103 protein-coding genes and 5 tRNA genes (2 of these 108 only partly in view) are annotated in these 114255 nt (G+C 66.5%); 77 read left to right on the top strand and 31 right to left on the bottom strand.

Features of this window, described 5'->3' with window-relative positions; all coding sequences use genetic code 11:
• The 3 genes from G5B56_RS05220 to G5B56_RS05230 all read right to left on the bottom strand — a co-directional run.
• Positions 1 to 629, bottom strand: the 5' portion of a protein-coding gene (locus G5B56_RS05220; RefSeq protein WP_164962537.1) for an ABC transporter ATP-binding protein. The gene continues 148 nt to the left of window position 1, outside the view; the window shows 629 of its 777 coding nt (coding positions 1–629); its start codon is at positions 627 to 629; the stop codon falls past the left edge of the window.
• Entirely contained in the window at positions 626 to 1387 is a 762-nt protein-coding gene (locus G5B56_RS05225; protein ID WP_240920665.1) for an IclR family transcriptional regulator, read from the bottom strand. Before G5B56_RS05225 ends, G5B56_RS05220 begins: the two co-directional genes overlap by 4 nt.
• A 180-nt stretch (positions 1388 to 1567) precedes the next feature.
• Positions 1568 to 2005: an Lrp/AsnC family transcriptional regulator gene (locus G5B56_RS05230; protein ID WP_009855857.1), complete on the bottom strand. Its 438-nt coding sequence runs from the start codon at positions 2003 to 2005 to the stop codon at positions 1568 to 1570.
• A gap of 134 nt (positions 2006 to 2139) precedes the next feature.
• Here G5B56_RS05230 and G5B56_RS05235 point away from each other — a divergent pair, with 134 nt between their 5' ends.
• Together G5B56_RS05235 and gph are read left to right on the top strand one after the other, a co-directional pair.
• Positions 2140 to 3234: a saccharopine dehydrogenase family protein gene (locus tag G5B56_RS05235; RefSeq protein ID WP_009855856.1), complete on the top strand. Its 1095-nt coding sequence runs from the start codon at positions 2140 to 2142 to the stop codon at positions 3232 to 3234.
• 58 nt (positions 3235 to 3292) lie between these two features.
• Entirely contained in the window at positions 3293 to 3964 is a 672-nt protein-coding gene (gene gph / locus G5B56_RS05240) for a phosphoglycolate phosphatase (RefSeq protein ID WP_009855855.1), read from the top strand.
• Here gph and G5B56_RS05245 read toward each other — a convergent pair.
• On the bottom strand, positions 3953 to 4564 hold the full coding sequence (locus G5B56_RS05245; RefSeq protein WP_009855854.1) for a chalcone isomerase family protein: 612 nt from the start codon (positions 4562 to 4564) through the stop codon (positions 3953 to 3955). The genes gph and G5B56_RS05245 overlap by 12 nt on opposite strands.
• Positions 4565 to 4850: 286 nt before the next feature.
• Here G5B56_RS05245 and trpE point away from each other — a divergent pair, with 286 nt between their 5' ends.
• The 18 genes from trpE (at position 4851) to rpoC (ending at position 23562) form a co-directional block, all read left to right on the top strand.
• Complete coding sequence (trpE, locus tag G5B56_RS05250; protein ID WP_009855853.1) at positions 4851 to 6326, top strand: anthranilate synthase component I; 1476 nt, start codon at positions 4851 to 4853, stop codon at positions 6324 to 6326.
• A 2-nt stretch (positions 6327 to 6328) separates the two neighbouring features.
• A complete protein-coding gene (locus G5B56_RS05255) occupies positions 6329 to 6919 on the top strand; it encodes an aminodeoxychorismate/anthranilate synthase component II (protein ID WP_164962539.1) in 591 nt (196 codons plus the stop codon).
• Positions 6920 to 6935: 16 nt separating this feature from the next.
• A complete protein-coding gene (gene trpD / locus G5B56_RS05260) occupies positions 6936 to 7970 on the top strand; it encodes an anthranilate phosphoribosyltransferase (protein WP_164962540.1) in 1035 nt (344 codons plus the stop codon).
• Positions 7971 to 7972: 2 nt separating this feature from the next.
• On the top strand, positions 7973 to 8761 hold the full coding sequence (gene trpC / locus G5B56_RS05265; RefSeq protein WP_164962541.1) for an indole-3-glycerol phosphate synthase TrpC: 789 nt from the start codon (positions 7973 to 7975) through the stop codon (positions 8759 to 8761).
• The gene (locus tag G5B56_RS05270) at positions 8758 to 9438 is read left to right on the top strand and encodes a uracil-DNA glycosylase (protein ID WP_164962542.1); all 681 of its coding nucleotides are present in this window, start codon (positions 8758 to 8760) and stop codon (positions 9436 to 9438) included. The genes trpC and G5B56_RS05270 overlap by 4 nt, the downstream gene beginning before the upstream one ends.
• A gap of 24 nt (positions 9439 to 9462) precedes the next feature.
• Positions 9463 to 9548, top strand: a tRNA-Tyr gene (locus G5B56_RS05275).
• Positions 9549 to 9574: 26 nt separating this feature from the next.
• Positions 9575 to 9648 (top strand) — tRNA-Gly (locus G5B56_RS05280).
• Positions 9649 to 9744: 96 nt separating this feature from the next.
• Positions 9745 to 9819: transfer RNA gene (locus G5B56_RS05285), tRNA-Thr, on the top strand.
• A gap of 56 nt (positions 9820 to 9875) precedes the next feature.
• Positions 9876 to 11066, top strand: coding sequence for an elongation factor Tu (tuf, locus tag G5B56_RS05290; protein ID WP_164962543.1), 1191 nt, complete (start codon positions 9876 to 9878; stop codon positions 11064 to 11066).
• Positions 11067 to 11084: 18 nt separating this feature from the next.
• Positions 11085 to 11160, top strand: a tRNA-Trp gene (locus tag G5B56_RS05295).
• A 92-nt stretch (positions 11161 to 11252) separates the two neighbouring features.
• Positions 11253 to 11639, top strand: a complete 387-nt coding sequence (gene secE / locus G5B56_RS05300) for a preprotein translocase subunit SecE (RefSeq protein WP_009855890.1) — start codon at positions 11253 to 11255, stop codon at positions 11637 to 11639.
• A 10-nt stretch (positions 11640 to 11649) separates the two neighbouring features.
• Positions 11650 to 12231, top strand: a complete 582-nt coding sequence (gene nusG / locus G5B56_RS05305; protein ID WP_009855889.1) for a transcription termination/antitermination protein NusG — start codon at positions 11650 to 11652, stop codon at positions 12229 to 12231.
• Positions 12232 to 12361: 130 nt separating this feature from the next.
• The gene (gene rplK / locus G5B56_RS05310) at positions 12362 to 12793 is read left to right on the top strand and encodes a 50S ribosomal protein L11 (protein ID WP_009855888.1); all 432 of its coding nucleotides are present in this window, start codon (positions 12362 to 12364) and stop codon (positions 12791 to 12793) included.
• A gap of 4 nt (positions 12794 to 12797) precedes the next feature.
• The gene (rplA, locus tag G5B56_RS05315) at positions 12798 to 13499 is read left to right on the top strand and encodes a 50S ribosomal protein L1 (protein ID WP_009855887.1); all 702 of its coding nucleotides are present in this window, start codon (positions 12798 to 12800) and stop codon (positions 13497 to 13499) included.
• Positions 13500 to 13779: 280 nt separating this feature from the next.
• Complete coding sequence (gene rplJ / locus G5B56_RS05320; RefSeq protein ID WP_009855886.1) at positions 13780 to 14298, top strand: 50S ribosomal protein L10; 519 nt, start codon at positions 13780 to 13782, stop codon at positions 14296 to 14298.
• A gap of 44 nt (positions 14299 to 14342) precedes the next feature.
• Positions 14343 to 14720 (top strand): 50S ribosomal protein L7/L12, encoded by a 378-nt coding sequence (gene rplL / locus G5B56_RS05325; RefSeq protein WP_164962544.1) that lies wholly within the window; start codon positions 14343 to 14345, stop codon positions 14718 to 14720.
• Positions 14721 to 15085: 365 nt separating this feature from the next.
• A complete protein-coding gene (gene rpoB, locus G5B56_RS05330) occupies positions 15086 to 19207 on the top strand; it encodes a DNA-directed RNA polymerase subunit beta (RefSeq protein ID WP_164962545.1) in 4122 nt (1373 codons plus the stop codon).
• 125 nt (positions 19208 to 19332) lie between these two features.
• A complete protein-coding gene (rpoC, locus tag G5B56_RS05335; protein ID WP_164962546.1) occupies positions 19333 to 23562 on the top strand; it encodes a DNA-directed RNA polymerase subunit beta' in 4230 nt (1409 codons plus the stop codon).
• Between the two features lie 92 nt (positions 23563 to 23654).
• Here rpoC and G5B56_RS05340 read toward each other — a convergent pair whose 3' ends face one another.
• Positions 23655 to 24095 (bottom strand): putative toxin-antitoxin system toxin component, PIN family, encoded by a 441-nt coding sequence (locus G5B56_RS05340; RefSeq protein ID WP_164962547.1) that lies wholly within the window; start codon positions 24093 to 24095, stop codon positions 23655 to 23657.
• Between the two features lie 216 nt (positions 24096 to 24311).
• On the opposite strand from G5B56_RS05340, the gene rpsL reads away from it, so the two are divergent.
• The 36 genes from rpsL to G5B56_RS05520 all read left to right on the top strand — a co-directional run bounded on the left by rpsL (position 24312) and on the right by G5B56_RS05520 (position 45613).
• On the top strand, positions 24312 to 24689 hold the full coding sequence (gene rpsL / locus G5B56_RS05345) for a 30S ribosomal protein S12 (protein WP_009855881.1): 378 nt from the start codon (positions 24312 to 24314) through the stop codon (positions 24687 to 24689).
• A gap of 136 nt (positions 24690 to 24825) precedes the next feature.
• The gene (rpsG, locus tag G5B56_RS05350) at positions 24826 to 25296 is read left to right on the top strand and encodes a 30S ribosomal protein S7 (protein WP_009855880.1); all 471 of its coding nucleotides are present in this window, start codon (positions 24826 to 24828) and stop codon (positions 25294 to 25296) included.
• A 71-nt stretch (positions 25297 to 25367) separates the two neighbouring features.
• Positions 25368 to 27473, top strand: a complete 2106-nt coding sequence (gene fusA / locus G5B56_RS05355; protein WP_164962548.1) for an elongation factor G — start codon at positions 25368 to 25370, stop codon at positions 27471 to 27473.
• A 125-nt stretch (positions 27474 to 27598) separates the two neighbouring features.
• A complete protein-coding gene (gene tuf, locus G5B56_RS05360) occupies positions 27599 to 28789 on the top strand; it encodes an elongation factor Tu (RefSeq protein ID WP_164962543.1) in 1191 nt (396 codons plus the stop codon).
• 165 nt (positions 28790 to 28954) lie between these two features.
• Positions 28955 to 29269: a 30S ribosomal protein S10 gene (rpsJ, locus tag G5B56_RS05365; protein WP_009855657.1), complete on the top strand. Its 315-nt coding sequence runs from the start codon at positions 28955 to 28957 to the stop codon at positions 29267 to 29269.
• A 204-nt stretch (positions 29270 to 29473) separates the two neighbouring features.
• A complete protein-coding gene (rplC, locus tag G5B56_RS05370; RefSeq protein ID WP_009855658.1) occupies positions 29474 to 30145 on the top strand; it encodes a 50S ribosomal protein L3 in 672 nt (223 codons plus the stop codon).
• Positions 30145 to 30765, top strand: a complete 621-nt coding sequence (gene rplD / locus G5B56_RS05375) for a 50S ribosomal protein L4 (protein ID WP_009855659.1) — start codon at positions 30145 to 30147, stop codon at positions 30763 to 30765. Before rplC ends, rplD begins: the two co-directional genes overlap by 1 nt.
• On the top strand, positions 30762 to 31079 hold the full coding sequence (gene rplW / locus G5B56_RS05380; protein WP_009855660.1) for a 50S ribosomal protein L23: 318 nt from the start codon (positions 30762 to 30764) through the stop codon (positions 31077 to 31079). Before rplD ends, rplW begins: the two co-directional genes overlap by 4 nt.
• Positions 31079 to 31903 carry a 50S ribosomal protein L2 gene (rplB, locus tag G5B56_RS05385; RefSeq protein WP_009855661.1) on the top strand — a complete coding sequence of 275 codons (825 nt, stop codon included), beginning with the start codon at positions 31079 to 31081 and terminating at the stop codon, positions 31901 to 31903. The genes rplW and rplB overlap by 1 nt, the downstream gene beginning before the upstream one ends.
• Before the next feature lie 11 nt (positions 31904 to 31914).
• Entirely contained in the window at positions 31915 to 32190 is a 276-nt protein-coding gene (gene rpsS / locus G5B56_RS05390) for a 30S ribosomal protein S19 (RefSeq protein WP_009855662.1), read from the top strand.
• Positions 32191 to 32203: 13 nt separating this feature from the next.
• Positions 32204 to 32533: a 50S ribosomal protein L22 gene (gene rplV / locus G5B56_RS05395; RefSeq protein WP_009855663.1), complete on the top strand. Its 330-nt coding sequence runs from the start codon at positions 32204 to 32206 to the stop codon at positions 32531 to 32533.
• Between the two features lie 15 nt (positions 32534 to 32548).
• Positions 32549 to 33418 carry a 30S ribosomal protein S3 gene (rpsC, locus tag G5B56_RS05400; RefSeq protein ID WP_009855664.1) on the top strand — a complete coding sequence of 290 codons (870 nt, stop codon included), beginning with the start codon at positions 32549 to 32551 and terminating at the stop codon, positions 33416 to 33418.
• A gap of 2 nt (positions 33419 to 33420) precedes the next feature.
• Complete coding sequence (gene rplP / locus G5B56_RS05405) at positions 33421 to 33837, top strand: 50S ribosomal protein L16 (protein WP_009855665.1); 417 nt, start codon at positions 33421 to 33423, stop codon at positions 33835 to 33837.
• A gap of 16 nt (positions 33838 to 33853) precedes the next feature.
• Positions 33854 to 34051: a 50S ribosomal protein L29 gene (gene rpmC / locus G5B56_RS05410; RefSeq protein ID WP_009855666.1), complete on the top strand. Its 198-nt coding sequence runs from the start codon at positions 33854 to 33856 to the stop codon at positions 34049 to 34051.
• Positions 34048 to 34329: a 30S ribosomal protein S17 gene (gene rpsQ, locus G5B56_RS05415; protein ID WP_009855667.1), complete on the top strand. Its 282-nt coding sequence runs from the start codon at positions 34048 to 34050 to the stop codon at positions 34327 to 34329. The genes rpmC and rpsQ overlap by 4 nt, the downstream gene beginning before the upstream one ends.
• Before the next feature lie 89 nt (positions 34330 to 34418).
• Positions 34419 to 34928: a peroxiredoxin gene (locus G5B56_RS05420; RefSeq protein WP_164962549.1), complete on the top strand. Its 510-nt coding sequence runs from the start codon at positions 34419 to 34421 to the stop codon at positions 34926 to 34928.
• 211 nt (positions 34929 to 35139) lie between these two features.
• A complete protein-coding gene (rplN, locus tag G5B56_RS05425) occupies positions 35140 to 35508 on the top strand; it encodes a 50S ribosomal protein L14 (protein WP_009855669.1) in 369 nt (122 codons plus the stop codon).
• Positions 35509 to 35538: 30 nt separating this feature from the next.
• The gene (rplX, locus tag G5B56_RS05430; protein ID WP_009855670.1) at positions 35539 to 35853 is read left to right on the top strand and encodes a 50S ribosomal protein L24; all 315 of its coding nucleotides are present in this window, start codon (positions 35539 to 35541) and stop codon (positions 35851 to 35853) included.
• Between the two features lie 5 nt (positions 35854 to 35858).
• Entirely contained in the window at positions 35859 to 36422 is a 564-nt protein-coding gene (gene rplE, locus G5B56_RS05435) for a 50S ribosomal protein L5 (protein ID WP_029719005.1), read from the top strand.
• 9 nt (positions 36423 to 36431) lie between these two features.
• Positions 36432 to 36737: a 30S ribosomal protein S14 gene (rpsN, locus tag G5B56_RS05440; RefSeq protein ID WP_009855672.1), complete on the top strand. Its 306-nt coding sequence runs from the start codon at positions 36432 to 36434 to the stop codon at positions 36735 to 36737.
• A 27-nt stretch (positions 36738 to 36764) separates the two neighbouring features.
• Positions 36765 to 37160, top strand: coding sequence for a 30S ribosomal protein S8 (rpsH, locus tag G5B56_RS05445; RefSeq protein ID WP_009855673.1), 396 nt, complete (start codon positions 36765 to 36767; stop codon positions 37158 to 37160).
• A gap of 16 nt (positions 37161 to 37176) precedes the next feature.
• The gene (gene rplF, locus G5B56_RS05450; protein WP_164962550.1) at positions 37177 to 37710 is read left to right on the top strand and encodes a 50S ribosomal protein L6; all 534 of its coding nucleotides are present in this window, start codon (positions 37177 to 37179) and stop codon (positions 37708 to 37710) included.
• A gap of 10 nt (positions 37711 to 37720) precedes the next feature.
• Positions 37721 to 38083, top strand: coding sequence for a 50S ribosomal protein L18 (gene rplR / locus G5B56_RS05455; protein WP_009855675.1), 363 nt, complete (start codon positions 37721 to 37723; stop codon positions 38081 to 38083).
• Positions 38084 to 38105: 22 nt separating this feature from the next.
• A complete protein-coding gene (gene rpsE / locus G5B56_RS05460; protein WP_009855676.1) occupies positions 38106 to 38624 on the top strand; it encodes a 30S ribosomal protein S5 in 519 nt (172 codons plus the stop codon).
• Between the two features lie 20 nt (positions 38625 to 38644).
• The gene (gene rpmD / locus G5B56_RS05465) at positions 38645 to 38827 is read left to right on the top strand and encodes a 50S ribosomal protein L30 (protein ID WP_009855677.1); all 183 of its coding nucleotides are present in this window, start codon (positions 38645 to 38647) and stop codon (positions 38825 to 38827) included.
• A complete protein-coding gene (rplO, locus tag G5B56_RS05470; RefSeq protein WP_009855678.1) occupies positions 38827 to 39258 on the top strand; it encodes a 50S ribosomal protein L15 in 432 nt (143 codons plus the stop codon). Before rpmD ends, rplO begins: the two co-directional genes overlap by 1 nt.
• 15 nt (positions 39259 to 39273) lie before the next feature.
• Positions 39274 to 40584 (top strand): preprotein translocase subunit SecY, encoded by a 1311-nt coding sequence (secY, locus tag G5B56_RS05475; protein WP_009855679.1) that lies wholly within the window; start codon positions 39274 to 39276, stop codon positions 40582 to 40584.
• Between the two features lie 6 nt (positions 40585 to 40590).
• Positions 40591 to 40809 (top strand): translation initiation factor IF-1, encoded by a 219-nt coding sequence (gene infA / locus G5B56_RS05480; protein WP_009855680.1) that lies wholly within the window; start codon positions 40591 to 40593, stop codon positions 40807 to 40809.
• 16 nt (positions 40810 to 40825) lie between these two features.
• The gene (rpmJ, locus tag G5B56_RS05485) at positions 40826 to 40939 is read left to right on the top strand and encodes a 50S ribosomal protein L36 (protein WP_009548427.1); all 114 of its coding nucleotides are present in this window, start codon (positions 40826 to 40828) and stop codon (positions 40937 to 40939) included.
• 16 nt (positions 40940 to 40955) lie between these two features.
• Positions 40956 to 41321, top strand: a complete 366-nt coding sequence (gene rpsM, locus G5B56_RS05490) for a 30S ribosomal protein S13 (protein WP_009855681.1) — start codon at positions 40956 to 40958, stop codon at positions 41319 to 41321.
• 28 nt (positions 41322 to 41349) lie between these two features.
• Entirely contained in the window at positions 41350 to 41754 is a 405-nt protein-coding gene (rpsK, locus tag G5B56_RS05495; RefSeq protein ID WP_009855682.1) for a 30S ribosomal protein S11, read from the top strand.
• A gap of 221 nt (positions 41755 to 41975) precedes the next feature.
• On the top strand, positions 41976 to 42599 hold the full coding sequence (gene rpsD / locus G5B56_RS05500) for a 30S ribosomal protein S4 (RefSeq protein ID WP_009855683.1): 624 nt from the start codon (positions 41976 to 41978) through the stop codon (positions 42597 to 42599).
• A 157-nt stretch (positions 42600 to 42756) separates the two neighbouring features.
• On the top strand, positions 42757 to 43743 hold the full coding sequence (locus G5B56_RS05505) for a DNA-directed RNA polymerase subunit alpha (protein WP_009855684.1): 987 nt from the start codon (positions 42757 to 42759) through the stop codon (positions 43741 to 43743).
• A gap of 146 nt (positions 43744 to 43889) precedes the next feature.
• Positions 43890 to 44282 (top strand): 50S ribosomal protein L17, encoded by a 393-nt coding sequence (gene rplQ / locus G5B56_RS05510; protein WP_009855685.1) that lies wholly within the window; start codon positions 43890 to 43892, stop codon positions 44280 to 44282.
• Positions 44283 to 44508: 226 nt separating this feature from the next.
• Complete coding sequence (locus G5B56_RS05515; protein ID WP_164962551.1) at positions 44509 to 45465, top strand: hypothetical protein; 957 nt, start codon at positions 44509 to 44511, stop codon at positions 45463 to 45465.
• A 71-nt stretch (positions 45466 to 45536) separates the two neighbouring features.
• Positions 45537 to 45613 (top strand) — tRNA-Met (locus tag G5B56_RS05520).
• 241 nt (positions 45614 to 45854) lie between these two features.
• Here the strand turns inward: G5B56_RS05520 and brxL are convergent.
• From brxL to G5B56_RS05585, 13 genes are all read right to left on the bottom strand, one after another.
• The gene (gene brxL / locus G5B56_RS05525; RefSeq protein WP_206023489.1) at positions 45855 to 47900 is read right to left on the bottom strand and encodes a protease Lon-related BREX system protein BrxL; all 2046 of its coding nucleotides are present in this window, start codon (positions 47898 to 47900) and stop codon (positions 45855 to 45857) included.
• Between the two features lie 101 nt (positions 47901 to 48001).
• Positions 48002 to 50326 (bottom strand): BREX-1 system phosphatase PglZ type B, encoded by a 2325-nt coding sequence (gene pglZ / locus G5B56_RS05530; RefSeq protein WP_164962553.1) that lies wholly within the window; start codon positions 50324 to 50326, stop codon positions 48002 to 48004.
• 10 nt (positions 50327 to 50336) lie between these two features.
• Positions 50337 to 51830 (bottom strand): hypothetical protein, encoded by a 1494-nt coding sequence (locus G5B56_RS05535; RefSeq protein WP_164962554.1) that lies wholly within the window; start codon positions 51828 to 51830, stop codon positions 50337 to 50339.
• A complete protein-coding gene (locus tag G5B56_RS05540; RefSeq protein WP_164962555.1) occupies positions 51827 to 56761 on the bottom strand; it encodes an AAA domain-containing protein in 4935 nt (1644 codons plus the stop codon). The genes G5B56_RS05535 and G5B56_RS05540 overlap by 4 nt, the downstream gene beginning before the upstream one ends.
• A 47-nt stretch (positions 56762 to 56808) precedes the next feature.
• Positions 56809 to 58497, bottom strand: coding sequence for a DUF262 domain-containing protein (locus tag G5B56_RS05545; protein ID WP_164962556.1), 1689 nt, complete (start codon positions 58495 to 58497; stop codon positions 56809 to 56811).
• A gap of 18 nt (positions 58498 to 58515) precedes the next feature.
• Complete coding sequence (locus G5B56_RS05550) at positions 58516 to 60423, bottom strand: ATP-dependent helicase (protein ID WP_164962557.1); 1908 nt, start codon at positions 60421 to 60423, stop codon at positions 58516 to 58518.
• Positions 60420 to 62150 carry an ATP-dependent endonuclease gene (locus tag G5B56_RS05555; RefSeq protein ID WP_164962558.1) on the bottom strand — a complete coding sequence of 577 codons (1731 nt, stop codon included), beginning with the start codon at positions 62148 to 62150 and terminating at the stop codon, positions 60420 to 60422. Before G5B56_RS05555 ends, G5B56_RS05550 begins: the two co-directional genes overlap by 4 nt.
• On the bottom strand, positions 62150 to 65536 hold the full coding sequence (locus G5B56_RS05560; RefSeq protein WP_164962559.1) for an Eco57I restriction-modification methylase domain-containing protein: 3387 nt from the start codon (positions 65534 to 65536) through the stop codon (positions 62150 to 62152). Before G5B56_RS05560 ends, G5B56_RS05555 begins: the two co-directional genes overlap by 1 nt.
• Before the next feature lie 83 nt (positions 65537 to 65619).
• Positions 65620 to 69081, bottom strand: coding sequence for a BREX system P-loop protein BrxC (gene brxC / locus G5B56_RS05565; RefSeq protein ID WP_164962560.1), 3462 nt, complete (start codon positions 69079 to 69081; stop codon positions 65620 to 65622).
• Positions 69082 to 69120: 39 nt separating this feature from the next.
• Complete coding sequence (locus G5B56_RS05570) at positions 69121 to 69684, bottom strand: DUF1788 domain-containing protein (protein ID WP_164962561.1); 564 nt, start codon at positions 69682 to 69684, stop codon at positions 69121 to 69123.
• Positions 69674 to 70474 (bottom strand): hypothetical protein, encoded by an 801-nt coding sequence (locus G5B56_RS05575; protein ID WP_240920666.1) that lies wholly within the window; start codon positions 70472 to 70474, stop codon positions 69674 to 69676. Before G5B56_RS05575 ends, G5B56_RS05570 begins: the two co-directional genes overlap by 11 nt.
• Entirely contained in the window at positions 70471 to 70680 is a 210-nt protein-coding gene (locus G5B56_RS05580; protein ID WP_009855596.1) for a hypothetical protein, read from the bottom strand. The genes G5B56_RS05575 and G5B56_RS05580 overlap by 4 nt, the downstream gene beginning before the upstream one ends.
• Before the next feature lie 160 nt (positions 70681 to 70840).
• Positions 70841 to 71062: a helix-turn-helix transcriptional regulator gene (locus G5B56_RS05585; protein ID WP_164962562.1), complete on the bottom strand. Its 222-nt coding sequence runs from the start codon at positions 71060 to 71062 to the stop codon at positions 70841 to 70843.
• A gap of 133 nt (positions 71063 to 71195) precedes the next feature.
• Between G5B56_RS05585 and G5B56_RS05590 the strand changes: the two genes are divergently transcribed.
• The 7 genes from G5B56_RS05590 to G5B56_RS05620 all read left to right on the top strand — a co-directional run bounded on the left by G5B56_RS05590 (position 71196) and on the right by G5B56_RS05620 (position 76264).
• Positions 71196 to 71432 carry a hypothetical protein gene (locus tag G5B56_RS05590; protein WP_009855598.1) on the top strand — a complete coding sequence of 79 codons (237 nt, stop codon included), beginning with the start codon at positions 71196 to 71198 and terminating at the stop codon, positions 71430 to 71432.
• The gene (locus tag G5B56_RS05595) at positions 71425 to 72723 is read left to right on the top strand and encodes a site-specific integrase (RefSeq protein ID WP_164962563.1); all 1299 of its coding nucleotides are present in this window, start codon (positions 71425 to 71427) and stop codon (positions 72721 to 72723) included. The genes G5B56_RS05590 and G5B56_RS05595 overlap by 8 nt, the downstream gene beginning before the upstream one ends.
• Positions 72724 to 72888: 165 nt before the next feature.
• The gene (locus G5B56_RS05600) at positions 72889 to 73209 is read left to right on the top strand and encodes a hypothetical protein (RefSeq protein ID WP_164962564.1); all 321 of its coding nucleotides are present in this window, start codon (positions 72889 to 72891) and stop codon (positions 73207 to 73209) included.
• A gap of 28 nt (positions 73210 to 73237) precedes the next feature.
• The gene (locus tag G5B56_RS05605; protein WP_164962565.1) at positions 73238 to 73678 is read left to right on the top strand and encodes a hypothetical protein; all 441 of its coding nucleotides are present in this window, start codon (positions 73238 to 73240) and stop codon (positions 73676 to 73678) included.
• 10 nt (positions 73679 to 73688) lie between these two features.
• The gene (locus G5B56_RS05610; protein WP_164962566.1) at positions 73689 to 74453 is read left to right on the top strand and encodes a GIY-YIG nuclease family protein; all 765 of its coding nucleotides are present in this window, start codon (positions 73689 to 73691) and stop codon (positions 74451 to 74453) included.
• Between the two features lie 69 nt (positions 74454 to 74522).
• The gene (locus G5B56_RS05615) at positions 74523 to 75371 is read left to right on the top strand and encodes a nuclease-related domain-containing protein (protein WP_164962567.1); all 849 of its coding nucleotides are present in this window, start codon (positions 74523 to 74525) and stop codon (positions 75369 to 75371) included.
• 158 nt (positions 75372 to 75529) lie between these two features.
• Positions 75530 to 76264, top strand: coding sequence for an antitoxin Xre/MbcA/ParS toxin-binding domain-containing protein (locus G5B56_RS05620; protein WP_164962568.1), 735 nt, complete (start codon positions 75530 to 75532; stop codon positions 76262 to 76264).
• A gap of 242 nt (positions 76265 to 76506) precedes the next feature.
• On the opposite strand, the gene G5B56_RS05625 is transcribed toward G5B56_RS05620, so the two are convergent.
• On the bottom strand, positions 76507 to 78159 hold the full coding sequence (locus tag G5B56_RS05625) for a sigma 54-interacting transcriptional regulator (RefSeq protein WP_164962569.1): 1653 nt from the start codon (positions 78157 to 78159) through the stop codon (positions 76507 to 76509).
• Positions 78160 to 78323: 164 nt separating this feature from the next.
• Between G5B56_RS05625 and G5B56_RS05630 the strand changes: the two genes are divergently transcribed.
• The 3 genes from G5B56_RS05630 to G5B56_RS05640 all read left to right on the top strand — a co-directional run bounded on the left by G5B56_RS05630 (position 78324) and on the right by G5B56_RS05640 (position 81282).
• Positions 78324 to 78701, top strand: a complete 378-nt coding sequence (locus G5B56_RS05630) for a hypothetical protein (RefSeq protein ID WP_164962570.1) — start codon at positions 78324 to 78326, stop codon at positions 78699 to 78701.
• Positions 78702 to 78757: 56 nt separating this feature from the next.
• On the top strand, positions 78758 to 80002 hold the full coding sequence (locus tag G5B56_RS05635) for a GTP-binding protein (RefSeq protein ID WP_164962571.1): 1245 nt from the start codon (positions 78758 to 78760) through the stop codon (positions 80000 to 80002).
• A 150-nt stretch (positions 80003 to 80152) separates the two neighbouring features.
• A protein-coding gene (locus tag G5B56_RS05640; RefSeq protein ID WP_404947955.1) for an IS3 family transposase occupies positions 80153 to 81282 on the top strand; the annotation gives its coding sequence in 2 pieces (ribosomal slippage) (positions 80153 to 80414 and positions 80414 to 81282; 1131 coding nt in all).
• 50 nt (positions 81283 to 81332) lie between these two features.
• Here the strand turns inward: G5B56_RS05640 and G5B56_RS05645 are convergent.
• A complete protein-coding gene (locus G5B56_RS05645) occupies positions 81333 to 81530 on the bottom strand; it encodes a hypothetical protein (protein WP_164962573.1) in 198 nt (65 codons plus the stop codon).
• Between the two features lie 122 nt (positions 81531 to 81652).
• Between G5B56_RS05645 and G5B56_RS05650 the strand changes: the two genes are divergently transcribed.
• Positions 81653 to 82879, top strand: coding sequence for a hypothetical protein (locus G5B56_RS05650; RefSeq protein WP_164962574.1), 1227 nt, complete (start codon positions 81653 to 81655; stop codon positions 82877 to 82879).
• Here the strand turns inward: G5B56_RS05650 and G5B56_RS05655 are convergent.
• Positions 82876 to 84042 carry an HNH endonuclease domain-containing protein gene (locus tag G5B56_RS05655; protein WP_206023484.1) on the bottom strand — a complete coding sequence of 389 codons (1167 nt, stop codon included), beginning with the start codon at positions 84040 to 84042 and terminating at the stop codon, positions 82876 to 82878. The genes G5B56_RS05650 and G5B56_RS05655 overlap by 4 nt on opposite strands.
• Complete coding sequence (locus G5B56_RS19795; protein ID WP_206023485.1) at positions 84043 to 84627, bottom strand: bifunctional 2-polyprenyl-6-hydroxyphenol methylase/3-demethylubiquinol 3-O-methyltransferase UbiG; 585 nt, start codon at positions 84625 to 84627, stop codon at positions 84043 to 84045.
• Between the two features lie 692 nt (positions 84628 to 85319).
• Here G5B56_RS19795 and G5B56_RS05660 point away from each other — a divergent pair.
• Entirely contained in the window at positions 85320 to 86201 is an 882-nt protein-coding gene (locus G5B56_RS05660) for a hypothetical protein (RefSeq protein ID WP_164962575.1), read from the top strand.
• A gap of 32 nt (positions 86202 to 86233) precedes the next feature.
• On the opposite strand, the gene G5B56_RS05665 is transcribed toward G5B56_RS05660, so the two are convergent.
• Positions 86234 to 91768 (bottom strand): hypothetical protein, encoded by a 5535-nt coding sequence (locus G5B56_RS05665; protein WP_164962576.1) that lies wholly within the window; start codon positions 91766 to 91768, stop codon positions 86234 to 86236.
• A gap of 621 nt (positions 91769 to 92389) precedes the next feature.
• On the opposite strand from G5B56_RS05665, the gene G5B56_RS05670 reads away from it, so the two are divergent.
• Positions 92390 to 94381, top strand: a complete 1992-nt coding sequence (locus tag G5B56_RS05670) for a PAS domain-containing hybrid sensor histidine kinase/response regulator (protein WP_164962577.1) — start codon at positions 92390 to 92392, stop codon at positions 94379 to 94381.
• 3 nt (positions 94382 to 94384) lie between these two features.
• Here the strand turns inward: G5B56_RS05670 and G5B56_RS05675 are convergent, their stop codons facing one another.
• From G5B56_RS05675 to G5B56_RS05695, 5 genes are all read right to left on the bottom strand, one after another.
• A complete protein-coding gene (locus G5B56_RS05675) occupies positions 94385 to 95155 on the bottom strand; it encodes an EAL domain-containing protein (RefSeq protein WP_009855634.1) in 771 nt (256 codons plus the stop codon).
• A gap of 175 nt (positions 95156 to 95330) precedes the next feature.
• Entirely contained in the window at positions 95331 to 96329 is a 999-nt protein-coding gene (locus G5B56_RS05680) for a cytochrome-c peroxidase (protein ID WP_009855635.1), read from the bottom strand.
• Between the two features lie 248 nt (positions 96330 to 96577).
• Positions 96578 to 97804: a cardiolipin synthase ClsB gene (gene clsB / locus G5B56_RS05685; protein WP_164962578.1), complete on the bottom strand. Its 1227-nt coding sequence runs from the start codon at positions 97802 to 97804 to the stop codon at positions 96578 to 96580.
• Positions 97801 to 98556, bottom strand: a complete 756-nt coding sequence (locus G5B56_RS05690; protein WP_009855637.1) for an endonuclease/exonuclease/phosphatase family protein — start codon at positions 98554 to 98556, stop codon at positions 97801 to 97803. The genes clsB and G5B56_RS05690 overlap by 4 nt, the downstream gene beginning before the upstream one ends.
• Before the next feature lie 144 nt (positions 98557 to 98700).
• Entirely contained in the window at positions 98701 to 100923 is a 2223-nt protein-coding gene (locus G5B56_RS05695) for a dehydrogenase (RefSeq protein ID WP_164962579.1), read from the bottom strand.
• A gap of 73 nt (positions 100924 to 100996) precedes the next feature.
• On the opposite strand from G5B56_RS05695, the gene G5B56_RS05700 reads away from it, so the two are divergent.
• Positions 100997 to 102292: an iron-containing alcohol dehydrogenase gene (locus tag G5B56_RS05700; protein WP_240920667.1), complete on the top strand. Its 1296-nt coding sequence runs from the start codon at positions 100997 to 100999 to the stop codon at positions 102290 to 102292.
• Here G5B56_RS05700 and G5B56_RS05705 read toward each other — a convergent pair whose 3' ends face one another.
• The 3 genes from G5B56_RS05705 to G5B56_RS05715 all read right to left on the bottom strand — a co-directional run bounded on the left by G5B56_RS05705 (position 102293) and on the right by G5B56_RS05715 (position 105377).
• Positions 102293 to 102985 carry an anaerobic ribonucleoside-triphosphate reductase activating protein gene (locus tag G5B56_RS05705; RefSeq protein ID WP_164962581.1) on the bottom strand — a complete coding sequence of 231 codons (693 nt, stop codon included), beginning with the start codon at positions 102983 to 102985 and terminating at the stop codon, positions 102293 to 102295. It lies immediately after the preceding gene.
• Complete coding sequence (nrdD, locus tag G5B56_RS05710) at positions 102972 to 103190, bottom strand: anaerobic ribonucleoside-triphosphate reductase (protein ID WP_009857323.1); 219 nt, start codon at positions 103188 to 103190, stop codon at positions 102972 to 102974. The genes G5B56_RS05705 and nrdD overlap by 14 nt, the downstream gene beginning before the upstream one ends.
• Positions 103191 to 103349: 159 nt before the next feature.
• Entirely contained in the window at positions 103350 to 105377 is a 2028-nt protein-coding gene (locus tag G5B56_RS05715) for a ribonucleoside triphosphate reductase (protein WP_164962582.1), read from the bottom strand.
• A gap of 277 nt (positions 105378 to 105654) precedes the next feature.
• Here G5B56_RS05715 and G5B56_RS05720 point away from each other — a divergent pair, with 277 nt between their 5' ends.
• From G5B56_RS05720 to G5B56_RS05750, 7 genes are all read left to right on the top strand, one after another.
• Complete coding sequence (locus G5B56_RS05720) at positions 105655 to 106674, top strand: peptidase U32 family protein (protein WP_009857325.1); 1020 nt, start codon at positions 105655 to 105657, stop codon at positions 106672 to 106674.
• Between the two features lie 14 nt (positions 106675 to 106688).
• The gene (locus G5B56_RS05725) at positions 106689 to 107618 is read left to right on the top strand and encodes a U32 family peptidase (RefSeq protein WP_029718573.1); all 930 of its coding nucleotides are present in this window, start codon (positions 106689 to 106691) and stop codon (positions 107616 to 107618) included.
• The gene (locus tag G5B56_RS05730; RefSeq protein ID WP_164962583.1) at positions 107615 to 108067 is read left to right on the top strand and encodes an SCP2 domain-containing protein; all 453 of its coding nucleotides are present in this window, start codon (positions 107615 to 107617) and stop codon (positions 108065 to 108067) included. The genes G5B56_RS05725 and G5B56_RS05730 overlap by 4 nt, the downstream gene beginning before the upstream one ends.
• Before the next feature lie 165 nt (positions 108068 to 108232).
• A complete protein-coding gene (locus tag G5B56_RS05735; RefSeq protein ID WP_164962584.1) occupies positions 108233 to 109822 on the top strand; it encodes a methyl-accepting chemotaxis protein in 1590 nt (529 codons plus the stop codon).
• A gap of 263 nt (positions 109823 to 110085) precedes the next feature.
• A complete protein-coding gene (locus G5B56_RS05740) occupies positions 110086 to 111492 on the top strand; it encodes a bifunctional enoyl-CoA hydratase/phosphate acetyltransferase (RefSeq protein WP_164962585.1) in 1407 nt (468 codons plus the stop codon).
• Positions 111489 to 112670: an acetate/propionate family kinase gene (locus tag G5B56_RS05745; RefSeq protein WP_009857330.1), complete on the top strand. Its 1182-nt coding sequence runs from the start codon at positions 111489 to 111491 to the stop codon at positions 112668 to 112670. The genes G5B56_RS05740 and G5B56_RS05745 overlap by 4 nt, the downstream gene beginning before the upstream one ends.
• Before the next feature lie 16 nt (positions 112671 to 112686).
• Positions 112687 to 114255 carry the 5' portion of an alpha/beta hydrolase gene (locus G5B56_RS05750; protein ID WP_164962586.1) on the top strand. Its footprint extends 201 nt past the window's final position, so 1569 of the gene's 1770 nt are visible here — the first part of the coding sequence; it begins with the start codon at positions 112687 to 112689; its stop codon lies beyond the right edge, outside the window.

Raw genomic sequence — 114255 nt, forward strand, 5'->3', positions numbered from 1 at the left:
ACGCTCATGTTGTGCTCGACCATCAGGATCGTGCGGTCGGCCGACACCTGCTTGATCAGCTGGCGCACGCGGTCGACGTCCTCCAGCCCCATGCCCTGGGTCGGCTCGTCCAGCAGCATCAGCTCGGGCTCCATCGCCAGCGTCGTCGCGATCTCCAGCGCGCGCTTGCGGCCGTAGCTGAGTTCCACCGCCAGGTGGCCGGCGTACTCGCCCAGGTCGACGGCGCGCAGCAGCTCGCGGGCGCGGCCGTCCAGCGTGTGCAGCGAGCGTTCGGGGCGCCAGAAATGGAACGAGGTGCCGAGTTTTCTCTGCAGCGCCACGCGCACGTTCTCCAGCACCGTGAGGTGCGGGAACACCGCCGAGATCTGGAACGAGCGGATGACGCCGCGGCGCGCGATGTGCGCCGGCGACTCGCCGGTGATGTCGTCGCCGTTGAACAGGATGCGGCCGCTGGTCGGGCGGATGAACTTCGTCAGCAGGTTGAAGCAGGTCGTCTTGCCGGCGCCGTTGGGCCCGATCAGCGCGTGGATGTGGCCGCGGCGCACACGCAGGTTGACCTTGTTGACCGCGACGAAGCCCTTGAACTCCTTCGTCAGGTCCTGTGTCTCGAGGATGTAGTCGGCGCTCATCGGAGGTCCTCGCGGGCGCCGAGTCGGCGCGAGAGCGTGCGGGCGGCTTCGGTCACGAGGCGCCGCTGGCGCTCGAGCCGGTCCGCGTCCAGCGTGGCCTGGTTCAGGCAGACGGCGATGCCGGCCAGCGGGCGGCCGGCGGCGTCGAGCACCGGCGCGGCGATCGAATAGACGCCGTCGCGCACGTGGCCGTCGTCGACGGCGTAGCCGCGTTCGCGGGTCTGGGCCAGGTCGGCGAGCAGGGCGTCGAGGTCGGCGGCGCCCGGCGGCACCAGCGCACGCACCTCGTCGGGCGGCAGCCAGGCCAGCATCGCCTTGCCGGTGCCGGCCACCCAGGCCGGCAGCCGCATGCCCAGGCTGAAGGCCAGGCCCAGCGGGCGCGCGCTGTTGCGCACGCCGACGTAGACGACGTCGGCGCCGTTGAGCACCGACAGGATCAGCGTCTCGTCGGGCGCCGGCGCCTCGCGCCACAAGGCGTCGAACTCGGCGGCGACGTGGGTGCTGGCGACGAAGGCCGCGGCCAGCGTCATCACGCCGGGGCCGATCTGCAGCGCGCCGTTGTCGACACGGCGCAGGTAGCCGCAGTCCAGCAGCGTGCCGCACAGGCCGTGCACGCTGCTGCGCGGCAGCTTCAGCGCCGCGGCCAGGCCGGCCATGCTCATCGGCCGGCGTTCGCGCGCCAGCAGGTCCAGCAGCGACACCGCACGCGCGACTGCCGGCACCCGGGCGGCAGGTCGGTCGGTGATCGGCAGGTCCATCGTCATCGTTGTTCGATTGGCTGAACGGGGTTCAGGGCGCTGAACGGCCGGGCCAGTCTAGGCAGCGTCAAACCCCCATGCGCGGCGCTTGCGGGAAAGCGTGGATGGGGATGTCCCGTCCCTGTGAAAGCGGGGCGGGGCCGACCCGGAGCGCGCCGTGACGGCGCGCGTCAGAACTGCTCAGGCGGTGCGGTCGACACGCAGCGCGAGCACCACCGAGGTCGTCGTCTTCGTGACGCCGTCGATCTCGCCGATCTCGTCGAGCAGCACGTCCAGGCGCGCGGTGGAGTCGGTGCGGATCAGCGCCAGGTAGTCGAACTCGCCGCTGACCGAACACAGCTGGCGCAGCTCGGGCAGCGCCGCCAGCCGGCGCGTGACGTCGCGCGCCGACTTGGGCTCGGTCGTGATGCCGACCCAGGCCTGCACGCCGCGTTCGGCTTCGTCCAGGCCCAGCCGCACCGTGTAGCCGACGATGACGCCGCTGCGTTCCAGCCGTTCCAGCCGGGCGATGACGGTGGTGCGTGCCACACCCAGCTTGCGTGCGAGCTCGGCCGTGCTCTCGCGGGCGTTGGCCTGCAGCAGGGCGATCAGGTCACGGTCCATCTGGTCGCGGGGCATCGCTGCATTATGTCGATGCACGCCGACGTAACGTCGGTCACCGCGGGTATTTCGTCGTTCTCGGCCTATCTTGTGTCAAGACCGCTTCCTAGACTGCGCCGCATCGCCACCCACCGCCCGGAAGGACCCGAACGATGCGCGTGACCCTGCTCGGAGCCGGCCACATCGGCCAGACCATCGCCCGCCTGCTGGCCACCAGCGGCGACTACCAGCTGACCGTCGTCGACCGCCAGCCCGAGCCGCTGGCGCTGCTGGACGGCCTGCCGCTGGCCACCCGCGTCGCCGACACCGCCGACGACCGCGTGCTGCTGGCGCTGCTGCGCGGCCAGGACGCGGTGATCAACGCGCTGCCCTACTACCTGGCGACCCGTGTCGCGACGCAGGCGCGCGAAGCCGGCTGCCATTACTTCGACCTCACCGAGGACGTCGCCGCGACGCGGGCGATCAAGGCGCTGGCCGAAGGTGCGGGCACGGCCTTCATGCCGCAGTGCGGCCTGGCGCCGGGTTTCATCGGCATTGTCGCGCATCACCTGGCGCAGAGTTTCCAGGAGCTGCACGAGCTGAAGATGCGGGTCGGCGCGCTGCCGGCCTTCCCGACCAACGCGCTGAAATACAACCTCACCTGGAGCGTCGACGGCCTGATCAACGAGTACTGCCACCCCTGCGAGGCGATCCGCGACGGCCGGCCGACCGAGGTGCTGGCGCTGGAAGGCCTGGAGCACTTCTCGCTGGACGGCACCGAGTACGAGGCCTTCAACACCTCCGGCGGCCTGGGCACGCTGTGCGAGACCTGGGCCGGCCGCGTGCGCACGCTGGACTACAAGAGCGTGCGCTACCCCGGCCACCGCGCGCTGATGAAGCTGCTGCTGGAGGAACTGCTGCTCAAGCACGACCAGGGCACGCTGAAGGACATCCTGCGGCGCGCGATCCCGAGCACGATGCAGGACGTGGTGCTGGTCTTCGTCACCGCCAGCGGCCTGCGTGACGGCGCGCTGGTGCAGGAGGTCTTCGCCCGCAAGATCTTCGCCGAGCGCGCGCCGGCGCACCCGAGCTCGGCGATCCAGATCACGACCGCCGCCGGCATCTGCGCCGCGGTCGACCTGTTCCGCGAAGGCCGGCTGCCGCAGCGCGGCTTCGTGCGCCAGGAGCAGGTGCCGCTGCCGGACTTCCTGGCCAACCGTTTCGGCCGCGCGTACCAGCAGTCGCGCCAGGTCGAGAGCATCGGCTGACGGGGGCCGGTGCCGGCCGGCACGGCAGAATGCGGCCCCTTCGTCACACGGGGCCCGCATGGATCTCTCGCACTGGGGCGGCTTCGACGCCGCCATCGTCGACCTCGACGGCACGCTGGTCGACACCGTCGGCGACTTCGAACTCGCGCTCGGCGCTGCCTTGCGGGACCTGGGCTATGCGCCGGTGTCGCGGGCCTTCATCTCGCGCACCGTCGGCAAGGGCACCGAGCACCTGATCCGCCGCACGCTGGCCGAAGCCGGCGCACCCGAGGCGCTGTACGAGACGGCCAACGAGCGCTACCGCGAGCACTACCTGCGCATCAACGGCCAGGCGTCGACCGTCTATCCCGGTGCCGCCGAAGGTGTGGCGGCGCTGAAGGCGCGCGGCCTGAAGCTGGCCTGCGTGACGAACAAGCCGGCCGCATTCGCGAAGCCGCTGCTCATTGCCAAGGGGTTGTCGGCCTCGTTCGACATCACCTACGGCGGCGACGCCTTCGAGCGCAAGAAGCCCGACCCGCTGCCGCTGCTGAAGGCCTGCGAGGCGCTGGGCACGACGCCGGCGCGCACGCTGATGATCGGCGACTCGCAGAACGACGCCCAGGCCGCGCGTGCCGCCGGCTGCCCGGTGGTGCTGGTGCGCTACGGCTACAACCACGGCGAGCCGGTCGAGGCCGCCGGGGCCGACGCGGTCGTCGACCGCATCGACGAGCTGCAGTCGCTACTGGCGTGAACCGGCGGGCCGCGGCTCGCGGCCCAGCAGCGCGTCCTTCAGCGCTGCGTCGGCGGGCCGCGGGCCCAGCCAGATGCTCAGCAGCGAGGTGAAGAACTCGGGCTCGCGGATCGGCTCGCCCGCCGCCTTGCCGTTGACGATCACCGTCGTGCCGACGCCGGGCACGTAGTCGACGCTGAAGTGGTCGCCGGCCAGCAGCTTCTTGCGCGCCGAGAAGATGTCGGCCATGCGCAGCGTGCCGGGGATCGACTGCACCCAGTGCTGCCGCGGCGCGTTGTCCTCCATGCCGCGCGTGAACAGGCGGCCGAGCTCGTTGGCGTCGATGTCGCGCAGCATCACCACGTGGATGCGCTTGGGGCCGGGCATCGCCAGCGCGGCGTCGGCGCTGTCGGCGCGCTGCGGCAGGTACAGCCCGGCGGTGTAGACCTTGAAGACCAGCTTGTAGCGCACGCCGGCGCCGTTCAGCGCCAGGCTGCTGCCGCCGACGCTGGCCGCGGCGGGATACGCGACGCCCGCCGGCTCCGCAGCCGGTTGTCCGTGCGCGGCGTGGGACAGCAGCAGCGTGGCCGCCACGGAGGCCAGCAGGGCGCGGAGGTGCATGGCGTCGGAGGATGAAGCAGGTTGCAGGAAACACCAGTCTCGCATCGCGCAGGCCGCGCGGCGGTCGCGCCGGTTACACTCGGCGTGCTCATGTTCACGGCCCACGCATCCACCGAAGGTTCCCGCGACCGGGGGGCTTGGCCCTGGCGCCGCTCTCGCTAGCCTCGCCTGACCGCGCGTCAGGCCACGCCGCGAAGCGCTGACATCCCCGTCGGCGCCGCTTCCGCAAGACAGTGCAGTGCCCGAGCCACGACGCGCCGGGCGACTGCCGCGAGAGGGCCCAGAAGTGATCACTGAACTCGAATTCAAGAGCCTGGCCGAGCAGGGCTACAACCGCATCCCGCTCATCGCCGAGGCCTTCGCCGACCTCGAGACCCCGCTGTCGCTGTACCTGAAGCTGGCCGGTGGCCAGCGCAACAGCTTCCTGCTCGAGTCCGTCGTCGGCGGCGAACGTTTCGGCCGCTATTCCTTCATCGGCCTGCCGGCGCACACGCTGCTGCGTTCGACCGGCTGGGTGACCGAGGTCGTCAGCGACGGCGCCGTCGTCGAGACCCACGACGGCAACCCGCTGGACTTCGTCGAGGCCTACCAGAAGCGCTTCAAGGTCGCGCTGCCGCCGGGGCTGCCGCGTTTCTGCGGCGGGCTGGCGGGTTACTTCGGCTACGACGCGGTGCGCTACATCGAGCCGCGCCTGGCCAAGACCGAAAAGCCGGGCGGCCTGGACACGCCCGACATCCTGCTGCTGCAGACCGAGGAGGTCGCGGTCATCGACAACCTGTCGGGCCGGCTGTACCTCATCGTCTGGGCCGACCCGGCGGCGCCCGAGGCCTATTTCCGCGGCAAGAAGCGCCTGGCCGAGCTGACCGACCGGCTGCGTTATTCGGTCACCGCGCCGCAGGTCAAGCGCGGCCCGAGCTACGCCGTCGAGCGCGAGACGCCGCGTGAGCAGCTGGAAGACGCGGTGCGCCGCTGCAAGGAGTACATCGCCGCCGGCGACTGCATGCAGGTCGTCATCGGCCAGCGGCTGAAGAAGCGCTACACCGAGAGCCCGCTGTCGCTGTACCGCGCGCTGCGTTCGCTGAACCCGTCGCCGTACATGTACTACTACGACATGGGCGACTTCCAGATCGTCGGCGCCAGCCCCGAGATCCTGGTGCGCCAGGAGACGACGCCCGAGGGCCGCAAGGTGACGATCCGCCCGCTGGCCGGCACGCGCCCGCGCGGCGCGACGCCCGAACGCGACGCGGCGATGGCCGCCGAACTGGCCGCCGACCCGAAGGAACGCGCCGAGCACCTGATGCTGATCGACCTGGCGCGCAACGACATCGGCCGCATCGCGCAGACCGGCAGCGTCAAGGTCACCGAGGCCTTCGCGATCGAGCGCTACTCGCACGTGATGCACATCGTCAGCAACGTCGAGGGCCTGCTGAAGGACGGTGCGACGAGCCTGGACGTGTTCCGCGCCAGCTTCCCGGCCGGCACGCTGAGCGGCGCCCCCAAGATCCGGGCGATGGAGATCATCGACGAGCTGGAGCCCGTCAAGCGCGGCATCTACGGCGGCGCCTGCGGCTACCTCAGCTTCGCCGGCGACATGGACCTGGCGATCGCCATCCGCACCGGCATCGTCCAGCACAACACGCTGTACGTGCAGGCCGCGGCGGGTGTCGTCGCCGACTCGGTGCCCGAGCTGGAGTGGAAGGAGACCGAGGCCAAGGCCCGGGCGCTCATCCGCGCGGCGGAACTCGTGGAAGAGGGGTTCTGATCATGCTGCTGATGATCGACAACTACGACAGCTTCACCTTCAACCTGGTGCAGTACTTCGGCGAGCTCGGCGAGAACGTGCACGTGGTGCGCAACGACGAGATCGACGTCGCCGGCATCGCGGCGCTGAAGCCCGACCGCCTGGTGCTGTCGCCGGGGCCGTGTTCGCCGGCCGAGGCCGGTGTCTGCATCGAGGCCATTCGCCACTTCACGGGCAAGCTGCCGCTGCTGGGTGTCTGCCTGGGCCACCAGTCGATCGGCGCCGCGCTCGGCGGCAAGGTCATCCGCGCCAAGGTGCAGATGCACGGCAAGGCCGGCGAGATCACGACCGACGGCCGCGGCGTCTACGCCGGGCTGCCCGAGCGTTTCTCGGTCATCCGCTACCACTCGCTGGCGATCGAGCGCGAGACGCTGCCGGCCGAGCTGGAGGTCACGTCCTGGACCGAGGACGGCGAGATCATGGGCGTGCGCCATCGCGAGCTGGCCGGCGGCCCGGCGCCGCTGGAAGGCGTGCAGTTCCACCCCGAGTCCATCCTCAGCGAACACGGTCACGCGATGCTGAAGAACTTCCTGCAGATGGGCGCCGCGCGCTGAAGACGGAGCACGAGACATGCCGATCACGAACACCGAGGCGCTGACCCGCGTCATCGAGCACCGCGAGATCTTCCACGACGAGATGCTGGACCTGATGCGCCGCATCATGAGCGGCGAGATGTCGCCGGTGATGATCGCGGCGCTCGCCGTCGGGCTGCGCGTCAAGAAGGAGAGCATCGGCGAGATCGCCGCCGCCGCCCAGGTGATGCGCGAGTTCGCGACCCCGGTGCCGCTGGCCGACCGCCGCGGCCTCGTCGACATCGTCGGCACCGGCGGGGACGGCTCGCACACCTTCAACATCTCGACCGCGTCGACCTTCGTCGCCGCCGCGGCCGGCGCGCGTGTCGCCAAGCACGGCGGGCGCAGCGTGTCGTCCACCTCGGGCTCGGCCGACGTGATGGAGGCGCTGGGCGCGCACCTGAACCTGTCGCCCGAGCAGGTCGCCGCCTGCCTGGAAGAAACCGGCATCGGCTTCATGTTCGCGCCGAACCACCACGCGGCGATGAGACACGCCGCGCCGGTGCGCAAGGAACTGGGCGTGCGCACGATCTTCAACATCCTCGGCCCGCTGACCAACCCGGCCGGCGCGCCCAACCAGCTGCTCGGCGTCTTCCACCCCGACCTCGTCGGCATCCAGGTGCGGGTGCTGCAGCGGCTGGGCAGCGAGCACGCGCTGGTCGTCTACGGCACCTGCGGCATGGACGAAATCTCGCTGTCCGGCGAAACAATGGTCGGCGAACTGAAGGACGGCGAGGTGCGCGAGTACGTCGTGCATCCCAGCGACTTCGGCCTGCCGGTCTACGACGCGCGTGTGCTGCGTGTCGCCAACCGCGAGGAGTCGGTCGGCTGCATCCGCCGTGTGCTGGCCAACGAAGACGGCCCGCAGCGCGACATCGTGCTGCTGAACGCGGGTGCGGCGCTGTACTGCGCCGGTGTCGCCGGCACGATCGCCGACGGCGTGCGCCGTGCGCGCGAAGCCGTGGCCTCCGGTGCCGCGGCGGCCAAGCTGGCGCTGTACGTCGAGGTCAGCCAGCGCTACAAGGCCGCCTGACGATGGACGACATCCTCCAGCGCATCGTCGCCGTCAAGCACGAGGAGATCGCCGAAGCCCGCCGCGCGCGCAGCCTGCAGGACTGGCGTGCCGCGGCCGAGGCGGCTGATCCGGTGCGCGGCTTTGCCGCCGCGTTGCGCCGCCGCGTCGAGGCTGGCCACGCTGCCGTCATCGCCGAGGTCAAGAAAGCCAGCCCGAGCAAGGGCGTGCTGCGCGACCTGTTCGTGCCGGCGGAGATCGCCGCGTCGTACGAGCGCCACGGCGCCGCCTGCCTGAGCGTGCTGACCGACCGCCGGTTCTTCCAGGGCGGCGTCGAGGCGCTGCAGGCCGCGCGCGCGGCCTGCGCACTGCCGGTGCTGCGCAAGGACTTCATCGTCGACGAGGTCCAGGTCTTCGAGGCGAGGGCGATGGGTGCCGACGCGATCCTGCTGATCGCCGCCTGCCTGGAAGACGGCCGCATGCGCGACCTCGAGGCTTGCGCGATGTCGCTCGGGCTGGACGTGCTGGTCGAGGTGCACGACGGCGCCGAGCTCGATCGCGCGCTGCGCCTGGCGACGCCGCTGGTCGGCATCAACAACCGCAACCTGCGCAGCTTCGAGGTCACGCTGGACACGACGCTGGGGCTGCTGCCGCGCGTGCCGGCCGACCGGTTGCTGGTCACCGAGTCCGGCATCCTGGGCCCCGACGACGTGCGCCGCATGCGCGCGGCCGGCGTCGGCGCCTTCCTCGTCGGCGAGGCTTTCATGCGTGCCGCCGATCCCGGCGCCGCGCTGGCGAGCCTGTTCGCATGATGGCCGACGAGCTGCCGGCGGCGTTCGCGACGCTGCCGCCGGCCTGGCGCGCCGTGCTGCCCGGCTGGACGCCGGCGGCCGAGGCGGCGGTCGTCGAGCGCGTGCGCGCCGTGTCGGGCGCGCGCGAGATCGGTCCGCCGGATCCGTTCCGGGCCCTTCGCCTCGTGTCGCCCGAGGCGGCGCGTGTCGTCATCCTCGGTCAGGACCCGTACCCGCGGCCGGGCCATGCGGACGGCATGGCGTTCTCGGCCGGCCATGGCAAACCCCACTCGTTGCGTCGGATATTCGACGTGCTGGCCAGCGACCGCCCGGCCTGGCAACGACCTGCGGACTGGTGCCTGGACCCGTGGGCGGTGCAGGGCGTGCTGCTGCTGAACCCGGTGCTGACCGTCGAGATCGGCGCTGCCGGCAGCCACATGAATTGTGGTTGGCAGGTGCTCACATCCGAAATCATCTCGGTGCTGTGTCGCCGCGCGGAGCCGCCGGCCTTCCTGCTGTGGGGCAAGCCGGCGAACGCCTTCTTCGATGCCGCCTGCCCGCCCGGCTGCACGCCGCCGGTCTGGCGCACGCGCCACCCCTCGCACGACTTCAAACGCGAGTTCATGGCCGACGGCAGTCACTTCGCCGCCACGGCCGATCGTGTCGACTGGTGGGGAGGGGCTGGTATTTCCCGCTGACCGTGCTACACTAGTTGGCTCTCCGGAGGGGTGCCCGAGTGGCTAAAGGGGGCAGACTGTAAATCTGTTGGCTTACGCCTACGCTGGTTCGAATCCAGCCTCCTCCACCAGAGAGACACGCTTGACGGTTGTGCCCGCGGGAGTAGTTCAATGGCAGAACCTTAGCCTTCCAAGCTAATGACGCGGGTTCGATTCCCGTCTCCCGCTCCAGGAAGGTTTTCAGGGTTCGTCGAGTGTCCCGCGCCGTCGTTACGGGTCTGCCGGTCCATCTGGTTGGCAGTGTCGGTCGTCAGACCCGTAACGATTGCCCATGTGGCTCAGTGGTAGAGCACTCCCTTGGTAAGGGAGAGGTCGCGCGTTCGATCCGCGCCATGGGCACCACGACTTGCTAACAATCGACTCGACACGATTGAGTCTCTCAGCCAGGAGCACCTGACATGGCAAAGGGTAAGTTCGAACGCACGAAGCCGCACGTGAACGTGGGCACGATCGGGCACGTCGACCACGGCAAGACGACGCTGACGGCGGCGATCACGACGATCCTGGCGGCGAAGTTTGGTGGTGAAGCGAAGGCGTACGACCAGATCGACGCGGCGCCGGAAGAGAAGGCGCGTGGCATCACGATCAACACGGCGCACGTGGAGTACGAGACGGCGACGCGTCACTACGCGCACGTTGACTGCCCGGGGCACGCTGACTACGTGAAGAACATGATCACGGGTGCGGCGCAGATGGACGGTGCGATCCTGGTGTGCTCGGCCGCTGACGGCCCGATGCCGCAGACGCGCGAGCACATCCTGCTGGCCCGTCAGGTCGGTGTGCCGTACATCATCGTGTTCCTGAACAAGTGCGACATGGTCGACGACGCCGAGCTGCTCGAGCTCGTCGAGATGGAAGTTCGCGAACTGCTGAGCAAGTACGACTTCCCGGGCGACGACACGCCGATCATCAAGGGCTCGGCCAAGCTGGCGATCGAAGGCGACAAGGGTGACCTGGGCGAACAGGCCATCTTCCGTCTGGCCGACGCGCTGGACAGCTACATCCCGACGCCGGAGCGCGCGGTGGACGGCACGTTCCTGATGCCGGTGGAAGACGTGTTCTCGATCTCGGGCCGCGGCACCGTGGTGACGGGCCGTGTCGAACGCGGCGTGATCAAGGTCGGCGAGGAAATCGAGATCGTCGGCATCCGTCCGACCGTCAAGACGACCTGCACGGGCGTGGAAATGTTCCGCAAGCTGCTGGACCAAGGCCAGGCTGGTGACAACGTCGGCATCCTGCTGCGTGGCACGAAGCGTGAAGAAGTCGAGCGCGGCCAGGTGCTGTGCAAGCCGGGTTCGGTGAAGCCGCACACGCACTTCACGGCCGAGATCTACGTTCTGAGCAAGGAAGAAGGCGGCCGTCACACGCCGTTCTTCAACAACTACCGCCCGCAGTTCTACTTCCGCACGACGGACGTGACGGGCGCGGTGGAGCTGCCGAAGGACAAGGAAATGGTGATGCCGGGCGACAACGTGTCGATCACGGTGAAGCTGATCGCCCCGATCGCGATGGAAGAAGGCCTGCGCTTCGCCATCCGTGAAGGTGGTCGCACCGTCGGCGCCGGCGTCGTCGCGAAGATCATCGAGTAATCTGTCAAGGTTTTACGCAGGGGCATAGCTCAACTGGCAGAGCGTCGGTCTCCAAAACCGAAGGTCGGGGGTTCGATCCCCTCTGCCCCTGCCACCCGACTCCTCGGGTGCCCAAGACACCAGCCCGCGGGCGCTGAAAAGCCCGGCGGGCTTTGCTGCTGATGGCGGCAAAGTAACCTCTAGCCCATGTCCACCCAACCCCAAGTCGAAACCGTCTCCACGGGCGCCGACAAAGCCAAGCTGGCCGTCGCGGCGATCCTGCTCGTGGCTGGTGTCGTCGTGTTCTACGTGCTCGGTCAGCGCGACCTGTGGCAGCGCGTGATCGCGCTGCTGGTCCTCGTGGCCGGGGCCGTGGGGGTCTTCTTCACCGCCGAAACGGGCCGCCAGCTGATCGGCTTCGGCCGCGAGTCGGTCAAGGAAGTGAAGAAGGTCGTCTGGCCGACCCGCAAGGAAGCGGGCCAGATGACGCTCTACGTGTTCGCCTTCGTCGTCACGATGGCGCTCTTCATGTTCCTGACCGACAAGACGCTGGAGTGGGTGTTGTACGACCTGATCCTGGGCTGGAAGCGCTGAGGCGAACACGATGACGGAACCGCAAGCCACCCCCACCCCCGAGACTGCCGTCGCGCCCAGCAACAAGCGCTGGTACGTCGTGCATGCCTATTCGGGCATGGAGAAGGCCGTCGAACGCAACCTGCGCGAGCGCATCGACCGCGCCGGCATGCAGGACAAGTTCGGCCGCATCCTGGTCCCGACCGAAGAGGTCGTCGAGCTCAAGAACGGTAAGAAGGCCGTCACCGAGCGCCGTTTCTTCCCGGGCTACGTGCTCGTCGAGATGGAAATGGCCGACGACACCTGGCACCTGGTCAAGCACACGAGCAAGGTCACCGGCTTCGTCGGCGGCGCGCGCAACCGCCCGGCCCCGATCTCCGAAGCCGAGGTGATGAAGATCGTCAACCAGATGCAGGAAGGCGTCGACAAGCCCCGGCCCAAGGTCGAGTGGACGGTCGGCGAGATGGTCCGCGTCAAGGAAGGCCCCTTCACCGACTTCAACGGCGCCGTCGAGGAAGTCAATTACGAGAAGAGCAAGGTCAAGGTGTCGGTCACGATCTTCGGTCGTGCCACCGGCGTCGAACTCGACTTCTCCCAGGTCGAGAAGGTCTGACCGGCCTTCGGTGCGGCTCGCCGCGCCAAGATTCCAGGGCGCCCGCCTGCAACCCCGGGTGCCTGCAGCAAGCAGGGTTGTATGACGAGGAGCTGGCACCCCCAGCGCTAGAACTCGGTTAGGAGCCATCATGGCAAAGAAGATCGTCGGCTTCATCAAGCTGCAAGTCCCGGCCGGCAAGGCCAACCCCTCGCCCCCGATCGGCCCCGCGCTCGGTCAGCGCGGCCTGAACATCATGGAGTTCTGCAAGGCGTTCAACGCCCAGACGCAGAGCTACGAACCGGGCCTCAAGCTGCCGGTCGTGATCACGGCCTACGCCGACAAGTCCTTCACCTTCATCCTGAAGTCGCCCCCGGCGACCGTGCTGCTGAAGAAGGCGGCCAAGATCGAGAAGGGTTCCGGCCGCGCCCACCTGGAGAAGGTCGGCAAGGTCACGCGCGCCCAGCTCGAGGAAATCGCCAAGACCAAGATGAAGGACCTCACCGCCGCCGACATGGACGCCGCGGTGAAGACCATCGCCGGTTCGGCCCGCTCGATGGGTCTCATTGTTGAAGGGGTCTGACGCCATGGCCAAGCTCACCAAGAAAGCCAAGGCCCTGCAGGGCAAGGTCGAAAGCACCAAGCTGTACCCGCTGACCGACGCGCTGGCGCTGGTCAAGGAGTGCGCCACCGCCAAGTTCGACGAGTCGATCGACGTGGCCGTGCAGCTCGGCGTCGACGCCAAGAAGTCCGACCAGGTCGTTCGCGGCGCGGTCGTGATGCCTGCGGGCACCGGCAAGACCAAGCGTGTCGCCGTCTTCGCCCAGGGCGCCAAGGCCGAGGAAGCCAAGGCCGCCGGTGCCGACATCGTCGGCATGGACGACCTGGCCGCCGAGATCAAGGCCGGCAACCTGAACTTCGACGTCGTGATCGCCTCGCCGGACACGATGCGCATCGTCGGTACGCTGGGTCAGATCCTCGGCCCGCGCGGCCTGATGCCGAACCCGAAGGTCGGCACCGTGACCCCGGACGTCGCCCAGGCCGTGCGCAATGCCAAGGCCGGTCAGGTCCAGTTCCGCGTCGACAAGGCCGGCATCATCCACGCGACGATCGGCCGCCGTTCGTTCGAGTCGGAGCGCCTGACCGACAACCTGCGCGCGTTGATCGAAGCCCTGAACAAGGCCAAGCCGGCGTCGAGCAAGGGCGTGTACCTGCGCAAGGTCGCCGTGTCCTCGACGATGGGCATCGGCGTCCGCGTCGACACCCAGTCGATCGCCGCCCAGGCCTGAACATGACACGAGGCCGCACGCTCCAGTCTGGCGTGCGGCTTCTCGATTTGGTGGGCTGTCCGGCCGCGAGGTCGGGCAGGTCATCCAAGACCGCTGGTGAAGCCTCCGGGCTTCTTAATCGCGCGGCAGCCCGCAAGGGCTGACGACGGCCAGCGCAGATGGCGGTCCCGCTGCTGAAGGTTTCCCCGGGAAGTTGCCGGGGGTTCCCGAAACAGAAGGTCGCTGATTCCAGGCGTGCCGTGGTCGCAAGACCCGGCACATGATGTGTGAGGAACAGACCTTGAGTCTCAATCGCAACGAGAAGGCAGCCGTCGTCGACGGCGTGTCGGCGCAAGCCGCACGCTCGCAGACGCTCGCGCTGGCCGAGTATCGCGGCCTCACCGTGGCTCACCTCGACAAGCTGCGCCGTCAGGCGCGCGACAACGGCGTTTACCTTCACGTGCTGAAGAACACGCTGGCCCGTCGCGCCGTCGCCGGCACGCCGTTCGAAGTGGCCTCGGACGCGATGGTCGGTCCGCTGATCTACGGCTTTTCCGAGGATGCCGTCGCCGCCGCGAAAGTCATCGCCGACTTCGCCAAGGGCAACGACAAGCTCGTCCTCAAGGGCGGCGCGTACGCCGGCAAGGCGCTCGACGCCAACGGTATCAAGGCCCTGGCCTCGATCCCGAGTCGCGAAGTGCTGATCGCCCAAGTGGCGGGCCTGCTGAAGTCGCCGATCCAGCGCATGGCCGGCGTGATCGCCGCCGTCGCCGAGAAGAAGGGCGGCGCCGAGGCGCCCGCCGAGGCCCCGGCGGCCTGACGCATCCGATTCATTGAACCTTTACTGATTTCGAGGAACCTGAAATGGCATTCGACAAAGACGCTTTCCTGGCTGCGATGGACAGCATGACCGTCATGGAACTCAATGACCTGGTCAAGGCCATCGAGGAGAAGTTCGGCGTGTCCGCCGCCGCCATGGCCGCCCCGGCCGCCGGCGGTGCCGGCGCCGCTGCCGCCCCGGCCGAAGAGAAGACCGAATTCAACGTCGTGCTGCTCGAAGCCGGCGCGAACAAGGTCTCGGTCATCAAGGCCGTGCGCGAACTGACGGGCCTGGGCCTGAAGGAAGCCAAGGACCTGGTCGACGGCGCTCCGAAGAACGTCAAGGAAGGCATTGCCAAGGCCGACGCCGAAGCTGCCGTCAAGAAGCTGGTCGAAGCCGGCGCCAAGGCCGAAGCGAAGTAATTCGGACGATCGCGGGGTCGGCGTTTGCCGGCCTCGGGTCGTTTCGGATCGGTGTTCCGGGCTTCGCCCGGGAACACCTGCAAGAGCCCCGGCGGGCGCTTGCAAGTGTTCTCTGATCCGACTGCAGGGAACGGGTTTGGTCGGACTCCGGTGCAACGCCGGGGTTGTCCGCCAGCGGCAGGTAGTGGCCTGCCACCAAGCCTCGGACACGCCGCCGCCGCCGACACGCCGCCCCGCCCTGGGGCCGCCACCGGCGCCGCCCCCGAGGACTCACACGCCTCGGCTCGGTGCGCAATGTCCGGGCAGCCAGTCGCCGACGAAATGCCGCCCAAGGCCAGGGCGGCATGGTCGACACGGAGAGTTCAATGGCGCAAGCAACCCCCTACACGTTCACCGAGCGCAAGCGCATCCGCAAGAGCTTCGGCAAGCGCGAGAGCGTGCTCAAGGTCCCCTATCTGCTGACGATGCAGAGCGACTCCTACGTCGCCTTCCTGCAAAAGGACGTTCCGCCTCAGCAGCGCAAGCCCGAGGGCCTGCAGGCCGCCTTCCTTTCGGCCTTCCCGATCGTCTCCCACAACGGCTTCGTGGAGATGAAGTTCCTCGAGTACAACATCGCGAAGCCGCCGTTCGACGTGCGCGAGTGCCAGCAGCGGGGCCTGACCTTCGCTGCCGCCGTGCGCGCGAAGCTGCAGATGATCATCTACGACCGTGAGTCGCATCCGGCCAAGGTCGTCAAGGAGATCAAGGAGCAGGAGGTCTACATGGGCGAAGTGCCCCTGATGACCGACTACGGCTCCTTCATCGTCAACGGCACCGAGCGTGTCATCGTCAGCCAGCTGCACCGTTCGCCGGGCGTGTTCTTCGAGCACGACAAGGGCAAGACGCACAGCTCGGGCAAGCTGCTGTTCAGCGCCCGCATCATCCCCTACCGCGGCTCCTGGCTGGACTTCGAGTTCGACCCGAAGGACATCCTCTACTTCCGCGTCGACCGCCGCCGCAAGATGCCGGTGACGATCCTGCTCAAGGCCATCGGCCTGAATCCCGAGCAGATCCTCAGCCACTTCTTCGTCTTCGACAACTTCCGCCTGATGGACTCGGGCGCGCAGATGGAGTTCGTGCCGGAGCGCCTGAAGGGCGAGATCGCGCGCTTCGACCTGACCGACAAGAACGGCGCCGTCATCGTCGAGAAGGACAAGCGCATCACCGCGCGCCACGTGCGCCAGCTCGAGCAGAGCGGCACCACGTTCGTCAGCGTGCCCGAGGACTTCCTCGTCGGCCGCGTCATCGCGCGCAACATGGTCGACCCGGACACCGGTGAAATCGTCGCCAAGGCCAACGACGAGGTCACCGAGTCGCTGCTGAAGAAGCTGCGTTCGGCCGGCATCAAGGACATCCAGTGCCTGTACACGAACGAGCTCAACCAGGGCGCGTACATCAGCCAGACGCTGGCCTCTGACGAGACCGCCGACCAGCTCGCCGCGCGCGTGGCGATCTACCGCATGATGCGCCCCGGCGAGCCGCCGACCGAGGACGCCGTCGAAGCGCTGTTCCACCGCCTGTTCTACAGCGAGGACACCTACGACCTGTCGCGCGTCGGCCGGATGAAGTTCAACGCCCGCGTGGGCCGCGACGTGCCGGACGGCAAGATGACGCTGTCCAACGAGGACATCCTCGACGTCGTCAAGATCCTCGTCGACCTGCGCAACGGCAACGGCGAAGTCGACGACATCGACCACCTGGGCAACCGCCGCGTTCGCTGCGTCGGCGAACTGGCCGAGAACCAGTACCGCTCGGGCCTCGCGCGCATCGAGAAGGCCGTCAAGGAACGCCTCGGCCAGGCCGAGACCGAAGCCCTGATGCCGCATGACCTGATCAACTCCAAGCCGATCAGCGCGGCGCTCAAGGAGTTCTTCGGGGCGAGCCAGCTCTCGCAGTTCATGGACCAGACCAACCCGCTGTCCGAGATCACGCACAAGCGCCGTGTCTCGGCCCTGGGCCCGGGCGGTCTGACCCGCGAGCGCGCCGGCTTCGAAGTCCGCGACGTGCACCCGACCCACTACGGCCGCGTCTGCCCGATCGAAACGCCGGAAGGCCCGAACATCGGCCTGATCAACTCGCTGGCGCTGTACGCGCAGCTCAACGAGTACGGCTTCCTGGAGACGCCGTACCGCCGCGTCGTCGACGGCAAGGTCACCGACCAGATCGACTACCTGTCGGCCATCGAGGAAGGCAAGTACGTCATCGCCCAGGCCAACGCGACGCTGGACGGCGAAGGCCGCCTGATCGACGAGCTGGTCTCGGCGCGCGAGAACGGTGAATCGGTGCTGCTGTCGCCGGAGCGCGTGCAGTACATGGACGTGGCGCCGACGCAGATCGTCTCGGTCGCGGCCTCGCTCGTGCCGTTCCTCGAGCACGATGACGCGAACCGCGCACTGATGGGCGCCAACATGCAGCGCCAGGCCGTGCCGACGCTGCGTCCGGAGAAGGCGCTGGTCGGCACCGGTGTCGAGCGCGTCGCCGCGGTCGACTCGGGCACCGTGGTCACCGCCCGCCGCGGCGGCATCGTGGACTACGTCGACACCAACCGCATCGTCATCCGCGTCAACGACGACGAGACGGTGGCCGGTGAAGTCGGCGTCGACATCTACAACCTGATCAAGTACCAGCGTTCGAACCAGAACACGAACATCCACCAGCGCCCGATCGTGCGCCGCGGCGACCATGTCGGCGCCGGCGACGTCGTCGCCGACGGTGCCTCGACCGACCTGGGCGAGCTCGCGCTCGGCCAGAACATGCTGGTCGCGTTCATGCCCTGGAACGGCTACAACTTCGAGGACTCGATCCTGATCAGCGAGCGTGTCGTCGCCGACGACCGCTACACCTCGATCCACATCGAGGAACTGGTCGTGATGGCCCGCGACACCAAGCTGGGCTCCGAGGAAATCACGCGCGACATCCCGAACCTGTCCGAGCAGCAGCTGGCTCGCCTGGACGAGTCGGGCATCGTCTACATCGGCGCCGAGGTCAACCCGGGCGACGTGCTGGTCGGCAAGGTCACGCCGAAGGGCGAGACGACGCTGACGCCGGAAGAGAAGCTGCTGCGCGCGATCTTCGGCGAGAAGGCGTCCGACGTGAAGGACACCTCGCTGCGTGTCGACCAGGGCACCAGCGGCACCGTCATCGACGTGCAGGTCTTCACCCGCGAAGGCATCCAGCGCGACAAGCGCGCCCAGCAGATCATCGACGACGAGCTGAAGCGCTTCCGCCTGGACCTGAACGACCAGCTGCGCATCGTCGAGGCCGACGCGTTCGACCGGATCGAGAAGCTGCTGGCCGGCAAGGTCGCCAACGGCGGCCCGCAGAAGATCGCCAAGGGCACGACCATCACCCGGGACTACCTGGCGTCGGTCGAGAAGTACCACTGGTTCGACATCCGCCCGGCCGAGGACGAGGTCGCCAACCAGCTCGAGTCGATCAAGAACTCGCTCGAGCAGACCCGCCACAGCTTCGATCTGGCCTTCGAAGAGAAGCGCAAGAAGCTGACGCAGGGTGACGAGCTGCCCGCCGGCGTGCTGAAGATGGTGAAGGTCTACCTCGCCGTCAAGCGCCGCCTGCAGCCCGGCGACAAGATGGCCGGCCGCCACGGCAACAAGGGTGTCGTGTCCAAGATCGTCGCGGTCGAGGACATGCCCTACATGGCCGACGGCACGCCGTGCGACATCGTGCTGAACCCGCTGGGCGTGCCCTCGCGGATGAACGTCGGCCAGGTCCTCGAAGTGCACCTGGGCTGGGCCGGCAAGGGCATCGGCCAGCGCATCGGCGACATGCTGCAGCAGCAGGCGCGTGCCGCCGAACTGCGCGAGTTCCTCGACGAGCTCTACAACAAGTCCGGCGGCAAGACCGAGTCGCTGCAGGACCTGAGCGACGAGGAGATCGTCGAGATGGCGAAGAACCTGCAGCACGGCGTGCCGTTCGCGACGCCGGTGTTCGACGGCGCGCACGAGGAGGAGATCCGCGGCATGCTCAAGCTCGCCTACCCGGACGAGCTGGCGGCGCGCAAGGGCCTCACCGCCACGCGCACCCAGGCCACGCTGCACGACGGCCGCACCGGCGAAGCCTTCGAGCGCCCGGTCACGGTCGGCTACATGCACGTGCTGAAGCTGCACCACCTGGTCGACGACAAGATGCACGCCCGCTCGACCGGCCCGTACAGCCTGGTCACGCAGCAGCCGCTGGGCGGCAAGGCGCAGTTCGGTGGCCAGCGCTTCGGTGAGATGGAAGTCTGGGCGCTCGAGGCCTACGGCGCCAGCTACATCCTGCAGGAGATGCTGACGGTGAAGTCCGACGACGTGAACGGCCGGACCAAGGTCTACGAGAACATCGTCAAGGGTGAGCACTCGATCGAGGCCGGCATGCCGGAATCGTTCAACGTGCTGGTCAAGGAAATCCGTTCGCTCGGTATCGACATCGAGCTGGAGAGGGATTGACCCCCTCGAAGCGACCTTCGGTCGCCTCCCCCCAGGGGGCGACGTCCGCGGGCCGGCCGGGCCGGCCTCGCGGCGTCCGCTCGACCCGAACCGTTCACATCGATACCAGGATCTAGGAGAACCCCATGAAGGGACTACTCGACCTTTTCAAGCAATTCACGCCCGACGAACACTTCGACGCGATCAAGATCGGGCTCGCCAGCCCCGAGAAGATCCGCTCGTGGTCGTTCGGCGAAGTGAAGAAGCCCGAGACGATCAACTACCGCACGTTCAAGCCCGAACGTGACGGCCTGTTCTGCGCCAAGATCTTCGGCCCGATCAAGGACTACGAGTGCCTGTGCGGCAAGTACAAGCGCCTGAAGCACCGCGGCGTGATCTGCGAGAAGTGCGGCGTCGAAGTCACGCAGACCAAGGTGCGCCGCGAGCGCATGGGTCACATCGACCTGGCCGCGCCCTGCGCGCACATCTGGTTCCTGAAGTCGCTGCCGTCGCGTCTGGGCCTGGTGCTCGACATGACGCTGCGCGACATCGAGCGCGTGCTGTACTTCGAAGCCTACGTCGTCGTCGACCCGGGCATGACGCCGCTGAAGAAGTTCTCGATCATGAGCGAGGACGACTACGAGGCCAAGCGCGTCGAGTACGGTGACGAGTTCGTCGCGCTGATGGGTGCCGAGGGCATCAAGAAGCTGCTCGAGGAGATGGACCTCGACGTCGAGATCGACAAGCTCCGCAACGACATGACCGGGTCGGAGCTGAAGATCAAGAAGAACTCCAAGCGCCTGAAGGTGATGGAGGCCTTCAAGAAGTCGGGCATCAAGCCGCATTGGATGATCCTCGAGGTCCTGCCGGTGCTGCCGCCGGACCTGCGCCCGCTGGTGCCGCTGGACGGCGGCCGCTTCGCGACGTCGGACCTGAACGACCTGTACCGCCGCGTCATCAACCGCAACAACCGCCTGGCCCGTCTGCTCGAGCTGAAGGCGCCGGAGATCATCGTCCGCAACGAAAAGCGGATGCTCCAGGAAGCGGTGGACTCGCTGCTGGACAACGGCCGCCGCGGCAAGGCGATGACCGGCGCGAACAAGCGCGCGCTGAAGTCGCTGGCCGACATGATCAAGGGCAAGAGCGGCCGCTTCCGCCAGAACCTGCTGGGCAAGCGCGTCGACTACTCCGGCCGTTCGGTCATCGTCGTCGGCCCGACGCTCAAGCTGCACCAGTGCGGCCTGCCCAAGCTGATGGCGATCGAGCTGTTCAAGCCGTTCATCTTCAGCCGCCTCGAGGCGATGGGCATCGCCACGACGATCAAGGCCGCCAAGAAGGAAGTCGAAGCCGGCACGCCGGTGGTGTGGGACATCCTGGAAGAGGTCATCAAGGAGCACCCGGTCCTGCTGAACCGCGCGCCGACGCTGCACCGCCTGGGCATCCAGGCGTTCGAGCCGGTGCTCATCGAAGGCAAGGCGATCCAGCTGCACCCGCTGGTCTGCTCGGCGTTCAACGCCGACTTCGACGGTGACCAGATGGCCGTGCACGTGCCGCTGTCGATCGAAGCGCAGATGGAAGCCCGCACGCTGATGCTGGCCTCCAACAACGTGCTGTTCCCGGCCAACGGCGAACCGTCGATCGTGCCGTCGCAGGACGTGGTGCTGGGCCTGTACTACGCCACCCGCGAGCGCATCAACGGCAAGGGCGAAGGCATGGTCTTCGCCGACCTGATGGAGCTGCAGCGCGCGCTGGACAACGGCGTCGTCGAGATCACCGCCAAGATCAACGTCCGCCTGACCGAGTGGCTCAAGGACAAGGTCACGGGCGAGTTCGTGCCCGAGACCAAGCTCGTCGAGACCACCGTCGGCCGTGCGCTGCTGTCGCAGATCCTGCCCAAGGGCCTGCCGTTCTCGAACCTGAACAAGGCGCTGAAGAAGAAGGAGATCTCGCGTCTCATCAACGTCAGCTTCCGCAAGTGCGGCCTGAAGGAGACGGTGGTCTTCGCCGACAAGCTGCTGCAAAGCGGCTTCCGCCTCGCGACGCGCGCCGGCATCTCGATCGCCATCGACGACATGCTGGTGCCGCCGCAGAAGCACGAGCTCATCGCCCGTGCCGAGAAGGAGGTCAAGGAGATCGAGCAGCAGTACGTCTCGGGTCTCGTGACCGCCGGCGAGCGCTACAACAAGGTCGTCGACATCTGGGGCAAGACCGGCGACGAGGTCGGCAAGGTCATGATGTCGCAGCTGTCCAAGCAGAAGACCATCGACCGCAACGGCAAGGAAGTCGACCAGGAGTCGTTCAACTCCATCTACATGATGGCCGACTCCGGGGCGCGGGGCTCCGCGGCGCAGATCCGCCAGCTCGCCGGCATGCGCGGCCTGATGGCCAAGCCGGACGGCTCGATCATCGAGACGCCGATCACGGCGAACTTCCGCGAAGGCCTGAACGTTCTGCAGTACTTCATCTCCACCCACGGTGCCCGCAAGGGTCTGGCGGACACGGCGCTGAAGACCGCGAACTCGGGTTACCTGACGCGCCGTCTGGTCGACGTGACCCAGGATCTGGTCGTCACCGAGGACGATTGCGGCACCCAGAACGGCCTGGCCATGCGTGCCCTGGTCGAGGGCGGTGAAGTCATCGAGTCGCTGCGCGACCGCGTGCTCGGCCGCGTCACCGCGACCGAGGTCCTGCACCTCGAGACGCAGGAAACGCTGATGGGCGCCGGCGAGATGCTCGACGAGGACGCGCTCGACAAGCTCGAGGCCGCCGGCGTCGACGAGGTCAAGGTGCGCACGCCGCTGACCTGCGGCACGCGCTTCGGCCTGTGCGCCAAGTGCTACGGCCGCGACCTGGGCCGCGGCGGCCTGGTCAACGTCGGCGAGGCGGTCGGTGTCATCGCCGCCCAGTCGATCGGCGAGCCGGGCACGCAGCTGACGATGCGGACCTTCCACATCGGCGGTGCGGCGTCGCGCGCGGCGGTCGCCTCGAGCGTCGAGGCCAAGTCCGACGGCATCATCGGCTTCAACAGCACGATGCGCTACGTCACGAACGGCAAGGGCGAGCTCGTCGTCATCGCGCGTTCGGGCGAGATCATCATCGCCGACCCGCACGGCCGCGAGCGCGAGCGCCACAAGCTGCCGTACGGCGCGACGCTCAACGTCAAGCCCGACCAGCAGGTCAAGGCCGGCACCGTGCTGGCCAACTGGGACCCGCTGACCCGCCCGATCATCACCGAGTTCGCCGGCAAGGCGCGCTTCGAGAACGTCGAGGAAGGCGTCACCGTCGCCAAGCAGGTCGACGAGGTCACCGGTCTGTCGACGCTGGTCGTCATCGACCCGAAGCGCCGCGGCGCGGCCAAGGTCGTGCGCCCGCAGGTCAAGCTGCTGGACGCGCAGGGCGTCGAGGTCAAGATCCCGGGCACCGACCACGCGGTGACGATCGGCTTCCCGGTCGGCGCGCTGATCCAGGTGCGCGACGGTCAGGACCTGATGCCGGGCGAGGTGCTGGCGCGCATCCCGATGGAAGGCCAGAAGACCCGCGACATCACCGGCGGTCTGCCGCGTGTGGCCGAGCTGTTCGAAGCCCGCTCGCCGAAGGACGTCGGCACGCTGGCCGAGATCACCGGCACGGTGTCGTTCGGCAAGGAGACCAAGGGCAAGGTTCGCCTGCAGATCACCGATCCGGACGGCAAGGTCTACGAAGAGCTGGTGCCCAAGGAGAAGAACATCCTGGTGCACGAAGGCCAGGTCGTGAACCGGGGCGAGCTGATCGTCGACGGCGCGGCGGATCCGCAGGACATCCTGCGCCTGCTGGGCATCGAGGAGCTGGCGCGCTACATCGTCGACGAGGTCCAGGACGTCTACCGTCTGCAGGGCGTGAAGATCAACGACAAGCACATCGAGGTGATCGTTCGCCAGATGCTGCGTCGCGTGCAGATCGTCAACCCGGGCGACACCGGCTACATCGCCGGCGAGCAGGTCGAGCGTTCGGAGCTGCTGGACACCAACGACCGCATGCGCGCCGAGGGCAAGATCCCGGCGACGCACGCCGACGTGCTGCTCGGTATCACGAAGGCCAGCCTGTCGACCGACTCGTTCATCTCCGCGGCCTCCTTCCAGGAGACCACCCGCGTGCTGACCGAGGCGGCGATCATGGGCAAGCGCGACGAACTGCGCGGCCTGAAGGAGAACGTCATCGTCGGCCGCCTGATCCCGGCGGGCACCGGCATGGCGTTCCACGCCGCGCGTCGCGCCAAGGAGGCGATGGACGAGAGCGAGCGTCGTGCGATCGCGCTGCAGGAGGCCGAGGAACTGGCCGCGGTGCAACTGGCCGGCGTCGATGCGGCCAGCGAGGCGGGGGACAACGCGGCCGAGTGATCGGCGGCGCCTCCAGCGTCAAAGGGCAGCTTCGGCTGCCCTTTTTCTTTGTCCGTTCGCCAAGGATCGGGTGATGGCGGGCGGCCTCGTGCTCAGGACGGCGGCGTCCAGCGCGCCGGCGTGCACACCGTGGTGCCGGCGCCGCGCGCCGCGCGCGCGAGCTGCAGCAGCGCCTTGTCGCGCGTCAGCAGCCACGGTGCACCCCAGGCGAGCGCCAGGTCGATGAACATCTGGTCGGCCGGGTCGCGGCAGATCGGCGCCCGCCCGCGTGCGGGCGGCATCTCGACGCGGCAGCCGGCGGCGGCGACGTGCTCGCGCGCGGCATCGCAGGCCGGGCGCCAGCGATCGAGTTCCGGGCGCTGCAGGACGTGCAGCAGCTCGTCGAGCATCGGCCCGGTGGCGATCCAGCGCAGCCGGCCGGCCTCGAGGGCGGCGGCCAGCGGCCGGGTCGCGGGGTCGTCGAAGACCAGCCAGTCGAGCACCACGTTCGTGTCCAGAACGACGGCTGCCGCACCCTGCGCGACTTCATCCATGGTGCTTGCTTGCCCCTGACCGAAACCGCTGACTATAATGGAAGGCTTTTCGGCAGACTTTGCCTCTTGCCCGAGCTGCAGCCCGCAAGGCTGAAGCGCATCGGGCAGCGGCGTCAGCCCGGGGTCCCATGGGGCGCCCGGGCTTTGGCGCGACGCCTTTGTGGCGGGGCGGTTTCCCGAAAAGAACGTGTAGCTTCAAACGGGAACAAGTTACCTATGCCCACCATCAACCAGCTCGTTCGCCAAGGCCGCCAGGCCGAAGTGACGAAGAGCAAGTCCCCTGCGATGCAGAATTGCCCGCAACGTCGTGGCGTCTGCACTCGCGTTTACACCACCACCCCGAAGAAGCCGAACTCGGCGCTTCGTAAGGTCGCCAAGGTGCGCCTGACCAACGGTTTCGAGGTCATCTCGTACATCGGCGGTGAAGGCCACAACCTGCAGGAACACAGCGTCGTGCTCGTGCGCGGCGGCCGTGTGAAGGATCTGCCGGGCGTGCGCTACCACATCGTGCGCGGCTCGCTCGACCTGCAAGGCGTCAAGGATCGCAAGCAGTCGCGCTCGAAGTACGGCGCCAAGCGTCCGAAGAAGGCCTGATCAGGCGGTGCCGCCCCGAGGGGTGGCCAAGCGGAAGGCCCGCCGCTACGCGGGTCGAGTAAGTGAAGGGCCTCGATGACCCTTCGCGGTGCGGGTGAAGAGCCGGCGCCAACTGAATCGAAAAAGGAAGAGTCCCATGCCACGTCGTCGCGAAGTCCCCAAGCGCGAAATCCTGCCGGATCCGAAGTTCGGCTCCGTCGACCTGTCCAAGTTCATGAACGTCATCATGGAATCGGGCAAGAAGGCCGTCGCCGAGCGCATCATCTACGGCGCCCTCGACCAGGTCGAGAAGAAGGCCGGCAAGGATCCGCTGGAAGTCTTCCTAGTCGCGCTGAACAACATCAAGCCGATGGTCGAAGTGAAGTCCCGCCGCGTCGGCGGTGCGAACTACCAAGTTCCCGTGGAAGTTCGCCCCGTCCGCCGGCAGGCCCTGGCCATGCGCTGGCTGAAGGAATCGGCGCGCAAGCGCGGTGAGAAGTCGATGGCCGCGCGTCTGGCCAACGAACTGCTGGAAGCGGCCGAAGGCCGTGGCGGCGCGATGAAGAAGCGCGACGAAGTCCACCGCATGGCCGAAGCGAACAAGGCGTTCTCGCACTTCCGCTTCTGACCCCCCGCCTGACGGCCGCCTTGGCGGGCTGAGCGCAGCCCCCAGGCGGCCCTGCATTTGGAGATTTGATCATGGCCCGCAAGACCCCCATCGAGCGCTACCGCAACATCGGTATTTCGGCGCACATCGATGCCGGCAAGACCACCACGACCGAGCGCATCCTGTTCTACACGGGTGTGAACCACAAGATCGGCGAGGTGCACGACGGCGCCGCGACGATGGACTGGATGGAGCAGGAGCAGGAGCGCGGGATCACGATCACCTCCGCGGCCACCACCTGCTTCTGGAAGGGCATGGACCTGTCCTTCCCGGAACACCGTTTCAACATCATCGACACCCCGGGGCACGTCGACTTCACGATCGAAGTCGAGCGCTCGATGCGCGTGCTCGACGGCGCGTGCATGGTGTACTGCGCGGTCGGCGGCGTGCAGCCGCAGTCCGAGACCGTCTGGCGCCAGGCCAACAAGTACAAGGTGCCGCGCCTCGCGTTCGTCAACAAGATGGACCGGACCGGCGCCAACTTCTTCAAGGTCTATGACCAGATGAAGACGCGCCTGAAGGCCAACCCGGTGCCCATCGTCGTGCCGATCGGCGCCGAAGAGAACTTCAAGGGTGTCGTGGACCTCTTCAAGATGAAGGCCATCATCTGGGACGACGCGTCCCAGGGGATGAAGTTCAACTACGAGGACATCCCGGCCGAGCTGGCTGCCGACTGCCAGAAGTGGCGCGACAACATGATCGAGGCCGCCGCCGAAGCCTCCGAGGACTTGATGAACAAGTACCTCGAGGAAGGCGAGCTCTCGGAAGAGGAGATCAAGCACGGCCTGCGCCTGCGCACGATCGCCACCGAGATCCAGCCGATGCTCTGCGGCACCGCGTTCAAGAACAAGGGCGTGCAGCGCATGCTCGACGCCGTCATCGAGTTCCTGCCCTCCCCGGTGGACATCCCCCCGGTCACCGGCACGGACGAGGACGAGCAGCCCGCTTCCCGCAAGGCCGATGACAACGAGAAGTTCTCGGCGCTGGCGTTCAAGCTGATGACCGACCCGTACGTCGGCCAGCTGACCTTCGTGCGCGTCTACTCGGGCATCCTGAAGAGCGGCGACTCGGTCTACAACCCGATCCGCGGCAAGAAGGAGCGCATCGGCCGAATCCTGCAGATGCACGCCAACCAGCGTGAAGAAATCAAGGAAATCCTGGCCGGCGACATCGCCGCCTGCGTGGGCCTGAAGGACGTCACGACCGGCGAAACGCTGTGCGATCCGGAAAGCGTGATCACGCTCGAGAAGATGGTCTTCCCCGAGCCCGTGATCTCGCAGGCCGTCGAGCCCAAGACCAAGAGCGACCAGGAAAAGATGGGCATCGCGCTGGGTCGCCTGGCGGCCGAGGATCCGTCGTTCCGCATGCGCACCGACGAAGAGTCCGGCCAGACCATCATCTCCGGCATGGGCGAGCTGCACCTGGAAATCATCGTCGACCGCATGAAGCGCGAGTTCGGCGTCGAGGCCAACGTCGGCAAGCCGCAGGTTGCGTACCGCGAAACGATCCGCAAGACCGCGACCGACGTCGAAGGCAAGTTCGTGCGCCAGTCGGGCGGCAAGGGCCAGTACGGCCACGTCGTCTTCACGGTCGAGCCGAACGAGCCGGGCAAGGGCTTCCAGTTCGTCGACGCGATCAAGGGCGGCGTCGTGCCGCGCGAGTACATCCCGGCGGTGCAGAAGGGTGTCGAAGACACGCTGCCCAACGGCGTGCTGGCCGGCTACCCGGTGGTCGACGTCAAGGTCACGCTGACCTTCGGCTCATACCACGAGGTCGACTCGTCGGAAAACGCGTTCAAGATGGCCGCGTCGATCGGCTTCAAGGAAGCCTGCCGCAAGGCCAGCCCGGTCATCCTCGAGCCGATGATGGCCGTGGAAGTCGAGACGCCGGAAGACTACGCCGGCTCGGTGATGGGCGACCTGTCGTCCCGTCGCGGCATGGTGCAGGGCATGGACGACATGCCTGGCGGCGGCAAGATCATCAAGGCCGAGGTGCCGCTGTCGGAGATGTTCGGCTACTCGACGACGCTGCGCTCGATGTCGCAGGGCCGTGCGACGTACACGATGGAGTTCAAGCACTACAGCGAAGCTCCGAAGAACGTCGCCGACGCGATCGTCACCGCTCGCGGCAAGAACTGATAGCTCAGGCGCGGGGCGGCTGCTCCGCGGTCTCGCGCCCTCGAGGCGCCGGCTGCCCGTGGCCGGCGTGTGGCGCGAGACCTTAAACGGTCACGGGTTCTGCTCTTTCTCTGGAGATACGAAGAATGGCAAAGGGTAAGTTCGAACGCACGAAGCCGCACGTGAACGTGGGCACGATCGGGCACGTCGACCACGGCAAGACGACGCTGACGGCGGCGATCACGACGATCCTGGCGGCGAAGTTTGGTGGTGAAGCGAAGGCGTACGACCAGATCGACGCGGCGCCGGAAGAGAAGGCGCGTGGCATCACGATCAACACGGCGCACGTGGAGTACGAGACGGCGACGCGTCACTACGCGCACGTTGACTGCCCGGGGCACGCTGACTACGTGAAGAACATGATCACGGGTGCGGCGCAGATGGACGGTGCGATCCTGGTGTGCTCGGCCGCTGACGGCCCGATGCCGCAGACGCGCGAGCACATCCTGCTGGCCCGTCAGGTCGGTGTGCCGTACATCATCGTGTTCCTGAACAAGTGCGACATGGTCGACGACGCCGAGCTGCTCGAGCTCGTCGAGATGGAAGTTCGCGAACTGCTGAGCAAGTACGACTTCCCGGGCGACGACACGCCGATCATCAAGGGCTCGGCCAAGCTGGCGATCGAAGGCGACAAGGGTGACCTGGGCGAACAGGCCATCTTCCGTCTGGCCGACGCGCTGGACAGCTACATCCCGACGCCGGAGCGCGCGGTGGACGGCACGTTCCTGATGCCGGTGGAAGACGTGTTCTCGATCTCGGGCCGCGGCACCGTGGTGACGGGCCGTGTCGAACGCGGCGTGATCAAGGTCGGCGAGGAAATCGAGATCGTCGGCATCCGTCCGACCGTCAAGACGACCTGCACGGGCGTGGAAATGTTCCGCAAGCTGCTGGACCAAGGCCAGGCTGGTGACAACGTCGGCATCCTGCTGCGTGGCACGAAGCGTGAAGAAGTCGAGCGCGGCCAGGTGCTGTGCAAGCCGGGTTCGGTGAAGCCGCACACGCACTTCACGGCCGAGATCTACGTTCTGAGCAAGGAAGAAGGCGGCCGTCACACGCCGTTCTTCAACAACTACCGCCCGCAGTTCTACTTCCGCACGACGGACGTGACGGGCGCGGTGGAGCTGCCGAAGGACAAGGAAATGGTGATGCCGGGCGACAACGTGTCGATCACGGTGAAGCTGATCGCCCCGATCGCGATGGAAGAAGGCCTGCGCTTCGCCATCCGTGAAGGTGGTCGCACCGTCGGCGCCGGCGTCGTCGCGAAGATCATCGAATAAGCGTGGACCCCCGGCCTGCTGCGCGCGCTACGGCGCGCGCGTAGGTCGCCCCCCGAGGGGGCTTCGGGGCGTTCCCGGGAGACCCGTGAACGTCCCGCTCTCCGGCCACCATTTGCGCGCCCGTCGCCCTAGCGGCGACGGGAGTGCTGTGCAAAGAGGAACACCATGTCCACGAAGCAAAAGATCCGCATCCGCCTGAAGGCCTTCGATTACAAGCTGATCGACCAGTCGGCCCTCGAGATCGTCGACACCGCCAAGCGCACCGGCGCCATCGTCAAGGGCCCGGTGCCCCTGCCGACGCGTCTGCAGCGTTTCGACATCCTGCGTTCGCCGCACGTCAACAAGACCAGCCGCGACCAGTTCGAGATCCGCACCCACCAGCGCCTGATGGACATCGTCGACCCGACCGACAAGACGGTCGACGCGCTGATGAAGCTCGACCTGCCCGCCGGCGTCGACGTCGAAATCAAGCTGCAGTAAACCGGGCTGGCGCAGCGGCTTCGGCTGCTGCTACAATCACCGGCTTTCCCCGACTCCGGCCTCGATGGGCCGGGCTCGGGGATTTCGTCCGCATGGGTTTCGTGGGTGTTTCCACGGGCCCGTCAGGACATCACCCCGGCCAATCGTTGTCGGGATCGTGAACAAAGGCGTCCTTCCGCCAAGTCGGGCGCTGGAGAAATGACCATGAGCATGAGCGAACAGCTCGGCTTGCTGGGCCGCAAGGTGGGCATGATGCGCATCTTCACGGACGATGGCGACGCCATCCCCGTGACGGTGCTCGACGTGTCCAACAACCGCGTCACGCAAGTCAAGACGGTGGCCACCGACGGCTACAGCGCGCTGCAAGTCGCGTTCGGCGCCCGCAAGGCGAGCCGCGTCAACAAGCCCGAAGCGGGTCACCTGGCCAAGGCTGGTGTCGAAGCGGGCGAAGTCCTGAAGGAATTCCGCGTCACCGCCGAGATCGCCGGGCAGTACCAGCCGGGCGCCGTCGTGCCGGTGAGCCTGTTTGCCGCGGGCCAGCTCGTCGACGTGCAAGGCACCTCGATCGGCAAGGGCTACGCCGGCACCATCAAGCGCCACAACTTCGGCTCGCAGCGCGCGTCGCACGGCAACAGCCGTTCGCACAACGTGCCGGGCTCGATCTCGATGGCCCAGGACCCGGGTCGCGTGTTCCCGGGCAAGAAGATGACCGGCCACATGGGCGACGAGACCGTCACCACCCAGAACCTGGACATCGTCCGTGTTGACGAAGCGCGTTCGCTGCTGCTCGTCCGCGGTGCGGTTCCGGGTGCCAAGAACGGCCACGTCGTCGTGCGTCCCGCCGTCAAGGTCAAGCTGAAGAAGGGGGCCCAGTGATGCAACTCGAGCTCCTGAACGAACAGGGCCAGGCCACGGCCAAGGTCGACGCGCCGGACACCGTGTTCGCGCGTGACTACAACGAAGCGCTCGTGCACCAGGTCGTCGTTGCCTACCAAGCCAACGCGCGCCAGGGCACCCGCGCCCAGCTCGACCGCGGCGAGGTCAAGCACTCGACGAAGAAGCCGTTCCGCCAGAAGGGCACCGGCCGCGCTCGCGCCGGCATGACCTCCTCGCCGCTGTGGCGTGGGGGTGGTCGCATCTTCCCGAACCGCCCGGACGAGAACTTCTCGCACAAGGTCAACAAGAAGATGTACCGCGCCGGCATGGCGTCCATCCTCTCGCAGCTGGCCCGTGACGGCCGTCTGGCGGTGGTGGACTCGCTGACCGTCGACGCGCCCAAGACCAAGCTGCTGGCCCAGAAGCTCAAGGCCATGGGCCTGGAGTCGGTGATGGTGATCGCCGACCAGATCGACGACAACCTCGCGCTGGCCTCGCGCAACCTGGCCAACGTACTCGTCGTCGAGCCGCGCTACGCCGATCCGCTGTCGCTGGTCTTCTACAAGAAGGTCCTGGTGACCAAGGGCGCGATCGAGCAGCTCAAGGAGATGTTCGCATGAGCGCCCCGCAAAAGTTCGACGAAGGCCGCCTGGCCAAGGTGCTGGTCGCTCCGATCATCTCCGAGAAGGCCACCAGCGTCGCCGAGAAGCACAACCAGGTCCTGTTCAAGGTCCTGCGTGACGCCACCAAGCCCGAGATCAAGGCTGCGGTGGAACTGATGTTCAAGGTCGAGGTGGCTTCGGTCACGACGACCGTGCAGAAGGGCAAGGTCAAGCGCTTCGGCCGCACGATCGGCCGCCGCGATCACGTCAAGAAGGCGTACGTGGCGCTGAAGCCGGGCCAGGAGCTCAACTTCTCCGGGGAGGCTGCGTAATGGCTGTCATCAAGGTCAAGCCGACGTCGCCCGGCCGCCGTGCCGTGACGAAGGTGGTGCACAAGCACCTGCACAAGGGCGCCCCGGAAGCTTCGCTGCTCGAGCCGCAGAAGCAGAAGGCGGGCCGCAACAACAACGGCCACATCACGATGCGGCACAAGGGTGGTGGCCACAAGCACCACTACCGCGTCGTCGACTTCGTGCGCAACAAGGACGGCATCCCGGCGAAGGTCGAACGCATCGAGTACGACCCGAACCGCACCGCCCACATCGCGCTGCTGTGCTACGCCGACGGCGAGCGCCGCTACATCATCGCCCCGCGCGGTGTCGAAGCCGGTGCCACGCTGCTGTCGGGCGCGGAAGCCCCGATCAAGGCCGGCAACACGCTGCCGATCCGCAACATCCCCGTGGGTTCGACGATCCACTGCGTGGAGATGCTGCCGGGCAAGGGCGCGCAGATCGCGCGTTCGGCCGGCGCCAGCGTCACGCTGATGGCGCGCGAAGGCACCTACGCACAGGTTCGCCTGCGCTCGGGTGAAGTGCGCAAGATCCACATCGACTGCCGCGCCACGATCGGCGAGGTCAGCAACGAAGAACACAGCCTGCGCCAGTACGGCAAGGCCGGTGCGATCCGCTGGAAGGGCATCCGTCCGACCGTCCGCGGCGTTGCGATGAACCCGGTCGACCACCCGCACGGTGGCGGCGAAGGCCGCACCGGCGAAGGCAAGCCGCAGGTGTCGCCGTGGAACACGCTGACCAAGGGCTACCGTACGCGCAGCAACAAGCGCACGCAGACGATGATCGTCTCGCGCCGCAAGAAGTGAGGCCGTAGAACATGGCACGTTCACTCAAGAAGGGTCCCTTCGTGGACCACCACCTGATGGCCAAGGTCGAGAAGGCCTCCGCCAACAAGGACAAGAAGCCGATCAAGACCTGGTCGCGCCGTTCGACGATCCTGCCCGAGTTCATCGGCCTGACCGTCGCCGTGCACAACGGCAAGCAGCACGTTCCCGTGTACGTGACCGACCAGATGGTCGGCCACAAGCTCGGCGAATTCGCGCTGACCCGTCTGTTCAAGGGTCACCCGGCCGACAAGAAGGCCAAGCGCTAAGGGGACGAAGAGCATGGAAACCAAGGCAATCGTCCGCGGTGTGCGCCTCTCGGCCGACAAGGGTCGGCTGGTGGCGGACATGATCCGCGGCAAGAAGGTCGACCAGGCGATCAACATCCTCACGTTCACGCCGAAGAAGGCGGCCGTCATCATCAAGAAGGCGGTCGAATCGGCGGTGGCCAACGCGGAGCACAACGACGGTGCGGACATCGACGAGTTGAAGATCAAGTCGATCTACGTCGAGCAAGGCGCCACGCTGAAGCGTTTCTCGGCCCGTGCGAAGGGTCGCGGCAACCGCATCAGCAAGCCGACCTGCCACATCTTCGTGACCGTCGGCAACTGAGGAGCTGGAAAAGACATGGGACAAAAAATCCATCCGACCGGCTTCCGGCTGAGCGTCACGCGGGCCTGGGGCTCGCGCTGGTTCGCCTCGAACCGCAACTTCGCCGGCATGCTGGCCGAAGACCTGCAGGTTCGTGACTACCTGAAGACCAAGCTGAAGAACGCGGCGGTCTCGCGCATCCTGATCGAGCGTCCGGCCAAGAACGCCCGCATCACGATCTTCTCGGCTCGTCCGGGCGTCGTGATCGGCAAGAAGGGCGAGGACATCGAGAACCTGAAGGCCGAGCTGACCAAGCGCCTCGGCGTTCCGGTCGCGGTCAACATCGAGGAAGTGCGCAAGCCCGAAGTCGATGCCCAGCTGATCGCCGACTCGATCACCCAGCAGCTCGAGAAGCGCATCATGTTCCGTCGTGCGATGAAGCGCGCGATGCAGAACGCGATGCGCCTGGGCGCGCAGGGCATCAAGATCATGTCCGCCGGTCGTCTGAACGGCATCGAGATCGCGCGTACCGAGTGGTATCGCGAAGGTCGCGTGCCGCTGCACACCCTCAAGGCCGACATCGACTACGGCTTCTCCGAAGCCAAGACCACCTACGGCGTCATCGGCGTCAAGGTGTGGGTCTACCGCGGTGACCGCCTGGCCAACGGCGAAGCGCCGCAGCTGGCGAAGACCGAAGGTGACGACGAGCGCCGTCCGCGCCGTGGTCCGCGTCCGGGCGGTGACCGTCCGGGTGCCGGCCGTGGCCGTCCGGGTGGCGATCGTGGCCCGCGTGCCGACGGTGCTCCGTCGGCGGCCCCTGCCGGCGACGGCAAGGGTGGTCCGGCCGTCAAGCGCGTGCGTCGCGCCGGCGCTCCGGCTGCCGGCGGCGAGACCAAAGGAGAATAACGATGCTGCAACCTGCACGTCGCAAGTTCCGTAAGGAACACAAGGGCCGCAACACCGGCATCGCCACGCGGGGCAACAACGTCTCGTTCGGCGAGTTCGGTCTGAAGGCCACCGAGCGCGGCCGCATCACCGCGCGCCAGATCGAGGCGGCTCGCCGCGCGATCTCGCGTCACATCAAGCGGGGCGGTCGCATCTTCATCCGCATCTTCCCGGACAAGCCGATTTCGCAGAAGCCGGCGGAAGTCCGGATGGGTAACGGCAAGGGCAACCCCGAGTTCTACGTCGCCGAGATCCAGCCGGGCAAGGTGCTGTACGAGATCAACGGCGTTCCGGAACAGCTCGCTCGCGAGGCGTTCACGCTGGCGGCGGCCAAGCTGCCGCTGCGCTGCACGTTCGTCGCCCGCCAGGTCGGCCTGTAACGCCAAAGGAAGCAACATGAAGGCATCCGAACTGCGTTCCAAGGACGTCGCGGCGCTGGAGAAGGAAGTCTCCGATCTGCTGAAGGCCCATTTCGGCCTGCGCATGCAGAAGGCGACCCAGCAGCTGACCAACAACTCGCAGCTGGGCAAGACCCGCCGCGACATCGCCCGCGCCAAGACCATCCTGGCCGAGAAGAAGAGGGCCGCGAAATGAGCGAAACCCAGACCACCGCTCCGGTGAAGAACACCCGGACGCTGATCGGCCGTGTCGTCAGCGACAAGCGCGCCAAGACCGTCACGGTCCTGGTCGAGCGTCGCGCGGCGCACGAGCTCTACGGCAAGATCGTGGCGCGCTCGCGCAAGTACCACGCCCACGACGAGAACGGCGAGTACAAGATGGGTGACCTGGTCGAAATCGCCGAAGGGCGTCCGATCAGCAAGACCAAGAGCTGGGTCGTGACCCGCCTGATCGAGAAGGCGAAGCTGGTCTAAGACCCGCGCGCCTGCTCGCGAACGGCCGCCGCCGGATACTCCGGCGCCGGCCGTTTTTCATTGCGCCGGCCAGAACATCAGGAGTGCGCATGCTGAAGATCGGTGACCCCCTGCCCGCCGGGCAGCTCCACGAATACGTCGATGTCGCGACCGAGGGCTGCGCGCTCGGGCCGAACGCCGTCGATGTCCGCGCGGCTGCGGCAGGCAGGACGATCGTCGTCTTCGGTCTGCCGGGCGCCTTCACGCCGACGTGCTCCGAACGGCACGTGCCGGGTTACGTCGAGAAGGCGGCCGAGTTGCGTGCCGCCGGCGTCGACGAGGTCTGGTGCGTGTCGGTCAACGACGCCTTCGTCATGGGCGCCTGGGGGCGCCAGCTCGGCGCCCGTGGCGCGGTGCGCATGATGGGCGATGGCAATGGCGACTTCGTGCGTGCTGCCGGCCTGACGCTGGATCTCACGGCGCGCGGCATGGGGCTGCGCTCGGCGCGTTACGCGATGCTCGTCGTCGACGGCATCGTGCGCTCGCTCGACGTCGAGGCGCCGGGCAAGTTCGAGGCGAGTTCCGCCGAGGCGATGCTGCAGCGCCTGCGGCCCTGCTGATTCTGCAAACGAGCGTTTGACACGCTGGCCGGAAGGCTGGCATAATCCGTGGCTTCGCCGAAATGGCGGCTTCTGTCATGAGCACCCAAGCGGTGCGGGTGGCAAAAAGCCTCCGGCTCGGATCAGCCCAGATCTACCCAGACACGGGCCCAAGACTGACCGGCAAGACTCGAGCAATCGGGTGGCGCGGGGAGAAGTTGGGGTACGAACAATGATCCAAATGCAATCGCGGCTCGACGTGGCCGACAACACGGGTGCCAAGTCCGTCATGTGCATCAAGGTGCTCGGCGGCTCCAAGCGGCGCTATGCCGGCATCGGCGACGTCATCAAGGTCAGCATCAAGGAAGCCGCCCCCCGTGGTCGCGTGAAGAAGGGCGAGGTCTATTCGGCCGTCGTCGTTCGCACCGCCAAGGGTGTGCGTCGCCAGGACGGCTCGCTGATCAAGTTCGACGGCAACGCCGCCGTGCTGCTCAACGCCAAGCTCGAGCCGATCGGCACCCGCATCTTCGGCCCGGTCACGCGCGAACTGCGCAGCGAGCGCTTCATGAAGATCGTGTCGCTGGCGCCGGAAGTTCTCTGACGCGACCGACAGATTCGAGGTTCGACACTCATGAACAAGATTCGTAAAGGCGACCAGGTCATCGTGCTGACCGGCCGTGACAAGGGCAAGCGCGGCACCGTGACGCAGCGCGTCGATGACGATCACGTCATCGTCGACGGCGTGAACATGGTCAAGAAGCATGTGAAGCCGAACCCGATGAAGGGCACGACCGGCGGCGTCATCGACAAGGCGATGCCGATCCACCAGTCCAACATCGCCATCTACAACGCCGCCACCGGCAAGGCCGACCGCGTCGGCATCAAGATCGATGGCGACAAGAAGACCCGCGTCTTCAAGTCCAGCGGCGAAGAGATCAAGGCGTAAGCACCATGGCAAAGACTCAAGCTTCCGCGACGTCGCGTCTGCAGGCTCTGTACCGCGAGCAGATCGTCCCCGAGCTGATGGCCAAGTTCGGCTACACCTCGGTGATGCAGGTTCCGCGCCTCGAGAAGATCACGCTGAACATGGGCGTGAGCGAGGCCGTGGCCGACAAGAAGGTGATGGACCACGCCGTCGGCGACCTCACCAAGATCGCCGGCCAGAAGCCCGTCGTCACCAAGAGCCGCAAGGCCATCGCGGGCTTCAAGATCCGCGAGAACGTGCCCATCGGCTGCATGGTCACGCTGCGTGGCGTGCGCATGTATGAATTCCTCGACCGCTTCGTCACCGTGGCGCTGCCGCGCGTGCGCGACTTCCGTGGTATCTCCGGTCGCGCGTTCGACGGCCGTGGCAACTACAACATCGGCGTCAAGGAACAGATCATCTTCCCCGAGATCGAGTACGACAAGATCGACGCGATCCGCGGGCTGAACATCAGCATCACGACCAGCGCGAAGAGCGACGACGAGTGCAAGGCGCTGCTCGCCGCGTTCAAGTTCCCGTTCAAGAACTGAAGGCAAGCCATGGCCAAACTGTCCCTCAAGCAGCGCGAAGAAAAGCGCGAGAAGCTGGTCGCCAAGTACGCCAAGAAGTACGCTGAGCTGAAGGCCATCATCGACGACGCGCAGCGTTCGGAAGAAGAGCGCTACGCCGCCCGTCTTGAACTGCAGAAGCTGCCCCGCAACGCCAACCCGACCCGTCTGCGCAACCGCTGCGCCCTGACCGGTCGTCCGCGCGGCACGTTCCGCATGTTCGGCCTGGGCCGCAACAAGATCCGCGAGCTCGCCTTCAAGGGCGACATCCCCGGCATGGTCAAGGCCAGCTGGTGATTCGGGTAGCCGCGAAGGAGATTTTTTATGAGCATGAGTGATCCCATCGCCGACATGCTGACCCGCATTCGCAACGCCCAGAGCGTTGAGAAGGCCGCGGTCACGATGCCGTCGTCGAAGCTCAAGGTCGCGATCGCGCAAGTCCTGAAGGACGAGGGCTACATCGACGGTTTCGTCGTGAAGGCCAATGCGGGCAAGAGCGAACTCGAGATCTCGCTGAAGTACTACGCCGGTCGTCCGGTGATCGAGCGCATCGAGCGCGTCAGCCGTCCCGGCCTGCGCATCTACAAGGGCCGCGACGAGATTCCGCAGGTCATGAACGGCCTGGGCGTGGCGATCGTCACGACCCCCAAGGGCGTGATGACCGACCGCAAGGCTCGCCAGACCGGTGTCGGTGGCGAAGTCCTGTGCTACGTGGCCTAAACAAAGGACGAACGACATGTCCCGCGTAGGAAAGATGCCGGTCGCCGTCCCGCAAGGCGTGGACGTCGCGATCTCGGCCGACAAGATCACCGTCAAGGGCGCCAACGGCACGCTCGTGCGCGACCTGAACCCGCTCGTGACGATCAAGAACGAAGCCGGCAAGCTGAGCTTCGTGCCCGCCAACGACACGGCCGCGGCCAATGCGATGAGCGGCACGATGCGTGCGCTGGTGGCCAACATGGTCAACGGCGTCGCCAAGAGCTTCGAAAAGAAGCTGACGCTCGTCGGCGTGGGCTTCCGTGCCCAGGCCCAGGGCCAGAAGCTGAACCTGCAGATCGGTTTCTCGCATCCGGTGGTGAAGGAGATGCCCGAGGGCGTCAAGGTCGCCACCCCGACCCAGACCGAAATCGTCATCTCGGGCGCCGACCGCCAACGCGTCGGTCAGATCGCCTCCGAGGTTCGCGCCTTCCGTCCGCCCGAGCCGTACAAGGGCAAGGGCATCCGCTATGCGGACGAGCGCGTGATCCTCAAGGAAACGAAGAAGAAGTAAGGAGCGCACCATGATGACGAAGAAGGAACAGCGCCTGCGTCGTTCGCGCCAGACCCGGCTGCGTATCGCCCAGCAGGGCGTCGCTCGCCTGAGCGTCTTCCGCTCCAACCTGCACATCTACGCCAACGTCTTCTCGGAAGACGGCAGCAAGGTTCTCGCTTCCGCCTCGACCGCCGAGAAGGAAGTGCGTGAGCAGATCGGTGCCGGCAAGGGTGGCAACACCGACGCGGCAGCCCTGATCGGCAAGCGCATCGCCGAGAAGGCCAAGGCCGCCGGCATCGAGAAGGTCGCGTTCGACCGCGCGGGCTTCGCCTACCACGGCCGCGTCAAGGCGCTGGCCGAGGCGGCTCGCGAAGCCGGCCTGCAGTTCTGACGGGCGCAAAGGAAGACTCGAAATGGCAAAGTTCACTCCCCGCCAGCAGGCCGAAGGCAACGACGACGGCCTGAAGGAAAAGATGATCGCGGTCAACCGCGTCACGAAGGTCGTCAAGGGTGGCCGCACGCTGAGCTTCGCTGCGCTGACCGTCGTCGGCGACGGCGACGGCCGCATCGGCATGGGCAAGGGCAAGGCCAAGGAAGTGCCGGTTGCGGTGCAGAAGGCCATGGAATCGGCCCGCCGCAACATGGTCAAGGTCGCGCTGAAGAACGGCACGATCCATCACAAGGTCGAAGGCGAACACGGTGCAGCCAAGGTCCTGATGGCCCCGGCCAAGCAGGGTGACGGCATCATCGCCGGCGGCCCGATGCGCGCCGTCTTCGAAGTGATGGGCGTGACGGACATCGTCGCCAAGAGCCACGGCTCGACCAACCCGTACAACATGGTGCGCGCGACGCTGAACGCGCTGAAGCGCTCCACCACGCCGGCCGAAGTGGCCGCCAAGCGTGGCAAGTCGGTCGAAGACCTCTTCAACTGACCCCGCGCCGGAGAAGCCTCATGTCCGACAAGAAGACCCTCACGGTCAAGCTCGTCCGCAGCATCGCCGGTACGCGCGAATCGCATCGCGCCACCGTGCGTGGTCTGGGCCTGCGCAAGCTGAACAGCCAAAGCGTCCTGGAAGACACGCCTGCCGTGCGCGGCATGATCAACAAGGTCTCGTACCTGGTGAAGGTGCTGTAATGCAGATCAACAACCTCAAGCCCGCCGAGGGCAGCAAGAAGGCGCGCCGTCGCGTCGGCCGCGGCATCGGCTCGGGTCTGGGCAAGACCGCCGGTCGTGGTCACAAGGGCCAGAAGTCTCGTGCCGGTGGCTTCCACAAGGTCGGCTTCGAAGGCGGCCAGATGCCGCTGCAACGCCGCCTGCCCAAGCGCGGCTTCAAGTCGCAGCAACTGAAGTACAACGGCGAAGTCACGCTGGCCGAACTCGAGACGCTGGGCGTCGACGAGGTCGATCTGCTCGTGCTCAAGGCGGCTGGCCTGGTGCGCCAGATCGTCAAGCAGGTCAAGGTCGTCAAGAGCGGCGAGATCACCCGCAAGGTGACGCTCAAGGGCATCGGCGCGACCGCCGGCGCCAAGGCCGCGATCGAGGCCGTCGGCGGCACGTTCGCCTAAAGGGACTCGCAGCCCGTGGCAACCTCCGCGAACCAGCTGGCCAAGAGCGGGAAATTCGGCGACCTCCGTCGCCGGATCGTCTTCCTGCTGCTGGCCTTGGTGGTCTACCGCATCGGTGCGCACATTCCGGTGCCCGGCATCGACCCGAACCAGCTGCAGCAGCTGTTTCAGGGTCAGGGCGGCGGCATCCTGAACCTGTTCAACATGTTCAGCGGCGGCGCCCTGTCGCGCTTCACCGTCTTCGCGCTGGGCATCATGCCCTACATCTCGGCGTCGATCATCATGCAACTGATGACCTACGTCGTGCCCTCGCTCGAGGCGCTGAAGAAGGAAGGCGAGGCGGGTCGCCGCAAGATCACGCAGTACACGCGCTACGGCACGCTGTTCCTGGCGATCTTCCAGAGCCTGGGCATCGCCCTGGCGCTCGAGGGTTCGCAAGGTCTGGTGCTCTCGCCGGGCTTCGGCTTCCGCATGACGGCGGTGGTCAGCCTGGTGGCCGGCACGATGTTCCTGATGTGGCTGGGCGAGCAGATCACGGAACGCGGTCTGGGCAACGGCATCTCGATCCTGATCTTCGCCGGCATCGTCGCCGGGCTGCCGAGCGCCATCGGCGGGCTCTTCGAGCTGGTTCGCACCGGCGCGATGAGCATCATCGCCAGCCTGTTCATCTGCGCGGTTGTCGTCGCCGTCACCTTCGTCGTGGTGTTCGTCGAGCGGGGTCAGCGCAAGATCCTGGTGAACTACGCCAAGCGCCAGGTCGGGAACAAGGTGTACGGCGGCCAGTCGTCGCACCTGCCGCTGAAGCTGAACATGTCGGGCGTGATCCCGCCGATCTTCGCGTCGTCGATCATCCTGCTGCCCGCGACCATCGTCGGCTGGTTCGCCACCGGGGAAGGTCTGCGCTGGCTGAAGGACATCTCGGCGGCTCTGTCGCCAGGGCAGCCGATCTACGTGATGCTCTATGCGGGCATGATCGTGTTCTTCTGCTTCTTCTACACGGCGCTCGTGTTCAACAGCCGCGAGACCGCCGACAACCTGAAGAAGAGTGGCGCGTTCATCCCGGGCATCCGTCCGGGTGACCAGACCGCGAAGTACATCGATCGCATCCTGTCGCGTCTGACGCTGGCCGGCGCGGTGTACATCACGGCGGTGTGCCTGCTGCCCGAGTTCCTGGTTCTGAAGTACAACGTCCCGTTCTACTTCGGGGGCACCTCGCTGCTGATCATCGTGGTCGTGACGATGGATTTCTGGGCTCAGGTCCAGTCCTACGTGATGAGCCAGCAGTATGAGAGCCTGCTCAAGAAGGCGAACTTCAAGGCGGGCTGATGCGAGATGGCGAAGGACGACGTCATTCAGATGCAGGGGGAGATTCTTGAGAACCTCCCCAACGCCACCTTCCGAGTGAAGCTGGAGAACGGGCACGTTGTGCTCGGCCACATCTCCGGAAAGATGCGGATGCACTACATCCGAATCCTTCCGGGTGACAAGGTGACGGTCGAACTCACCCCCTACGATTTGAGTCGCGCGCGGATCGTTTTCCGCGCCAAGTGAGGTCAAGGAGAAGACCATGAAAGTCGCAGCTTCGGTCAAGAAGATGTGCCGCAACTGCAAGATCATCCGACGCAAGGGCGTCGTGCGCGTGATCTGCACCGACCCGCGCCACAAGCAGCGTCAAGGCTGATAGTCAGAGGAAGAACATGGCACGTATCGCCGGCATCAACATCCCGCCGCACAAGCACGCGGAAATCGGCCTGACCTCGATCTACGGCATCGGCCGTACGACGGCGCAGAAGATCTGCGACTCGGTGGGCATTCCCTACTCGAAGAAGGTCAAGGACCTGAACGATTCCGAGCTGGAGAAGATCCGCGAGGAAATCGGCCGTCTGACCATCGAAGGCGACCTGCGCCGCGAGCTGTCCATCAACATCAAGCGTCTGATGGACCTCGGTTGCTACCGTGGCTTCCGTCACCGCCGCGGCCTGCCGGTGCGCGGCCAGCGCACCCGCACCAATGCCCGCACCCGCAAGGGTCCGCGCAAGGGTGCCGCCGCGCTGAAGAAGTAAGCCGCCGCCACGCACGAGGAAGATCTACATGGCCAAGTCCCCCGTCAACAACGCCGCGCGTCGCGTCAGCAAGAAGATCCGCAAGAACATTGCGGACGGCATTGCCCACGTCCACGCGTCGTTCAACAACACCATCATCACGATCACGGACCGCCAAGGCGGTTCGCTGGCGTGGGCCTCCAGCGGTGGCCAGGGCTTCAAGGGCTCGCGCAAGAGCACGCCGTTCGCTGCCCAGGTTGCCGCCGAGAACGCCGGCCGTGCCGCGCAGGAACAGGGCATCAAGAACCTGGACGTGCGCATCAAGGGCCCGGGCCCGGGTCGCGAGTCCAGCGTTCGTGCGCTGGCGTCGCTGGGCATCCGCATCACGTCGATCAGCGACGTGACGCCGGTCCCGCACAACGGCTGCCGTCCCCAGAAGCGCCGTCGCATCTGATGCGTCGCCGGCAGGCTCGTCCTGCCGGTGCTAGAATTCGCGGTTTCTCTCACGCCGGCGGCACTGACTGTGCACGCCGGCTGTTTTCCTCAAGGTTCCGGCCTTGAACCCCAAGCCCACCGTCCGCGCCCCGAGCACGAAGCGATTCGTCTGCGCAGGACTCGCGCGGGTCTCCGCCTGACGGCGGAGTCTGCCGCGTCAGCAACAACCAAGGATATCCAGTGGCACGTTACCTCGGCCCGAAGGCCAAGCTCTCCCGCCGTGAAGGCACCGACCTGTTCCTGAAGAGCGCCCGCCGCTCGATCGGCGACAAGGCCAAGTTCGACAGCAAGCCGGGTCAGCACGGCCGCACCAGCGGTTCGCGCACCTCCGACTACGGTGTTCAGCTGCGCGAGAAGCAGAAGGTCAAGCGCATGTACGGCGTGCTGGAGCGCCAGTTCCGCCGCTACTTCGCCGAAGCCGAGCGCCGCAAGGGCAACACCGGCTCGAACCTGCTCGCGCTGCTCGAGTCGCGCCTGGACAACGTCGTCTACCGCATGGGCTTCGGCTCGACCCGCGCCGAGTCGCGCCAACTCGTGTCGCACAAGGCGATCACGGTCAACGGCCAGGTCGTCAACATCCCGTCGTACATGGTCAAGGCCGGCGACGTCGTCGCCGTGCGCGAGAAGGCCAAGAACCAGCTGCGCGTCCAGGACGCCCTGAAGCTGGCGCAGACCATCGGCCAGTGCGAGTGGGTGCAGGTCGACGCCACCAAGATGGAAGGCGTGTTCAAGAAGGTCCCGGATCGTGACCAGTTCGGCGCCGAGATCAAGGAAGCGCTGATCGTCGAACTCTACAGCCGCTGATCGGTCGCGGCCGGCCCGTGCCGGCCGCCGCCTCTGCGGTTGTCCCCATCTGGCGTTTCGCCTGCCGGGCGCGAAGCGGCCCCTACACAAAGCCCGGCGGTCCATCAGCCTTATCGGTGTAACGAGCCGAGGGTATTGACAGGAAACCACACACTCCATGCAAACCACTCTTCTGAAGCCCAAGGCCATTCACGTCGAGCCGCTCGGCGGCTACCGCGCCAAGGCGGTGCTCGAACCGTTCGAGCGCGGCTACGGCCACACGCTGGGCAACGCGCTGCGCCGCGTGCTGCTGTCGTCGATGGTGGGCTACGCGCCGACGGAGGTCACGATCGCCGGCGTGCTGCACGAGTACTCCGCGATCGACGGCGTGCAGGAAGACGTCGTCCACATCATGCTCAACCTGAAGGGCGTGGTGTTCCGTCTGCACAACCGCGACGAGGTCACGCTGGTGCTGCGCAAGGAAGGTGAAGGCGCAGTCACCGCGGCCGACATCCAGACGCCGCACGACGTCGAGATCATCAACCCCGATCACGTGATCGCGCACCTGTCGCAAGGCGGCAAGCTCGACATGCAGATCAAGGTCGAGAAGGGCCGCGGCTACGTGCCGGGCAACCTGCGCCGCTACGGCGACGAGGCGACCAAGGCCATCGGCCGCATCGTCCTCGATGCGTCGTTCTCGCCGGTCAAGCGCGTCAGCTACGCGGTCGAGAACGCCCGCGTCGAGCAGCGCACCGACCTCGACAAGCTGGTCATGGAGATCGAGACCAACGGCGCCATCACGCCGGAAGAAGCGATCCGCCAGTCGGCCAAGATCCTCGTCGAACAGCTCGCCGTGTTCGCGCAGCTCGAAGGCCAGGTCAGCGACATCTTCGAGCCGCAGCCGCAGCGCACGCCGAACTTCGACCCGATCCTGCTGCGTCCGGTCGACGAGCTCGAACTGACGGTGCGTTCGGCCAACTGCCTGAAGGCCGAGAACATCTACTACATCGGCGACCTGATCCAGCGCACCGAGACCGAGCTGCTGAAGACCCCGAACCTGGGTCGCAAGTCGCTCAACGAGATCAAGGAAGTGCTGGCCTCGCGCGGCCTGACCCTGGGTGCGCGCCTGGAAAACTGGCCGCCGCAAGGTCTCGACAAGCGTTGAGATCGCGGGCCGCTCGCGGCCCCGCTGCAAGAAACCGCTGCGGCTCCCGGTGACGGGAGCCGCGGTGTCGATAGGGGCCCCGCGGCCCCGGTCCAGCCTCGGTACCTGACACGGCCGGGGTGTCATAACCAAAGAAGGAACGCGCCATGCGCCACCGCCACGGACTTCGCAAACTGAACCGCACCAGCAGCCATCGCCTCGCGATGCTGCGCAACATGGCCAACTCGCTGATCCGCCACGAGGCGATCAAGACGACCGTGCCGAAGGCCAAGGAACTGCGCGCCGTCGTCGAGCCGCTGATCACGCTGGGCAAGACCCCGACGCTGGCCAACCGCCGCCTGGCGTTCGACCGCACCCGCGACCGCGAAGTGGTCACCAAGCTGTTCAACGAACTCGGCCCGCGCTACGCCACCCGTCCGGGCGGCTACACCCGCATCCTGAAGATGGGCTTCCGCGTCGGCGACAACGCGCCGATGGCCTTCGTCGAGCTGGTCGATCGTCCGGAACCGGCCGAAGAGACCACCGAAGCGGCCGAATAAGCCGATTCAGCCTAACAGACGGCCGTCGATTTCGACGGCCGTTTTGCTTTTCGGGGCGCCGCGCGATGCGGCGTCTGCCGGCTCCCCGCCGGCATGCGGTCTGCGGCCTCGCGGCCGCAGACCTGGCGCTTTCACCGATCTCCGTTCCGAGCCGTCAAAGCCACGAGTCCGGCAGCGGGCTGATCTGCGCCAATCGATGAGAATGCGTCGCATCTAGACTTCGGGTGTGATCAAGCGAACCGACGCCCTGGTGCTGACCGGCGTAACCGCAACAACGCCGTGGAGCACGGTTCGCCGATGGCTCGCGACGAGGCTGCGCCTGTCTTCGGCGGAAGCGGCCTTCGTGTCTGGAGCGATCCTCCTCGCGGCCCTGCTGATCCTGCTCGCCTTCCTGCCGGCGCCGCATGACGATGCGCGGCTGTTCTCGGACGGGTGGGGCGCCGAGAGTTTTGTCGAAGGGGAGGCCTGCTCGCCTGGCGACGTCGCCGTGCCCCAGCTGATGCCCCGGCCGCCAGTGAAGGCGACCGCCGTGGACCGGACCAGCCTGGCGCTGCGCTACCTCACCTGGGGATTGCTGCTGCCGCTGCTGGCGGCGACGGCGCTGTCGTCGCGGCGCGTGTGGGTGTGCAGGCCGGACCTCGTCATCGTGTTGCTGTACGGCCTGGTCCCGGCGTACCTGCAGTGGTCGGCCAATCCGGCGTTCGTCGCCTTGCGCCAAACGCTGGCCGACGTCTGGCTGCAGCGCTGGCCGATGGCGGAGAGCCAGATCGTGTGGCTCGACATGATCTCCGTGGCGCTCTGGCACGGCGGCGGACTCGCGCTGGGCTTTGCCGTCTGGTCGCTGGTGGCCGCTGCTGCGGCCCTGTCCGCCACCGATCGACTGTGTGTCGCCAGAAGCCTGGTGCCGCTGGGCATCGTGATTCTGACGCTCGGCCTCACCGAGGCGTCGGCGTCGTACCTCCGGGGGGAGGGTGTCGTGCTGGATGTGCTCCCGGTGCTGCGGGCCACGGCTCTCGCCGCTGGCGCCGTCTGGAGCGCCGTGGCCGGTGCACGAGCGATGCGGCCGCTGCCCGTGCGGGTGCGCTCGGTCGCCGCCGTCGTGCTGTGGGCGCTTCCGATCGGCCTCGCGCTGGGCCACGGCTGGTGGATGTACTTCGAGTGGACCGGCCGCTATCGCGTCTGAACGCATGAGGCGTCATCAGCTGCGGGTACTAGCGCGTTGCGAAAAAAGCATGTTATAGTCACTGTCTCAGTCGCGGGGTGGAGCAGTCTGGTAGCTCGTTGGGCTCATAACCCAAAGGTCGCAAGTTCAAATCTTGCCCCCGCAACCAAAATTCTTCAGTGCCGACAAGCACTTACAAGGCCCGCCTTGAGCGGGCTTTGTCGTTTCTGGACCTCTGTGACGAGGTTTGTGACGGGGTCTGTGTCGTCACAACGATCGCGTTGCGGCGACATGACCCTTGGGCGCTGTGTCGACTCCGGCTGAAGGGCCGCTGGGTCAGAACCGGCCGCTGACCCCGTCGCCGCGTTGAAGTGGCTGCCGCTTCTCGATCAAGGCGGCGGCTGTGAGCCTCAGTCGGAAAGCGCCTTCAGCAGCGCATCCCGCCCGTCCTGATAGAACTCGATGTCGAGCCGAGTTGCCATCTCATCTGATAGTTCGAAAAGCTGGCGCCGGCACGAGACAGGCAGCAGCAGCGACTTGGCGCCCTTTTCGACGGCAATCTCAGCCAGCGTCACAGCGTTGTGTATCGGCTCGATGGTGCCGCCGAGCGTGACCTCGCCGACAACCACCAAGCCCCCGCGGACAGACTTCTTCAGCAGCGCGCTAGATAGTGCGATGAGCGCCCCCACACCGGTCTTGGCGCCGGCCTTGGCGGCATCGAAACCTCGAAGCTGAACAGAGAACTCGTGCGACCGCGGGTCCCGGTCGCCAACCAACTGCTGCGCCCTCGCGTACAGGTTCTGCTCTGCGCAGCGGATGGACTCCTTGAACGGCGCCGGCACCGGGTTGTTCAACACGCGCACGCCGCTGCCAGGCCCCTCATTCACCTCGAGTCGGAACAGACCCGGATGGTCCTCATCTCCACCCGGGCTCAGCACCCAGACCTGGCCGCACTCGAGCGGCTCATCGCCGATGCCGCCCTGGCTCTGCAACTCCGGGGTGCTAACGAACTTCTCGACACCCTCGGCGCCCAGCGTGTAGCTGAAGTGCGTGTTGCGAAACTCCGCCGCACCGATGCGCTTCTGCTGCTCCTTCACGCGGCGGCGCACTTCCAGCGCCAGTCGTACCGCCCATTCCAGGTCTTCTTCTGCGACTGCCATCTCGGAACCCGGGTAGAGGAGCTTCAGCAGTCCGCTGACAGTCTTGTTGACACCATTGAGGTCGCGGCCCGACAGCGCGCCTCCCCAGCGCACGCGTCCCTGCAGTGACGAGACGCGGCTCTGGTTGCGCAACTGTGTGAAGCACTCCGACAGGAAGTCGCTCACCAGGCCGAAGTGAGCCGTGAACAGGGTCGGGTTTAGCTTGGGCACGTCCCAGCCCGGCAGGAAGCAGTGGATGCGGTCCATGAACGCCGTGTCGTCCCGCATCTCGGGCGGCAGGGGTCCGAAGAGGTGGCCGATGCGCTGCTGATGCTCCACATCGACGTCGAAGTTGCCCACGAGCACGATGGAGCCGTCGGCGCGGATGCTCTCCTTGCCACGGCTGAACTCACCGCTTTCCATGTAGCCCTTCATGATGTTGACGCCGTCCTTCTGGTCGAAGGAGACACCCGACACCTCGTCGAAGCACACCACGTCGTACTGGCAAACCAAGCCGCGCTGGCCACTGGCGTTGTTGACGAACATGCGCGCCACCGTGGCCTTGCCGCCGGAGATGAGATGCGCGTAAGGCGAGACCTGCTGGAAAAGGTGCGACTTGCCGGTGCCACGGGGGCCGAGCTCGACCAGGTTGTAGTTGCGCTCGACGAACGGCACCATGCGCAGCAGCAGCGCGTCTTTCGCGCGCTCGGACAGGGTTTCGGGCTCGAAGCCCACGCTGCGCAGCAGCAGGTCGCGCCATTCGGCCGTCGAGAACTGCTCCCGCCCCTTGGCCAGCACATCCAGCACCTCGCGCTTGGAGAGCTGAATGGCTCGCAGGGCGTCGACGCCGAACGGGCGTCCGCCTTTCTCCTGGGCGATGGAGGCGTCGTAGCCGAGCGTCACCTCGGCGTAGAAGCCGCCAGTGAGCATCCGCTCGTTGTCCTTCACCATCTCCGGCGTCAGGCGCACATCGTTGAGTCGCAGACTGGGGAGCGACGCCACGTAGGAGTCGGTTTTCGAGTCCAGCCTAGCCGTGATGATGTCGATGACCTTCACGGACCCCGACTCGCGGGCGCGGGCTTTGAACAGCTCCTCCTCACCCGCCTTCACCGTGCGCGAAGCCAGCTGCCGCTGCACGATATCCAGGCCCTCCTGAATTTCCGCCTCGTCGGTCGTGGCGCAGTAGCGCCCCAGCAGGAACTCGACCACGTACGTGGGCACAGGAAACTGGCGGCTGAAGGTCCGCACCAGGTCCTTCCGAACCACGTAGCCCTCGAAGGCGGTGGTCGCCTTCCTGTCCAAGTCATCGAGTTGCATCGTCAATCACCCATCTGCGACCTGTCTTGGGCCGGTCGCCCGCCTTCTCTATCTCGGGGCCAGGTGGCGAGGCAGTGGAGCCGCGCCTGGCGTAGTCGTCTTCAGCCGCCGACCGCCGTCGCCTGCTTCTGGAGCACCTGTCCATCCGCAGCCAGGACAACCACGACCGCAGCAGCGCCCAAGTTGTCATCGTCAACCACCGCGACGCTGGCCTTGCTCGCCTCCAGCGGCTTCACGCTTGCCACGAGGCTTGTCGTCGCCAGGGCAGGCTTCGTGCGAACGTCAACGGTCAGACCGCTCGCCGCGCTGTCCACTTCGACAACGCAGCGCAGGCCCTTCCAGGTCACGGCCTTGATGGTCACCTGCGCCGTCGCAGGCGTCGTCGCCGTCACCAGTTCCAGCACGGGTACCAGGCACTCCTGCAGGCTCAGGCCGCCGTGCGCGTAGTCCGCACCCGCGATGAAGGAGCACACCCCGGGCGCGTACGCCACCTGCACGTCTTTGCACCAGTCCCAGCCGAAGGTCAGCGGCGTACCGTGCGCGGTGTCCTTGAGCACCGCACATCGGCCCCACCGGGTCTCCGCCTGATGCTTTGGCAGCTCCGTCTTCGGTAAGCCGCCGGGGACCAGCAGCCAGCCGTGGTCGGTGACGAGCCGAATGCGACGCCAGCCTGCATCGCGAAGCTCTTGCACCCGCTCGACCACTTGGGCGAGTTGGATGTCAACGTCGCGGGCCAGGCGAACGCCATGCTCGTGGCCATAGTGGTCCAGGTCGCCGGACTCCGTCCAAGCGCGTCCACTCGGGTCACCCGTCTCGTGCTTGTCCAGTGCCTGTACACCGTGCTCGTCCAACAGCTTGCGGAAGTTGTGGCCTGAAAGCGGTTTGCCGTCCTGAGCGACTCGGGGCTCGAACTCCCAGTCCTCGGCTGTTCCGGACACAAATCCGGCAACCGGCGAACACCAAGCTTTGCCAGAGGCGGTGACCGAAGGCATGCTGGTCCAGCGAGCCGACAGCGTTACCGCACCCAGGCTCTCCAGCTTGGGGCGCAGACGCTGGGCCACGTCGTACCGGAGCCCATCCACGAACACCGTGCAGGTGCCTGCTTTAATGGAAGAGAGGTCGGGCGCGCCCTGCAGCGCAGGCAGGCCGCCAGCTTGCTTCACCGAGTTCTGCAAGCGCTTCGCCGCTTCTTCCAGCCAGGGCAGGTAAGCCGCGCGCACCGCCGCACCTACAGCGTCAGTGTCCGCCTTGGTCTGTACGCAGCCGAGGGCCTGCGTCGCGGCATCGTCGACTCGCCATCCCGACTGCTGATAGTTCGCCGCCAGCTCCGATGGGGTATTGCCTATCGGAGCCGCAGCACTCAGTTCGGCGAGGCGGGCCAAATGCTCCAGGGCCGATGCCAAGGGCGCCTGTCCCATCCGAGTCCACAACCAACCGCGCCTGGCGCCATGCTCCTTCTCTGCGGCGAGGATGGCTGTGCGGGCCTGTGTGGCGTCCATGGCACTGCAGGCTGACAGCGCATAGCGCAAGGCGGCCTCGCCCTGCTCGTTGGCCTGTGGGTAGCCAGCGAGCTGGTCCATGTCGGGGAACAGTCCCATCTGCGGCGGCTGAACCGTACGAAGCAGAGTCAGCACCTCCGGGAAGCTTGTGTACGAGTCGCGGTAGAGCTCAGCCACTGCCGCCCACTTGCCGTCGCGCCGCGCCAGCTTCTCGGCGGCCACCAGTGGCCCATCGCTGAGGGGGTCAAAACCGAAGTCCGACTTGGCTCGCTTGCAGAACACGTCCCAGCGAACACCTGCCCACTCCTTCTGGGTGGCCTGTGGTGCGTTCATCCACGCCAATAGGTCCCGAGTCGGGTTCGGCGCCAACAAGCTCAGCAGCCACTCGGCATTGATTTGCCGGCCCTTGAACTCGTCGATGGGCCTGTCGAGCAGAACGCCAGCAGCGAGTACCTGAGCCAAGGCTTCCTGCGTCGCTTTGTCCTGAGCCACGTCCAGGCCGAGGCCTCCGCTCTTGGACGTCAGAAACGCATTGACCGTCCAGTCCTTCCCGTTGACCTGACTCCAGAAGGTGCCTCGGTACTGCAATTCCGCCAGGGGTTGCAAGTCGCGGGGACACGACTCGATGGCTCTCAGGTCTGCTTTGCTGACGCCAGGCAAGTAGATGACAGGAACGACACCAGGCTTGAGCCACGGGAGCGCGCCGCCGACCACCGTCTTCAGCCAGATACTGGGGCCGCGGCTTGCATCGGGTTCAAAGTCTCCCAGCGTCAACAGACCTTGAACATTGTCACGAAGCGATGGGACGACCTTCTGCCATTGGCGGTCGGGGTCCGGCCAAAGAACAGCGGCCGGAGCCGCCATCAAATTCCGATTGACTCTGGCTGCAGCTTGCAGAGCCTCGGCAAGTTTTGACTTGAGGTTCATGAGAGACGGGTCATGGTGAGGGCTGCAGCTGAATATCTGAGTACGCGAGGAAGGGGCACGCGTCGAAGAGCGCCGTGGGCCGACTGGGAGCGCCATCCCGGCTAGGCGACCAGCGCCCGGCATACCGATTTCCGTTCCCGGCGTCGAGCATGAGCTGATGGACCAGTCTCAAGTGCTTCGGACGGGTCGAGATGAATCCAAACGGCACGCGCGCGCCTGGAGATGCAGGCAGCGCGGCGTGCAGAAGCGCCACCGCAAAGCGCCCGGGGTACAACATCAATTCGAGAGAAGCGTGCCAGCGCGCCGATGGCGCAGTTGAAGCGGGCCGAAGGAGGTGCAACTCCACTAAGCCCGTCCCCGCGTACTTGCTTCTCACAGGCTGCTCCTGACGCTCTTCAGCTCTGTCGAAGATGTACAGGTCATCACCCTGGCCCGTGTTGCGGATTGCCTTCCTGAAGGAGTCCACGCACTGCTTGAAGTCGTCGCCTCGGCCCCATAGCGCGTAGTCTGGTGCGAGCCAACCGAGCGAGCTTTGGAAGGTTGGCCGCCCCTTGTGCCCTCCTCGCGCCTCGTGAAGGTGGCTCAAAACCACGTCGCGGTTCCTCTTCAGATATGTTCCTCCGAACAACGGCTGAATCCCTGCGGGCGCGCTCAAGCCGCGTTCGACGTCCGTGGCAAGCTTGTGTGCGTTCAGGTCGGCCTCCAACGCGTAGGGGCGCAGGAAGTCGAGCTCAAACATTGACAGGAACTCCTGCACGCCGTCCTCGATTCCTCGCGCATTGGCCTCCAGAGACGCCGCAACGCACTCGCGGAACTCCGACAACAGTTCCAGGCTGGCACCTGCCTCGAACTCGTTCGGCAACCTGGCCGTCACTGTGTTCTTCGCGTCGACCTCCAGGCTCACGGTCAGTGGAACAAATCCTGGCTTCCGGGCTTCAACGCTTTCAATCGAGTGGACGCCATAGGACCGCTCCCGTTCCTCGCCACGCGACCGCGCCGTCTCCCGTTCGATGCGTGCAAAGCTCTCGCGGTACGCACGACGCGCCTCTTCTAGGCTGTTGCCGACGAGTTCAGGCGGTGGGTTCAGCTTCACCCAGTTCGCGGTGGCGAAGGCGAACTCAGCCCGTCCAAGCATCGAAAACGTCAACAAGTCAAACGGAACGACATCCGTGCGGCGCTTCAGCTTGCTCACCCAGGGGCAATCGTCCGGAGAGGACTCGAAGCGTTGCCGCATCTCTTCGCTGAGCGTCAGCTGGTCATCGGACAAGGTGACGTAGCCCTGCCGGTCCAATGACTCGATGACGGAGAGCGCCTCGGCCTCAGAGAATCCGAAGTAGTCGCGGAAGGCCGCCAGCGACACACGCCCGCACGTATGCAGAAGCCGCAGCACAAACTCGGTCACCGCAGGCAGACGTTCCTGAGTAGAGATGAACGCGGTCACCTTGAACGGCTGCACTGGCAGCGCGAAGGTGATTCGATTGAATGGGATGTGGTCGATGCTCATGAGCGGAACTCCTGGGCCTTGGCGATGGTGGCCCGGTCGGCCGCGCACAGCGACTCAATCTTTCTCAAGACCTGCCCTAACGGCGTTCCCTCGTTCTTGCCTCTCCACATAGGCGCAGCACCGACGACCACAAGCCGCTCCATGGCACGCGACATCGCCACGTTGATGCGGTTGGGACTGCGTAGGAAGCCCGGGTTCTGTTGGGCGTTGTTACGGACCGTCGACAGGATGACGATGCGGTTCTCCTTGCCCTGGTAGCTGTCGACCGTGTCGACCTTGACCAGCCGTCGGAGGTCTGACGGAATCCAGCGTGCCTCGCTCTTGAGCCGGTTCAGCACCTCGCGCTGCTTCGAGTACATGCAGATGATGCCCACGATGGGGTCGCCCGGTTGGAGGCCTTCCTTCAACGCTCGGACCAGCCCCTGGTTCTGAAGCAACGCGCGCAAGACACCCATGACCACGCCTGCTTCGGCGTCGTTCCACCAATCGATTCGGTCTGGAGAAGCACTCTCAAAGGCGCTTCGTCCGAGCGGCGCAGTGTCCACCCAGCAAACTTCATGACGCAGTTGGACAGGCAGCAGGCTTGTATCCAGCCATGAGGGCCCGCGCCCCGTGGCGAGGCGACCGCCGTAGAAGACTTCCGATACGAGCTCCCCGATGGTGGGGGCCATGCGGTACTGCTCTTTCAGCGAAGCGCCAACCGTCAGCCCGTAAGTTGAGTCGAAGACACGTTCGAAGTCGCTAGCAAAGGCTCGCGAATCTGCCGCATAGCCAAGCTTCCTCGAAACCGTGTCGCGCACCTCCTGTTCGAACGTCGGGGGCAGCTGCTTGTGGTCGCCCACCAGCAGGATTCGGCGTCCGGTCTGCATCGCCACAGCCAACTCGCTCGGAGCTGCCCGGCCAGCTTCGTCGATGACCACCCAGTCGTACATGTTGTGGATGACGCCGGCTGCCCGCCGGCCGATGCCCACCAATGTCCCGGCCACGACTGTCCGCGACTTCGCCAGGAATTCGACGAAGTTCGCGGCGGGCTCGCCAAGGGTCTTGAGCCAATCGTCCGACATCTTCAGCAAGCGCCGAAGTCGCTCGATGGCCTGGGGCGACTGAATCTCGTGTTGGTCGGCCAGTTGGTTGTAGAGGTCGTCCAGCACCTCTCCCAGCTGCACTTCGCCGACGTCGTACTGATAGTCGCGTCTGCAGATTTCCTGCAGCGCTTCTGTCAGTTGCTTGCCTCGTTGGACTGTCGCTTCCTCGGTGGAGCTGTCCGGAACATCCTTCCGCTTTCGGCTCGGCGAGGGCTCCGGCATGTCCGCTGTCAAGGCCGAAATCTGGTCTACCAAGCGACCGACGTTGAGGTGCAACTTCACTGCCGCGGCAGCAAACTCGGCGGGGAGCCCCATCTCAGTCGCCAAGCGAACAACGCGCTCCTTGTACTCGGCCTTGAACCGTTCACGATACGACTGTTCAATGGAGGAAGAGTGCAGGTGCCGAATGGTCTCCGACACAACGGACTCGTGGCCCAGACGTACGGCATCGAAGGCCACGCCTTTTGCCTCGAACAGCTCCAGCGCCTTTTCCAAGGCGTTGTTGACGGCTTCATGTGCCTGACTCACGACCAGGACGCGACGCGCCCCTTCCTTCGTCACCAGATAGTGCAAGAGCGAAGCGATGAACCAGGTCTTGCCCGTGCCCGGAGGCCCTTGGAGCAGGCTGAGAGGTCCGAACTGCAGCGCCTTGCGAAAAGCCTCCTTCTGGCTGTCGTTCAGGCGCTTGCTTCCCTGTGCATAGGCATCCAATGCATCTTCCGGGGGACGTTGAAACTCCATCGGCACCGGCTGCGTCCCCGACGCCTGGAAGTACGACATCAGGTCCGGAACAACCGAGCGCCCTTCCAGGATGCGCTCGACGGCTGCAGCCCGGCGCGTGAGCGACGCGCTTTCCATGTTGCTGCGAAGCCTGAGTTTGTCGCCAAGCTTTGGCGGTTTGCCACCCCAGCGCTCAATGGCCAGCTCTGCGTTGGCACCGAGCGAAGTGTCTCGAAGCTCCAGGTCGCCGCAGCGGCGCCACAGCCCGTCCGCGTTCTGCCGCTCGACCCAGGTCCGGTCATCGATGTCTGGGTCAAAGCCGGCGCCATCCAGTGCGCAAGGCAACAGCATCTGATGCTCACGCTGCGGGTTGCGACGAATCTCACCGATGACGGTGGCAATTGGCAGCGACTCCTCTTCTGCCTCGAGAAGGCCTCGCCAGAGCTCCTCGACATCAATCGAAGGCTCTTCCTTCGCAGCCAAAGCAGACGAAGCATCATCGTCGACCGGCCTCGTGGCTGCCTCTGTTAGGGCGGGTGCGTCTGAAAGGCGCCCCTCATCCACCTCCGACCCAGATTGGTCGCTGAACTCCTCGTCCCAAAGTTCCAGCGAGGGCTCGAGGTCCGATGCATCACTTCGGATGCCGTCAGACACAACGAGCCGGGCGCGAATGCGTCCCAGGCACTTGTCCTGGGCCCATATGAGTTGCGTCAGGTCGACAGGCTTGACTGTGACCCACGCAGCACGCCGCTCCGCAGGCTGCCATTCCACGGTCAGCTTGGTGCCGGCACCTGTCAGGTGAATCAGCCTGGAGCCAGGATTCCTCCGAGAGTTCTCCATCGTGAGATAGAAGTACCCGTTGTCGCCCAGCAGTTCTCCCGCCTGCACGCCCGTGCCAGCCAGTCCACGAACGGTGATGCGATAGGGCTCGACATCAGGCAGGTCGGTCGACTGCCCTTTTCCATTCAGTGCGCTCTGCAACGGTTCCAGCCCTGAGACCTGCCGTTCCGTGAGCAGCCGCTGAATTTCCTCCCGTACTTGCTCCAGTCCCAGCAGCGTGCCTTCGTCCTGGCCGCGCACCAGCAACTCGTCCAACACCGCTGCCAGCGCGTAGCGGTCCCGCCCGAGCGGAGACAGGGTCTTGTAGTCCGGCGGCAAGTAGGCCGTGGTGTAGGCATCGCTGGCCGACCTTCGGAAATCCAGCATGTCGACCAGCACCGGGCGACCATCGCTGTTGATGACGATGTTGTCGGGCTTGATGTCGCCGTGCGGCCACTCGAAGTCATGCATCTGCGCCAGAGTGCTGGTCAGTGCTCGGGCAACGGACAAGCGCGCCTCTCGCTCCTGCGGACGCTTCAACCACTCGGTGAGTGTTTCTCCCTCGACCCAACGCTGAACCACCAGAAGGCTGCGCCGGCTCAACCCGCTGTCGAGCACCGCTGCAACGCCAGGGAGTGAAGCCGCGCGAAGATTCCTTGCTCGCTCCAGAAATGACAGCAAGCGAATGGCTTGGTCGGGCCGCTTCAGGTCGGGTTCGACGCCATGCCACTCCTTGACCAGTACGGGCTGACCCTCAAAGCTGCTGCGGAACGCCAACAGGTCATCGTCGTCGGTAAGCGGCTTTCCTTCCTCGGCGTAGTCACGGACTCGGCTCTTGGCCCGGTAGACGTCGAACGCAGCGAGGTCGATGACCTGTTCGTTGTCGCTCCTGGACGCCTCGTTCACGGCCTCCAACATCTCGCGAGCGGATTCGAACCGGGATTTGGGTTCGGCGCTGAGCGCCTTCGCAAGCACGGCGTCAAACGCGCCACTGAAGGCATCAGACGCCCTAGGTTCCCACACGAAGTGGCCGTCCACGCGAGGCGGTCGCTCCCCATGGAGCATCAGATGCGCCAGGACGCCGAGCATGTAGACGTCACGCCGGAAGGGCGTGGCGCCTTCCGGCTGACCGGTGTCCTCGGGAAGATTCGAGCGCTCTACCTGTACCCGTTCGCGAAACGTGCCGATGGTTGCCATCGTCGGGTAGTAGGCTGCCGGAAAGCCGGAAATAACCACCTTGGCCGGGCGCTCGACCCAAAGGCAATGGGCACCGATGTCGCGATGGGCCACGTTCAGGTCATGCAAGTCGGCGAAGCGCTGCAGCATGGCCTTCACCAGCACCACGCGCTCCGGCGGGGTCAACTTGGGCAGCCCTGCATTGACGAATTCGCTCAGCCGCGTGACCTTGGGCGGCAGTGCGTAGAGCTCCGCGAAGTCTCGGGTGACATCGGCTTCGGTCATGCGCGCGATGGGCCGAAGCAGGCTGCGCGAGAGTTCTTCGTTACGAGGCTCCACGTGTTCGAAGACCCGCTGCTCCCGCAGGCCGATGAACCCTCGTTCGCCCTCGCCAATCAGCTCGCTACCAAGCGCGCCGAAGTCCCACTGCCGGAGCAAGGCCAGCTTGTCGGGGTCCTGCTTCTCCTTGGCCCGGAACTCGGCATACAGCTTCTTCGGATGCTCCCATAGGGCTTGCGCCTCGGGGCGATAGCCGTGGATGTTGAATCCTGCAGGACGCCCCTTCTGCCCCTCGAAGAACAGGTCGTAGGCGTTCAGGAAGCCGAGTGGGTTGATGCGCGGCGGGCGCGAGATGAACTTCGAGTACCCGGCCTGCTTGGACCACTCGAGCAGCTCATCAAGGAACAGCACGGACTCGGCTTCCTTTGGCTCCTCGGACAGGTCGAGCTCGGTGATGCTTCCGGTCAACACCACGAAAGACAAAACCAACGGCGTTTTGGCCGGTCCCACGCGCGTGTTGAGCGTTGTCCCCAGGCGCTTTGCCTTCAGATTGACCAGGGGCACGGGAGAACGACCCCGTGGTTGACCGTCGACGTACCAATTGCCACCGCGCGCTGTGAGCTTGCTTCCTCGCCAGTTCTTCAGCTCGAGAACGACGATGTGGGTGTGAGTGACAAGGACAAGGTCAAAGTCGTCGTCACCCGCTCCGGGCCCGCCGCGAGGCAGCTTGAACGACGCGTAGCCCCGCCACCCCTTGGAGAAGGCCGCGGCATCGAACGCCTTCTGAATCCGCTGGTGAGCATCGATTTCCGAAGCCGGTACGCCCGCCTTTTCGATGAGGCGAATGTCCATGGTTATTCCTCCCTGCGCCGGCCTTTACGGCTTCGAACGCGTTGCCATCACTTCAGGTCCCAGGATGTCGAAAGGACGTCAATCAGGTCCTTCTGGCGCTGTTCGACCACTGAGGGTGTCCAACTCGGCGTACTGAGCACTTGGGTGGTCAGAACGTAGGACGACACCCCCTGCTTGCCCGCGAAGTAGGCCTTCTTCTTGCGCTCGAAATCGTGGTTCTGCGCTTGGGAGTTGCGACGCTGATTGAGCGGCACCAAGTTGGCCAAACGATGCAACCATCGCAGTTGGTCGGCCACGTTGGGCCACTGGGCCGCCCAGACCGAGTCCTTCACTACGGTCTGCGGCAGGACGTGCTCGATGGTCAGGATGGAGGGGTCATAGGTGGCCGCCCCGTCGGCGAGGAAGGAGTCAAGACGAAGGATGAGGTAGTTCCGACGCCGCGCCGTCATCAGGTAGACCTCGCCCTGCAACTGCGCCAGGAAGCTGGTCTTTTCGTAGTCGGTGAGTTCGATGGCAGATACCGGCGAAGCCATCGAATGGGGCTTCTCCAACGCGGAGAGGACCCGCCCATAGCGTTCAATTCGGCTGTTCACGTCATATCCGCACACGTGCATGCATGCCGCGAGCCGCTCCAGCCGTTTGACGAACCAGTGCACGTAGCGGGCATCGGACTCGTGCTCAGCGAGGAACTTCATCGCGCTGGGCAACCAATCCGAGTTGTCGATGCGGTTCAGCCAACGGAATAAGACGTTGATGTCATCGGCGTTCGACGTGGAGACGTACTGCGCGTGCTTGGCAACCAGATAGGCCTGGGTGTACGGCTCGATAACCTTCCTGACCAAGTCTTCAGCAGACGGAACCTTGGGGGTCACCCGCTCCCGAAACTCCTCGAGCAAGGCCCGACGGGCCTTGTCCTTCGCATAAATCATGCGGATGTGCCCGAAGACCTCGGCGAAGCCATCCCGCCCCGTTTCCACCTCCAGTTCTTCCCAAGTGTTGTTGTAGGCATCTCGAAACGCAGGCTTCACCTTGCCTATGACGTCAGACTTGATGATGTCTGTAGGCAGTAGGTCCAAGCCGCGGCTGTTGAGCACAGAGAAGACACGGAACGCGGACTGCTGGCTCGGCGTCGAGACCGCAACCAGGAAGCAACGCTGCACAAGGAAGCCGCCGAACTGCGTGGCAGCCGCCGCATCCGCACCAAAGGCCGCATCCAGGCGCTGCAAGAACAGGCGCGCATTGGCCTGGATGTTCCGCTGGGACTCATTCTCCAGTTGGGCCGGGTCCAGGGCCAGCAGTTCGTCCAGAGCCACGTCCTGCACATAGCGCTTGAAGAACGCGCTGTCACGCTCCCGCAAGGTCAAGCGAGGCTTCTGGGCGAGCCCCTCAAGGACGTTGCCGGGCTCGCAGAGGTAGCGGTGGAATGCATCGCGAATCTGCCCCGAGGCTCGGTGGGTCAACGCGGCCAGGAGAAGGGTCAGCGTCGTCAGCCGTTGCTGACCGTCTATGACCTCCGCGTGCGGCTTACCTTCCTCCTTGATGAGCACGATGCTGCCCAGGAAGTAGGTGTCCTCCTTGTCCTCCTTGCAGTAGAAGTCATGCAGGTCGGAAAAAAGTTCGCCAGCCTGGACCGTCGTCCAGGCGTAGGGGCGCTGATAGCTCGGGATGACATAGTCGAAGTCCGAGCTGAAGATTTTTGCGAGCGGGAACTCTGCGCCGCTGATTTTCTTGGACAACTCAATCCCCTCCCTTCTTCAATTTCCTGCGACCAACAGGCCCATTTCGAAGAGAAACCGCGATGGCGCCTTGCGCCAGCCGTTGTACTTCTCTCCGTAGCTCATGGTCAGTGTTTCTTTGGTTCTTGTGATGGCTACAAAGCAGTTCCGGCGCTCCTCTTGCATCTCGCGACTGTCATCGCCAGCTTTTTTGCTCTGGAACGATGGAAGCTGGTCCTCGGACATGCCAACAAGGTAAACGTGCTGAAACTCAAGCCCCTTGGAGCTGTGGACGGTCAGGCAGCGCACTGAGTTGGCTGGTGCTTCAGGTGTCTTATTGGCCAGCGCAAGCTCTTGGAGAAACTGACCCAGCGAAAGCGAATAGGCGTCTTCCTCGCCTCCAACCTCGCGAATGATGCTCTGCCACACCGCCCGTTCCGACGGGTACTCGGCGTACTGCTCGTCACCGCTGTCTCGGCTTTCGCTCTCGACGGAATCGAAATAGGCCAGCGCCTCTTGGATGAATCTCGCGTAGTCGCCGCGAACCAAGGCGGAGACCGCTTGCTGTAGCGGTCGAGGGACCGCCACACTATCTGTGACGAGCGCTCCAAGTGCTTCCAGTTGGTCGCCATTGAGTTGAGCGGAGAAGCCGGCCAAGGCTTCCTCGCTCGAGTCTTGCTCTACGCAGTCCGACAGCGCCTTCGTGACTGTCGCCGCCAAGTCATCATCTGACCGCACCAACGCCAGCTTCAGAGCCGACCCGATGAATCGGAGAGGTGCGCTTTCGAACTGAGACTTCCGCCGCTGCACATGGCTTGGAACCGAGACCTCGCTCAGAGCCTTCTGAACACGCTCCAGCAGCTTGGTCGCACGGGCCAACACCACCACATCGGCAGGGCGAGCCCCGGCTGCAAGCCTAGCCTTAATGCGCTCGGCGATGCCTCGGGCCTCCTGTTGGTCATCTTCGAAGGCCAAAAGCTCGATGGGGTCTGCTCCCGAGTCAGCCTTCATGGAAAGCAGGGGCTTCTTGTCTGCAGAGCGTTCGCCGTTGTGGACGATGAGCGCGTTGGCCAAGGCCACCACCTCCGGCGGACATCTGTAGTTCTCGGGCAGTTGGATGGTTGTCAGGTCGTAGTGCTGCTCAAGCTCTCGCACCCTGGTTGGACTGGCTCCGTTCCACTGATAGATGACTTGGTCATCATCCCCCACGATGAAGACGTTGGCGGACTTCTCGGGCGCCAGGGCACGCAGTACGCGGTACTGGGCGACGTTGGTGTCCTGAAACTCGTCGACGCAGACGAAGCGATAAACCGTGCGCAGTTGCTTGCTGACGCGAGGCCGCTCCCGGAGCAACTCCTCGCAAAAGTACAGGATTGCTCCGTAGTCCAAGCAGTTCTGCTGCTTCAAAAGCTCCTTGTAGCGGGCGAACAGCACCTGGAGTTGTTGGCCTGCCTCATGGTCCTTGAGGAGAGTCGGAACTTTCGCATCGGGCGTCACGTTCCGAAGCAGGAAGTCCACCGCAGTCAAGGCTCGCTCGGCAGAGACGAACTTTGTGAGTTCGTCTGCCTTTTCTGCCAGCACTGACTTGATTAGGCCGACTCGCTCCGACTCCTCAAGAATCTCGAAATCCGGGCTTAGCCCAAAGTGACTCCCGTGCTGCCGAAGAATGTCGGTGGCGAACGAGTGAAACGTTGTTAGCAGCACTCGCTCTTTCGCGGCCGGCACCAGTTTCAGCAGCCGCTCGCGCATTTCAGCTGCAGCTTTCCTGGTGAAGGTCAGGCACAGAATCCGGAACGCTTCATCGCGACTCTGTTCAACCAGCCGCCCGACACGGGCAGTCAAGGTCGCGGTCTTGCCCGACCCTGGCCCCGCAAGAACCAGCAAGGGGCCCTCGTTCCACTGCGCAGCGGCCAGTTGATTGGGGTTGAGCGTTTCAAGGTATTTCACTGGTCGCCCTTCGAAAGTTGAACAGCGGCTCTTAGGCATTCAGCGATTTCTTTTGGGACAGAATTGCTTCCTGCCAAGACCATCGCCGCCACTACTGCGTGGGCCGCAGACGGCTTGCCGTTGTTGGGGAGACATTGGTAGAGCTGGCCGGGATATGCATCGTCCGTCTTGTCTACCGTGATGTAACGTGGCCTGTTCTGTGCGCTGGCATGCTCTTCGTAGATTTTCATGAAGCCACGCCTACACAAGAAAGGCTCAATGGGCTCGTTGTTTGGAAGAAGCGATACGTGGAAACTTTCGTCTCGACCAGCAAGTGCATCCCGTGCCTTCTTAATGTTCTTGAGTCCTGCCGGGTCACCGTCTGAGAACACGTGCCACTGGATGCCAAGCGCATCGGCAGCAGCAATAAAAATAGACAGGTCACTTTGTGCGTAGTCAACGATACGCACTGCTGCTTGCTCCAATTCAATACCGAGCGCTCGAGCAGCGCCACTTAGGATGATTACGTCTGTTTCTCCCTCCACCAGAAGCCACGTCCTGGAAAAGAATAGTTCTCCACGAGTCCTGCGGACGAAGTAATCAAACTTCTGCGACTGCCGCTCGTCCAGGAGTCCATGAGGTAGCGCGCCGACTTGTACTTTTCCGTCCTTCTTGTATAGCCGGCGAATCGAATATACATCCACCTCGGAAAGCAGGTCTCCCGAATGTGTTGCGACCAACTTCTGGCCGTCAATGTCGTCGATAGTCTTCCAAAGTGCCCTGACCGCATTCGGATGCAGGTGAGCCTCGGGCTCTTCCAGCGCGACGATAGGCTTCGACTCCTTGACGCCTTGCTTCCGGGCTAGCTCCGACTTCAGAAATGCGTCGAACAGCATCAGCACGGTCAAGCTCTGCGTGCCCTCGCCATGCCGCCCGATAGGCAGTCGCGCACCAGTGGACGACGCGATGCTGACCTGGGTTCGGTTCAGCATGTCGAACACCCGCGCCGGCACGGCATCCACACTGACGACGTCCTGCCCACCGAGTGCCACCAACTCTTGAACCTTGGCCAGATGCTCGCGTACCCCTTTGAAGGTGCCATGGGCCTCGATGATTTGGGCGTTGATGTCCTCGAGCTGCGTCTCGATGGCCACCTTGGTCGCGTCGTCGATTTGGGAGTTTTTGACAAAGGGAGACCAGAACTGTGAAGTCCGCGAGAACTCTTTGCCGGCGTCACGCAAGGCCGACAGGTAGAACAGCGGGCGCAACTGCTGCAAGCCCGTCAGTCGGCTGCGGTTCTTTGCGGGCAGAGGATTGCCAGCAGCGTCGAGAAACTCAAAGACTGTCTCGATTTCTTGGGTCACCGGCGAATACTGAGCCGTGACACGCAACTGGACACGGCTTCGGTCGTCGGGGGGCATCAGTGCAATCACACCACCGTCGCCGCCAAGCCGCTGCTCGACCTCATCCGACCACTCGCCAGGGTTCGCCTCTTCAAAGGTCAGTGTGATGACGATGGGCGGCGCGGTGGTGGGGTCCGCGGCCTTGCTGTCGAAGTGCAGGTCGAATTCTTCGAATGGTGAAGCTCGCCCGGCCGAGCGCAGGGTGTATAGGCAGGCTCGCAGCGCGTGCAGCACCGTGGTCTTGCCGCAGTTGTTCTCCCCGACCAAGACGGTCGTAGGGCCTAGCGCGAGCTCAAGTGCCTTGATGCCTCGGTAGTGTTCAATCCTCAGACTCGTCAACAGCATCAGGCAGCCCCCCTGGCCCGTAGCTTCTCCGCCACCGTCAGGTGATGGTCGTTGATGCGGTCACCGCCAAAAGTCTCGAACCACGGCGCGCTTTCCACGTCCTTGCCGCGGTCCTTATCCCAAGTGATGTTGAGCTTGGGCTTCTTGTTGTGGCGCAGCACCTCGGCTGTCATGAAGGGGCGGATGTTGAGCCGCACGCCGTCGTTGAGGTCAGGGTTCCAGCCGATGGGCTGCTCGGCCAGGGGCCTCCAGCGCACGAAGATGTCGTAGGGCGGCTCGCCTTCGAGGATGAGCTCCAGGCGGCGCTTCAGGTCCTGGGCGGCAGCCAGGCGAGTTTGTGCGCCATCGACACCCGAGCGCACGCCGGCCTCCTGCTGGCGAATCCAGTCGCCCAGGTAGGTGTGGATGAGGCGCTCCAATTTCTTGTGGTCGAGCTGGTGGTAGTTCACCAGCGCGGCGAAGCCGTCCTTCAGACCATCCCACACATGCCAGATGAAGGGGCGGTGGTGGAAGAGCTTGTTGTGCTGCTCGAAGAACTTGTCACGGAGCCAAACGTCTAGACCCTTGCCCGCGCAATCGGCGTCAGAAAGCAGCTTGTCTAGAACGGTGGGCTTCCAGCTGCCAGGCTCAATGGTCTCCCATGCGTCGATTAGCAAGTTGAGCAGACGTTTGTGGGCTGGGTCCTCTTGCCGTACCGAGGGCAGGCAGACGATGCCGTCGTCATCGGTATGCTTTTCCAGCTTCTCACAACGGGCAATCCACGCGCGGGCCTCGTCGGCCAGTTCCATCGTCCTATCTGATTCGGCAGGCCAGCGGTAGCCAGCAAGGCGGCCAACAGCGACTTGCAGCGGGTCGGTGGCCGGCATCGGGTGGCCGTGGAATAGCCATTGGGTTGGGTCACTGGAGAATGGCGCTATGCAGAAGTTCGGCAGTTCTTCACTGGCCCGCTTACGCCAGTCCGTCAGGTCAATCGGCGCCTTCTCGAAGTAGCGAACGTCGACACTGAGCTTCTGATTAACCAACCGGACTGCGTCATAGAGTTCACCGGAGCGCGCGAAGCTCCACAGTACCGGCAAGTCCTCCGGCTTTTTTGGTATCGCGACGCAGATGACGTTCTCATAGAGCTCGCCCGTATAAAGCGTCGCTGTGCAGCTACGTGTGTAGGTAATGGCAATGCCGTTACGGCCCCACGCATCTCGTCCAGCAATGGTGGCGCCGAGGCCGCCTGTCAGCTTGGATAACGCCCCCTCCCCATCCTCCCAGAGCAAACAGTACTCTCGGCCGCCGTAGGGGACCTGCGAATCGACGGTGCCCTGCTGAAGCGCCCAGGCCTTGTTTTTCGTGTCAATCTCCCAAAACGTCCGCCGAAAACGAAGCGAGTCGCCAGTGGTTGTGCCGCCACGCACGTAGCAAATCTCGCCGAGGCGCTTGACACCCTGCTGGTCGTCGAGGCTGACGGTAGCGTCCGGATTCCCCAGCTGCGCCTTCTGGCTTACCGCTACCAACTCGCCCACGCGGAGCAGAGTCGCCTTCTCCTGGGCCACCTTCGGCGTGCTGGCATCCACGCCGCGCAGTTGAAAGCCGTCCAACGGCTTGGAGTGAGTCTGGGTAAGAAGGACCGCCTGTACCACCTCGCCGCTGATGGTCTCGAAGGCGCCAGGACCTAGCCGCGCCAACAAGTTCCACTGAATCGACTTGAGCAGCGACTCGCGTTGCCTCTTGTAGCTGGTGAGGAACAGCCAGTTCTGCGGCATGACTATCTGCACTACACCGGCTGCCTGGTCGCGGCTGAGTTCCAGGCAGCGTTCCAGGAAAACATTGGCGAGGTCATTTTTGGCCTCGGGATAGTGTGCTTCGCAGTAGTCCCTGAGCACGTCATGCTGCTTACCCCGCGCAAGGTAGGGCACGTTTGTCGCCACAAGGTGATAACGCCCATCCAGAAGTCGGGCTGCATCCAGCAGGCCCTTGGCTGTTAGCGCCAAGTCCCAGCTGTCGTCCTGCAGTTCGCTGGCCTGCCCCCACAGCGTGGCCGGGCGTTCGGTGGCCAGCGCCTGCCCCAACAGGTCGCGCAACGTATCGAAGCTGGACGTGGCCAGGTCATTCTTCAGGCTGCGCGTCGGGTCCAGCAGGCTGCCCAGCAACGGCGCTTGCGCAAAGCTCGCGTGCAGCAGGCGCAGTTCCTGCCGCAGGTAGGCAGCATTGGCCGCGTCGTCCGGCACGAGAGCCATCCAGTCCTCAGGCTTGGCCGCCACCTTCAAGCCGCAGCAGGCCACCTGCGGCGCCGGCATGTCCGCGCGCACGCCCAGCGGGTCACCGTTCTCGTCCGGGAAGCGCCAGGCCGCCAGGGCCAGCGCGAAGACGGCAATTTCCACGCAGCGAGCGTCCAACTCTAGGCCGTGCAGGTTGTCGGCCAGCACGGCATCCACCGCGTCTATCGCGCTCAGGCCTTCGGCCGCCATGCGCATGGGCACCAGCAGCAGGAAAGCCGCCACCAGAAAGTGTCCCGAGCCGCAGCAGGGGTCCAGCAGCTTGAACTGGTCGAGCTTGTTGGGCCAGCCTTCGAATTTGCCTGCCGCCGGCGTGCCGTCTTCCAGCGTGCGCAGGTGGGTCAGTGGCACGGGGCAGGTCTTACTCGGGTGCCGCGTCACCCACCAGGCCCCCAGCGAGTTGTGGAGCAGGAAGTCCACCATGTACGGCTCGGTAAAGAGCTGCGTCACGGCGGGCAACTCGTCGGCGCCAATCTTCACCTCCGAGGCGTTGACCTCGTCCTTGCGCTTGGCCTGCCAGAACTGGTAGACCCAGCCCAGGCTGTCGCTGGCCTTGAACACCTCGGACGGCAGCACGGCCAGCAGGCGCTCCAGCTCGCGCTGATGCTCGGGCGCGAAGGCCAGCTCGAACACGGGGCTCTGTGGCTTGAATACCTGGGGCAGCATCCGCGCCGCCAGCTTGCCAGCCAGCTCCCACTGCGTCTTGGAGGCAAGCTTCTCGCCCTCCAGCATGGCCTGTTCGTGGTCGACCAGGTTCTGACAATCCTCCAGCGACACCGGGGCGCCCAGCTCCCACATCAGCAGCCCGTTTTCGGCCAGGAAGCGCGCGAAGAGCATGCGGTGCCAGTGCTCGTAAGCGACTTCCCACACCAGGTGCTGCAGGCCCTGGGTGTCGTCCTTGGCCTTCACATCGCCCAGCGCGCGGCCATGGGCGCGAAGGCGCCGGCGCAGGGCCTTGAGTTCGTCGCTCAGGTAGTCCGGGGCCTTCGCTTCGCTGACGGCCAGCTGCCGCAGGGCGGCCAGCGCAGCCTTCTCGGCCACGTCGCGGGCGGATTTGACGGTGTATTCGAGCTGGCTGCGCAGGGGCTTGGCCAGAGGCTGGTTGCTGACGGTCGGCATGGGGTGTTCTTTGTTTTCCCTGATTCGGGTACGTCGGGTAACGGCAGTTGGTACCCGGCTTCCCAATTAGTCGGTCTAGGCTGTTACAGCGCGACAGGCCCCTTCTGAAGCTTGGCGCTCAGCAGGGCTTCCACCTCCGCCAGCCAAGCCTTGAGCTCGGTCTCGTCGTTCAGCGTGCGTTTGGGCAGCGAGACGTGGACGACATTGGGCTTGAGCAGCTGTACCGCGGCATGCCGCGCCGCCTCGAAGCGGCTGGGCAAAGCCTGGGTCTTGGCGACCCAGTGGTCCAGGTCGCAGGCGTCCAGCGCGTCCTGCAATTGCTCCGGCGTACCGGCCGCTGCGGCGGGAGGCGCCGTCAGGTGGTGCTTGGCCGTCAGGTCGTCGCGCTGCGCATCGCTGAGCTTCTTCCAGTCGGCGTCCTGCTGCAGCAGGGTCTGCTGCTGGGCGAATTCCTCTTGGAAGGCCTCCAGCTTGGCCTTTAGAGCCTGGCGCAGCAGGTCAACCGCCTCGTCTAGCAGCGGGCGCACGGGGTCGGGGTCGGCAAGCAGGCTGCGCTGGGCTTCGATGGCGTCGGCTTCGGCCTTCAGCTTGGTGTAGGGGCTAAGCGCCTTGGCGTGCCGCAGCAGGTCCTTCAGCTTGGTCCAGGCAGGCAGCCGCTTGGCAATCTCGGCTGCGGTCTTGGTCCAGGCCTGCGACAGCGCCAGCACCTCGTCGTGCCGGTTGAACACCTCCAACAACTGGGCGTTGCCGCTGTGGGCCTCGATGGCCTCGATGACCGTGAGCTTCGGAAAGTCAGGGGACGGTGCCGGTCCACCCGCCTTGGAGGCCTGCTCACGCAGTTTCGCCAGCAGGGTTGGCATGCGGTTCAGCTCCTCCTTGGGCTGGCACGGCATGCCCACCGCATCGAACAGCTTGCGAATCTTGATGAGCTGAATCGGCGTGATGTTGATGCTCTCCCGCCGGAAGCTGGTCTGGGTGAGCTTGGCGCGGTCCAGGCTCTTGCCATCGACGGGCTTGGAGGCTGCGTCGGTGGCGTTGACATGGCCGGACGCCAGCAACGCGTAAAGCGCACCGTCGATGGCGTCACGGGGCCAGCCATAAGGCGGCGCCTCGAAGTTCTCTCGAATCTCCGACCCCTTCTTGCCGGGGCCGATGAAGCCCAGCAGCTTCTGGCAGACCGGATGCTTGTCGGCTTCCTGGGTGTGGCCGACGGCCTTCAAGGCCTCCAGGTTGCCCTTGCGGGCTTCGTCCAGCACCTTGCCCCACTGTTCGTGGTCGGCGGCATCGAACTGGCTGTACAGGCGGATGGCCGAAGACTTGGCTGCGCGGTTGATGCGGTCGGCCAGGTCATTGCCGTCGGTGGCCTCCTGCCCGCCGGCCTGGAACACGCGCACACCAGCCATCAGCTTGTCCACCAGCTCGGCCAGCTCCTTCTCGGCGTTGCGCTGGCGGCTCTCCATCGAGCGCTGGGCGTCGCGGCCTTCTTCAGTGGACGGGTTGCCCTTCTTCTGCAGCGTGGTGCGGGCGGCCTCCAGAGCCACGATGGCATTCGTCAGCTCGGTCTTGTGCTGGGCGGGCAGGAAAGCGAAGAGCGTCGGGTTGTCGCTGCTTTTGGCCTTGGACTCGGCGATGACCGACTTCTCTTCGGTCTGCCACCCATCCTGAATCCACAGGTACAGGCTCTTGTCGTTGTCCTTGGGCAGGGTGTCGTCGTAGGTGGGGCGGAGCGTGCGCACCTCGTTGCCCTTGCCTTGCGTGACTCGGACCTTCTTCAGGACCTCGGCGAAGCGCGTCTTCAGCAGGTCCGCACGCTTTTGCTCCACGCGCTGCGGGGCCGCCTTCATCTCGGCCTCCTGGGCTCGGAATTCGTCGTACCAGGCGCCGGACTCTCGGGTCTGCAGCCGGTACTCGGTGCCATTTCCGCCGGCCAGAGCCATGACCAGTCGGTCTTTGTTCTGCAGCTCTTCCAGCAGCGCCGGCAGCGACTTGCGCAACTCGGACGAGCCGGCGGACAGGTCGGTGACCAGCAGGTCGGCCAGCGCCTCCTCGGTGGCCTTCAGGCCCAGGTCCATCGCCGCCTCAGCAGGCAGCTTGTTGATGAGATAGATGAGCTTCAGCAGCTTGGCCTTGAGCTGGGCATTCGCGTCCCCAGCCGCAAAGCGCTGCACGTTCTCGAACACCTCCTTGGGCAGTTGAGCCGTCGAGACCAGGCTCGCGGCAATTTGGTCGTAGAGGAAGTCGCCGGAGACCACGTGCCCCAGCGGCGCTTCAGCGGTGGCCAGAACGGCTTCATGGACCACGCGCAACTGGCTGCGAAGCTGCGAGACGGTGCCGGTGGTGTCGATGGTCCGGAGAACGCGTTCCCAGAAGCGGCGCCGAACCGGCAGCAGCGGGTAGTCGGACGTCATGACGTTCTCGTCGTCGGTGACGTGCTCGAGCTTGGTGCCGCGCAGGTGGCGGGAGATTTCGCCGAGGTTGTTGCGCCAGACCTTCTCGACCTCAGGCTGCACCGAGGGCTTCTTCGCCAGGATGATTTGGCGTGTGACGTTTTCGACGTCCCAGTCGCCCAGCATCACCTGCACCGGGAAGCGCCCCATCAGACGCTGCAGGTTGGGCATGCCGGATAGCGCCGACTGGCCCGTGCCCACGAACAGCAGCTTGCCGTTGAAGTGCTTGCTCAGCGTCTCGGTGACTTCCTGCACCTGGAATGCCTTCTCGGCATCGGCACCGATGTACTGCTGCACCTCGTCGAGCACCACCAGGGTCAGCGGGAACTTGCCGTCTTGGGCGAGAGCTGCCTCGATGGCCGTCGTCATCTGCTCGCTGGTGACGTCGGTCACCTGGGGGAACTGCTCTTTGAGCAGCTTGCGAGCGTCGGCCTCGGTGTGCGCCAGGTCCGGGCGAGCCTTTAGCAGTGCCTTGGCCAGGTGGCCCGAGACGTACATGTGCGGCAGCTCTTGCGCCAGCGAGCGACCAGCCGCCTTGAGCTCTGCCTCGACTTGGTCCAGGGTGCCTTCGCGCTTCATCCACAGGACGAGCTGCGCCTGGTTGTACTGCTCGGGCAGGCCCTTGGACTTGAACACGATACCCAGCAGCGCGAGCCGGACCTTGTCGCCGGCACCGGCACCCAGCTTGCCTGCCGCCGCGTGCAGCCCACCGTGGCGCTTGCCCTGGGTGGAGAGCTCCTTCAGGTGCTCGAACACGCCTGTGGGCAGCTTGGCGATGCTGCGGGCCGCGGCGCCATCGGCGAACTGGTAGTCCGTCCACAGCGTGCGCAGCATCTTGGCCAGGTGGGACTTGCCGCTGCCGTAGAAGCCGGAAATCCAAACACCCGGCTGCTCGGTCTTGGAGTCCAGGTTCAGGAGGAACTTGTCGAGGATGGTCTCCAGACCCTTCTCGTACTGGCCGTCGCAGACGAAGGTCTCGAGTTCGTAGCGGAGGATGGCCTGCGCAGCCTCGGAGTGGTCTTCGGAGACCTCGGCCACGCCGTTGTTGACGAGGCGGTTTTCCTTCGGGGTCTTGTTGTATATGTCCCTGTTCAGCATGGTGGTCCTTGCTTTGGTTATTGGAAACGTCGTGTCGGGTCAGTCCTGGGCCAGCAGCGGCACGGCCAGGTAGTTCCAGCCGTCTCGAGCATCGAGCAGGCGGTAGGTGTGGTTCTCTGGGTGGTGCTCGCCGGGGAAGAACACCAGCAGGCGCCCTTCGACGGCTTCCTTGATGCCTTCGACGACCGACGAGACTCGGGCCAGCCCGAACAGCGTTCCGACACCCAGCAGCGCGACCACGGTATCGGGTCCGGCTTCAGCCGCGATGCGGGCCCTGAGCTTGGCGTTGAGGTCGGCGACGAACTCGGTCAGTTCGCCTGTTTGGTAGCCCGCCAGGTCTTCCGGGCACTCGAAGTAGGCATCGCGGTACTCCTGGCCGGCCATCCATTCGGGAAAGGCGTGGGTCACGTCCAGCAGCAGCCAGCGCTTGCCGGCCTGCTGGGTGACCAGCGCGAACTCCTCGACGTTCGCGCGTAGCCGCAGTTCGTCTGTTTTGTCGTAGACCGCGAAGATGACGCGCTGGATGGCTGCTAGCCCCGCCTGCCAGGGAACGGTGAGGTGCCGGCGATAGGCTGAAACCAGCTTGGCGACCTTAGACGACATGCGAGACCTCCTGGCGGATTCGTTCTTCTTCGGGCGTGAGATAGCCGGGGAAGCGCACTTCCTTGACGCCACCGGCGTTCATGAAGACGAGCAAGCCCCGATGTGACGCCGAGTTTGCAAGTGCCTCTAGTTCATCGGGTGAGCCATTGATCAAGTTCGTCCACTCAGACGAAAACAAGCGCTGGCCCGTACGGCCTTCCAGGTAGCCGAGCAACAGAAGCAGCGCGACGGCTTCTGGGCGTGCCTGCACCTGGCTCCTCGTCTTGCGGGAGTGCCCTTGAAGGAAACCGGCCGAAGTCCAGGTGCCGGCGACGTTCTGCGCGAAGGACTTCAACGACGTGGCCCTGAAGCGATCGGGACAGGCGCTTGCCAAGAAGCTTTCAACGGCCTCCCGCGGCACAGGACTTCCGACCCCTCGCTCGAGGATGAAGGGCACGGTGACTCGCAGCAGAGGATCGCGCGCCAAGGCGACCGCGAGGGCAAGCAATGGCTGCGCTGCCTCGTCTAGAGGCCAAAGTCGCCGCAACGCGCGAAAGATGGGGTTGGTGGGGTCCAGTCCGTACAAGGTGACGAGGTGCCGCAACGCGAGTTGCCGAGCCCTGCGCGTTGGCTTCCCCAGCGCGTTCTCCTCGACGACCGCCCGCGCGTAGTCGGCCCGGGTGGCGTCACGCGCGGTGTGCGCCAGCAGCTGGCGGAGGTCTGCCAGCATCATGGTGCGCGCTGCGTGGGGGCCGTTCAGCCCGAAGCGGAAGCCGAGTGCTTGCAACCCGTCATGCTTGGGTGATGTCACGATGGGTTCTTCCGCGTCTGCAAGTGGCGAAGCGCATCCTCGGGCACGCCGGGCAGCGGATACCCGTGATCCCGGCAGTAGGCGACGACCATGACCTCGAACATGTTGGCGAGGCTCCGCATCTCGCGCTCGGCCGCAGTCTGGACGGCCGCCTTGATGCGCGGCTCCACGCGCACGCTGAAGACTTCGGACTTGTTGATAGCCATCGCACTCCTGTAAGTAGAACGCTAGCGGAATGCGAGCTTAGCCCGCCCGCGCGCTCTCAGGCTTGCGAAGCGCAAACGTTTGACGGGTGAACGCGGCGGGGCATTGGACGGTCGTGAGGCCGTCAGCGGAGATGAGCCGCAGTCGCCTACGCGGTGCCACTCAGTCCGGCAAGTGCTCTACCAAGTCGGCAACCGAACAGCCGAAGTACGTGCACAGGCGATCCAGGACGTCCGTGCCTGTGCTGTAACCCCGTTGGTTGAGGATCTTGGAGAGCGTCGAACGGTTGATCCCGGTCGCGTCCGAGACCTCTTGCAGCGTGATGCGCCGCGAGTCGCGGAACTGCTTTTTTTCTAGCTGCTCACCCAGCTTGAACCGGATCACCGAGTCACCTCAACTCGCCGAACGTGGAGAAAAATCCACAAACGTGCTTGACAGTCGCCAAGCGTCGATTAATATTCTCACCAAGCGTCGCGCAGTGGCGATGTTTGTGGAGTTTACTCGACGGGAGAGTGGCATGAGCACGACCTATCTCACGACAGACGAACTGTCGGCCAAGATCAAGTACGACGTCCGCACGATCCGCGAACGGCTTAAGGACAGCGTCCTGCTGGAGGGCACGCACTACGTTCGTCCCTTCGGCGGCCGCAAGATCCTCTTCGTCTGGGAGGCGATCGAGCGCGACATGCGCCTGGCCTCGGCCGACAGCCCGATCGGACTCCCCATGGCCAACGGCACGGTGCTCCATGGCTAAGGTCAGCGTGCGCAAGGAGACGGGCAAGCTCGTCATCGACTTCACCTACCGAGGTGTGCGCTGTCGAGAGCAGACGGCGCTCGGCGACACTCCGGCGAACCGCAAGCGCGTCGAGGCGGTGCTGAAGCGCATGCGCGACGCCATCGCGGCGGGGGCGTTCGTCTACGGCGAGTTCTTCCCTGGTAGTGCACTGGCATCGCGGTTCGCATCCGCGCCAGTGGTGCACGGCGGTACCGACACAGGCGCGTCGATACCCCAGCTCGCGTCGCCCGCTGCTGCAGTTCCGAAGCCGGCGTCGCCGATCTTTCGAGACTTCGTCACCACCTGGCTCGCCGAACACCAGATCGAATGGCGCCGCTCGCACCTCAAGGTGCTGAAGTCCACGCTTGACGCCCACCTGCTGCCTGCCTTCGGCGACAAGCCGGTCGGCGATATCAAGAAGGCGGACGTCCTGGCCTTCCGCGCCAAGCTCGCCGACAAGCCGGGCCGCACGGGCGACAAGCTCAGCAGCAAGCGCATCAACAACATCCTGGGCGTGCTGCGGCAGATCATGGCCGACGCGGCGGACCGCCACGGCTTCATCTCGCCGTCGGCCAACCTCCGCCCGCTGAAAGTCCGCAAGTCCGACGTGCAGCCGTTCTCGCTGGACCAAGTCCAGCAGATCCTGGCCGTCGTCCGTCCGGACTACCGGGACTACTTCACCGTGCGCTTCTTCACCGGCATGCGCACGGGCGAGGCCCACGGGCTGAAGTGGAAGTACGTCGACTTCGAGCGAAGGCTCATCCTCGTGCGCGAGACCTTCGTGCTGGGCGAGGATGAATACACGAAGACCGACAGCTCGCAGCGCGACATCCAGATGTCGCAGCCGGTCTACGAAGCGCTGAAGCGCCAGCACGCGGCCACTGGCAAGCTCAGCGAGTACGTCTTCTGCAACCGAGAAGGCCACCCGCTGGACAACAAGAACTTCAGCGACCGCGTCTGGTATCCGCTGCTGCGCCACCTGGAGCTGGCACCCAGGCGCCCGTACCAGATGCGGCACACGGCGGCCACGCTCTGGCTGGCCTCCGGCGAGTCTCCGCAGTGGATCGCCAACCAACTGGGCCACGCCAACAGCCAGATGCTGTTCACCGTCTACGGCCGCTTCGTGCCCAACATGACGCGCCGCGACGGCTCGGCGATCGACCGCCTGCTCGCCACGCGGTTCGCGTCCGGCTGCGCCGTCGCCGAAGCGGCCAACGAGGCCGGGCACCAGGCCCAGCCGCCGCCTGCGGACTTGCGCCGAGTGGCCTGACCCGCTCGCGCAACACCCCATGACGTGACCTGCCGCGTGGCCCGCTGAGGGACGCGCTGGCGGAGCACTGCCCGGAATCCTTCAACCGAGTTTCAGCGGATGCCTTGGCATGACGGCAGGGGCGAGCCACGCCCGCGGATGCGGCATCCGATGCAGAGGAGCCTCATGAACCTCCACGAAGACCCATCGCGACCGGCTCAGCTCATCGCCGAGATCCCGGGCCATGTCCTCGTCGTCCGTGTCGCGTTCGCCGGCCCGCTGCCGGCGTCGCGCGAGCAGCTGTCGCGCCGACTTGCGCGTCGGCTACGCCATCCCGCGCTCAGCTGGTGGATCGGCGACAACTGCCTCGTCGTCCTGAACCGGGACACCCAGATCACCGTCTCCGCCCGCACGGCGTTCATCGGCTGGCTGCTGGTGCAGCCGGAGGTGGTCTTCGTCGCCCGCGAGTTTCCCGTGACCCGGAGGCTGCATGACCGCCTTCACTGACCGCCGCGCCGCGTCAGGCGCACAGCCCATGGACAACGAGCCCACCGGCTTCGTGCTGCAGCTCGAAGCCCGACCGGAAATGCCGCAGAGGCACCTCGTCCAGTTCGAGCGCGACCTCGAGGACTACGTCGACTCGCGCGGCCTGTCACTGAGCGGCCACCGCATGCGGTACTGGATCAGCCGCCAGGACACGCCCGCGAGTGCGGCCGATCAGGTGGCGTTGCTCGACTGGTTGCAACACCACCCGGCGATCGCCATCGCGCGGGTCGGCCCCGCCCGCCCGCTTCGCGACGGCGAGGACGACTCGTGGGCCATGACGACCCCCGCAGCGGAGGAGGGCTTCGTGCAGCTGCACACCAGCGACCTCTCGTTGCTCGGCTTGGCGATGCTGTATCGCAGCGGACGCATCAGCCCCGAGCTGTACCTGCAGGTGCTCGGCGGCTACGTCCGCGCGGTGGTCCTGCATTGAGGAGCGGCACATGTCCAGCTCCCTGACCACCGACCGCGCTTCGGTCTACGTGCTGATGCGGCGCGACCGGCGCCGCTTCAAGCTCGGATGGGCTCGACGACCACTACAGCGCGCGCGCAGGCTTCCCGAGTTCCGGCGCGACGAGCTCGACCTCGAGCACTCGCGTGCCATCTGGCTGCCCAGCCGCCAGCGGGCCGAACAGGTCGAGCGCTCGATGCACAAGAGCCTCGCGCCTTACCGGGTTCCGGCTGGGCACTGCGGCGACGGAGCCGAGGAATGGTTCGTCGGCACCGCACAAGACACCGCTTTACGCATGCTGGCCCAGATGCCGCTGCAGCAGAGCAGCAACGCCACCGCGCGCTTGATGCCGTTGACCTTGCCGGCTCCGCCGCCCGACGCCGTGAGCATCGAGACCGGACCTCAAGACACCTGGTGGCGCATCGAGGACGTGCTGTCGAGGCTCGCACTGCGCTGGCCCGTTTCGGTGTGCGAGGAGCCGGCGGCGGTCGTCGTCCACGGTTTCCGGATCCGGGACCCCTGTGATCAAGACGACCTTCGCCGCGCGGCCCTGGACGCCGACACCTACCAGTGCTGGTGCGACGGGAGACCCCTGGCGTTCGTGCAAACGCTGAGCTGGGAGGGCGATGACCTGATCCTGCGCATGACGCCGGCCACCGTCATCGCCGGCTGGGAAGGCGGACACGAGCTTGCCTGGCAGGTCAGCGGCTTCCTCGCGCGACTCAGGCGCCGATCGCCGATCCGTCCGACCCACTGAACCCAGCTGCGACGCGAGACCCGGCCCGCGTCGCACACCGAGAACCACAAGCAAGAGAAGGGAAGAAGCATGAGAGTGCAGACCTTGTCCGACCACACCGCCGACCAGGTTCGCCTGGCGCAAGAGTCGCGCGAAGCGGCGTACCGCCAGCAACGCGAGGCCTGGCGTGCGGAGGTCGAGCGACGCGAAGCGGCGATCGCCGGCCGCAAGGCCGCCATCGGCACTGCGATGCGAGATCGGCGTTTCTTCGCCGCCCTAGGGCACGCGCTGAGCTGGCTTGCATCCAGCCTGTCGCGTCGGCCCAGCGAGCCCGAGATGCCGGCCGCGGGCGAGGACGAAGGGCGGTTCGCCGGCGGTCGGGAAGGTGAGGAGCGCGTGCAGGCAGACCTGTCCACCTGGCTCGATGACCGGTGGATGCTCTTCAAGGGCTATCGCAACCGGGGCGGCGAGACCGACCTGCTGTTGCTGGGCCCGACTGCTGTCGTTGCGATCGAGGTGAAGACGCTTAACGGGGTCGTCCACGCGCAGGGCACCGAGTGGAGCCGCGACAAGTACGACCGTTATGGCAATCTCGTTCAGGAGGGCGTGCCGGTGCGCGACGCCAAGGGGCGGGCACCGAGCCAACAGGTCAACGCGGTGGCCGATGAACTACAGGGCTTCCTGCTGCGTCGCGGCCAGCCTGTCGCTGTGCGGCGTGCCGTCGTCCTCGCGCACGAGAACTCCCGCCTCGGTGTCATCGAGCGGCCTGGCGTGGACTTCCTCGGTGTGCTGCAGGGCGAGGGGTTTCGCGAGCAGTTCCAGAACTTGCTTCGGCCGTTGCTCGGCGCGGCGCCGTTGAACGTCGGGGCGCTCGGGCAACTGGTCTGCCAGGACCACGCATTCCACGAGCAGCGCTTTGTGCAGCGCCGGTCGGGTTGAACGCGCCGGCTGCGGACGCGGCCCTCCGGGCTTGCCGCATTCGTGGCAACGACAACCGAAGGGCTGCCGCGCGTTGGGTTGATGCGCCAGACTGGCGCTGCAAACGGTGCCGCGGTCGAGACCTGGGTGCGGCGAGCCCGTGTTCCTGGAGAGGACCTATGCGAACCTGCTATCTCGCCACGGCGTTCTGGGGGCCGGACGACGGGCCGCCGCTCAGTCTCGCTCTGGTGAGCGACGAAGGGGACGAGCACTTCGTCGAGCTCGATGCCGGTGCCAGAAACATCGCCGACTGGTTCGATGCGGCCTCGCCGCTCGTTCGCGAGCGCATCGTGGCGCAGCGGGCGACGGTGGGCTCCGGCCGGACTGCTCAGCGGATGGCCGAGGCCACGGCGGATTGGTTGCGCCGGTTCGGGCGCGAAGGGGAGGGCGTGAAAGTCTGTTTCGGCTCGCCCCGCGATTGGGAGGCGCTGCTCCGGTGCCTGCGCCCGACGGCCTTCTGCAACGCGCTGATGGCGCAGATGATGCCGGCCGATCTCACGGCGCTGGTGGTGTCACCGGAAGCCTGTGCCCTGCGCGCCGAGAGCCTTGAGGCTAGCCGTCCGCGGGGTCTGCCGGGGCTTCATGCGCTGGCGGAGGCGCTGGCACTGCGGCACGTGCATCGCACCCTCGAAGAGCGCGGCCGACGGCTGGCGGAGTTCTATCGGTCAGAGGCGTTCCAACAACTGGTGTCCCTCCTCGACGACCCGAGGTTCGAGCCCTGGCTTCGCGGGTGGTGCGGAGGGCGGATTCCGGCGCTCGGCGGTGCTAGGCCGGTCGACGTGGTGTCGACCGCAGGGGGCATCGACGCTGTCCGGAACTGTCTCGCGTCAGCGCTCAACGGGGGATACGGCTGATTCCGCCAAAAGAGCAGCGACAGCGCGTTGTCGGTGTCAGGTTTGCAGCGGGTGCTGTCATTCGCGTAAGGCGGCTGAATGACTGCTGCCGGCCAGGAGCGGAACTTCCTGGACGTCCGCTCGGCGTCCGCCTACTTTTCGGCGGCCACACCTAAATAACGCAAAGGTGAACATGAGCAACGGGCGAATTCGACTGTTTTGGAGGTGTAACTTGAATCCCATCGTGGACATCTCGCGCTGATTTATAAGGTTCGCAGCAGCTTTTTGGCCTTTTGGCTTGTCCATTTGCTCATATCTAGATGGGCAAGATTCTCCCGAAGAAATCTTTTTAGCGCGGCGGGAGACCTCTTTTTGTAGACCGCTAGTCCGTCTTGTGTGGCACTAACATTAAAATCGTTGGCAACAAGCAGCGACTCGATTTTCCGGACGATCATAATTTGATCGCCCTCGCGCTGATGTGCCTGCCATGTTGACTTGGCCTCATGGGTTCCCATTGCCCGTCTGACGCTGTCGACGAGATCGGCCAACTTTGTTCCTCTATCATATTCAAGAAAAACATCAAAACTGACTCTTTCGAACTCGCGCAGGTTGCCGGGCCAACTGTAAGACCTCAGGATGTCGATCACTTCGTCAGGTATGGCGGGCAGGAAACTTCTCCGCAGGCGATCAACCAGGTCCGATTCAATGATTCGCCCCCCTGACATTAAGACGGGTTCCGCACTGCGCCAGCGGTGCAGTCGAAGTAGCCACATGACTAGTTCTCCTCCTGCTCCGGCCAGTAAACGCTGACTCAACGATTCAAGCCGTAACGTAGACCGGATCCGATAAAGAAAGTCCTCGCGGATTCGGCCCTCGTGAAGGAGCTTCTGAACGGGCTCATTGGTTGCCATTACAACACGGACCCGACAACGTTTCTTTTCGCTATTCTTTGCGCCGATTCTCTCTATCTCGAGCGTGTCTGAAACCGGACTTAGCAGGTCCAGCAACTGGACCTGGAAGTCGATCGGAGCAGATTGGATTTCATCCAAGAACAAGGTGCCGCCATCGGCCAATTCGAACCAGCCAGGCTGATCCACGACAGCGCCGGTGAAGGCCCCTTTGTTATATCCGCGCAGCCTTGACTCTAGCAGCTCAGTTTTTACCGCGGCGATGTTGACCGCATGAAACGCGCCCCGACGCTCTGTATCTTGAAGCAACCTCTGGTGCAGCGATCGTGCGAACTCCGTCTTGCCGGAACCCGTCACACCCTCGATCAATCTCGGTCCCTCTTTCGGCGTGTAGTCGTCTGCTGTCACCGACGCCCGCTTTGACATGAGTTCATGCATCAGGCACTCGAATGCGCGCTCTGGATCGTTGTCATAGTCGTGAGCGGCCGCTTGTGACGATGGGCGGCGCCGCAGGCGCATAAACGAGACGACGTTGGAATTCAATAATCCGGCGCTTTGCGCCACCTCTTGGGCGAGTTCGCTAAGCCGAGGAGGTGTCCCGCCTCTAGACGATCGATTCTCGGCCGCGAGGAACGTGATGACTGATGGGCGACCGACTACTTCGCGCGCAATACGCACCAAGGGGGCTAGACCCTCAACGGTAGCCTGGGTAGGCTGGCTGACGAGTTGAGCGGGACTCGTGCTGAGATACTGGTCGACTAAACGGGACCATGTCGTACCACGCACGGGGGAGTCGACGTCCGAGCGGGATCGCACGGCCTTGATCGTCGACGAGTGCCTTTGGGCGACTTGGGCCCACTCGGCCGCCTGTGCATCCTCCAGCCACTTGGAGAGGATCTGCCCCTCCTCGGGCACCGACACGCGATGCAGCCAGACCCCTGACTCCAGGCACTCAGTGGCCCGGCCGCCACCCACCAGAATGAGGCGCGGCACTAACAGATTGAACATTTCGTCAAAGCATCGATGTTGCGGTCTTGATGATAGCTTTAAATCGGCATGGGTCGGAGCCGCTAACCTGTTGATTCTTCGTTCCCTTGGTCTTGGCATGTGTCCTGCGTTGCTTGGGCATGCGTGCCGGCGGTCGGCATGCAGCCACGAAGGAGATCAGTAACATGAACGCACCCATGCTCATCGCCAAACCGTCCGACATCCAAAGACTGCTCGCTTACTTGCGCGCCGGTGCAGAGGCTGTCTTCACCGTCACCGAGGATCTGCGCCCTCTGGTGATGGATCGATTGAAGGAACTGGCATCGGACCACCGGGTTTCCGTTTGCTCTATCACTCCGAGCGGGGAAAGGCTTGTCATCTGCACGGGCGGCGGCCTCCTCGTGGGGGCCGGCGCTGGAGCCTGGCTGGCCGGCTTTCCCGGGGCGATCGTCGGTGCGTTTGCGGGCCTTTTCTCGGGGTATGCCTGCGCCCACATGAGCGTCACGATCCGACCCCGCGAACAGAGGCAGCTTGGCTTTACTGTCGAAATCGCTCGCGCTTAAGAACCCTACTTAACTACATCAACCGAGCAATGAAAAAGCATCGCACCCTGTCCCTCGTGGACGTGATTCACCGCACCGCTAGTTACTCCGCTGACGACATCCAACCCCTGCTGAAGTACCTTGACCATCAACCCAAGACGAGCGATCTTGGCACCAGATCGGCCGCCGAGGACATCTCGCGTTACCTCCGCAAGATGGGAAGCAACGACATCGCAACTCTCCTTCGAGGCGGCGAAGGCGTTTCCTACGAAGAGGTCGTGTGCGACGTGGGCACGAAATTGAAGGCGCAGGGCGTCGCCTCCTCGAATACCGTCGGCCAGAACGAGGAACTCATCATCCGCAAGGTTTTCGCCGACACACTTGATGCGATGTCCGAGGACGAGAAGCGCGTGCTGTTTCGCTCACTGGATCTCGACGTTAGGGACGTTCCGCTCGCGGCAGGATCCGCCGTCCTGATGCCCCTGCTGTTGCGGCAGTTCGGTGGCTTCGCCACGTACAGGTTCGCGGTCATCATCGCCAACATGGTGTCGAGGGCGCTTCTTGGTAGCGGACTTAGCCTCGCTACGAACGTCGTGCTCACCCGGACTGTAGGAACTCTCCTTGGCCCGATAGGATGGATCGCGACCGGGGCTTGGTTGGCGATCGACCTCGCTGGTCCAGCGTTTCGAAAGACGGTTCCGTCCGTGCTTTATATCGCTGCGCTGAGGCTGACGCTGGAAAATCGGATCAGCATCGGTGTAGTCGGTGATGGATCGACGGGTAAGGACACGCTGATCCAAAAGGTTTTCGGACTTCCCGCGAACGCGGATCCTGTCGCTGGGTCCACGTCGGAGGTCATTCGCTACGAGCTGGGGGGTGGGGGAGACGCCTTCGTCTCCAACTATCCCGGCTTTAACGACTACCGGGCAAGAGTCAACAACTCCACTGACGAAGCACTTCACCACACCGACGCCTTCTTGCTCGTGATGGATGCAACACGCGGGATCTCGGGTACGGATGTGGAACTCCTTCGCAAGGTGCGCGCGTTCGGCAAGCCGACCTTGGTCTGTCTTAACAAGGTCGACGCGCTGCGCTCGGAAAAGGACTGTCAGGCGCTGCTTCAGGCGGCTCGCAAGCGGCTGGAGATCAAAAATGTGCAGGGTCCAGATGTTCCGGCTGCAGACGCGGAGATGATCGTCTGCACGCTGGATCCCCTCCCCGCACTCGGCATCTCCCCGCGAGGGAGAGAAGAGATCCGCGAGTGGGTCAGGGCCAGGTTGACGGCCGCGGGCAAGAATGAATGCCTGCTCAACGAGCTTTGAGGAGCGAGCGATCAGGGATGGGTGTATGCCAACGCATGGTAACTGCGCATAGCGCCAGCCCATCTCTGATACTTGTTTCGTCTGACCTGCCCCCTTCCAGCCGTACCAAGGAAAAGGAAGTGAAGTCCGCTCATCAGGAGAATGACGGACATGAGGAAGAGCAAGTTCAGCGAGGAACAGATCATCGGGTTCCTCAAGCAGGCCGAGGCCGGGATGGCGGTGGCGGAGATCTGCCGACGAGGCGGGTTCAGCGACGCGACGTTCTACAAGTGGCGCTCGAAGTTCGGGGGCATGGAGGCGTCGGACGCCAAGCGGCTGCGTGAGCTGGAGGAGGAGAACGCCAAGCTCAAGAAGCTGCTGGCCGAGGCGCACCTGGACATGCACGCGCTCAAGAGCGTTCTGGGGGTAAAGCGCTAGCCCCACGGGCCAAGCGCGAGGCGATTGGCCGGCTGGTGCAGGAGCACCAGCTGTCAGAGCGCCGAGCGTGTCGTCTCGTGGGGCTCTCCCGCGACAGCTACCGGCATCCACCCGAGGCCGATGCCGCCACGCGCGAGCTGGCGGCGCGGATCGTGGAGATTGCGCACGTGCGGCGGCGCTTCGGGCGCATTCACGACCTGCTGCGCCCGGAGTTTCCGGGCGTCAACCACAAACGCGTGTGGCGGCTGTACGCCGCCGCGAACCTGGCCGTGCGCAAGCGCAAGAAGGTGCGGCGCCCGCCGGCCGAGCGCGTGCCGCTGCAGGCGGCACGCAGCGTCAACGAGGTCTGGAGCATGGATTTCGTCAGCGACAGCATGGCCAACGGCCGACGCCTGAAGTGCCTGACCGTGGCCGACGACTTCAGCCACGAGTGTGTGGATATCGCCGTGGACTACGGCATCTCGGGCGAATACGTCACGCGGCTGCTGGACCGTGCAGCGGTGTTTCGCGGCTATCCCGCTGCGGTGAGAACCGACAACGGCCCGGAGTTCACCAGCCGCGCGTTCATCGCTTGGGCGCAACGGCATCACATCCGCCACCTGCTCATCGAGCCGGGCCGACCCATGCAGAACGGCTACATCGAGAGCTTCAACGGCAAGTTCCGCGACGAGTGCCTCAACGAGCACTGGTTCCAAACGCTGGCGCAGGCCCGGCAGACCATCGCCGCGTGGCGGCGCGACTACAACGAGGTGCGTCCGCACAGCAGCATCGGCCGCATCGCACCGGCGCGGTTTGCCGAGCAGCACCGCCGGCATGCCGGCGGTGCTGCTCAACACGGCCCGGCCATCCCGGAGATCACGTAACCTTCAACCAGGACTCCTTCCGAATCGCTGGTATGGCGTAAGGGGGCAGGTCAGCGGGACGCTCTGGCCCGCCGGGCGGCGCGCCGCTCCCATCGGCGCAGGCTCCGCTCCAACTGGCGAGCGAAGGCGCCTGCGAACTGGGGCGTCAAGTCGGCGGGGAAGAGCGCCTGGATGCCTTCTGGTGTGGTGAACGAAACTGTTCGCCGTCCGGCGTGCTCGTAGACGATCACTGCAGTCGTCTCGGTCATGAGAAGCCTCCTGCGCCGGATCATCGCCACGTGACCGGACTCGTCAAGAGTTCGATTAGGAACCGCGGCGTGGCAATCAGCCGCAACATCGCCACTGTTGCGGGCCTGGGGGGATGCGCTGCATGACCGAACACCTCACGCGAGAGCGGCTCTACGAACTCGTCTGGGCCAAGCCGCGGACCCAACTCGCCCGGGAGATGGGTGTCTCCGATGTCTGGATCGGCAAGCAGTGCCGCGCGATGGACGTTCCTATGCCGCCGCGCGGCTACTGGGCGAACCTCGCCGCTGGCGCCAAGGCCCGCGCGAAGTACCGCAAGCCGCCGCTGACCTACAACCTCGCCCAACGCATTGAAGCGGAGCACGCGACCGCGTTTGAAGGGCTCTGCGGCTTCGTCGCCACCAACCTGGAGCAGCCGGTTCCGCAGATCCCTTCTCTGGCGGAGTCGGTGGAAGAGGCGGCCGCGCGCTACGCCAGCATTGCCCAAGGGCTTGCTGCGTCAAAGCGGCGGGGCGAGCACCACCCGATCGTTCTGCGTCTCTTGGCAGAAGACGAACGACTGGCCGCTGAAAGCTCGGGCAATTCGTGGCGCCAGCCGTTGTACCGGGGGGCGGATGGCCTGTACGTGCTGCGTGTGGTCGACGAACTGGCCTGGCACTGGACCGATTGCGGATTCGGTGTGTCGGCCAGTCGGGGGCACGACGTGACCCTGTCTGTGAGCTGCGGCGCTCATCACACTCGCTTTGAAGTCGTCGCGACACCCGCGGGCCAGGATCTGAACGTGAGAGGACGCGGGGCGACTGCCTTGACGTTTGAGTTCTGGCTCGACCGCGAGCGCGATCATTGGCGCAATCGCGGCCGCCAGACCCCGTCGCTGGCGTTCGAAAGGTCCGACAAGTCGCTGATCGACCAGATGACGCGTCTGCTGTTGGCTCACTGGGAGAAAGCCTTCCGCGCCAGCGTGACCTGGCGCTTCGATCATGCGGCCCAGGAGAGGGGGCGGGCCATTCGTGACGCGCAGCAGAAGGCCAGGCAGGAGCGAGAGCGTCAGGACGCCGAGGCTCGAGCGCTGCTTCACCGGAGGCAGCGACTACTCGTTCAGGCCGCTGCCGGCCTGCGGCGATCAGACGAGCTCAGGGCGCTGGTTGCCGCCGTCGAGGCCAGTGCCTCATCGAACCAGCTCGACACCGAGTTGGTCGGCCGGTGGAAGCAGTGGGTGCTGGAGCGGGCCGATCTCATCGACCTCCGGACGTGGTCAGGTCTTGAAGTCCGGCGGTGGCTGGAGGCCTTTGACCTCGGCCTCTCCCTCTCCACTCGAGAGGCGGGGCCAAGCGCGGGAAAGGATCTCTAGAGTTCCACCGAGGATGCCGCTGTCTGGGCGCCTGTCTTGGGACTCCATCGCGCGACACCGCGCTGCAGCGCGGTGACTTCCACGGCCTCGCGCAGGCGGGCAAACAGTTCCTCGCCCCATCGAGGGCCCCGAGCGGGTCTGGCCCCCAGCAGATGCGTCGCCTGATCGTCGAACGCATCCGGCATGGCCTCCCGCAGCAGATCCCAGTTCTCCAGGATCGGCTTTCGACGGTCGGCCAGCAACGCGCCGGCCGGCAGCTTGTCGGACTTGCTGGCGTTGACCGCCGTGTGTGCGGGCAGCAGGTTCCACAGGTCGTTGTTGCCCCAAAGCGCGAACGGAATCATGTGGTCAACGGCCAGGCTTCGCGGCGACAGGTCCCGCCCCGACCAGACGCAGGACTTGACTCCCGCGGCCAGGTAGGCGGCTCGGGCCTGTGCGGTCGCGCGTTCAGGCTCAGGATGGGCCAGCAGCAACGGCAGCACGTCACCCGAGCGCAGGCCTTGCCGGTGGGCGAACCGTTCGGTCAGCGCGGCCCAGCGGACGATCACGGCCCAGCGGACGATCACGGCATCGACGATCCAGTGTCCCAGGAGGCAGAGCTCTCGCCACAGGCCGTCCGACATCAAGACTCCCTTCGTGCGGGCGTCGTATTCGAAGACCCGTCCGCTCTCCAGGGCGCCGCCGGAGTAGGTGACGGGGCCTGACCGGATCGCCTGGGCGATCGACTGCAGCGCCTGGCGCTCCAGTGCCTGGATGGGGGCGGGCAGGCGTCCCGATGCGGACGCCAGATGCCATGCGGTCAGTCCCCCGTGTGCGCCTTGATCCGCGAACCGCTGAATCAAGGCCTGCAGCGGCGCCCGGAACGCCATCGGCTGCTGCTGGTTGCCCGCGCCCTCGGCCAGCGACTGCGGCACGAAGCGCTGGCTGGCCACGATCGGCCAGTAGTACCGCAGCCACCGGCGGGCGATGCGTGAGATCGGGACGGACACGCGTCCGTCAGGCAGCCAGCGTGCAGCCTTGGGTTCTTGTGTGGCGATCTCGGCCAGCGCCCGGAGCAGCGCGAACTTGTAGGTGGCGACCTTGCGGTCGCGGTTGAGGATGCCCTCGATCTGGTCGACCGCTCGCAGCAGGTCCCCGCTGCGCAGCTCGAGCAGCAGGGTCACCTAGGTGGTCCCGGCACGCTGGAGCACGTCCTGGGTGTCCCAGCGGCCGATCAATTGGAACCCGAGTCTCTCGAAGAGGAGTTGCAGTTCCTCTGGGCGGTAGGGCTGGAACAGGCGCCCCTTGTCGTCCCGGTGGTCCTGTCTGACGTCGGTGCGTGCGCTCGGGATCGAGAGCAGCAGCCGGCCATGCGTCTTGAGCAGGCTGCGCAGCGAGAACGCGGCGTCGAAGAGCGCCGCCTCGGGCACGTGCATCAGCACGGCGTAACAGACGATGCCGTCGAATCCGCCGCCAAAGGGCGTCCCGATGTCGGGGAGCGAGCCCGCCACCAGCCGAGAAGCCAGCTCGGGGTGCGCGGTGATCGCCGCCTGTCGAAGCCCGGGGCTCGGCTCGACGCCGTACCCGTCGATGCCGGCGCGAAGCAGGGCCGCGAGGTCGCGGCCGGATCCTGCGCCGACGTCGAGCACTCGTGCGCCGCGAGGGAAGGCCAGCGGGACGTACGGCTCCACCGGGCTGGCCGCCGACTCGTAGCGGGCGGCCAACTCCGCGGCATGGCGCTCGTAGAACTCAGCGGTCTTGGGGTCCACGGCGCATTGTGTGGGCATCGACGACGCGGGCGGCATGAGGCCGACAGGCCCGAGCGGGCTGGACTGTCCGTGGCGGGGAGCCCTCGTGTGCGGGTTGGCGCCCGTGGCGAGTCCTGGACGAATCGAACCCGATTTCACATAAGACCACTCGCCGGCGTGTTGCTCGGTCGCCGGTCATGGGAGTCGACCGCGCGTCTCGCCGAGCACCGACCGTCCATCTTCGCCCGCGTGTCGTTGATCCACGGCCCGATTGGCCCCAGCGGTTGAGTCGCCGGCGCGAACTCGTCGAACCGTGCTGAACAGCGGGTCGTCTCGCCGGCAGCTTCTCGTATCGAACTGGCCGTCGTGCCGGGATCCTCTGGCTCGTGTGGCGCGCCGTTCTCAGTTTTGCAGCGGCCTGCTGACGCAGAGCGATGAACTCGCATCGCCAATGGGGGCGTTTTGCTCCTATTCGCGTGACAAACCGTTGAGGGTCCGGGTATCCAATTGTGGTCGTCTAGATGGCTTGTGGAGAGCGGGGCGGCATGAGAACTCGTCGACGGACTGAGGGTGGCGTGGGCGGCGGTCCAGTGGAGCCTGCCGGGGACCAGATCGACGCAGGAGAGCGCCAGCCTGTAGCTGGACGAGCCCGGAGGACAGGGCACCGCGCTCGACGCGAACAAACCGCGCAGGAGCTGCTTGACCAGTGGCGGATGGATGCAGCGCCGCCGTTGCCCCTTGGTGACAGCTCCGCCCAGGTGCCGCTATTTGAGCGAGACAGGCACACGCCCGTCGCCGAAATTTTCATCCGGGCGGGCGAACCGATAGGTTTTGTTCTCGATGAGTGCCGTCAGCTTCTCGAGCTCGACGCGAATTTCGCGAAGGTGGCCCCCTCCAAGATCAGAATGTTCGCGAGCTGTATTAAGGACCTGGTCACAAAAACCATTCCAGGGAGCATCGCGACGGTCGAGATCAGGCTGCTGCTCCGTCTCGATCAGCGCATATCCAGAGCTACTCCGGAGTTGCGCATCCGATTTGCGTATTGCGAGGAGGCGTCCGGCGAGGTCAGGGCGTTAGAGAGGCGGCTGCGCGCGCTCTTGGATCTCGTGGGGTCGACGAGCGAGGAGATTTGGACGACCCCCGCTACAACGATACTTCCTAACGATATGAAGGCCGGACATGTCGTTGCGCTGGCTCAGCAGCTCAGGCGGTCTGCGCCCGGCGCGGCCATCGCGCCGGGCGTCGAGGTCGCGTCGGCGCAATTCGGCGCGCCAGTCCGGGTTCCCGAGATAATCGGCGGGGCGCCCTCTCTAAATGAGGTGGGCGAAAAAATCATCGATGCCGTCGGGGAGGTCGTTGGGTATGATCGGCAGGAACGGATCGTTCATGTCCTGTTTCGCGGGCGTCAGGCGAGTACTGCTCTGACAGCGGATATGGAGAGGGTTTTCGAAACTGTTCGTCAGCAGGCTCCGATTGCTGGCAACAGGTGTCGGCTCCGCTACGTGTCGGGGAATAGTCAGAAGGTCCAGGCGATCGGGAAACTCCTGGAAATCGTGGTGGAGTCGCGTGGCCTGTTTGCCGATACACCGGATTAGTTCATCGCCGAGGTGGCGGAACTGAACCGTGCTCAAGCGTCGCCCGCGCTAGACGAACCGGCTGCGACCGAGAGAGTGACGACCCAGAGCACCAGCAGTTCTTGAGTGCTGGCGATGCAACTGGCATCCGTGGTGGGCGGAATGAGGACGGCTCGGTGTGTGACCGGCTCGGGCGGTTGTCCCCATTGCGCGGGGTCGAGGCGGAAGTCTTTGCCCATGGACCGCGCCGCCAAAGCGTATCCATCCAGTCCGCACTCCTCGATCCACCGCCGCTTGGCCGCGTGCAGGTCGGTGGAGGTGACGAGGCGCACATCCTGCGGCCCGAGGTTGAGCGCCTTGATGAAGTCCGCGGCTGCCTGGAAGTGATGCTGGCGGTGCAGAACCAGGTGACGCCGCGGTCCGATCGGGACCCCCAGAGGTTCATTCGGCCGCTGCGTCACAGCGCGTGCTTCGCCAAGCGCACTGACGAGCCGAACCAGTGCCTTCCAGCGCCCGAAGGAGATCGAATTCAGGATGGAGGCCGCAGGCGGCGCGTCGGCAGCGGCGCATCCATCCCCAGGAAGTCGGCGGAGCATGCCGACGAGTTCATTGAGCTCCTGGGCATTCAGGCCGGCCGTCACTTGGGCGCGAGCGGGCCTGTAGCCTGCCTGGACAAGGGCGAGGTACCTCAGGCGACGAAGGGGCAGTGCAGCAGAAGGCTGACGCTCAGAAGGCGCGAATGGTATTTGGGCTCCATAGTGCGGGTCGGGAGCCACACGGTCGAGGTCGATGAACGCCTCACCCGGCACTCCCCATCCGTCCCACGCGGACGAATCGTCGTCGACGTCCGCCCAGAGTTCGATGCCGTGGAGATAACAGGCCGTACTGACCGCCGGTGTGGCGTGACCGAGGGCGCGCGCGATCGCCCAAGTTGCCCGGCGGTCCAGTGTGTCGCGTCCTAGCAGGAGACGCCGTGCATGTCGGGAATCTTCCGCGCTGACCGGGAGGCCGGGTCCCAGTGGACGGCCGGCCAACATCGCGAGCAGCCGACAGGCATAGGAGTGCCGAAGCCCGTGTATGCGGGCCGAAGACGATCTCGTCACGGCCTTCAGTACCCTGAGCAGTTGCTCCGCGACTGCAGACTTGATCGGCCCGTACGATGCCTGACAGACTCCGGGCAGCAGCGGCGCCGATGCGTCGGCCTTGTGTCCCAGTTCCCATCGGCGTAGCACTTCCGACACGACGTCTCGCTCGCGTGCGGTTAGCGTTTCGACTAACGGGACCTGCCGTCGCGAGTGCTTCGTCTTCAGACTGCGGACGGCGTTGGCCCGCACCAGCACGACGACGGCGCTGCTCCAGTCCAGCCAGTCCTCTCGGTACATCCCGACGGCTTCGCTCAATCTCAGGCCAAAGCGCGCGCACGCGATGAGGACGAACGCGGCGGCGAGCCTTTCGTCGGCGAGTTCAGATGGGGGCTGTTCTCCGACGAGGGTGCTCAGGGCCGCATCGACCTCCGATAGCAGGATCAGGGCGGGACGCCCGACGGCGACCCTGGAGCCGAGTTCGACGCCGGACCAGTCGACCTCCTCGATGCCATAGGCCTTGACGGCGAAGTCATGGAAGTCCTTGAGCTGAGACACCGTTCGTCGCATGGCGTCGTGTCGGTGCGCTGCCTCGCGTTCCTCCTCTGTTTCGATCTCGGGCTGCCTCTGAGTCCTGTCGTCGGTGGCTGTACGTTCAGGCTCCGGATGGGCGTCCCACCATTGGACGATGTCCGCGTAGAACTCGCGGATGCTCTCCTCGTCTTCGTCCGGCAGGAAGCGGTCGTGCGCCAAGTCGACAAATGGCGCGACGAGCGAGTACCAGTAACGCCTGGCTGTCTGCAGACGCAGGCGAACCTTTTTCCCCGTGCGCCGCTTGCGGGTCAGCAGAAAGCAGGCGAAGTGAGCCAGAACCTGGGGGCCGTCACCTTTCTGGAAACCGGAGTCGGCTGTCAGTCGGCGGATCTCAGCAAGGATGGCAGCAGGGTCGGCCTTCTCTCCGAAGGCCTTGGTGATGCCGTCGAGCAGAGTCGCGCAGCGCTGCGCCGTGCCGCCTGACGACGCTGTTGGGAGTTGCCTTCCGACCGGAGCCTCGAAGGTGCTGTCTTCAGCGTCGTATTCGTTTGTTGCTGGAGCTGGTTCGGGCAACTGCGGCGCGACCGAGCGGGCGAGCCGATACCAGTCATGGTGGGGCAGTGCGGTGACGACCCGGCGTGCGGAAAGGTGTGCAGCCTCGACACCTGTGCAGTTCCACGCATTGGCCTGCTCTCGCAGGCTGCACAACTTCCGGAAGACGGCCTCCAGCGATGTGGCGGACTTCACGTGCGCGTCAATCCAAGGCAGCAGTAGAGTTGGGATCGGTACAGCCTTGACCTCCCGCCGAGGGGATGCCAACGCCAGCGCTATCCAACGTGCAGCACGGGCGCTCATCGGCACCCGCATCACCGGGCGACCGTCTTCCCAGATATCGGCGTTGGCTCGTTCCAGCCAGAACTTCCTGCCGAATCGGACTAGTCGAATGTTGCGACGCAGGTGAACCAGGTCCAGTAGTGTCTGCACATGAGCGACACGGCTGGTCAGCACGAGTTCGATCGCTCCGAGCGTTGCGGCCAGCATCGGTCTTGGCGATCTGTCGCCGAAGAGGTCCACGGTCGACGCCACTTGCCGAAAGGCCTGTGCAGCAGCCTCGAGCGCACTCTCTGCGACGATGAAATCGGGTGTGAAAAGCGGCCGTGGCGGGGCTACTGGGGAGTAGCGCCGCTGCACCGCCACCAGAGCTCGCTTCTTGTGCCAAGTATCTTCGAGCCACTCCTCGAACACCGCATAGCGGAGCGAGGCTGCCGGGTGCGGGTTGGAGTTGATGAACAGCATGCGGTTGCCGATGGCCTGCCACTCAGCAGAAGACAACTCCCCTGGTGCGCGGCCGCCTACAGCGTGCTCGATGTCTCGGATCGCACGCTCGCGCGCAGCGGCGTGCAGTTTGTCGCGGGCTGCGGCTCTCGCTTTCTTGCCGAACCGAAGTGGTTCGTCTGAAGTCAGATCTGGATAAGCGCCGCGCAGGTGTTCCGGCAGTGCAGGGCGGCGAATTGAACGGCGGAAGCCGAGTTCGTGGTGGAGGCTCTCCACTGCCGGTCGTGCAGCCTCGATGTCCTCGCGCGGAACACGCAACGAGTGATCGCCGTGGCTCTCCGCGCCTCGGTCTCCGTGGGCGAGCAAGGCATCAACGATCTCGGGATGCACGGAGCGCCGGATGAGCCCGGTGGCGAGCACATGTCGGAACATGTTCCATGGGACCGGCCATGCGCTGCCGCAGTGGGCGCTGAGCTGGGTCTCTGTCACCTCGATCCAGCCGAAGTCCGGCCCATCGCGCAGGTAGAAGAGGAGAGGCAGCCGTTGATCCTGCTCCGGGTCGCTGTCCAGCAACCGTCGGATTGCCTCTGCCATAGCCGGACATGTTGGAGCCAACAGCATGGCGAGCGACGCAAGGTGGGTGAGGTAGCAGTCCTGCAGCAGGGCTGCGGCTGCTTTAGCCAGGACACCGATGCGCGCTCCCGTCGTCGGACCAGCCCGCTTGTCCTCTACGTAGACCAGTTGCCGCTTGAAGTCGAACCAGCTCAGTGTTTCGAACGGAGAGTTCACCGGCCGTGCGCCGGTGCTCCCGAGTAGCGAGAGAGTGACGAGCGAGGTCAGCAGGTTGTGGGCGTCAACCCACCGCTGTGGGTTGCGCGCTGTCGCCTCATACAGGGACATGAGTTCTTCGATGGCTTGCGCGACGCGTGCAAGGTCGAAGTCCAGTTCGCTGCCGGCTGCGTTCTCCGTGGCTGCTAGGTCAGCTGTCCGTGGTGTTATGGAGCAGAGGGACGGCGGGCAAGCTGCAAGCAGCGCTTTGTGAACTTCCTGCAAGCGGTACGCGTTGTACGCGCTCGCCGCGGGAAGTGCGGTGCGACTTTGGGCAGCCAGCAGCTGCGATAGGGTGCTGTCCTCCGTGTGATGGAAGACTCTCGAAGCCAGTGCAGTCGCGATCACCGGGCCTGACAGTCGGCGCAGTTCCGGAGTGTTGGCGAGGATGTCGCAGAACCACTTGTCCAGCGGTAGGTTGGGACTCACCGTCTGCCAGAGTTCCTGGACGGTCTCGGGCTGTTCCGTTTCCGGGGCGTGGCCCCGTAGCACCGTGGTGGCCTTGTCGCACAGGGCAACCTCGAGGTGGTCGGTGAGCGGGTGTAACCACTGCTGGGCCTCTGGGGCAAGTGAGCCCGCGTGAACGCCCCGGAGAAAGCGCGGGGGACGTCTGCGCAGGATCCCGGTCGCCGAATCCAGGGCCCAGTCGCCGTCGAAGTCGGTGCCGATGCGAAGCGTCTCGACGTCGAACATGCCGCGCGCTGATATCCAGGCCACGAGGGTCAATGCTGCGCCCATCCGATCGACGGCACTCTCGCTCCCCAATAGATCCTGAATCCTTCTCGCCAGCGCGTCGTTCTCATCCTTGCTGAGTTGGTGCCAGCTGGTCGCGAGATGGAGATGCTGTTCGATGCCAGTCAGCAGGATCTCGCGCCCATGTTTTCGGATCTGGAACTGGGTCGTACCTGGTTTGACCCTCTGGCGAATGACGCGGGAGTCGTGGTCGTCCGCAACTGGCGTCGTGACGACGTCATCGGCGGGCTCGTCGAGCGGCCCCTCCGGAAGAGGAATCAGTGGTGCTCCGACTGTGGATGTCGTCGCTTCGGGGATCGGAAGGGGCGGCAGTGTTGGCTTGTCCTGGATTGACCTTGGATCCCACCAAGCCCCCCCGACTGCGAGCCGGCGCACAGCGCGAAGGAACTCCTGGGCGGATTTGGAGGGGGGTTCTCCCTCCTCCAAGAGATGCCTGGCTCTTGCCATGTCGCATCGGTGAACTAAGTCCGCCTCAAAGTCTGCGAGGTGGAGTGACGGCGATGCCACCAAGCGAATCCATTTCAACTGTGCGCTGGAATCCTGTTCGCAAGCCTTGCGTGTCGCGTTGCAGACCTCCGTCAGGTTGCGATCCTTTCTGGATCCGACCTGCAACAACTCAAGCCCGCGCAGAAGGCAGAACACGCGAAGCTGCTGAATCCAGTGGGCAAGGGCGTCGTCTGGTACGAGCGCCCGGCGCTCCGCAATCAGGGCGTTCAGCGGCTCGTCGGCAATCGTGCCGCGAAGTGCTCTCGAGACTCGTTCAGCCTCGTCAACGGGTCGAAGCGTGCGAATGATTTCTGCTCGGCTACCGAGGCAGGCTGACAGCTTCAGTAACTCACGTGCGTAGTCGCTGTTGGCGGCCCAAGCTTCGAGGATGCTTATGATCTCTGGGCGAGTGATGAAATGTAAGTGGGTGCCTACATATTTCGCGGTTCTCGCCTGCTGTTGCGTATAGCCCGCGAGCGCTTCCAGTCTTCGAAACGCCGTCGCCGCGCCGCCCGACGCGGCGAGGTGGCGTAGTTCGGCGAGTCGTGTGTGACCATCCAGACCAACGGTCAGGGCAGGCAGATCGACGTTGGCCGGCGTTGCGTGGTCTGTATCGGGCATCGCGCCCATAGCTTACCCCGATGCGATGTCAACGCGCGACCCAAAATTCCCGTCGGAGTCCTTCTAAGTCATTGATTCACAAAGACAAAGGTCTTTATGGTCAACATCTAAACACCAATGGTGTCTGATAACTTGGTTGGGCTCATAAATTCAGAAGCCCGCCTCGTGCGGGCTTCGTCGTTTGCGGCGCTCGCGAACACACGCCCTCCCCGGTGGCGTCACGGCGCGGCACGAGCGCGTCCCCACTTGGCGTGAAGTGCGGGCGCTCCATATCCCACCCCTTCAGGCGGAAAGCCCGGCGAGTCCGGCGTGGCGTGCTACGTTGTGCGCTGGTCGGGCTGGGTCGAAGGTGATGAAGCCGAAGTTCCCGGGATGCCGTGCCGCGTCGAGCCGCCCTGGCCGCGCAGTCGTGTCGAGGCGCCGCGCCGGGCCCAGCGCCCGCGTCGCCGCGTGTGGCATGTTTCCGTCTGCGCGTCGCGCGATGGGCGCCCGATGACAGCGCCGTCCGGCCTCGAAGGCGTGAGCGCCGGTCCCGGCTGCGGGCTGTTGTCGGCCGCTCCCGCATCGACCACGCCGGCGCCCGCACAAGCCGGCCCGCCCGACGGGCCCTCGGCCTCCTCGGCTGCCCGCGTGCTCGACTGCCTTTACGACGTCTTCCGGATCACCGAGGACGACGGTCGTGCGCCATCGGCGCAATGGCCGTCGCTCGCCGATCGGCTGGCCGCCGTCTGGGGTGGCCCGCCGGGCGTCAGCGCCTGCGTCGAGGTGGACGGTGTGCGCTACGCCAGCCGCGGCCATCTCGACCGGCCTGACGCCCACGCCGCCGAGATCCAGCGCGCCGGTGTCGCGGTCGGCTGCATCGGCGTGCAGTTCCACGGTTCGGCCGGCATCGAGGCGGCGGCTTCGGTCTGCGCCGGGGAAGCCTGCCGGCTGCTGCGGGCGGTGGCCTCGCACGTCGGCGCCCGCCTGGCACAGCACGAAGCCCAGGCCGCGCTGCGCGAGAGCGAACAGCACTTCCGCAACGTCGCCAACGGCGGCTCGGCCTTGATCTGGACGGCCGAACTCGACAAGCGCTGCACCTACTTCAACGACGTCTGGCTGCGTTTCACCGGACGCACGACGGCGCAGGAGACGGGGGCCGGGTGGCTCGAGGGTGTGCACGCCGACGACCGCGACTGGGTGGTGCGCCGCTACGAGCAGGCCTTCGACCGGCGCGAAAGCTTTCGCATGGTCTACCGCCTGCGCCGTGCCGACGGCGAGTACCGCTGGCTGCGCGACGACGGCGCGCCGCGCCACGACAGCCTGGGTCGCTTCGTCGGCTACATCGGCCACTGTGTCGACGTCACCGACCAGCAGAACGCCGACGCCGAACTCGCCCACCACCGGCGCCATCTGGAGCGCCTGGTGGCCGAGCGCACGCGTGAACTCGCCCAGGCCAAGGAGGCCGCCGAGGCGGCCAACCTCGCCAAGAGCACCTTCCTGGCGAACATGTCGCACGAGATCCGCACGCCGCTCAACGCCATCCTCGGCATGGCGCACCTGATCCGGCGCTCGGGCGTGACGCCGCAGCAGGCGGAACGGCTGGCGCGCATCGACGCCGCCGGCGCGCACCTGCTGGACACCATCAGCACGCTGCTGGACCTGTCCAAGATCGAGGCCGACATGCTGGCGCTCGACCACGTGCCGCTGCAGGCCGCCGATGTCGTCGCCGACGTCGCCGCGATGCTCGCCGACGGCGCCCGCGCCAAGCGTCTGGAACTGCGCACCGAGCTTGCGCCGCTGCCCGGCCCGCTGCTCGGCGACCCGACGCGCCTGCGCCAGGCGCTGACCAACTACGTCGCCAACGCGATCAAGTTCACCGACGCCGGCAGCGTCACGCTGCGCGTGGCGCTGCAGTCCGAGACCCCCGACGCCGTGGTGCTGCGCTTCGAGGTCGAGGACACCGGCATCGGCATCCCGGCGGACGTGCTGCCGCGGCTGTTCAACGCCTTCGAGCAGGCCGACGGCTCGATCACCCGGCGCTACGGCGGCACCGGGCTCGGCCTGGCGCTGACGCGGCGTCTGGCCCGGCGCATGGGCGGCGAGGCGGGGGCGCGCAGCCTCCCGGGCGAGGGCAGCGTCTTCTGGTTCACCGCCTGCCTGTCGCGTGCACCCGGTGCCGCCGCTGCACCGGCGCCGGTGGCGGCGGTCGCGGACGCCGAAGCGATGCTGCGCTGCCATCACGCCGGCCGGACCGTGCTGCTGGTCGAGGACGACGCGGTGAACCGCGAGGTCACCAGCTGCCTGCTGGCCGAAGCCGGCCTGGCCGTCGAGCTCGCCGAAGACGGCCTGCAGGCGCTGGAGTGCGTCGCGCGCCGGTCCTACGACCTGGTGCTGATGGACATGCAGATGCCCGGCCTGGACGGGCTGGAGGCCACCCGGCGGCTGCGCCAGCTGCCGCGTGGCCATGACGTGCCGGTGGTGGCGCTGACGGCCAATGCCTTCGCCGAGGACCGTGGCCGCTGCCTGGCGGCCGGCATGGATGACTTCATCACCAAGCCGGTGGACCCGGCACGGCTGTTCGAGGCGGTGCTCGCCCGCCTGACGCCCGGCCCGGTGCCGGGCGCGCCCGCGCGCCGCTGACCTTCAGGCCCAGGCGCCGGGCGCGGGGGTGGCCAGGGCGTCGAACGCCGGGCGCGCGAACAGCCAGCCCTGCATCAGCGTGATGCCCGCGTCGAGCAGCGCGTCACGCTCGCCGGCGGTCTCGACGCCTTCGGCGACGACGGTGATGCCCAGTTCGTCGCACAGCCGCACCAGCGAGCGCACGATCGCGCGTGAACGCGGCCGGCGGTCCAGCGCGCGGCTGAGGTCCATGTCCAGCTTGACGATGTCGGGTTCGAACGCGGCCAGCAGGTTCAAGCCCGAGTAGCCCGCGCCGAAGTCGTCGAGCGCGGTCAGGAAACCGAGCCGGCGGTACTCGGTGACGATCTCCACCAGGTGGCCGACGTCGTGCACGCGCTCGGTCTCGGTGATCTCGAACATGATGCGGTCCAGCGCGAAGCCGCAGTCGTGGGCGGCCCGCAGCGTCGCCTGGATGCAGGCCGACGGGCGGTAGATCGCGTTGGGCATGAAGTTGATCGACAGCCGCTCGCGCATGCCCAGGCGCGCCGCGCCCGCGATGGCGTCGCGGCGGCAACGCTGGTCGAAGGCGTAGCGGTTGCGGTCGTCCACCTGGGCCAGCACGCTGGCCGCCGACTCGCCGTTCGGCCCGCGCACCAGGGCTTCGTGGGCGAAGACGCTGCGGGCCGGCACGTCGACGATCGGCTGGTACGCGAAAGCCAGCGGGGCGCCGAAGGCCTCCCCGTCGCGACAGATCGCGCAGCGCTCACCGTGGCCTGGATGGCCGGCTTCCGACATCGTGCATCTCCTGGGCGCGGCCCCGTCGGCCGGCGAGCCGAGTATCGGGCGCCGGCGGCGGCCTCGATCCGCCGATAAGCGCGGCGAAGTCCGCCACCGGCGAGCCGTCAGACCGAAAGAAAAGCCCCGTGCCGGAGCGGCAGCGGGGCTCGGGTGGCGCCGGCGTGGCCGGTGTTTACTTGAACGGGCTCGGGCGCGGCGTCTTGTCGGTCGACGGCGGCAGGATCGGCAGCGTGAAGCTCGGCTGGTCGCCGGTCAGCGTCTTCAGGAAGGAGACGATCTTGGCGTTCTCGTCGGGCGTGAACTTCTTGCCCAGTTGCAGCCGGCCCATGATGTCCACGGCCTCGGTCAGCGTGTTCGCGGCGCCGTCGTGGAAGTACGGGTAGGTCATCTCGACGTTGCGCAGCGTCGGCACCTTGAAGTTGAAGCGGTCGGCGTCCTTGCCGGTCACCGCGACGCGGCCTTCAGCGGGGCTGCTGGCCTTGTACGGCGCGACGACACCCATCTTCTGGAACGAGTTGCCGCCGACGGCCGGGCCGTTGTGGCAGCCGACGCAGCCGCTTTCCTTGAACAGCTTGTAGCCGGCGAGCTCGTCGGCGTTCAGCGCGTCCTTCTTGCCCAGCAGCCACTGGTCGAAACGCGAGTTCGGCGTCACCAGCGTCTTCTCGAACTCGGCGATCGCGGCCGTGACCTGCTCGATGTCGATCTTGTCCTTGCCGAAGACCTGCTTGAACTCACGCTGGTAGGCGGGGATCGACTCCAGCACGCCGAGCGCCAGCGTGTGCGTGAACGCCATCTCGCCCGGGTTGGCGATCGGGCCGCCGGCCTGGGCCTGCAGGTCGGCCGCACGGCCGTCCCAGAACTGGGCGACGTTCAGGCTCGAGTTCAGCACCGTCGGGGCGTTGATCGGGCCTTGCTGCCACTTGTCGCCGATCGAGGTCGGGATGTTGTCGGTGCCGCCCATCGACAGGTTGTGGCACGAGTTGCACGAGATGAAGCCGGACTTCGACAGGCGCGGGTCGAAGTAGAGCTTCTTGCCGAGCTCGACCATGCCCAGGTTGACCTGCTGCGGGGGCACGATCGGCTGGATCGGCTCCTGGCTCTGCGCGACGGCCGCGCCGACGACCAGGACGCTGGCGGCAGCCAGGGCGACCGGGGTCCAACGAATGTTCATGGAATCTCCTCTATCCGTCCGAATCTGTTGCCGGTGGCCGGGACGGCCCATCGGGCACCGGGGCGATCTGGAATCAGTCCAGATGACGGATGCATTCCATGCCTGGGGCGATGGTCACGATCTGACACAACGCAAGTTCGGACGAATTGAACAAATCGCAATTTCTGTTCCCTGGGCAGAGCGACCCCGTGCTGTGGCCCTGCGGCAACTGCCGCAGTGCGATGGTCGGGATCTGCCGGCTGCCGCCCTCAGCGTGACGGGCGGACCGCCGCAGCACCGGGCGGATCGCTCGGCGGCGTGTCCACCCGTTGCAGCGTCGGCCGATGCACCGGCAGCCCCCGCGCCCAGAGCGGAAAGCGCTGCACGAAACGCAGCACGAAGTAGCTGCGCATGCGCACCCACAGCCGCCAGCGCGGCGCCGGCTCGGGCTGCACCTCCTCGCAGCTGTGGCGGATCAGGTGCTGCAGCCGCTCGCGCAGCTGCGCGGCGAAGCCGCGGTCGCGCAGCACGACGTTGGCCTCCAGGTTCAGCGCCAGGCTCAGCGGGTCGAGGTTGCTCGAGCCGACGGTCGCCCAGTCGTCGTCGACCACCGCCACCTTGCCGTGCATCGGCCGGTCGCAGTACTCGTGGATGTGCACGCCGTCGCGCAGCAGGTGGTCGTAGAGCAGGCTGGCGGCGGTCTTCACGATCGGCATGTCGGGTGTGCCCTGCAGGATCAGGCGCACGTCGACGCCGCGCCGGGCCGCGCGGCGGAGCTCCTTCAGCAGGCGCCAGCCGGGGAAGAAGTAGGCGTTGGCGATGATCACGCTGTGGCGCGCGGCGCGCAGCGCGGCGCGGTACTGGCGTTCGATGTCGGCGCGGTGTTCCAGGTTGTCGCGCGTGACGAGCATCGCCCGCACCGGGCCTTCGGTGCGTGGCGGCGGCAGCCGGGGCCGCGGCACCGGGCGCTCGCCGCGTGCGCCGCCGCGGATCGCCGCGATCGCGAAGCGGCGGATGGTCTCGACGACCGGCCCGCGCAGACGCACCGCGAAGTCCTGCTTGGCCTGCGGGCCGAAGTCGGCCAGGTGGTCGGCCGAGTAGTTGATGCCGCCGACGAAAGCCGTCTCGCCGTCGACGACGACGATCTTGCGGTGCATGCGGCGCAGCACGTTGAAGCGCCGCCCGAACAGCCGCCAGCTCGGGTCGAAGCTGCGCAGGCGCACGCCGGCGGCGCGCAGCGAGCCGGTGAACTCCGCCGACAGATCGGGCGAACCGTAGCCATCGACCATCACGTCGACCTGCACGCCGCGCTGCGCGGCTTCCAGCAGCGCCGCGTGCAGCGCCAGCCCGACCTGGTCCTCGAACAGGATGAAGGTCTCCAGCAGCACCTCGTGGCGGGCGTTGCGGATGGCGTCGAAGACGGCGGGGAAGAAGGCCTCGCCGTTTTCGAGCAGCTCGACGGCGTTGCCGTCGGTCCAGCGCGGGCGGCGTCTCACAGCGCGATCTCCGCAGCCAGCGGCGCGTGGTCCGACAGATGCGCCCAGGGCCGGCGCGGCAGCGGCAGCGGCCGGTGGCCGCGTGTGTTGCGCACGTAGATGCGGTCCAGGCGCAGCAGCGGCCAGCGTGCCGGGAAGGTGCGCGCCGAACGTCCGTGCGCCTGCACGAAGACCTCGCTCAGCCCCAGGCCGCGTTCGAGCACCGGGTGGGCGCGGTCGCGCCAGTCGTTGAAGTCGCCGGCGACGACCAGCGGCGCGTCGTCGGGCACCTCGCGCCGCACCAGCTCGCACAGCTGTTCCAGCTGGCGGCGGCGGTGGGCCTCGGCCAGACCCAGATGCACGCAGACCGCGTGCACGCGCATGCCGTCGGCCGGCCGATGCAGCGTGCAGTGCAGCAGGCCGCGGGCCTCGTGGCCGTCGACCGAGACGTCGTGATTGGCGTGGGCGACGATCGGGTACTTGGACAGCAGCGCGTTGCCGTGGTCGCCGTGCGGATAGACGGCGTTGCGGCCGTAGGCGAACTGCGGCCACAGCGCGTCGGCGATGAACTCGTAGTGCGGTGCCTGCGGCCAGCGTGCGACGTGGTCGGACTGGCGACAGTGCGTGCCGTGAACCTCCTGCAGGAAGACGAGGTCGGCGTCGACGTCGCGCACCGCGTCGCGCAGCTCGTCCAGCACGAAGCGGCGGTTCAGCGCGGTGAACCCCTTGTGGGTGTTGACGGTCAGGACGCGGATCGGCGGCGGACGGTTCATGAGGGGCAGCGGCAACGGGGCTGCCCCAGTGTCGGCAGCCGGGCGCCGTGCGCCTGTAGGAAGACGCCGCCGGGCGGCGACGGTGCCGGCCGCGCCGCGCTGCCGGTCAGCGTGCCGGCCCCGGGCCTGCCGGCCCGCGGCGTGTCAGCCGACCGGCTCGGTGCGGACCCGCGTGCGCGAGCGCCGGCCCAGGCCCTCGACCGCCGGCTGCGGCGCGGCCGCGGCGGGCGTCGCGCGGCGCGGCTTGGCGCTGCCCTTGGGCGCCGGCGCGGGCGAGGGCGAGGGCGGCGGTGCCTCGGCGGCCCGGGCGCGGCGCCTGGGCTTGGCGGCCGGGGCGTCCGCCTGGGCTTCGCGCTTGCGCGCCGCCAGTGCCAGCCGGCGCACACGCGCGATGTCGCGGTCGGTGATGACGCCGTTGACGCCGGAGATCGCGGCCAGCTTCATGCCGTGTTTCAAGCCCAGCTTGTAGATCTCGCGCACCTTCTCCCACTCGATCGCGCGGCCGACGGTGAAGTTCTCGAAACGGCCTTCCAGCGCCAGCACGATGGTCTCGGCCAGGCAGGCGTAGGCCACGCCGGGCGGCAGGCCGATGTTCTTCATCTTCACGTGGCCGGGCAGCTGGATCTCGCCGGACTCGATGACCAGCACGTCGGGGCGCTTGGCCACGTCCTCGGGCGACAGGTCCAGCGGCCGCGCGACGTCGGTGATCACGCAGCCGGGCTTGACCTTCATGATGTCCAGCACCTTCTTGCCGGCGCCCGAGGTCGCGGTGACGATCATGTCCATGTCCGCGATGTGCGTGTCGGCCTTGGCGCTGAGCACGATCTTGGCGTCGGGCGTCTGGCGCAGGATGGACTCCTGCAGCGCCAGCAGCTTGGCGGTTTCCGGCGAGACCAGCGTCACCTCCTCGGCGGCGCGCACCAGGAGCCGCGCGCAGGCCGAGCCGATGGCGCCGGTGGCGCCGACGACCATGGCCTTGAACTTCACGCGCTCGTCGCCCTGGGGCGGCTCGATGAGCCGCAGCCGCAGCAGCGCGTCGTGCGCCGCCCACAGCGCGCCCGAGGCGCTGTAGCTGTTGCCGGTGGTGATCGGCAGCGTCGCGCGCCGCGCCACCGTCGCGCCGGCATCGCCGACGACCTTGGTGAACGCGCCCAGGCCCATGATCTGGGCGCCGAGCTTGCGCGCCATCTCGGCGGCGGCCAGCAGTCGGCGGTAGGTGAACTCCGGCGGGTGGCTCATGATCTCGCGCGGCGTGCCGCCCACCGAGATCAGCCAGCCCTCGGCCTCGGCGCCGGTCGGCGACTTGATGCCCTCGACCTTCGAGTAGACGAAGGGCGGCGCATAGGCCATCGCCTTCTCCAGCGAGTCCATCAAGAGCGGCGGCGAGACCTTGGACAGCATCTCGATCGGCTTGACCTTCTTGAAGTACTCCTGCGACAGCGGGTGGATGACGAAGGCGAAGCGGTTCTTGCGCTGGAAGCCGTTGGGGTAGAGCACGCGCGGACGCGCGTCGAGCATCTGGATCAGCTCGAGGTAGTCGTCGTCGTACAGCGTGCCCGGCGCCTTGCCGGTGGCCGCGAGGATCATCGCGTCGAGCAGCTCGTGGCCGAGCACCTGGCCCTGCACCACCGGCGAGGCGTCGACGATCATCGCCACGCCCTTCTCGCGGAAGGCTTCCAGCCGCGCGTCGTTGACGGTCGCGGTGACGATGGTCTTGCCGGCCAGCTCCTCGGTGCCGAAACGGTCGAGCTCGTGCACCGGCGCGACGACGACGGTGGCCTTCTTCATCGCCTGGCGCAGCACGTGATCCGACCAGCGCTCCAGCAGCGCCGTGCTCGGCAGGCGCCTGGGCGTCCAGCCGGCGACGTAGTGCGAGCCGGTGGCGTACAGCGACAGCGCGTCCAGCGAGGTCAGCAGCTTGGGCACGCCCAGCTGCAGCAGCGGGTCGGCGAAGAACAGGTTGGGCGTGAACTCGGCCATCGCCGAGGCCAGCTTGCGGTTGGCGACGCCGGAGAAGAACAGCACCAGCGCGTTGTCGAAATAGCGCCCGAGATCGGCCTGCACGTGGCGCAGCGCCCATTCGAGATAGATTTCGGCGAGGTGGGCGCCGGTGGTGCACGGCGCGTGCTTGAGCGTGGCGGCGAGCTCGGCGCCGCCGACCGTGGCGCCGACGCTGCGCGGGTCTGGCCCGGCGCCGATGCCGATCGCGGCGGCGCGGCGGTCCCAGTAGGCCAGCCGGCGTGCGGCGACGGTCTCGTCGCCGTCGGTGCCGATGCGCCGCACGCGCAACGGTTGGCCGAGCAGCGTGGTGCGCAGCTCGAAGTCTTGCGCTGCTGCGCCGAGGCTGATGCCGATCACGCTCTTCATACGTTGTTCGCGCCAGAGTGGACCCGGAAGGGCATGGTGGAGGGTTGACGAGATGGCCAACTTGATCGGGGACATGGCCCGCACCGTCGGGCTGCCCAAGCTGAAGCAGGCGGCAGGCCTGGTGACGAAGCGGCTGCCGATACCGCAGCCCCTGTTGATCGTAGGGCCGGGTGCCAGCGCCAAGCTCGGCCAGGCGATCGGGGATTTCACCCATCGGAAGGTCATGCTGGTCACCGACGCGACGGTGATGAAGCTCGGCCTGGCCGAACCCTTGCGCGCCGCGCTGGCCGCGGCGGGCACCGAGGTCGTCGTCTTCGACCGCGTCGAGCCCGACGCGCCGATCCCGCTGGTCGAAGCCGGCATCACGCTGCTGCGCGACGAGGGCTGCGACGCCATCGTCGCCTTCGGCGGCGGCTCGGTGATGGACGCGGCCAAGGTCATCGGCCTGGCGGTGGCCAACGGCAAGCCGCCCAAGGCGCTGGTCGGCTACTTCAAGGGCCTGCACGGGCCGCTGCCGCTGTACGCGGTGCCGACGACCGCCGGCACCGGCAGCGAGGTCACCGTCGCCGCGGTGATCTCCGACCCGAAGGCCGCGCGCAAGCTGGTCGTCGCCGACACGCGGCTGGTGCCGCGCATGGCAGCGCTGGACCCGGCGCTGATGGTCGGCCTGCCGCCGGCGATCACCGCCGCCACCGGCATGGACGCGCTGACGCACGCCGTCGAGGCCTACATCGGTGACTGGTGCACCGACACCACCGACCGCTGGGCGCTGGCCGCGGTCGGCATGGTCTTCGAGCAGCTGGAGCGCGCCGTCACCGACGGTGGTGACCTCGTCGCGCGCGAACGCATGGCGCTGGCCTCGACCTACGCCGGGCTGGCCTTCACCCGTGCCAACGTCGGCAACGTGCACGCGATCGCGCACCAGTTGGGCGGTCTGTACCACGTGCCGCACGGGCTGGCCAACGCGATCGTGCTGCCGGCGGTTCTGCGCTTCTCGGCGCCGAACTGCGAGCCGCGGCTGGCGGCGCTGGCGCGGCGCGCCGGCGTCGGTGCGCCCGACGACGGCGACACGACGCTGGCGCACAAGTTCATCGACGCGGTGGCCGAGCTGAACCGGCGCATCGGCATCCCGGCGACGGTCGACGCGCTGCGGGCCGCCGACATCCCCAAGCTCGCCCAGGCCGCCTGCCGCGAGGCCGACGCCAACTACCCGGTGCCGCGCGTGATGACGCCGGGTGACTGTGAAGCGATCCTGCGTTCGCTGCTGCCGGCCAAGGCGCCGGCGCGCAAGCGCACGGCGGCCAAGACAGCCGCCAAGCCGGCGGCGAAGAAGGCCGCCGCGCGCAAGAAGGCCGCAGCGCCGGCCTGATCAGCGCAGCGCGAGCTCGGGGCCGAGCTCGCGCAACCAGGCCAGCACCGCCGGCTCGGGCCAGTGCCAGGGCTGCTCGAACCCTGGCGTGCCGTCGCGCGGGTGCCACTGCTGCAGCACCCAGCGCTTCGCGCCGGCGGTCTTCAGCGTCACCGCCATCTTCGCCAGCGTCTCGTCGCTCTGCAGCGACGGGTGGTAGGTGGTGCGGATCTCGTGGTCGACGCCGCTGGCGACGACGGCGCCCAGCGCCTCGTGCACCGGCGCGCCGCTGCACGGGCGGCCGGTCAGCGTGTCGTGGCCGGCGAGGTCGGTCTTCAGGTCCAGGCCGACCCAGTCCAGCTGCGGCAGCAGCGCGGCGAGCTTCTGCGGATAGATGCCGGCGCTGTGCAGGCCAACGGCGAAACCCAGGCCGCGCGCGGTGGCCACGGCCTCGGGCAGCGCCGGGTCCAGCGTCGGCTCGCCGCCGCTGAAGACGACGCCGTCGAGCAGCCCGCGGCGGCGCGCCAGCGTCGCGACGACCTCGTCCCAGCCCGGGCCGGCGGCGCCGTCACGCGGCTGCAGCGCCGGGTTGTGGCAGTAGACGCAGCGCCAGGGGCAGCCCTGGACGAAGACGACCGCCGCGAGGCGGTCGGGCCAGTCGGTCGTGCTCAGCGGCTGGAAGCCGCCGATGGCGAGGGCTTCAGGCGCAGCCACACTCGACGCTGGCCGTGACGTCGGCCGTTGCGGACGGGCGGCCCGGCTCGTCGAAGTAGCGGCGGTCGAGGAACTCGCCCTGCTTGCCGATGTTGAACGAGGCCATCGGACGGTGATAGCCCATCACGCGCGTCCAGACTTCGCAGCGCGTGCGTTCGTGTTCTTCGAGCTGCGGGTGGACGAGGGGGGTCTGGCTGTGGCTCATGGGGCTGTTTCCTTCGGGGGGAGCTGGGGGGGAGCTGGGGTCAGGTCCTGAGGGACCTGACCCCGTCTTTCGGTGGGACTGCGGGGCTGGGGGGGGCTGGGGTCAGGTCTCGCAAGACCTGACCCCGTCCGTCTGACCCCGTCCGTCGTGTCGTCTGCCTCACGCCGTCGCGGCGCGCGCCTTGCGTGCCAGGGCTTCTTCGTCGCACTTCGGGCAGAACGCGTGCTCGCCGGCGAGGTAGCCGTGTTTCGGGCAGATCGAGAAGGTCGGCGTCACCGTGATGTAGGGCAGCCGGTAGCGTTCGAGCGAACGCCGCACCAGGTCACGGCAGGCGCGCGCCGACGACACGCGTTCGCCCAGATACAGATGCAGCACGGTGCCGCCGGTGTACTTGCGCTGCAGCTCCTCCTGGCGCTCCAGCGCCTCGAAGGGGTCGGTCGTGAAGCCGACCGGCAGCTGCGAGGAGTTCGTGTAGTACGGGCGCTCGGCCGTGCCGGCCTGCAGGATGCCGGGCAGGCGCTTGCGGTCTTCCTTCGCGAAGCGGTAGGTCGTGCCTTCGGCCGGCGTCGCCTCCAGGTTGTAGAGGTGGCCGGTCTCCTCCTGCAGCTCGACGATGCGCGCGCGGATGTGGTCCAGGTATCGCACCGCCATCGCGTGGCCTTCGGGCGAGGTGATGTCGTGGCGGTCGGCCGTGAAGTTGCGGATCATCTCGTTGATCCCGTTCACGCCGATCGTCGAGAAGTGGTTGCGCAGCGTGCCGAGGTAGCGCTTGGTGTACGGGAACAGGCCGCTGTCGATGTGGCCCTGGATGACCTTGCGCTTGATCTCCAGGCTGGTGCGCGCGATGTCGATCAGGCGGTCGGTGCGCGCCAGCAGGCCGGCTTCGTCGCCGGCGTGCAGGTAGCCCAGGCGGGCGCAGTTGATCGTCACCACGCCCAGCGAGCCGGTCTGTTCGGCCGAGCCGAACAGGCCGTTGCCGCGCTTCAGAAGCTCGCGCAGGTCCAGCTGCAGCCGGCAGCACATCGAGCGCACCATGTTCGGCTGCAGGTCCGAGTTCAGGAAGTTCTGGAAGTACGGCAGGCCGTACTTCGCCGTCATCTCGAACAGCGGCAGCGTGTTCGGGTGCTCCCAGTCGAAGTCGCTGGTGATGTTGTAGGTCGGGATCGGGAAGGTGAACGAGCGGCCCTTGGCGTCGCCTTCCATCATCACGTCGATGTAGGCGCGGTTGATCATGTCCATCTCGGCCTGCAGATCGCCGTAGGCGAACGGCATCTCCCGGCCGCCGATCACCGGCACCTGCTCGCGCAGGTCCTCGGGGCAGGTCCAGTCGAAGGTCAGGTTGGTGAACGGCGTCTGCGTGCCCCAGCGCGACGGCACGTTCAGGTTGTAGATCAGCTCCTGCAGGCTCTGGCGCACCTGGTCGTACGTCAGCCCGTCCTTGCGGATGAAGGGCGCGAGATAGGTGTCGAAGGAGCTGAAGGCCTGGGCGCCGGCCCACTCGTTCTGCAGCGTGCCCAGGAAGTTGACGATCTGGCCGACGGCGCTGGACAGGTGCTTGGGCGGGCCGGCCTCGACCTTGCCCGGCACGCCGTTCAGGCCTTCGTGCAGCAGCGTGCGCAGCGACCAGCCGGCGCAGTAGCCCGAGAGCATGTCCAGGTCGTGGATGTGCAGGTCGGCCTCGCGGTGGGCGATGCCCACTTCCGGCGGGTAGACGTGATTCAGCCAGTAGTTGGCGACGACCTTGCCCGAGACGTTGAGGATCAGCCCGCCCAGCGAGTAACCCTGGTTGGCGTTGGCGTTGACGCGCCAGTCCTGGCGCGCCAGGTACTCGTTGACCGAACGCTCGACGTCGACGGCGACGCTGCGGTCCTGGCGCAGCGCGCGACGCTGCTCGCGGTAGACGATGTAGGCGCGCGCGGTGTCGAAGTGGCCGGCCTCCTGCAGCACACGCTCGACCTCGTCCTGGATCTGCTCGACGCCGGTGACACGGCGGCGCAGGCGTTCGGTGACCTGCTGCGTCAGCTCGGCGGCGCGCGCGGCGTCGTATTCGCCGGTGGCGGCGCCGGCACGCGCCAGCGCGTCGGCGATCTTGGCGGGGTCGAAGGCGACGGTGCGGCCTTCACGCTTGATGACCGCCAGCGGGGCGGCCTGGGTGTCGGCAGAGGGGGGCAGGGCGGCGTCTGTCATGCGCGTTGACACTATCTATGGTGTGTAGGCGGCGAACGATACCCAATAGATAGCGTCTACTGGTGCGGAACTCGGGCGGTCTTGACGCAGTGCAAGCTCGTCGCGCGAAGGGCTTGCGCCGGCGGCGGTGGCGCGCTTGGCGGCGCCTCGGGCCTCCGGAGACCCTGACGGCGGTGTGGTGCGCAGGTCGCGTCGACCGGTCGGTGGAGGCCCGGTTCGCAGCTGTCTTGACGTCCCGCAAGCCGCTGGCCGCACCCGCGCCTAGACTCCGCCCGCCATGCAACAGCCCCCCTTCGCGGCGCCCGAACTGGTCTGCCCCGCGGGCTCTCTGCGGGCCCTCCAGTTGGCCGTCGACGCCGGCGCCGACACGGTCTACCTGGGCCTGAAGAACGCCACCAACGCCCGGAACTTCGCCGGCCTGAACTTCGACGACGCCCAGGTGCGCGAGGGCATCGCCTACGCGCACAAGCGCGGCCGCAAGGTCCTGATGGCGCTGAACACCTTCGCCCAGTCGGCGGACGTGACGCCCTGGTACCGCGCGGTCGACACCGCCGTCGACTTCGGCGCCGACGCGCTGATCTGCGCCGACACCGCGGTGATGGCCTACGCCACGCGCACGCACCCCGAGCTGCGTCTGCACCTGTCGGTGCAGGCCTCGGCGACGAGCTACGAGGCGATCAACTTCTACCAGCGCCACTACAACATCCAGCGCGCGGTGCTGCCGCGCGTGCTGACGCTGCAGCAGGTGCAGCACGTGCTGCGCAACACGACGGTCGAGATCGAGTGCTTCGCCTTCGGCAGCCTGTGCGTGATGGTCGAAGGCCGCTGCACGCTGTCGTCGTACGCCACCGGCCAGTCGCCGAACAACGTCGGCGTCTGCTCGCCGCCTTCCGCCGTGCGCTGGACCGACACGCCCACCGGCGTCGAGTCGCGCCTGGGCGGCATGCTGATCGACCACTACGCGCCCGACGAGCCTCGCGGCTATCCGACGATCTGCAAGGGCCGCTTCGTCGTCGAAGGCAAGCGCGACTACGCGATCGAGGAGCCGACCAGCCTGAACACGCTGGCCATCCTGCCCGAGCTGATGAAGATGGGCGTCAAGGCGCTGAAGATCGAAGGCCGTCAGCGCAGCCCCGCCTACACCGAGCAGGTGACCAAGGTCTGGCGCCAGGCGATCGACGCGGCCAAGGCCTCGCCCGACCGCTTCAGCGTGCAGCCGGCCTGGACCGCCACGCTGGGCCACCTCGCCGAAGGCCAGCAGCACACGCTCGGCGCGCTGGACCGCCCGTGGCGCTGAGACCGGACGAGACGATGAGTTCCGAACGCATTAAGCTGACCGTCGGCCCGGTGCTGACCTACTGGACGCGCCAGGCGCTGATGGATTTCTACGCCGGTGTCGCCGAATCGGCCGCCGACGCCGTCGTGCTCGGCGAGGTCGTCTGCTCGCGCCGCTACGAGTTCAAGCTCGACGACTGGCTGGACCTGGCCGCCGACCTGCGCGCCGCCGGCAAGGAGGTCGTGCTGGCGACGCAGGGCCTGATCGAGTCCGAGTCCGACCTGCGTGTCGTGCGCCGCATCGCCGAGCAGCGCGACTACCTCGTCGAGGCCGGTGACGCCTCGGCGCTGGCGGTGCTGGAGCCCGCCGGCGTGCCGTTCGCGATCGGCCCGCACGTCAACGTCTACAGCCGTGCCGCACTCGAGGAGCACGCACGTTTCGGCGCCGTGCGCTGGACGGCGCCGACCGAGCTGCCGCTGGACGCGATGGGCCGCGTGAACCCGGCCGCCGACCCGGTGAAGGCCGGCCAGACGCCGGTCGAGACCGAGGCCTTCGCCTTCGGCCGCACGCCGCTGGCGTTCTCGGCGCGCTGCTTCACCGCGCGCCACCACCGGCTGAGCAAGGACCAGTGCGAGTTCCGCTGCCAGGACTATCCCGACGGCCTGCTGCTGTCGACCAGCGACGGCAAGCCCTTCCTGGTGCTCAACGGCATCCAGACCCAGGGTGCGGCGCAGCACTGCCTGATCGAGCAGCGTGAGCAGATCGTCGCCCACGGCGTGCGCCGCCTGCGCCTGTCGCCGTGCTCGCAGCACTTCAGCACCGTCGTCGCCTGCTTCGAGCAGGTGATGAACCAGGGGGCGCCGGCCGCGGCCGCGCGCCGTGAGCTCGAGGCCATCGCACTGCCGGGCGGTCTGGCCAACGGGTACGCGCAAGGTCGCGCCGGCATGGAATGGAAAGCCGCATGAGCACCAAGTCCCAAGCCTTCGTTGCGCCGCGTTCGCTGGCCGAGCTGCACGCGCTGGCGGCCGCCAAGGTCAAGCCCATCGTGCAGCGCCTGCCGATGCAGCCGCCCAGCCTGGTGCTGGCGCTGGCGATGAACAAGCTGCTGCTGCCGCGCCTGCCGGCCGACGCCAAGGCGGCGCTGTCGGGGCGCAGCGTCGAGGTCGCGGTCACCGACCTCGGCCTGGCGATGAAGCTGCAGCTCGCCGAACGCGGCTTCGTGCTCGCGTCGCAGAGCCAGCCGGTCGCGCTGCGCATCGCCGCCGCGTTGCCCGACTACCTGCGCCTGCTGCGCGGCGAGGACGACGCCGACCGCCTGTTCTTCGAGCGCGCCCTCGTGATGGAAGGCGACACCGAGATGGGCCTGGTGCTGAAGAACACGCTCGACGCGCTGGGGCCGCTGTTCCGGTTCTGAGTTCGGGTCAACTCCGAACTGTCAAAAATAGTAAAAACGCTCAATGGCGCACGGATGTGCGCCATTTTTGCTGCATCCTCAGGCTTGAGCGCGGCACGAGCGCGCATCATCTCGACACCCGGGCGCCGGCATTGATGCCGACATCACCGGTCAGAACGAGAAATGATGCAGAACCTCACCGTGAAAGCCCGGCTGCTGGCCGGTTTCGGCCTGATGGCGGCTCTTGTTCTGGTCGTCGGGGCCTTCGCGCTGCACGGCCAGGCCGGCATCTACCGCGTGTTCTCCGAGACCATCGGTGTCGACGGCAGCCGGCTGCGGCTGGCCAACGACCTGATCGATGGCACCAATGCGCGGGCGATCGGCGCACGCAACCTGGTGCTGCTGGACGACCCGGCCGCGCGCGATCGGGAGAAGGCGCAGATCCTGGCCGCGCACGAGAAAGTGCACCGCAATCTCGACGCGCTCGAGCGCGCGATCGCCACCGACCCGGGCGTTGATCCGGAGGAGCGCCGGCTGTTCGACGCGCTGAAGGCCGTCGAGGCGCGTTACGGCCCGGTGGCGCTGGAGATCACCGAGCAGGCGTCCGCCGGCCGCCAGGCCGAGGCGATCGCCAAGATGAACACCGAGTGCCGGCCGCTGCTGGTGCAACTGATCGCCGATGTCGGGGCCTACATCGCCCACCTGAACGAACAGGCGGCCCTCCATGTCGAGCAGACCGCCGCCGACTTCGCGGCGCAGCGCCTGCTGATGATCGGCGTCGGCGTCGTCGCGCTGGCGATGGCCGCAGCGCTGGCGCTGCTGATCACGCGGGTGCTGACCCGTGCTCTGGGGGCCGAACCCGCCGAGCTCGGTGCAGTCGCCTCGCGCGTGGCCGCCGGCGATCTCGGGCCGGTGCCGGGTGCCACGCAGGCCCCCGAGGGCAGCGTGCTCGCCTCGCTCGGCGCGATGCAGCAGAGCCTGGCGAGGATCGTGGCCCAGGTCCGCGGCGCGTCCGACTCGATCGCCACCGGCTCGGCCCAGATCGCCGCCGGCAACGCCGACCTGTCGCAGCGCACCGAGACCCAGGCTTCCAACCTGCAGCAGACGGCGGCGTCGATGGAGCAGATGAGCGCCTCGGTGCGCCACAACGCCGACACCGCGCAGCAGGCGACGCAGCTCGCCAGCGACGCGAGCGTCGTCGCGCGCCGTGGCGGCGAGGTCGTCGGCGCCGTCGTCGCGACGATGCAGGACATCACCGACGGCTCGCGCCGCGTCGCCGACATCATCGGCGTCATCGACGGCATCGCCTTCCAGACCAACATCCTGGCGCTCAACGCCGCGGTCGAGGCCGCCCGCGCCGGCGAGCAGGGCCGCGGCTTCGCCGTCGTCGCTGGCGAGGTGCGTTCGCTGGCCCAGCGCTCGGCCGAGGCCGCGCGCGAGATCAAGTCGCTGATCGGCGGTTCGGTCGAGAAGGTCGAGGCCGGCTCCCGCCTGGTCGGCGACGCGGGCCGGACGATGGACGAGATCGTGGTGCAGGTGAAGCGCGTGGCCGACCTGATGGCCGAGATCGGCCACGCGACGGCCGAGCAGACGGCGGGCATCGCGTCGGTCGGCTCCGCGGTCAGCGACCTGGACCAGGCGACCCAGCAGAACGCCGCGCTCGTCGAGCAGAGCGCCGCGGCGGCCGAGAGCCTGCGCCAGCAGGCCGAACGCATGAGCGCGCTGGTCAGCGTCTTCCGCCTCGAGGCCACCGCCGCGCGCGCCGAAGCCGCCTGAGCGCGACCGCGTGACCGCGTGGCGCCACGGCGATGGCGCTCTTGATGTGTGTCATGTGCACTGCAACATGACAGCGCTGTGCCCCCGCCGTGCACGGTGCTAGGCGTGGCGCCCCACACGTGCACGCCGCGGACGTTCAGAATCGTTCCGGCAGCCCCGTCGCGTCCGAGCGGGGGGGCGCTGCCGCGCGGCGCAGGCCAGGCGGCTCGCGCGGACCCCGCCTCCCGGACGTCCGCATCGTCGGCACCAGACGGGAGCGGGACATGGGCGCACAAGAAGGCCTGATCGAGAACCTGACCTACGACGAGCTGCGTCCGGGCCAGCGCGCGCAGATGATGCGCACGCTGTCCAAGGACGACATCAACGCCTTCGCGCTGGTCTCCGGCGACGTCAACCCGGCGCACGTCGACGCCGAGTACGCCGAGGGCACACGTTTCAAGGGCGTCATCGCGCACGGCATGTGGGCCGGCGCGCTGATCTCCAGCCTGCTCGGCACCGAGTTTCCCGGCCCGGGCACGATCTACCTCGAGCAGAGCCTGCGTTTCCACCGCCCGGTGCGCGTCGGCGACACGCTGACGGTGGGTGTCACGGTGGCCGAGAAGGACGACGCGACGCGCAACGTCACGCTCGACTGCATCGTGCTCAACCAGCACGGCGACCAGGTCGTCACCGGCCGCGCGCTGGTGCGCGCGCCGACGCAGAAGATCGTGCGCCCGCGCGCCGCGATGCCGACGATGCACCTGTTCGACCCCGAGGCGCGGCTCGAAGCCTGGGTGCAGACGCTGAGCGGCCACCCGCCGGTGCGCTGCGTCGTCGTGCACCCCTGCGACGAAGGCTCGCTGCACGGCGCGCTCGACGCACGTGCGCACGGGCTGATCGAGCCGGTGTTCGTCGGCCCGGCGCTGCGCATCCGCACGCTGGCCGAGCAGATGCAGGTGTCGCTGGACGGCATCGAGATCGTCGACGTGCCGCACAGCCACGCCGCCGCGGTGGCCGCCGCGGCGCTGGCCGCGCGTGGCGAGGCGCAGATGCTGATGAAGGGCAGCCTGCACACCGACGAGCTGATCAAGGCCGTGCTCGACGAGAACTCGCTGCGCACCGGGCGGCGCATGTCGCACGTCTACCGCTTCGAGGTGCCGGCCTATCCGAAGCCGCTGCTGGTCACCGACGCGGCGATCAACATCGCGCCCTCGCTGGCCGAGAAGGCCGACATCGTGCGCAACGCCGTCGAGCTGGCGCATGCGCTGGGCATGCACCAGCCGCGCGTGGCGCTGCTGTCGGCGGTGGAGACGGTGACGCCGCGCCTGGCCTCGACGCTGGACGCCGCGGCGCTGTGCAAGATGGCCGACCGCGGCCAGATCGCCGGCGCCTTGCTCGACGGCCCGCTGGCCTTCGACAACGCGATCTCGGTCGAGGCCGCGCGCATCAAGCACATCGAGTCGCCGGTGGCCGGCAACGCCGACATCCTCGTCGTGCCCGATCTGGAGGCCGGCAACATGCTCGCCAAGCAGCTCGAGTACCTGGCCGGCGCGGCGAGTTGCGGCGTCGTGCTCGGCGCACGCGTGCCGATCGCGCTGACCAGCCGCGCCGACGCGGCGATCTCGCGCATGGCCTCGGCGGCGCTGGCCGGCGTCGTCGCGCGCGCCATCGCGGCCGGGAAGGCACGATGAACGCCGCACCGCGCGACGCGGTGCTGGCGCTCAACGCGGGGTCCTCGTCGCTGAAGTTCGGCGTCTACGAGCGCCAGGGGCCGGCCTTGTGGACTGGCTTGTTCGAAGGTCTGGAGCCCGGCGGCGAGCCGAGCTGGCACCTTGCCGGCGAAGACGCGCGCCGCCTGGTGCAGGCGCCCGGGCAGGACGGTTTTGCCGCCGCGCTGGACGCGCTGCTGGCCTTGCTGGCGGCACGCGGGCGGCGGCTCGCGGCGGTGGCGCACCGCGTCGTGCACGGCGGCTCGCGCTGCGTCGCGCCCTGCGTGCTCGACGCCGAACTGCTGGCGTATCTGCACACGCTGGAGCCGCTGGCGCCGCTGCACCAGCCGCACAATCTGGCCGGCGTCGCGGCGATCCACCGCGCGCTGCCGGCGCTGCCACAGGTGGCGTGTTTCGACACCGCCTTCCACGCGACGATGCCCGAGGTCGAACGCCGGCTGCCGCTGCCGCGTGACTTCGAGTCGCGAGGCCTGCGGCGCTACGGCTTTCACGGCCTGTCCTACGAGTCGGTCAGCGGCACGCTGGCCGGCGTCTCGGCGCGTGCCGGCGGCCGGCTGCTGATGGCCCACCTGGGCAACGGCGCCAGCCTCTGCGGCGCCGTCGGCGGGCGTTCGGTCGCCTCGTCGATGGGCCTGTCGGCGCTGGACGGGCTGATGATGGGCACCCGCAGCGGCGCGTTGGACCCCGGCGTGCTGCTCCACCTGTGGCGCGACGGCTGGACGCTGGAGCAGGTCGAGCGCCTGCTCTACAAGCAGTCGGGCCTGCTCGGCGTCTCCGGGCTGTCGGCCGACATGCGCACGCTGCGCGCCAGTGCCGAGCCGGCGGCGGCCGAGGCGATCGCACTCTTCACCCACCGCCTGCTGCGCGAGGCCGGCGCCATCGTCGCCGTGCTCGGCGGGCTGGACGTACTGGCCTTCACCGGCGGCATCGGCGAACACGACGCGCGGCTGCGCGAAGACGTCGCCGCCGCGCTGGGCTTCACCGGCCTGGTGCTCGACGCCGCCGCCAACCGCGCGGCGCCGCCCGACCGGCCGGTGCCGCTGCACGCCGCCGGCAGCGCCGTCGAGGTCTGGGTCGTGCCGACCGACGAAGGCCGGGTCGCCGCCGATGCCGCGTTCCGCCACCTGGACGGCGGCTGAGTTTCAAGGAGTCCGCATGCACAACCCGAACGTCGCCGCCGCCGTGCTCGCCGATCCGGCGCTGGACCCGGCGCTGGCCGCCGCACGCCGCCTCGACAGCCACTTCCACGCCGCCGTCGCGCCGGCCTTCTCGGGGCTGTCGCCGATCTCGCTGGCGCTGGCCTGGCAGGACTGGGCGCTGCACCTGGCGACGCAGCCAGCCACCGCGCTGGCGCTGGTCGCCCGCGCCCAGCAGTCCTGGCTGCAGGCCTGGGGCGAGATGCTGGGCCAGGCCGAGCCCGGCAACGGCGACGCCCGTTTTGCCGCCCCGGCGTGGAGGCAGTGGCCCTGGGCGCCGGTGGTGCACGGCTGGCACGCCGCCGAACGCTGGTGGCAGGACGCGACCGACCTGCGCGGCGTCGACCCGCACCACCGCGAGGTCGTGCGTTTCTTCGCCCGCCAGTGGCTGGACATGCTGGCGCCGTCGAATGCCGGCCTGGCCAACCCCGAGGTGCTGCAGCGCACCGCCGAACGCGGCGGCGCCAACCTCGTCGACGGCACGCTGCACGCGCTGGACGGCTGGCGCCGCCAGCACGGCCTGGAGCCGCTGCGCACGCCCGAGCGGCGTTACGAGCCCGGTGTCGACGTCGCCGTGACGCCGGGCCAGGTGGTCTGGCGCAACCACCTCGTCGAGCTGATCCAGTACCTGCCGCTGACCGCCTCGGTCCAGGCCGAGCCGGTGTTCATCGTGCCGTCGTGGATCATGAAGTACTACATCCTCGACCTGTCGCCGCACAACTCGTTCGTCAAGTGGCTGGTCGAGCAGGGCCACACGGTGTTCATCCTCAGCTGGCGCAACCCCGACGAGTCGGACGCGCTGCTGGCGATGCAGGACTACCTGGAACTCGGCATCTTCGACCCGCTGGCGCAGATCGCCCGCATGATCCCCGGCCGGCGTGTGCACGCCTGCGGCTACTGCCTGGGCGGCACGCTGCTGTCGCTGGCCGCCGCGGCGCTGGCGCGGCCGGGGCGCATCGCTCGCGCCGAACTGCTGCCGGAACTCGCCAGCGTCTCGCTGCTGGCCGCCGAGACCGACTTCACCGAACCCGGCGAGATGGGCGTGCTGATCGACGAGTCGCAGGTCACGCTGCTCGAGGACATGATGGCCGAGCGCGGTTTCCTCACCGGCGCGCAGATGGCCGGCTCCTTCGCCTACCTGCATTCACGCGACCAGGTCTGGTCGCGGCGGCTGCGCGAGTTCTGGCTCGGCGAGCCCGACAGCCCGAACGACCTGATGGCCTGGAACGCCGACCTGACGCGCATGCCGGCGGCGATGCACAGCGAGTACCTGCGCCGCTGCTACCTGCGCAACGAGATCGCCGAAGGGCGTTTCCCGGTCGAAGGCCGGGCGGTGTCGCTGTCGGACATTGCGGCGCCGATGTTCGTCGTCGGCACCGAGAAGGACCACGTCTCGCCGTGGAAGTCGGTCTACAAGATCCACCGCCTGGCCGACACCACGATCACCTTCGTGCTGACCAGCGGCGGCCACAACGCCGGCATCGTCAGCGAGCCCGGCCACGCCAACCGGCGCTACCGCATGGCCACG

Source organism: Rubrivivax sp. JA1026, assembly GCF_011065555.1.
GTDB lineage: Bacteria > Pseudomonadota > Gammaproteobacteria > Burkholderiales > Burkholderiaceae_C > Rubrivivax > Rubrivivax benzoatilyticus.

Bases quoted from the DNA above. Each gene is read 5' to 3' on its own strand.
- G5B56_RS05505 (WP_009855684.1), top strand. From the start codon at position 42,757: ATGCAAACCACTCTTCTGAAGCCCAAGGCCATTCACGTCGAGCCGCTC.
- trpC (WP_164962541.1), top strand. From the start codon at position 7,973: ATGGACGACATCCTCCAGCGCATCGTCGCCGTCAAGCACGAGGAGATC.
- G5B56_RS05745 (WP_009857330.1), top strand. From the start codon at position 111,489: ATGAACGCCGCACCGCGCGACGCGGTGCTGGCGCTCAACGCGGGGTCC.
- G5B56_RS05225 (WP_240920665.1), bottom strand. From the start codon at position 1,387: ATGGACCTGCCGATCACCGACCGACCTGCCGCCCGGGTGCCGGCAGTC.
- fusA (WP_164962548.1), top strand. From the start codon at position 25,368: ATGGCCCGCAAGACCCCCATCGAGCGCTACCGCAACATCGGTATTTCG.
- brxC (WP_164962560.1), bottom strand. From the start codon at position 69,081: ATGCTGAACAGGGACATATACAACAAGACCCCGAAGGAAAACCGCCTC.
- G5B56_RS05645 (WP_164962573.1), bottom strand. From the start codon at position 81,530: ATGACCGAGACGACTGCAGTGATCGTCTACGAGCACGCCGGACGGCGA.
- infA (WP_009855680.1), top strand. From the start codon at position 40,591: ATGGCGAAGGACGACGTCATTCAGATGCAGGGGGAGATTCTTGAGAAC.
- rpsM (WP_009855681.1), top strand. From the start codon at position 40,956: ATGGCACGTATCGCCGGCATCAACATCCCGCCGCACAAGCACGCGGAA.
- rplP (WP_009855665.1), top strand. From the start codon at position 33,421: ATGCTGCAACCTGCACGTCGCAAGTTCCGTAAGGAACACAAGGGCCGC.
- G5B56_RS05695 (WP_164962579.1), bottom strand. From the start codon at position 100,923: ATGAAGAGCGTGATCGGCATCAGCCTCGGCGCAGCAGCGCAAGACTTC.
- rpsE (WP_009855676.1), top strand. From the start codon at position 38,106: ATGGCAAAGTTCACTCCCCGCCAGCAGGCCGAAGGCAACGACGACGGC.
- tuf (WP_164962543.1), top strand. From the start codon at position 27,599: ATGGCAAAGGGTAAGTTCGAACGCACGAAGCCGCACGTGAACGTGGGC.
- rpsJ (WP_009855657.1), top strand. From the start codon at position 28,955: ATGTCCACGAAGCAAAAGATCCGCATCCGCCTGAAGGCCTTCGATTAC.
- G5B56_RS05590 (WP_009855598.1), top strand. From the start codon at position 71,196: ATGAGCACGACCTATCTCACGACAGACGAACTGTCGGCCAAGATCAAG.
- G5B56_RS05675 (WP_009855634.1), bottom strand. From the start codon at position 95,155: ATGTCGGAAGCCGGCCATCCAGGCCACGGTGAGCGCTGCGCGATCTGT.
- G5B56_RS05340 (WP_164962547.1), bottom strand. From the start codon at position 24,095: ATGGATGAAGTCGCGCAGGGTGCGGCAGCCGTCGTTCTGGACACGAAC.
- G5B56_RS05725 (WP_029718573.1), top strand. From the start codon at position 106,689: ATGAGTTCCGAACGCATTAAGCTGACCGTCGGCCCGGTGCTGACCTAC.
- pglZ (WP_164962553.1), bottom strand. From the start codon at position 50,326: ATGAACCTCAAGTCAAAACTTGCCGAGGCTCTGCAAGCTGCAGCCAGA.
- G5B56_RS05665 (WP_164962576.1), bottom strand. From the start codon at position 91,768: ATGGGCGCGATGCCCGATACAGACCACGCAACGCCGGCCAACGTCGAT.
- gph (WP_009855855.1), top strand. From the start codon at position 3,293: ATGGATCTCTCGCACTGGGGCGGCTTCGACGCCGCCATCGTCGACCTC.
- rpsH (WP_009855673.1), top strand. From the start codon at position 36,765: ATGAGCATGAGTGATCCCATCGCCGACATGCTGACCCGCATTCGCAAC.
- G5B56_RS05715 (WP_164962582.1), bottom strand. From the start codon at position 105,377: ATGACAGACGCCGCCCTGCCCCCCTCTGCCGACACCCAGGCCGCCCCG.
- G5B56_RS05540 (WP_164962555.1), bottom strand. From the start codon at position 56,761: ATGGACATTCGCCTCATCGAAAAGGCGGGCGTACCGGCTTCGGAAATC.
- G5B56_RS05235 (WP_009855856.1), top strand. From the start codon at position 2,140: ATGCGCGTGACCCTGCTCGGAGCCGGCCACATCGGCCAGACCATCGCC.
- rplA (WP_009855887.1), top strand. From the start codon at position 12,798: ATGGCCAAGCTCACCAAGAAAGCCAAGGCCCTGCAGGGCAAGGTCGAA.
- G5B56_RS05735 (WP_164962584.1), top strand. From the start codon at position 108,233: ATGCAGAACCTCACCGTGAAAGCCCGGCTGCTGGCCGGTTTCGGCCTG.
- G5B56_RS05680 (WP_009855635.1), bottom strand. From the start codon at position 96,329: ATGAACATTCGTTGGACCCCGGTCGCCCTGGCTGCCGCCAGCGTCCTG.
- G5B56_RS05580 (WP_009855596.1), bottom strand. From the start codon at position 70,680: ATGGCTATCAACAAGTCCGAAGTCTTCAGCGTGCGCGTGGAGCCGCGC.
- rplV (WP_009855663.1), top strand. From the start codon at position 32,204: ATGGAAACCAAGGCAATCGTCCGCGGTGTGCGCCTCTCGGCCGACAAG.
- rpoC (WP_164962546.1), top strand. From the start codon at position 19,333: ATGAAGGGACTACTCGACCTTTTCAAGCAATTCACGCCCGACGAACAC.
- rplC (WP_009855658.1), top strand. From the start codon at position 29,474: ATGAGCATGAGCGAACAGCTCGGCTTGCTGGGCCGCAAGGTGGGCATG.
- rpsN (WP_009855672.1), top strand. From the start codon at position 36,432: ATGGCCAAACTGTCCCTCAAGCAGCGCGAAGAAAAGCGCGAGAAGCTG.
- G5B56_RS05615 (WP_164962567.1), top strand. From the start codon at position 74,523: ATGAGAGTGCAGACCTTGTCCGACCACACCGCCGACCAGGTTCGCCTG.
- G5B56_RS05560 (WP_164962559.1), bottom strand. From the start codon at position 65,536: ATGCCGACCGTCAGCAACCAGCCTCTGGCCAAGCCCCTGCGCAGCCAG.
- rpsL (WP_009855881.1), top strand. From the start codon at position 24,312: ATGCCCACCATCAACCAGCTCGTTCGCCAAGGCCGCCAGGCCGAAGTG.
- rpmJ (WP_009548427.1), top strand. From the start codon at position 40,826: ATGAAAGTCGCAGCTTCGGTCAAGAAGATGTGCCGCAACTGCAAGATC.
- rplR (WP_009855675.1), top strand. From the start codon at position 37,721: ATGATGACGAAGAAGGAACAGCGCCTGCGTCGTTCGCGCCAGACCCGG.
- brxL (WP_206023489.1), bottom strand. From the start codon at position 47,900: ATGCAACTCGATGACTTGGACAGGAAGGCGACCACCGCCTTCGAGGGC.
- trpD (WP_164962540.1), top strand. From the start codon at position 6,936: ATGCCGATCACGAACACCGAGGCGCTGACCCGCGTCATCGAGCACCGC.
- G5B56_RS05700 (WP_240920667.1), top strand. From the start codon at position 100,997: ATGGCCCGCACCGTCGGGCTGCCCAAGCTGAAGCAGGCGGCAGGCCTG.
- rplE (WP_029719005.1), top strand. From the start codon at position 35,859: ATGGCAAAGACTCAAGCTTCCGCGACGTCGCGTCTGCAGGCTCTGTAC.
- rpmD (WP_009855677.1), top strand. From the start codon at position 38,645: ATGTCCGACAAGAAGACCCTCACGGTCAAGCTCGTCCGCAGCATCGCC.
- G5B56_RS05620 (WP_164962568.1), top strand. From the start codon at position 75,530: ATGCGAACCTGCTATCTCGCCACGGCGTTCTGGGGGCCGGACGACGGG.
- G5B56_RS05625 (WP_164962569.1), bottom strand. From the start codon at position 78,159: ATGTTCAATCTGTTAGTGCCGCGCCTCATTCTGGTGGGTGGCGGCCGG.
- nrdD (WP_009857323.1), bottom strand. From the start codon at position 103,190: ATGAGCCACAGCCAGACCCCCCTCGTCCACCCGCAGCTCGAAGAACAC.
- rplW (WP_009855660.1), top strand. From the start codon at position 30,762: ATGAGCGCCCCGCAAAAGTTCGACGAAGGCCGCCTGGCCAAGGTGCTG.
- secE (WP_009855890.1), top strand. From the start codon at position 11,253: ATGTCCACCCAACCCCAAGTCGAAACCGTCTCCACGGGCGCCGACAAA.
- G5B56_RS05730 (WP_164962583.1), top strand. From the start codon at position 107,615: ATGAGCACCAAGTCCCAAGCCTTCGTTGCGCCGCGTTCGCTGGCCGAG.
- G5B56_RS05660 (WP_164962575.1), top strand. From the start codon at position 85,320: ATGGATGCAGCGCCGCCGTTGCCCCTTGGTGACAGCTCCGCCCAGGTG.
- rpsK (WP_009855682.1), top strand. From the start codon at position 41,350: ATGGCCAAGTCCCCCGTCAACAACGCCGCGCGTCGCGTCAGCAAGAAG.
- G5B56_RS05420 (WP_164962549.1), top strand. From the start codon at position 34,419: ATGCTGAAGATCGGTGACCCCCTGCCCGCCGGGCAGCTCCACGAATAC.
- G5B56_RS05610 (WP_164962566.1), top strand. From the start codon at position 73,689: ATGTCCAGCTCCCTGACCACCGACCGCGCTTCGGTCTACGTGCTGATG.
- G5B56_RS05245 (WP_009855854.1), bottom strand. From the start codon at position 4,564: ATGCACCTCCGCGCCCTGCTGGCCTCCGTGGCGGCCACGCTGCTGCTG.
- rpmC (WP_009855666.1), top strand. From the start codon at position 33,854: ATGAAGGCATCCGAACTGCGTTCCAAGGACGTCGCGGCGCTGGAGAAG.
- tuf (WP_164962543.1), top strand. From the start codon at position 9,876: ATGGCAAAGGGTAAGTTCGAACGCACGAAGCCGCACGTGAACGTGGGC.
- G5B56_RS05740 (WP_164962585.1), top strand. From the start codon at position 110,086: ATGGGCGCACAAGAAGGCCTGATCGAGAACCTGACCTACGACGAGCTG.
- G5B56_RS05630 (WP_164962570.1), top strand. From the start codon at position 78,324: ATGAACGCACCCATGCTCATCGCCAAACCGTCCGACATCCAAAGACTG.
- rplF (WP_164962550.1), top strand. From the start codon at position 37,177: ATGTCCCGCGTAGGAAAGATGCCGGTCGCCGTCCCGCAAGGCGTGGAC.
- G5B56_RS05255 (WP_164962539.1), top strand. From the start codon at position 6,329: ATGCTGCTGATGATCGACAACTACGACAGCTTCACCTTCAACCTGGTG.
- G5B56_RS05555 (WP_164962558.1), bottom strand. From the start codon at position 62,150: ATGCTGTTGACGAGTCTGAGGATTGAACACTACCGAGGCATCAAGGCA.
- G5B56_RS05595 (WP_164962563.1), top strand. From the start codon at position 71,425: ATGGCTAAGGTCAGCGTGCGCAAGGAGACGGGCAAGCTCGTCATCGAC.
- G5B56_RS05600 (WP_164962564.1), top strand. From the start codon at position 72,889: ATGAACCTCCACGAAGACCCATCGCGACCGGCTCAGCTCATCGCCGAG.
- G5B56_RS05690 (WP_009855637.1), bottom strand. From the start codon at position 98,556: ATGAACCGTCCGCCGCCGATCCGCGTCCTGACCGTCAACACCCACAAG.
- G5B56_RS05535 (WP_164962554.1), bottom strand. From the start codon at position 51,830: ATGAGCATCGACCACATCCCATTCAATCGAATCACCTTCGCGCTGCCA.
- rplL (WP_164962544.1), top strand. From the start codon at position 14,343: ATGGCATTCGACAAAGACGCTTTCCTGGCTGCGATGGACAGCATGACC.
- rplD (WP_009855659.1), top strand. From the start codon at position 30,145: ATGCAACTCGAGCTCCTGAACGAACAGGGCCAGGCCACGGCCAAGGTC.
- rplK (WP_009855888.1), top strand. From the start codon at position 12,362: ATGGCAAAGAAGATCGTCGGCTTCATCAAGCTGCAAGTCCCGGCCGGC.
- rpsG (WP_009855880.1), top strand. From the start codon at position 24,826: ATGCCACGTCGTCGCGAAGTCCCCAAGCGCGAAATCCTGCCGGATCCG.
- rplQ (WP_009855685.1), top strand. From the start codon at position 43,890: ATGCGCCACCGCCACGGACTTCGCAAACTGAACCGCACCAGCAGCCAT.
- rplB (WP_009855661.1), top strand. From the start codon at position 31,079: ATGGCTGTCATCAAGGTCAAGCCGACGTCGCCCGGCCGCCGTGCCGTG.
- G5B56_RS05270 (WP_164962542.1), top strand. From the start codon at position 8,758: ATGATGGCCGACGAGCTGCCGGCGGCGTTCGCGACGCTGCCGCCGGCC.
- rpsS (WP_009855662.1), top strand. From the start codon at position 31,915: ATGGCACGTTCACTCAAGAAGGGTCCCTTCGTGGACCACCACCTGATG.
- G5B56_RS05650 (WP_164962574.1), top strand. From the start codon at position 81,653: ATGACCGAACACCTCACGCGAGAGCGGCTCTACGAACTCGTCTGGGCC.
- G5B56_RS05230 (WP_009855857.1), bottom strand. From the start codon at position 2,005: ATGCCCCGCGACCAGATGGACCGTGACCTGATCGCCCTGCTGCAGGCC.
- rplX (WP_009855670.1), top strand. From the start codon at position 35,539: ATGAACAAGATTCGTAAAGGCGACCAGGTCATCGTGCTGACCGGCCGT.
- nusG (WP_009855889.1), top strand. From the start codon at position 11,650: ATGACGGAACCGCAAGCCACCCCCACCCCCGAGACTGCCGTCGCGCCC.
- rpsQ (WP_009855667.1), top strand. From the start codon at position 34,048: ATGAGCGAAACCCAGACCACCGCTCCGGTGAAGAACACCCGGACGCTG.
- rpoB (WP_164962545.1), top strand. From the start codon at position 15,086: ATGGCGCAAGCAACCCCCTACACGTTCACCGAGCGCAAGCGCATCCGC.
- rplO (WP_009855678.1), top strand. From the start codon at position 38,827: ATGCAGATCAACAACCTCAAGCCCGCCGAGGGCAGCAAGAAGGCGCGC.
- rplN (WP_009855669.1), top strand. From the start codon at position 35,140: ATGATCCAAATGCAATCGCGGCTCGACGTGGCCGACAACACGGGTGCC.
- G5B56_RS05720 (WP_009857325.1), top strand. From the start codon at position 105,655: ATGCAACAGCCCCCCTTCGCGGCGCCCGAACTGGTCTGCCCCGCGGGC.
- G5B56_RS05570 (WP_164962561.1), bottom strand. From the start codon at position 69,684: ATGTCGTCTAAGGTCGCCAAGCTGGTTTCAGCCTATCGCCGGCACCTC.
- G5B56_RS05605 (WP_164962565.1), top strand. From the start codon at position 73,238: ATGGACAACGAGCCCACCGGCTTCGTGCTGCAGCTCGAAGCCCGACCG.
- rpsC (WP_009855664.1), top strand. From the start codon at position 32,549: ATGGGACAAAAAATCCATCCGACCGGCTTCCGGCTGAGCGTCACGCGG.